At 68.7% G+C, this 110,837-nt stretch carries 105 protein-coding genes (2 of these 105 only partly in view); 39 read left to right on the top strand and 66 right to left on the bottom strand.

Annotated features, from left to right (window positions below):
* The 3 genes from VPA02S_RS11160 to lplT form a co-directional block, all read right to left on the bottom strand.
* Window positions 1-471 carry the 5' portion of a glutathione peroxidase gene (locus VPA02S_RS11160; RefSeq protein WP_012745390.1) on the bottom strand. Its footprint begins 21 nt before the window's first position, so 471 of the gene's 492 nt are visible here — the first part of the coding sequence; it begins with the start codon at window positions 469-471; its stop codon lies off the left edge, out of view.
* Window positions 472-484: 13 nt separating this feature from the next.
* Window positions 485-1,375: a DMT family transporter gene (locus tag VPA02S_RS11155; protein WP_012745391.1), complete on the bottom strand. Its 891-nt coding sequence runs from the start codon at window positions 1,373-1,375 to the stop codon at window positions 485-487.
* Between the two features lie 115 nt (window positions 1,376-1,490).
* Window positions 1,491-2,795 (bottom strand): lysophospholipid transporter LplT, encoded by a 1,305-nt coding sequence (lplT, locus tag VPA02S_RS11150; RefSeq protein ID WP_012745392.1) that lies wholly within the window; start codon window positions 2,793-2,795, stop codon window positions 1,491-1,493.
* Between the two features lie 172 nt (window positions 2,796-2,967).
* On the opposite strand from lplT, the gene alr reads away from it, so the two are divergent.
* Both alr and VPA02S_RS11140 read left to right on the top strand, forming a co-directional pair.
* A complete protein-coding gene (alr, locus tag VPA02S_RS11145) occupies window positions 2,968-4,068 on the top strand; it encodes an alanine racemase (protein WP_012745393.1) in 1,101 nt (366 codons plus the stop codon).
* On the top strand, window positions 4,065-4,799 hold the full coding sequence (locus VPA02S_RS11140; RefSeq protein ID WP_012745394.1) for a hypothetical protein: 735 nt from the start codon (window positions 4,065-4,067) through the stop codon (window positions 4,797-4,799). Before alr ends, VPA02S_RS11140 begins: the two co-directional genes overlap by 4 nt.
* A 1-nt stretch (window position 4,800) precedes the next feature.
* Here VPA02S_RS11140 and VPA02S_RS11135 read toward each other — a convergent pair whose 3' ends face one another.
* Window positions 4,801-5,733: a LysR family transcriptional regulator gene (locus VPA02S_RS11135; RefSeq protein ID WP_026284351.1), complete on the bottom strand. Its 933-nt coding sequence runs from the start codon at window positions 5,731-5,733 to the stop codon at window positions 4,801-4,803.
* 94 nt (window positions 5,734-5,827) lie between these two features.
* Between VPA02S_RS11135 and VPA02S_RS11130 the strand changes: the two genes are divergently transcribed.
* Both VPA02S_RS11130 and VPA02S_RS11125 read left to right on the top strand, forming a co-directional pair.
* Window positions 5,828-6,784 carry a DMT family transporter gene (locus VPA02S_RS11130; protein WP_012745396.1) on the top strand — a complete coding sequence of 319 codons (957 nt, stop codon included), beginning with the start codon at window positions 5,828-5,830 and terminating at the stop codon, window positions 6,782-6,784.
* A gap of 64 nt (window positions 6,785-6,848) precedes the next feature.
* On the top strand, window positions 6,849-7,667 hold the full coding sequence (locus VPA02S_RS11125; RefSeq protein WP_012745397.1) for a hypothetical protein: 819 nt from the start codon (window positions 6,849-6,851) through the stop codon (window positions 7,665-7,667).
* 15 nt (window positions 7,668-7,682) lie between these two features.
* On the opposite strand, the gene VPA02S_RS11120 is transcribed toward VPA02S_RS11125, so the two are convergent.
* From VPA02S_RS11120 to VPA02S_RS11040, 17 genes are all read right to left on the bottom strand, one after another.
* Complete coding sequence (locus VPA02S_RS11120; protein ID WP_062363799.1) at window positions 7,683-8,660, bottom strand: 2-dehydropantoate 2-reductase; 978 nt, start codon at window positions 8,658-8,660, stop codon at window positions 7,683-7,685.
* A 1-nt stretch (window position 8,661) separates the two neighbouring features.
* Window positions 8,662-9,459, bottom strand: coding sequence for a class II aldolase/adducin family protein (locus VPA02S_RS11115; protein WP_012745399.1), 798 nt, complete (start codon window positions 9,457-9,459; stop codon window positions 8,662-8,664).
* 20 nt (window positions 9,460-9,479) lie between these two features.
* The gene (locus tag VPA02S_RS11110) at window positions 9,480-10,469 is read right to left on the bottom strand and encodes a Bug family tripartite tricarboxylate transporter substrate binding protein (RefSeq protein WP_012745400.1); all 990 of its coding nucleotides are present in this window, start codon (window positions 10,467-10,469) and stop codon (window positions 9,480-9,482) included.
* Window positions 10,470-10,500: 31 nt separating this feature from the next.
* A complete protein-coding gene (gene ilvD / locus VPA02S_RS11105; protein WP_062363797.1) occupies window positions 10,501-12,237 on the bottom strand; it encodes a dihydroxy-acid dehydratase in 1,737 nt (578 codons plus the stop codon).
* A 42-nt stretch (window positions 12,238-12,279) separates the two neighbouring features.
* On the bottom strand, window positions 12,280-12,753 hold the full coding sequence (locus VPA02S_RS11100; RefSeq protein ID WP_012745402.1) for a nuclear transport factor 2 family protein: 474 nt from the start codon (window positions 12,751-12,753) through the stop codon (window positions 12,280-12,282).
* A gap of 38 nt (window positions 12,754-12,791) precedes the next feature.
* Window positions 12,792-13,613 carry an aldolase/citrate lyase family protein gene (locus VPA02S_RS11095; RefSeq protein ID WP_012745403.1) on the bottom strand — a complete coding sequence of 274 codons (822 nt, stop codon included), beginning with the start codon at window positions 13,611-13,613 and terminating at the stop codon, window positions 12,792-12,794.
* A gap of 10 nt (window positions 13,614-13,623) precedes the next feature.
* Window positions 13,624-14,427: a 2-oxo-hept-4-ene-1,7-dioate hydratase gene (gene hpaH / locus VPA02S_RS11090; protein WP_012745404.1), complete on the bottom strand. Its 804-nt coding sequence runs from the start codon at window positions 14,425-14,427 to the stop codon at window positions 13,624-13,626.
* A gap of 4 nt (window positions 14,428-14,431) precedes the next feature.
* Window positions 14,432-14,836, bottom strand: coding sequence for a 5-carboxymethyl-2-hydroxymuconate Delta-isomerase (locus tag VPA02S_RS11085; RefSeq protein WP_012745405.1), 405 nt, complete (start codon window positions 14,834-14,836; stop codon window positions 14,432-14,434).
* A gap of 11 nt (window positions 14,837-14,847) precedes the next feature.
* Window positions 14,848-15,723 (bottom strand): 3,4-dihydroxyphenylacetate 2,3-dioxygenase, encoded by an 876-nt coding sequence (gene hpaD / locus VPA02S_RS11080; RefSeq protein WP_012745406.1) that lies wholly within the window; start codon window positions 15,721-15,723, stop codon window positions 14,848-14,850.
* Window positions 15,724-15,725: 2 nt separating this feature from the next.
* Window positions 15,726-17,186, bottom strand: a complete 1,461-nt coding sequence (hpaE, locus tag VPA02S_RS11075; RefSeq protein ID WP_012745407.1) for a 5-carboxymethyl-2-hydroxymuconate semialdehyde dehydrogenase — start codon at window positions 17,184-17,186, stop codon at window positions 15,726-15,728.
* Window positions 17,183-17,956: a fumarylacetoacetate hydrolase family protein gene (locus VPA02S_RS11070; RefSeq protein ID WP_012745408.1), complete on the bottom strand. Its 774-nt coding sequence runs from the start codon at window positions 17,954-17,956 to the stop codon at window positions 17,183-17,185. Before VPA02S_RS11070 ends, hpaE begins: the two co-directional genes overlap by 4 nt.
* On the bottom strand, window positions 17,953-18,591 hold the full coding sequence (locus tag VPA02S_RS11065) for a fumarylacetoacetate hydrolase family protein (protein WP_012745409.1): 639 nt from the start codon (window positions 18,589-18,591) through the stop codon (window positions 17,953-17,955). The genes VPA02S_RS11070 and VPA02S_RS11065 overlap by 4 nt, the downstream gene beginning before the upstream one ends.
* Window positions 18,588-19,022 carry a homoprotocatechuate degradation operon regulator HpaR gene (gene hpaR / locus VPA02S_RS11060; protein WP_012745410.1) on the bottom strand — a complete coding sequence of 145 codons (435 nt, stop codon included), beginning with the start codon at window positions 19,020-19,022 and terminating at the stop codon, window positions 18,588-18,590. The genes VPA02S_RS11065 and hpaR overlap by 4 nt, the downstream gene beginning before the upstream one ends.
* Before the next feature lie 180 nt (window positions 19,023-19,202).
* Window positions 19,203-19,637, bottom strand: a complete 435-nt coding sequence (locus VPA02S_RS11055; protein WP_062363795.1) for a hypothetical protein — start codon at window positions 19,635-19,637, stop codon at window positions 19,203-19,205.
* Window positions 19,638-19,661: 24 nt separating this feature from the next.
* On the bottom strand, window positions 19,662-23,966 hold the full coding sequence (locus tag VPA02S_RS11050; RefSeq protein WP_012745412.1) for an RHS repeat-associated core domain-containing protein: 4,305 nt from the start codon (window positions 23,964-23,966) through the stop codon (window positions 19,662-19,664).
* Between the two features lie 42 nt (window positions 23,967-24,008).
* Entirely contained in the window at window positions 24,009-25,592 is a 1,584-nt protein-coding gene (locus VPA02S_RS11045; RefSeq protein WP_012745413.1) for a hypothetical protein, read from the bottom strand.
* A gap of 7 nt (window positions 25,593-25,599) precedes the next feature.
* Entirely contained in the window at window positions 25,600-27,984 is a 2,385-nt protein-coding gene (locus VPA02S_RS11040; RefSeq protein WP_012745414.1) for a type VI secretion system Vgr family protein, read from the bottom strand.
* A gap of 80 nt (window positions 27,985-28,064) precedes the next feature.
* On the opposite strand from VPA02S_RS11040, the gene radA reads away from it, so the two are divergent.
* Both radA and VPA02S_RS11030 read left to right on the top strand, forming a co-directional pair.
* Complete coding sequence (radA, locus tag VPA02S_RS11035; RefSeq protein WP_012745415.1) at window positions 28,065-29,453, top strand: DNA repair protein RadA; 1,389 nt, start codon at window positions 28,065-28,067, stop codon at window positions 29,451-29,453.
* Window positions 29,454-29,689: 236 nt separating this feature from the next.
* A complete protein-coding gene (locus VPA02S_RS11030; protein WP_012745416.1) occupies window positions 29,690-30,133 on the top strand; it encodes a hypothetical protein in 444 nt (147 codons plus the stop codon).
* A gap of 27 nt (window positions 30,134-30,160) precedes the next feature.
* Here VPA02S_RS11030 and VPA02S_RS11025 read toward each other — a convergent pair whose 3' ends face one another.
* The gene (locus VPA02S_RS11025; protein ID WP_012745417.1) at window positions 30,161-31,168 is read right to left on the bottom strand and encodes a recombination-associated protein RdgC; all 1,008 of its coding nucleotides are present in this window, start codon (window positions 31,166-31,168) and stop codon (window positions 30,161-30,163) included.
* A gap of 131 nt (window positions 31,169-31,299) precedes the next feature.
* Between VPA02S_RS11025 and VPA02S_RS11020 the strand changes: the two genes are divergently transcribed.
* The 3 genes from VPA02S_RS11020 to VPA02S_RS11010 are packed head-to-tail and all read left to right on the top strand — an operon-like array spanning window position 31,300 to window position 32,884.
* A complete protein-coding gene (locus tag VPA02S_RS11020) occupies window positions 31,300-32,253 on the top strand; it encodes a branched-chain amino acid transaminase (RefSeq protein ID WP_012745418.1) in 954 nt (317 codons plus the stop codon).
* Window positions 32,254-32,261: 8 nt separating this feature from the next.
* Complete coding sequence (locus VPA02S_RS11015; protein WP_012745419.1) at window positions 32,262-32,471, top strand: zinc-finger domain-containing protein; 210 nt, start codon at window positions 32,262-32,264, stop codon at window positions 32,469-32,471.
* Complete coding sequence (locus VPA02S_RS11010; RefSeq protein WP_012745420.1) at window positions 32,468-32,884, top strand: ABZJ_00895 family protein; 417 nt, start codon at window positions 32,468-32,470, stop codon at window positions 32,882-32,884. The genes VPA02S_RS11015 and VPA02S_RS11010 overlap by 4 nt, the downstream gene beginning before the upstream one ends.
* Here the strand turns inward: VPA02S_RS11010 and VPA02S_RS11005 are convergent, their stop codons facing one another.
* The 7 genes from VPA02S_RS11005 to VPA02S_RS10975 all read right to left on the bottom strand — a co-directional run bounded on the left by VPA02S_RS11005 (window position 32,885) and on the right by VPA02S_RS10975 (window position 41,606).
* Window positions 32,885-34,144 (bottom strand): O-antigen ligase family protein, encoded by a 1,260-nt coding sequence (locus VPA02S_RS11005; protein ID WP_012745421.1) that lies wholly within the window; start codon window positions 34,142-34,144, stop codon window positions 32,885-32,887.
* Between the two features lie 142 nt (window positions 34,145-34,286).
* On the bottom strand, window positions 34,287-35,483 hold the full coding sequence (locus VPA02S_RS11000; RefSeq protein ID WP_012745422.1) for an ATP-binding protein: 1,197 nt from the start codon (window positions 35,481-35,483) through the stop codon (window positions 34,287-34,289).
* Between the two features lie 7 nt (window positions 35,484-35,490).
* Window positions 35,491-36,213, bottom strand: coding sequence for a response regulator (locus tag VPA02S_RS10995; protein WP_012745423.1), 723 nt, complete (start codon window positions 36,211-36,213; stop codon window positions 35,491-35,493).
* Window positions 36,210-37,916, bottom strand: a complete 1,707-nt coding sequence (locus VPA02S_RS10990; RefSeq protein ID WP_012745424.1) for an NAD(P)/FAD-dependent oxidoreductase — start codon at window positions 37,914-37,916, stop codon at window positions 36,210-36,212. The genes VPA02S_RS10995 and VPA02S_RS10990 overlap by 4 nt, the downstream gene beginning before the upstream one ends.
* Before the next feature lie 6 nt (window positions 37,917-37,922).
* Window positions 37,923-38,759 (bottom strand): beta-ketoacyl synthase chain length factor, encoded by an 837-nt coding sequence (locus VPA02S_RS10985; protein ID WP_244883442.1) that lies wholly within the window; start codon window positions 38,757-38,759, stop codon window positions 37,923-37,925.
* 124 nt (window positions 38,760-38,883) lie between these two features.
* Entirely contained in the window at window positions 38,884-40,086 is a 1,203-nt protein-coding gene (locus tag VPA02S_RS10980) for a beta-ketoacyl-[acyl-carrier-protein] synthase family protein (RefSeq protein ID WP_012745426.1), read from the bottom strand.
* A gap of 131 nt (window positions 40,087-40,217) precedes the next feature.
* Entirely contained in the window at window positions 40,218-41,606 is a 1,389-nt protein-coding gene (locus VPA02S_RS10975) for an AmpG family muropeptide MFS transporter (RefSeq protein WP_012745427.1), read from the bottom strand.
* A gap of 58 nt (window positions 41,607-41,664) precedes the next feature.
* On the opposite strand from VPA02S_RS10975, the gene VPA02S_RS10970 reads away from it, so the two are divergent.
* From VPA02S_RS10970 to VPA02S_RS10910, 13 genes are all read left to right on the top strand, one after another.
* Window positions 41,665-42,531 carry a M48 family metallopeptidase gene (locus VPA02S_RS10970; protein WP_012745428.1) on the top strand — a complete coding sequence of 289 codons (867 nt, stop codon included), beginning with the start codon at window positions 41,665-41,667 and terminating at the stop codon, window positions 42,529-42,531.
* 192 nt (window positions 42,532-42,723) lie between these two features.
* The gene (gene atzF, locus VPA02S_RS10965) at window positions 42,724-44,433 is read left to right on the top strand and encodes an allophanate hydrolase (RefSeq protein ID WP_012745429.1); all 1,710 of its coding nucleotides are present in this window, start codon (window positions 42,724-42,726) and stop codon (window positions 44,431-44,433) included.
* Between the two features lie 17 nt (window positions 44,434-44,450).
* Entirely contained in the window at window positions 44,451-45,455 is a 1,005-nt protein-coding gene (locus VPA02S_RS10960; RefSeq protein ID WP_012745430.1) for an ABC transporter substrate-binding protein, read from the top strand.
* A gap of 2 nt (window positions 45,456-45,457) precedes the next feature.
* Window positions 45,458-46,288: an ABC transporter permease gene (locus VPA02S_RS10955; protein ID WP_062363791.1), complete on the top strand. Its 831-nt coding sequence runs from the start codon at window positions 45,458-45,460 to the stop codon at window positions 46,286-46,288.
* Window positions 46,285-47,118: an ABC transporter ATP-binding protein gene (locus VPA02S_RS10950; RefSeq protein ID WP_012745432.1), complete on the top strand. Its 834-nt coding sequence runs from the start codon at window positions 46,285-46,287 to the stop codon at window positions 47,116-47,118. Before VPA02S_RS10955 ends, VPA02S_RS10950 begins: the two co-directional genes overlap by 4 nt.
* Entirely contained in the window at window positions 47,115-47,495 is a 381-nt protein-coding gene (gene hpxZ, locus VPA02S_RS10945; protein WP_018903884.1) for an oxalurate catabolism protein HpxZ, read from the top strand. The genes VPA02S_RS10950 and hpxZ overlap by 4 nt, the downstream gene beginning before the upstream one ends.
* A gap of 48 nt (window positions 47,496-47,543) precedes the next feature.
* Window positions 47,544-48,662, top strand: coding sequence for a BMP family ABC transporter substrate-binding protein (locus VPA02S_RS10940; protein ID WP_012745434.1), 1,119 nt, complete (start codon window positions 47,544-47,546; stop codon window positions 48,660-48,662).
* A 25-nt stretch (window positions 48,663-48,687) separates the two neighbouring features.
* Window positions 48,688-49,749 (top strand): ABC transporter permease, encoded by a 1,062-nt coding sequence (locus tag VPA02S_RS10935; protein WP_062363790.1) that lies wholly within the window; start codon window positions 48,688-48,690, stop codon window positions 49,747-49,749.
* A complete protein-coding gene (locus VPA02S_RS10930; RefSeq protein ID WP_012745436.1) occupies window positions 49,746-50,669 on the top strand; it encodes an ABC transporter permease in 924 nt (307 codons plus the stop codon). The genes VPA02S_RS10935 and VPA02S_RS10930 overlap by 4 nt, the downstream gene beginning before the upstream one ends.
* Window positions 50,670-50,674: 5 nt before the next feature.
* Complete coding sequence (biuH, locus tag VPA02S_RS10925; protein WP_062363788.1) at window positions 50,675-51,379, top strand: biuret amidohydrolase; 705 nt, start codon at window positions 50,675-50,677, stop codon at window positions 51,377-51,379.
* Window positions 51,380-51,386: 7 nt separating this feature from the next.
* Window positions 51,387-52,985, top strand: coding sequence for an ABC transporter ATP-binding protein (locus VPA02S_RS10920; protein WP_012745438.1), 1,599 nt, complete (start codon window positions 51,387-51,389; stop codon window positions 52,983-52,985).
* A 279-nt stretch (window positions 52,986-53,264) separates the two neighbouring features.
* Window positions 53,265-53,936 (top strand): cysteine hydrolase family protein, encoded by a 672-nt coding sequence (locus tag VPA02S_RS10915; protein WP_012745439.1) that lies wholly within the window; start codon window positions 53,265-53,267, stop codon window positions 53,934-53,936.
* Window positions 53,933-54,697, top strand: a complete 765-nt coding sequence (locus VPA02S_RS10910) for a GntR family transcriptional regulator (RefSeq protein ID WP_012745440.1) — start codon at window positions 53,933-53,935, stop codon at window positions 54,695-54,697. The genes VPA02S_RS10915 and VPA02S_RS10910 overlap by 4 nt, the downstream gene beginning before the upstream one ends.
* A gap of 14 nt (window positions 54,698-54,711) precedes the next feature.
* On the opposite strand, the gene VPA02S_RS10905 is transcribed toward VPA02S_RS10910, so the two are convergent.
* Window positions 54,712-55,515 (bottom strand): exodeoxyribonuclease III, encoded by an 804-nt coding sequence (locus tag VPA02S_RS10905; RefSeq protein ID WP_012745441.1) that lies wholly within the window; start codon window positions 55,513-55,515, stop codon window positions 54,712-54,714.
* A 12-nt stretch (window positions 55,516-55,527) separates the two neighbouring features.
* Here VPA02S_RS10905 and pyrE point away from each other — a divergent pair, with 12 nt between their 5' ends.
* Entirely contained in the window at window positions 55,528-56,211 is a 684-nt protein-coding gene (gene pyrE, locus VPA02S_RS10900; RefSeq protein WP_062363786.1) for an orotate phosphoribosyltransferase, read from the top strand.
* Between the two features lie 10 nt (window positions 56,212-56,221).
* Window positions 56,222-56,908 (top strand): DUF4124 domain-containing protein, encoded by a 687-nt coding sequence (locus VPA02S_RS10895; RefSeq protein ID WP_012745443.1) that lies wholly within the window; start codon window positions 56,222-56,224, stop codon window positions 56,906-56,908.
* Between the two features lie 3 nt (window positions 56,909-56,911).
* On the opposite strand, the gene gatB is transcribed toward VPA02S_RS10895, so the two are convergent.
* From gatB to gatC, 3 genes are read right to left on the bottom strand one after another with little or no spacing between them, the layout of a single operon-like run.
* Complete coding sequence (gatB, locus tag VPA02S_RS10890; protein ID WP_041945421.1) at window positions 56,912-58,402, bottom strand: Asp-tRNA(Asn)/Glu-tRNA(Gln) amidotransferase subunit GatB; 1,491 nt, start codon at window positions 58,400-58,402, stop codon at window positions 56,912-56,914.
* Window position 58,403: 1 nt separating this feature from the next.
* Complete coding sequence (gene gatA, locus VPA02S_RS10885) at window positions 58,404-59,891, bottom strand: Asp-tRNA(Asn)/Glu-tRNA(Gln) amidotransferase subunit GatA (RefSeq protein ID WP_012745445.1); 1,488 nt, start codon at window positions 59,889-59,891, stop codon at window positions 58,404-58,406.
* On the bottom strand, window positions 59,888-60,187 hold the full coding sequence (gene gatC / locus VPA02S_RS10880) for an Asp-tRNA(Asn)/Glu-tRNA(Gln) amidotransferase subunit GatC (protein ID WP_012745446.1): 300 nt from the start codon (window positions 60,185-60,187) through the stop codon (window positions 59,888-59,890). The genes gatA and gatC overlap by 4 nt, the downstream gene beginning before the upstream one ends.
* Before the next feature lie 215 nt (window positions 60,188-60,402).
* Here gatC and VPA02S_RS10875 point away from each other — a divergent pair, with 215 nt between their 5' ends.
* The 4 genes from VPA02S_RS10875 to mrdA all read left to right on the top strand — a co-directional run bounded on the left by VPA02S_RS10875 (window position 60,403) and on the right by mrdA (window position 65,054).
* Window positions 60,403-61,446, top strand: a complete 1,044-nt coding sequence (locus tag VPA02S_RS10875; protein ID WP_007833435.1) for a rod shape-determining protein — start codon at window positions 60,403-60,405, stop codon at window positions 61,444-61,446.
* An 85-nt stretch (window positions 61,447-61,531) separates the two neighbouring features.
* Entirely contained in the window at window positions 61,532-62,512 is a 981-nt protein-coding gene (gene mreC / locus VPA02S_RS10870) for a rod shape-determining protein MreC (RefSeq protein WP_012745447.1), read from the top strand.
* On the top strand, window positions 62,509-63,030 hold the full coding sequence (mreD, locus tag VPA02S_RS10865) for a rod shape-determining protein MreD (RefSeq protein WP_012745448.1): 522 nt from the start codon (window positions 62,509-62,511) through the stop codon (window positions 63,028-63,030). The genes mreC and mreD overlap by 4 nt, the downstream gene beginning before the upstream one ends.
* 56 nt (window positions 63,031-63,086) lie before the next feature.
* Window positions 63,087-65,054 (top strand): penicillin-binding protein 2, encoded by a 1,968-nt coding sequence (mrdA, locus tag VPA02S_RS10860; protein WP_012745449.1) that lies wholly within the window; start codon window positions 63,087-63,089, stop codon window positions 65,052-65,054.
* Between the two features lie 42 nt (window positions 65,055-65,096).
* Here the strand turns inward: mrdA and fahA are convergent, their stop codons facing one another.
* From fahA to VPA02S_RS10830, 6 genes are all read right to left on the bottom strand, one after another.
* Window positions 65,097-66,371 carry a fumarylacetoacetase gene (gene fahA, locus VPA02S_RS10855; RefSeq protein WP_062363784.1) on the bottom strand — a complete coding sequence of 425 codons (1,275 nt, stop codon included), beginning with the start codon at window positions 66,369-66,371 and terminating at the stop codon, window positions 65,097-65,099.
* Window positions 66,372-66,396: 25 nt separating this feature from the next.
* A complete protein-coding gene (locus VPA02S_RS10850) occupies window positions 66,397-67,374 on the bottom strand; it encodes a Bug family tripartite tricarboxylate transporter substrate binding protein (RefSeq protein WP_062363782.1) in 978 nt (325 codons plus the stop codon).
* The gene (hmgA, locus tag VPA02S_RS10845; protein ID WP_062363779.1) at window positions 67,371-68,684 is read right to left on the bottom strand and encodes a homogentisate 1,2-dioxygenase; all 1,314 of its coding nucleotides are present in this window, start codon (window positions 68,682-68,684) and stop codon (window positions 67,371-67,373) included. Before hmgA ends, VPA02S_RS10850 begins: the two co-directional genes overlap by 4 nt.
* A 41-nt stretch (window positions 68,685-68,725) precedes the next feature.
* A complete protein-coding gene (locus tag VPA02S_RS10840; protein ID WP_012745453.1) occupies window positions 68,726-68,920 on the bottom strand; it encodes a DUF2783 domain-containing protein in 195 nt (64 codons plus the stop codon).
* An 8-nt stretch (window positions 68,921-68,928) separates the two neighbouring features.
* Window positions 68,929-70,566 (bottom strand): FAD-dependent oxidoreductase, encoded by a 1,638-nt coding sequence (locus VPA02S_RS10835; protein ID WP_012745454.1) that lies wholly within the window; start codon window positions 70,564-70,566, stop codon window positions 68,929-68,931.
* 138 nt (window positions 70,567-70,704) lie between these two features.
* Window positions 70,705-71,664, bottom strand: coding sequence for an MBL fold metallo-hydrolase (locus tag VPA02S_RS10830; protein WP_012745455.1), 960 nt, complete (start codon window positions 71,662-71,664; stop codon window positions 70,705-70,707).
* Window positions 71,665-71,808: 144 nt separating this feature from the next.
* Between VPA02S_RS10830 and VPA02S_RS10825 the strand changes: the two genes are divergently transcribed.
* Both VPA02S_RS10825 and VPA02S_RS10820 read left to right on the top strand, forming a co-directional pair.
* Window positions 71,809-72,672: an IclR family transcriptional regulator gene (locus VPA02S_RS10825; RefSeq protein WP_062363777.1), complete on the top strand. Its 864-nt coding sequence runs from the start codon at window positions 71,809-71,811 to the stop codon at window positions 72,670-72,672.
* Window positions 72,669-73,418 carry an SIR2 family NAD-dependent protein deacylase gene (locus VPA02S_RS10820; protein WP_062363775.1) on the top strand — a complete coding sequence of 250 codons (750 nt, stop codon included), beginning with the start codon at window positions 72,669-72,671 and terminating at the stop codon, window positions 73,416-73,418. Before VPA02S_RS10825 ends, VPA02S_RS10820 begins: the two co-directional genes overlap by 4 nt.
* A 10-nt stretch (window positions 73,419-73,428) precedes the next feature.
* Here the strand turns inward: VPA02S_RS10820 and VPA02S_RS10815 are convergent, their stop codons facing one another.
* From VPA02S_RS10815 to VPA02S_RS10790, 6 genes are all read right to left on the bottom strand, one after another.
* Complete coding sequence (locus VPA02S_RS10815; RefSeq protein WP_012745458.1) at window positions 73,429-73,650, bottom strand: hypothetical protein; 222 nt, start codon at window positions 73,648-73,650, stop codon at window positions 73,429-73,431.
* A gap of 43 nt (window positions 73,651-73,693) precedes the next feature.
* Window positions 73,694-74,365, bottom strand: a complete 672-nt coding sequence (locus tag VPA02S_RS10810; RefSeq protein WP_439951156.1) for an ABC-type transport auxiliary lipoprotein family protein — start codon at window positions 74,363-74,365, stop codon at window positions 73,694-73,696.
* A 17-nt stretch (window positions 74,366-74,382) separates the two neighbouring features.
* Window positions 74,383-75,354: an MlaD family protein gene (locus VPA02S_RS10805; protein ID WP_012745460.1), complete on the bottom strand. Its 972-nt coding sequence runs from the start codon at window positions 75,352-75,354 to the stop codon at window positions 74,383-74,385.
* Between the two features lie 14 nt (window positions 75,355-75,368).
* Window positions 75,369-76,187: an ABC transporter ATP-binding protein gene (locus tag VPA02S_RS10800; protein ID WP_012745461.1), complete on the bottom strand. Its 819-nt coding sequence runs from the start codon at window positions 76,185-76,187 to the stop codon at window positions 75,369-75,371.
* Window positions 76,184-77,350, bottom strand: coding sequence for an MlaE family ABC transporter permease (locus tag VPA02S_RS10795; RefSeq protein ID WP_012745462.1), 1,167 nt, complete (start codon window positions 77,348-77,350; stop codon window positions 76,184-76,186). Before VPA02S_RS10795 ends, VPA02S_RS10800 begins: the two co-directional genes overlap by 4 nt.
* 148 nt (window positions 77,351-77,498) lie before the next feature.
* Window positions 77,499-78,404, bottom strand: a complete 906-nt coding sequence (locus VPA02S_RS10790) for a LysR family transcriptional regulator (protein ID WP_012745463.1) — start codon at window positions 78,402-78,404, stop codon at window positions 77,499-77,501.
* 138 nt (window positions 78,405-78,542) lie between these two features.
* Here VPA02S_RS10790 and VPA02S_RS10785 point away from each other — a divergent pair, with 138 nt between their 5' ends.
* Window positions 78,543-80,171, top strand: coding sequence for a GMC family oxidoreductase (locus tag VPA02S_RS10785; RefSeq protein WP_012745464.1), 1,629 nt, complete (start codon window positions 78,543-78,545; stop codon window positions 80,169-80,171).
* Between the two features lie 319 nt (window positions 80,172-80,490).
* Here VPA02S_RS10785 and VPA02S_RS10780 read toward each other — a convergent pair whose 3' ends face one another.
* From VPA02S_RS10780 to VPA02S_RS10750, 7 genes are read right to left on the bottom strand one after another with little or no spacing between them, the layout of a single operon-like run.
* Window positions 80,491-81,567, bottom strand: coding sequence for an ABC transporter substrate-binding protein (locus tag VPA02S_RS10780; protein ID WP_062363773.1), 1,077 nt, complete (start codon window positions 81,565-81,567; stop codon window positions 80,491-80,493).
* A 12-nt stretch (window positions 81,568-81,579) separates the two neighbouring features.
* Window positions 81,580-82,710: an NAD(P)/FAD-dependent oxidoreductase gene (locus tag VPA02S_RS10775; RefSeq protein WP_012745466.1), complete on the bottom strand. Its 1,131-nt coding sequence runs from the start codon at window positions 82,708-82,710 to the stop codon at window positions 81,580-81,582.
* The gene (locus VPA02S_RS10770; RefSeq protein WP_012745467.1) at window positions 82,707-84,125 is read right to left on the bottom strand and encodes an FAD/NAD(P)-dependent oxidoreductase; all 1,419 of its coding nucleotides are present in this window, start codon (window positions 84,123-84,125) and stop codon (window positions 82,707-82,709) included. Before VPA02S_RS10770 ends, VPA02S_RS10775 begins: the two co-directional genes overlap by 4 nt.
* Window positions 84,122-84,427: a (2Fe-2S)-binding protein gene (locus tag VPA02S_RS10765; RefSeq protein WP_012745468.1), complete on the bottom strand. Its 306-nt coding sequence runs from the start codon at window positions 84,425-84,427 to the stop codon at window positions 84,122-84,124. Before VPA02S_RS10765 ends, VPA02S_RS10770 begins: the two co-directional genes overlap by 4 nt.
* Entirely contained in the window at window positions 84,428-85,222 is a 795-nt protein-coding gene (locus VPA02S_RS10760) for an ABC transporter permease (RefSeq protein ID WP_012745469.1), read from the bottom strand.
* A gap of 4 nt (window positions 85,223-85,226) precedes the next feature.
* A complete protein-coding gene (locus tag VPA02S_RS10755) occupies window positions 85,227-86,078 on the bottom strand; it encodes an ABC transporter permease (RefSeq protein ID WP_012745470.1) in 852 nt (283 codons plus the stop codon).
* Window positions 86,075-87,145, bottom strand: a complete 1,071-nt coding sequence (locus VPA02S_RS10750) for an ABC transporter ATP-binding protein (protein ID WP_012745471.1) — start codon at window positions 87,143-87,145, stop codon at window positions 86,075-86,077. Before VPA02S_RS10750 ends, VPA02S_RS10755 begins: the two co-directional genes overlap by 4 nt.
* 204 nt (window positions 87,146-87,349) lie before the next feature.
* Between VPA02S_RS10750 and VPA02S_RS10745 the strand changes: the two genes are divergently transcribed.
* From VPA02S_RS10745 to VPA02S_RS10725, 5 genes are all read left to right on the top strand, one after another.
* The gene (locus VPA02S_RS10745; protein WP_012745472.1) at window positions 87,350-88,210 is read left to right on the top strand and encodes an IclR family transcriptional regulator; all 861 of its coding nucleotides are present in this window, start codon (window positions 87,350-87,352) and stop codon (window positions 88,208-88,210) included.
* A gap of 168 nt (window positions 88,211-88,378) precedes the next feature.
* A complete protein-coding gene (amaB, locus tag VPA02S_RS10740) occupies window positions 88,379-89,917 on the top strand; it encodes an L-piperidine-6-carboxylate dehydrogenase (protein ID WP_012745473.1) in 1,539 nt (512 codons plus the stop codon).
* A 94-nt stretch (window positions 89,918-90,011) separates the two neighbouring features.
* Window positions 90,012-90,917, top strand: a complete 906-nt coding sequence (locus VPA02S_RS10735) for an amino acid ABC transporter substrate-binding protein (protein WP_012745474.1) — start codon at window positions 90,012-90,014, stop codon at window positions 90,915-90,917.
* Complete coding sequence (locus VPA02S_RS10730; protein WP_012745475.1) at window positions 90,914-92,155, top strand: pyridoxal phosphate-dependent aminotransferase; 1,242 nt, start codon at window positions 90,914-90,916, stop codon at window positions 92,153-92,155. The genes VPA02S_RS10735 and VPA02S_RS10730 overlap by 4 nt, the downstream gene beginning before the upstream one ends.
* A gap of 19 nt (window positions 92,156-92,174) precedes the next feature.
* Window positions 92,175-93,848: a thiamine pyrophosphate-binding protein gene (locus tag VPA02S_RS10725; RefSeq protein WP_012745476.1), complete on the top strand. Its 1,674-nt coding sequence runs from the start codon at window positions 92,175-92,177 to the stop codon at window positions 93,846-93,848.
* Window positions 93,849-93,856: 8 nt separating this feature from the next.
* Here VPA02S_RS10725 and VPA02S_RS10720 read toward each other — a convergent pair whose 3' ends face one another.
* Window positions 93,857-94,156, bottom strand: coding sequence for a hypothetical protein (locus tag VPA02S_RS10720; RefSeq protein WP_012745477.1), 300 nt, complete (start codon window positions 94,154-94,156; stop codon window positions 93,857-93,859).
* 409 nt (window positions 94,157-94,565) lie between these two features.
* Here VPA02S_RS10720 and VPA02S_RS10715 point away from each other — a divergent pair, with 409 nt between their 5' ends.
* Together VPA02S_RS10715 and chrA are read left to right on the top strand one after the other, a co-directional pair.
* A complete protein-coding gene (locus VPA02S_RS10715; RefSeq protein ID WP_012745478.1) occupies window positions 94,566-95,324 on the top strand; it encodes a sulfite exporter TauE/SafE family protein in 759 nt (252 codons plus the stop codon).
* A 22-nt stretch (window positions 95,325-95,346) separates the two neighbouring features.
* Entirely contained in the window at window positions 95,347-96,690 is a 1,344-nt protein-coding gene (chrA, locus tag VPA02S_RS10710) for a chromate efflux transporter (protein WP_012745479.1), read from the top strand.
* A gap of 13 nt (window positions 96,691-96,703) precedes the next feature.
* Here the strand turns inward: chrA and VPA02S_RS10705 are convergent, their stop codons facing one another.
* The 5 genes from VPA02S_RS10705 to VPA02S_RS10685 form a co-directional block, all read right to left on the bottom strand.
* A complete protein-coding gene (locus VPA02S_RS10705) occupies window positions 96,704-98,215 on the bottom strand; it encodes a tripartite tricarboxylate transporter permease (RefSeq protein ID WP_012745480.1) in 1,512 nt (503 codons plus the stop codon).
* Between the two features lie 12 nt (window positions 98,216-98,227).
* Entirely contained in the window at window positions 98,228-98,716 is a 489-nt protein-coding gene (locus VPA02S_RS10700; protein ID WP_012745481.1) for a tripartite tricarboxylate transporter TctB family protein, read from the bottom strand.
* Window positions 98,717-98,898: 182 nt separating this feature from the next.
* Window positions 98,899-99,312 carry an RNA-binding regulator gene (gene rbp, locus VPA02S_RS10695; protein WP_012745482.1) on the bottom strand — a complete coding sequence of 138 codons (414 nt, stop codon included), beginning with the start codon at window positions 99,310-99,312 and terminating at the stop codon, window positions 98,899-98,901.
* Window positions 99,313-99,493: 181 nt separating this feature from the next.
* Window positions 99,494-99,727 (bottom strand): DUF3820 family protein, encoded by a 234-nt coding sequence (locus VPA02S_RS31330; protein WP_012745483.1) that lies wholly within the window; start codon window positions 99,725-99,727, stop codon window positions 99,494-99,496.
* A gap of 5 nt (window positions 99,728-99,732) precedes the next feature.
* Window positions 99,733-100,107 carry a translation initiation factor Sui1 gene (locus VPA02S_RS10685; RefSeq protein ID WP_012745484.1) on the bottom strand — a complete coding sequence of 125 codons (375 nt, stop codon included), beginning with the start codon at window positions 100,105-100,107 and terminating at the stop codon, window positions 99,733-99,735.
* A 56-nt stretch (window positions 100,108-100,163) separates the two neighbouring features.
* On the opposite strand from VPA02S_RS10685, the gene VPA02S_RS10680 reads away from it, so the two are divergent.
* A complete protein-coding gene (locus VPA02S_RS10680) occupies window positions 100,164-101,438 on the top strand; it encodes a DEAD/DEAH box helicase (RefSeq protein ID WP_012745485.1) in 1,275 nt (424 codons plus the stop codon).
* Between the two features lie 24 nt (window positions 101,439-101,462).
* Here VPA02S_RS10680 and VPA02S_RS10675 read toward each other — a convergent pair whose 3' ends face one another.
* The 8 genes from VPA02S_RS10675 to VPA02S_RS10640 all read right to left on the bottom strand — a co-directional run.
* Window positions 101,463-102,215, bottom strand: a complete 753-nt coding sequence (locus tag VPA02S_RS10675) for a slipin family protein (RefSeq protein ID WP_012745486.1) — start codon at window positions 102,213-102,215, stop codon at window positions 101,463-101,465.
* A 90-nt stretch (window positions 102,216-102,305) separates the two neighbouring features.
* Window positions 102,306-103,466: an acyl-CoA dehydrogenase family protein gene (locus VPA02S_RS10670; RefSeq protein ID WP_012745487.1), complete on the bottom strand. Its 1,161-nt coding sequence runs from the start codon at window positions 103,464-103,466 to the stop codon at window positions 102,306-102,308.
* A gap of 14 nt (window positions 103,467-103,480) precedes the next feature.
* Window positions 103,481-104,395, bottom strand: coding sequence for an SDR family oxidoreductase (locus VPA02S_RS10665; RefSeq protein WP_012745488.1), 915 nt, complete (start codon window positions 104,393-104,395; stop codon window positions 103,481-103,483).
* A gap of 43 nt (window positions 104,396-104,438) precedes the next feature.
* Entirely contained in the window at window positions 104,439-106,388 is a 1,950-nt protein-coding gene (locus tag VPA02S_RS10660) for an acetyl/propionyl/methylcrotonyl-CoA carboxylase subunit alpha (RefSeq protein WP_012745489.1), read from the bottom strand.
* Window positions 106,385-107,995, bottom strand: a complete 1,611-nt coding sequence (locus tag VPA02S_RS10655; protein ID WP_012745490.1) for an acyl-CoA carboxylase subunit beta — start codon at window positions 107,993-107,995, stop codon at window positions 106,385-106,387. Before VPA02S_RS10655 ends, VPA02S_RS10660 begins: the two co-directional genes overlap by 4 nt.
* Before the next feature lie 72 nt (window positions 107,996-108,067).
* Window positions 108,068-108,838, bottom strand: a complete 771-nt coding sequence (locus VPA02S_RS10650; protein ID WP_012745491.1) for an MHYT domain-containing protein — start codon at window positions 108,836-108,838, stop codon at window positions 108,068-108,070.
* A 148-nt stretch (window positions 108,839-108,986) separates the two neighbouring features.
* Window positions 108,987-110,648, bottom strand: coding sequence for an NHL repeat-containing protein (locus tag VPA02S_RS10645; RefSeq protein WP_012745492.1), 1,662 nt, complete (start codon window positions 110,646-110,648; stop codon window positions 108,987-108,989).
* 100 nt (window positions 110,649-110,748) lie between these two features.
* A protein-coding gene (locus VPA02S_RS10640) for a DUF445 domain-containing protein (RefSeq protein WP_244883439.1) crosses the window boundary here: on the bottom strand, window positions 110,749-110,837 show its end. It continues 1,174 nt past the right edge of the window; 89 of the gene's 1,263 nt are visible here — the last part of the coding sequence; its start codon lies off the right edge, out of view; it ends in the stop codon at window positions 110,749-110,751.

Raw genomic sequence — 110,837 nt, 5'->3', positions numbered from 1 at the left:
CTCGATCTCGCGCGCGATTGACGCGGGCGTGTCCAGCGGCGCGTAGCGCTTGCGCACCCGCCCGTCGCGGCCGACCAGGAACTTGGTGAAGTTCCACTTGATGGCCGTGCTGCCCAGGAGGCCCGGCTTTTCCTTGGTGAGCCACTGGTAGAGCGGCGCGGCGTTGCCGCCGTTGACGTCGATCTTTTCCATCATCGGAAAACTCACGCCGTAGTTGGTGGTGCAGAAGGCGCCGATTTCCTCGTTGGTGCCTGGGTCCTGCGAGCCGAACTGGTTCGACGGAAAGCCCAGCACCACCAGCCCCTGGCTCGCGTACTTCTCGTGCAGCTGCTCGAGCCCGGCGAACTGCGGCGTGAAGCCGCACTGGCTGGCCGTGTTGACGATCAGCAGCACCTTGCCGCGGAAGTCCGAGAGCTTCACCTTCTTGCCGTCGATCCGGTTGGCTTCGAAGTCGTAGATGCTGGTGGTCATGGCGCTGCCTCGGTCAGGTGGGGGATGAAAGCCGATCATCGCCCTGCGCCGGCGTTCGCGCAAACGCCGACCACACGGCCGCCAGCACGATCAGCGCGCCGCCCGCCAGGATGCGCGGGTCCATCTGGGCCGCACCCAGCGCCACGGAGGAGACGCTGGCAAAAAGCACCTCCGACAGCATGATCACCGCCGTGGCGCTGGCCGCCAGCCGGGCCGCGCCGTACTGCAGGCAGATGTTGGCCAGCACGAAGCCGGTGCCCAGCAAGGCCGCCCATCCGATCCAGCCCGGCTCCGCGGCAAGCGGCGAGCCGAAGTCGCCGAGCAGCGTGCCGGCCGCCGCGGCAATCCCCGCCACCGCCGCGCATCCGCAGAACATGGCCAGCGCGCGCGATTCGCCGGGCGCATCGCGCAGGTGGCGCAGCACGATGTTGGTCACGGCAAAGCTGAAGCCGGCCGCCAGGCCCAGCCAGTCGGGCAGGCTCGACGGCACCGGCCACTCGACGCCGGGTGTCTTGAGCACCACGGCCACGCCGGTCAGCGCCAGCGCCACGCGCGCGAGCGCGCCGCCGGTGGGCCGCTCGCCCAGCACGGCCCAGCCCAGCAGCACGCTCCACAGCGGCATCAGGTAGAACAGCAGCACCACCCGCACCACGTCGCCCTGCGTCACCGCCCAGTTGAAGCCCAGGTTGGTGAAGCCCGCTGCCAGGCCCAGCAGCACCAGCATCGGATACGCCGCGAAGCCGCGCCAGGCGTGCCGGCGAAAGAAGCCCATCGCCAGCGAGATCGCCACGTAGATGATGCAGGTGGTCCAGACGGGATGCAGCCCGTGGCTTTCGATGTGCCGAAAGGGGAACCACGAAACGCCCCACACAAAAGCGTTGAAGATCAGTGCGAGAGCTGGCATGAGGGCAGGAGTTTTTTTCGTGGAACACCGTGGATCCGGCTTCGCCGGGCCACCGGTGTTGCCCCCGGGGAGGGGGTGGGCGAAGCGACACGAAGTGCGCGCAGCCTGGGGGAGGTCAATGATGCTTGTCGCTGCGGGCGATGGCGAGCAGGTGCTCGACTTCTTCGGGGTACTTGCGCAGGTTGTGATGATGCCAGCGCTGGATCAGCCACATGCAGCCCGCCACCACGCCGCCGAAGGCGCCGATGGCCGCAAAGGCCGACAGGCCCAGGCCGGTGCAGGCGCTGTAGAAGCCGCCGAGCAGCAGGATGCAGGCCTGCTCGTTGAAGTTCTGCACGGCAATCGAGCGGCCCGCGCCCATGAGGTTGTGGCCGCGGTGCTGCAGCAGCGCGTTCATCGGCACCACCAGGAAGCCGCCCAGCCCGCCCAGCAGGATCAGAAAGGGCACCGCGATCCAGACGTTGCCGATCAGGTTCATGCTGATGACCAGCAGCCCCATGGCAATGCCCATGGGAATCACGCGCGTGGCCATGTCCAGCCGCATGCGCATCGACGCCACGATGGCGCCCACCGCCATGCCGATGGTGACCACGCCGGTGAGCGCGGTGGCCTGCGTGGTGTTGTAGTCGAGCGCGAGCGCGGCCCAGGCCAGCACGATGTACTTGAGATTGGCGCCCGCGCCCCAGAACAGCGTGGTGGTGGCCAGCGAGATCTGGCCCAGCTTGTCGCGCCACAGGCGTGCGTTGCAGTGCCAGAAGTCGGGCAGCAGCGAGAACATGTTGCGCGCCAGGCCGTGCGCCGGATTGGCGCGCAGCGGCCGCATCTCGACGCCGGTGTGCGGAATGCGCGTGTTGAACCAGGCCGCCAGCATGTAGACGAAGATCAGCACCGAGATGGCCGCCTCGGCCGGCGAATCGACCCCCGTGTCGATCAGCGGCATGTCGAAGGACAGCAGCCGGCTGGAAACCGCATGCCCCACCAGCGAGCCGCCGAGCACGATGCCCAGCAGGATCGAGGCGATGGTGAGCCCTTCGATCCAGCCGTTGGCCTTGACCAGCTGCGAAGCGGGCAGGAGCTCGGTCAGGATGCCGTACTTGGCCGGCGAATAGGCCGCGGCGCCCAGCCCCACGATCGAATACGACAGCAGCGGATGCGAGCCGAACAGCATCATCAGGCAGCCGACCACCTTGATCGCGTTGCTGATGAACATCACCCGCCCCTTGGGCAAGGCGTCGGCAAAGGCGCCCACCAGCGGCGCCAGCACCACGTAGAAGACGGCAAAGATCGGCACCAGCGCCGCGCGCTGCCATTCGGCCGCTCCCGTGCTTCGCATGAGCTCGACCGCCACGACAAAGATCGCGTTGTCGGCCAGCGACGAAAAGAACTGGGCCGACATGATCGTGTAGAAACCGCGCTTCATCGATGGGCTGGCTGGCCAGGAATGTGCTGGCTGTAGTGAAAAAGTGTCGCGACTTTTGGGCGAATGGGCGGTTATAGCATGGGGGTACGACGGCGAAATCAGCGTTCACATCCTGGACAGCCTGGTCCGGGAAGATGCTAAAACCCCATCCGTCCACCATTCGACGCCCATCATGCCGCGCCCCATTCTCGCCACTGTCCACACCGCCGCGCTTCGCCACAACCTCGACCGGGCACGGCGTGCCGCGGTCGATGCCCGCGTCTGGGCCGTGGTCAAGGCCAATGCCTATGGCCACGGCATCGAGCGGGTCTATGAGGGCCTGCGCGGCGCCGACGGCTTTGCGCTGCTCGACCTGGCCGAGGCCGAGCGCGTGCGCGCCCTTGGCTGGCGCGGCCCGGTGCTGCTGCTCGAAGGCGTGTTCGACGCGCGCGACCTGGAGCTGTGCTCGCGGCTCGACCTGTGGCACACGGTGCACTGCGACGAGCAGATCGACATGCTCGCGGCCCACAAGACGCTCAAGCCGCAGCGCGTGTTCCTCAAGATGAATTCCGGCATGAACCGCCTGGGCTTCGCCCCCGAGCGCTTCGGCTCGGCCTGGACCCGGCTGAACGCGCTGCCCCAGGTCGACGAGATCTCGCTGATGACGCATTTCAGCGACGCCGACGGCGCACGCGGCATCGCGCACCAGCTCGAAGTGTTCGAGCGCGCCACCCACGACCTGCTGGGCGAACGCTCCATCGCCAACAGCGCCGCCACTCTGCGCCATGCCCGCCAGACCCGCGGCGACTGGGTGCGCCCCGGCATCGTGCTGTACGGCAGCGCGCCCGACTTTCCCGAGCACGACGCGGCGCACTGGCAGCTGCAGCCCACCATGACGCTCTCGACCAAACTGATCGGGATCCAGACACTGAAGGCGGGCGACACCATCGGCTACGGCTCCAACTTCACGGCCGAGGGGCCGCTCACCATCGGCGTGGCCGCGGTCGGCTATGCCGACGGCTATCCGCGCCACTGCAACACCGGCACGCCGGTGCTGGTGAACGGCGTTCGCACCCGCATGGTGGGCCGCGTGAGCATGGACATGATCACGGTCGACCTCACGCCCGTGCCCGAGGCCAAGTTCGGCACCGAGGTCACGCTCTGGGGCCGCTCGGCCGTGAGCGGCGCGGTGCTCCCCATCGACGAGGTCGCGCAGGCCGCCGGCACCGTCGGCTACGAGCTCATGTGCGCGGTGGCGCCGCGCGTGCCCTTCGCGCCGGCCGACGGCGAATGAAGGTTCTCTCCAACTGGCGCTCGGTGCGCCTGTGGGAGACGCAGCTCGAGCGCGAGCTGCACCGCAACTACAGCCTGCGCACGCACGGCATCCTGATCGGCAGCTTCACGCTGCTGCTGATGTGGGGCGTGTCGGCGCTGCAGATGCATGTGCTGGACGTGCAGTCGCTGGCACTGCGCTACCTGCTCACGCTGGGCGTGGGGTATCTGGGCTACCTGGGGGTGCTGCGCTGGTGGGCCCGGCGGCTGGTCGAGAACCGGGCCGGCTTCAACGTCGATGCCGGTGATGTCGTCGATGCGGGCGATCTGGCGTTCGATGCGGCCGGCAGCCCGGCCGGCGGCACCGGAGGCAGCGCGCTGTCCGATGCGGCCAGCGGCGCGCTCGAGGTGGCGGGCGCCGCGGACGAGGGCGCCGTCATCGTGGTGCCGGTGGTCGCCGTCTTCCTGATCTGCGTGGCCATGGTGCTGGGCGCCGGCTCGCTGGTGCTGCTCTACTTCAGCTGGGACGCGCTGCTGGCCGTTGCCGTCGAGGTGGCGTTCTCTTACGTCTCGGCGCGCGCCGCGGTGCGGGTGGCGCGCGAAGGCTGGCTGATGGCGGCCGTGCGGCTGACGTGGAAGCCGCTGCTGGGAGCCGTCGTCTGCGCCGTGGCCCTGGGCGCCGTGCTCGACCACTTCATGCCGCAGGTCAATTCGCTGCCCGAGGCGGTGCGGGTCCTGCTGAAGAAGCACTGAGCTATTTCCGCCGGCCGCGCTGCGTGGCGAGCGCGTCCAGCAGATGGTCGATCAGCACCCGGCACTTGGGCACGGTGAAGCGGCTGGGCGGATAGAGGATATAGGCGTGCCCGTGGTAGTTGCCCTGGAACTCCCAGTCGGCCAGCACCCGCATCACGCTTCCGTCTTTCAGCGCCTGCTGCGCCATGAAGGCCGGCACGCACGCCACGCCCAGCCCCGCCAGTGCGGCTTCGAGCCGCACCTCGCTGTGGTTGGAGACGTAGCGGCCCCGCACCACCACCTCGGCTTCGTCTTCATCGCCCTTCCTGAAGCACCAATGGTTGTCCCGCTCGTGCTCGCCGAGCGAGAGGCAGCTGTGCGCGAGGAGATCGCGAGGGTGCGCGATGGCGGCGCCTTGCGCCAGGTAGCGCGGCGAGGCACACAGGATGTGCGCGACCGGCATCAACTGCCGCGCCACCAGCCCTTCGGGCGGTTTCGTCGTCAGCCGCACCACCAGGTCCACGCCTTCGCGGATCGGATCGATGTCGCGGTCTTCCACGATGAGCTGCACGTCGACCTCGGGATGGCGCTGCAGGAAGTCGAGGATATGGGGATGCAGCACGCGCCGCGCGAAGGCCTTCGGCGCGCTGATGCGCACCAGCCCGCTCGGCTTCTTCGAGAACCGTTGCGCGACGTCCATCGCGCCTTGGGCCGCAAGCACCAATTCGCGGCACCGTGCGAGGGCCTCGACGCCGGGCTCGGTCAGCCGCAGCTGGCGCGTCGTGCGCTGGATCAGCTGCGCGCCGATCTCCTTTTCCAGGCGCTTCACCTGCCGGCTCGCGGCCGAAGGCGTCATGCCCAGCAGATCGGCGGCCGCAGAGAAGCTGCCCAGCTCGGCGACCCGAAGAAAGGTCACCATCTCCGGTAGTACTTTGAGAAATGAATTCGTTCCCACGGCGCAAGGGTCCTGTTCCGGCCGACGGCTGTTCGGCCCGTGTGATGCCCGGAACAATTCTTTGCTTTGTTGTTCAGGACGGTGGGCTGACAGTATGGATTCAAAGCAGGTGCTCGGCACCGCCTCCGGTGCATGGGGCGAGAGGAGGTGGGCCGGCGTCGGCGCCGCCGAGGTCATGCTGCTGGCTGTGGCGGCGGTGTGGGGCGGCAGCTACGCGGTGGCCAAGCAGGCCACGCAGCAGCTGCCCGTGCTGGAGTTCATTGCGCTGCGCTTCGGGCTGACATTCGTCGTGCTGCTGCCGGCGCTCAGGCCGCTGTTCGATGCGCAATGGCGGCAAGGCCTCGCGGTGGGCGGCCTGCTCGGCGCCAACCTGCTGGCGATCTTCGTCTGCGAGACCTTCGGTGTGTCGCTCACTGCGGCGAGCAACGCCGCATTCCTGATCAGCCTGTGCGTGGCGCTCACGCCCTTTGTCGAATGGTGGCTGCTCGGGCGGCGGCCGGAGCCGCGCATGTTCTGGGCGGCGGGCCTGTCGGCGGTGGGCGCCGCGATGCTGTCGGCCACTTCGCCCGCCAGCATCTCGGTGGGATGGGGCGATGGCCTGATGGTGATTGCGGCCTTCCTGCGCGCCGTGATGGTGTGCATGACGCGGCGGTTCGCTGGCCGCCATTCGATGCCGGCGCTGACGCTGACCGCCGTGCAGTCGGGCATGATGGCGCTCGGCGCGATGGCGCTGTCGCTCGTCGCGTCGAAGGGCGCATGGCACATGCCGCCCGCCACGGCCTCCTTCTGGTGGGGCATGGCGTACCTCGTGCTCCTGTGTACGGTTTTCGCGTTCTTCGCGCAGAACCATGCGGCTTCGCATTCGAGTCCGAGCCGGGTGTCGCTGCTGATGGGAAGCGAGCCGGTGTTCGGGGCCTTGATCGCGGTGTACGGGTTCGGGGAGACGGTCGGGGCCTGGGGCTGGGCCGGTGGATTGCTGATCGTGATGGCGGCTTGGTGGGTGACGATGCCGCAGTCCACCGCGCCGCGTGCGCATTCCGTGAATTTGTAGCGCGAAGCGGTCGAACGGCCCTCTCCGGCCAAGGACAATCCGGGCTGGAGGAAGAACTGTTCACATGAACTTGAAGAAACGACCACCCGCCGCTTTCGCCTGCGGCATTGCGCTGGCCATCGGCGGTTTTTCGGCGCATGCCGTCGAGCCGGAGGCATCGACAACCCCGTTCGCGACGAGCGCTGCCGACGCCCCAGCCACCCCGCCGCCGTCACCGGTCGCTCTGGGTGCACAGGAGGCTGCGGCCCCGCAAACTCGGCTGCGTTTCACTCGCGGCGTCTACAAGCCCGGCATCGAACGGCTTCGCGTGGTCCGGCGCGAAGACACGGGGAATCGCATCGCGGGGCAGGTCGCGCTGAACGTGGTAACGACCTTGATCGCGGGCGGGCTCTCCATCGGCGCACAGGGTTTTTCGAAGGACGACCTGGGCGGCGTGACGTTGGAAGAGCTGAAGGATGACCCCTTGGCCGTCAACCCGGCCATCACCGAGCTGAACGATGCCTTGAGCAAGGTCGCGACCGACATCTATCGCAAGCGCGCCGAAGCGGCGTATGCAACAGCCCTGACGGATGGCTCGACGCCCGAGGAAATCGAAGAAGCGCGAAAGGTCCAGAAAGAAGCCGACACGCCCCTGAACTCGGGGCCTTGGCATCTGGTCTACGAAAACCTGACGGGCTCGGACGAATTGTTCCGCCTGAAATTCGGCGCCGAGCTCGGCCGCGCGGGCTTCATGCGCCCACCGTTCGCGTGCCTCTATCAGTCGGAGCCCGTGGCGTGGACGCAATGGAAGGCGGACAACTGGCAGCGGCTGCGCGAGGAGCGCGCGAAGGCCGTGACCAGCTGCACCGAGACGCTGGCAGCCACGCCCGAGAAGCGGTGGTGAGCCCGGGGCTCGGGCTCAGTACAACCCGAGCTTGCGCATCTTCAGCCGCGCCAGCCCCAGCAGCGCGTCGGTGAACGGCGTGGCCACTGCCGTCAGCTCGCCGAGCTCCCGCACCACGGTCACCAGCGCATCGAGTTCCACGGAGCGTCCGGCTTCCACGTCCTGCAGCATCGAGGTCTTGAACGCGCCGAGCTTCATCGTCACCGCGTGCCGGTCTTCGGGGCTCTGGGTGATCTCGATGCCGATGCGGTGTCCGATCTCCTTGGCTTCGAGCATCACGGCCGAGATGAAGCCGCGCACGTAGTCGTCGCCCATGATCAGGTCGGTGGTGACGCCCGTGAGCGCGCTGATCGGGTTCACGGTCATGTTGCCCCAGAGCTTGAACCACACATCCTTCTGGATCTGCGGCGACAGCGTGGCGTCCAGGCCCGCGCGCTGCAGCAGCGCGACCAGCTTCTGCGCGCGCGGCGTGGCTTCGCCCGAAGGCTCGCCCACGATCAGCCCGTTGCCGAAGTGGTGCCGCACCACGCCCGGCGCATCGAGCGAGCAGCTCGCGTGCACAACGCAGCCGATCACGTTGCGCGAGGGAATGGCCCTTGCAATCGCGCCGTCCGGATCCACGGCCGCCAGGCGATGGCCGGTGATGGCGCCGCCGAAGCCGCCTTCGAGGAACCACCACGGCACGCCGTTCATGGCCACCAGCACCAGCGTGTCGGGACCGATCAGCGGCCCGATGCGTTCGGCCACGCCGGCCAGCGCGGGCGCCTTCACGGCGATGACCACCAGGTCCTGCGTGCCGAGCGCTTCGGGGTGGGCCACCGCGTTGATGGGCACGCGCGTGCGCACGTCGCCGCGCATCAGCGAAAGGCCGTCCTGCCGCAGCGCTTCGAGCGTGGTGCCGCGCGCCACCACGTTGAGCCGCTCGCCGGCCTGCGCCAGGCTGGCGCCGATCCATCCGCCGATCGCGCCGGCGCCGTAGATGCAGATCTTCATGTCAGTTCTTGTAGCTGGCGTCGATGCGGTCGACCTGGCGCACCAGCGCATCGAACACGTCCTGCCCCGCGCCATGCTCGGGGCTGAACTGCAGCGCGTCGCGCGTGCAGCGCTGCGCGATCTCCTCGCTCACGGGAATGGCCGCCCCCATCGAGAAGGTGGCCATCTGGATCTCGCAGGCGCGCTGCAGCGTCCAGAGGATGGCGAAGGTCTGCGGCAGCGTCTGCCCCCAGGCCAGCAGGCCGTGGTTGCGCAGGATCACGGCGTTGCGGTCGCCGATGCTCCTGAGCAGGCGCGGGCCCTCGTCGGCATGGATGGTGATGCCCTCGAAGTCGTGGTAGGCCACCATGCCGTGCAACTGCGCGGTATAGAAATTGGTCTGCTGCAGGCCGCCCTGCAGGCAGGCCACGGCCACGCCGGCCGTGGTGTGCGTGTGCATCACGCAGTGCGCGCCGGGCAGGCCGTCGTGGATGGCGGCGTGCACCGTGAAGCCGGCCGGATTCACCGGCCAGGCCGAGCCGTCGAGCACCTTGCCCTGCAGGTCGATCTTCACCAGGTTGCTGGCCGTCACTTCGCTGTAGTGCAGGCCGAAGGGGTTGATGAGGAACTGCTTCTCCCCGCCCGTCACGCTGTCGGGCAGCCGCACCGTGATGTGGTTGTAGATCATCTCGGTCCAGCCCAGCATCGCAAACACGCGGTAGCAGGCCGCAAGCTGCTCGCGCGCGGCGCGTTCGTCCGGATGGATCGAGGGATGGACCGGAGCCGATGGCGGCACGCGGGTGGCGAGTGTTGTGTTCATTGCAGTTCCTTCATGCAGGTTTACCCCTCCGCGGTGAAGCCGACTTCCTTGACGATCGGCGCCCACTTGGCGGTGTCTTTCTTCAGCAGCTCGGTCAGCTCGCCGGGCGTGGAAGACATCGCCTCCAGGCCGAAGGTGCCGAGCCCGTCGATCACGTCCTTTTGCGCCAGCGCGTTCTTCATTGCAGTGTTCAGCTTCGCGACCAGTTCCGGCGAAGCCTTGGCCGGCAGGAAGAAGGCGAACCATTCGCTGTGCGCCATGTCCTTGATGCCCTGCTCGCCGAAGGTCGGCACGTCGGGCGCGAAGCGGCTGCGCTTGGCGCCCGAGACGCCCAGGATGCGCACCTTGCCCGAGGCCAGGTGCTGCGTGATGTCGCCGATCGGCCCCGAGACGGCCGAGATGTTGCTGCCCAGCAGGTCCAGCATGGCCGGCTGCGTGCCGCGGTAGGCGGCATGCTTGAGCTCGACGCCGCCCTTCTTGCCCAAGAGCGCGCCGATGAAGTGCGGCGTGGAGCCCGCGGCCGGCGAGCCGAAGTTGGCGCCGGCCGGGTTGGCCTTGGCCCAGGCCAGGAACTCGGGCACCGTCTTCACGCTGGCGGGCACCGCGGGGCCGACCGCAAAGCCGAAGTCGAAGATGCAGGCGATGCTCACGGGCGTGAGGTCCACCATCGGGTCGTACGGCAGCTTCTTGTAGATGTGCGGGTAGATCGTGAGGATGGAGGTGGGCGTCTGCAGGATGGTGGCGCCGTCGGCGGGCCGGCCCTTCACGTAGCTCACGGCGATCTGGCCGCCCGCGCCGGTGCGGTTTTCGACCACGGCGGCCTTGGCGTACTCGGGGCTGAGCTTCTGCGCGAGGCGCCGGCAGGTGGTGTCCGAGGTGCCTCCGGCCGCAAAGCCGGTGACGATGGTGGCGGTTTCGAGCGAGGCCTGCGCGAAGGCGCGCTGGCCCAGGCTGGCAAGCAGCGCCGAGGCGCCGGTGGTCTGCAGCAGCTGGCGGCGGGTGAAGGTCATGGTCTGTCTCCGGGGTGTTGTTGGTTGCGTTTCACGACTCGTCGCGCTGCCAGGTGACTGCGCCCGAATGGGTCACGGCGCCCTGGTGGGCGGGGCGCACGGTGAGCGCGTATTTTTCCAGCAAGCCGCGGTGCGCCACCCCCGCGTTTACCTGACGTCTGGACAGCCGCAGCGCGATTTCTTCCGCTGCCAGTTCCACCGAAATGGTGCGCGCCCCGGGCCGCGCGTCGATGGCCACCATGTCGCCGTCCTGCAGCGCCGCAATCGGCCCGCCGTCGGCCGCTTCGGGCCCCGCATAGCCGATGCACAGGCCGCGCGTGGCGCCCGAGAAGCGCCCGTCGGTCAGCAGCGCCACCTTGTCGCCCATGCCCTGGCCGTAGAGCAGGGCGGTGATGCCCAGCATCTCGCGCATGCCGGGGCTGCCCTTGGGGCCCTCGTTGCGGATCACGATCACGTCGCCGGCTTCGTAGCGGCGGTTCTGCACGGCGGCCTGCGCTTGTTCCTCCGAATCGAAGACGCGCGCCGGGCCGCGGTGCACCAGCGTCTGGAGGCCCGCGGTCTTGAGCAGCGCGCCGTCAGGGCAGAGGTTGCCCTTGAGCACGGCCAGCCCGCCGTCGCGCGTGATCGGGTTGCCGGGCGCGCGCACCACGCGGCCGTCGGGCGCCGCGGCATCGGCCAGTTCCTCGGCCAGCGTGCGGCCGGTGAAGCTGAGTGCATCGCCGTGCACGAAGCCCTGCTCCATCAGCGTGCGCAGGATGACGCCCGCGCCGCCGATGTAGAACACGTCGCGCGCCAGGTACTGCCCGCCCGGGCGCAGGTCGGCGATGAGCGGCGTGCGCGCAAAGACCTCGGCCACGTCGTCCAGGTGGAACTTGATGCCGGCCTCGTGCGCGATGGCCGGCAGGTGCAGCGCGGCGTTGGTCGAGCCGCCGGTGGCCGAGACCACGGCGCAGGCGTTCTCGAGCGCCTTGCGCGTGACGATGTCGCGCGGCAGGGGGCTGTCGCCCATCACCGCCTTCATGAGGTTCTTCGCGGCGCGGCGCATCAGCGGCGCGCGTTCGCTGAACACCGCCGGCACCATGCTCGAGCCCATGGGCGCCAGGCCCAGCGCCTCCGACACCATGCCCATGGTGTTGGCCGTGAACTGGCCCGCGCAGGCGCCCGCGGTGGGCAGGCAGGCGCGGCTCATGGCGTCGAGCTCGTCGTGCGTGGCGGTGCCGGCCAGCACCTTGCCGATGGTCTCGTAGGTGTCGACCACGTTGAGGTCGCGGCCATCGGGGCCCGGCATCTGCCCGGGCAAAGCCGAGCCGCCATGCACGAACACGCTCGGCACGTTGCAGCGCACCATGCCCATCATCAGGCCCGGCAGGTTCTTGTCGCAGGCGCCGATGGCGAAGATGCCGTCCCACTGGTGGCCGCGCGTCGAGGCCTCCACGCTGTCGGCGATCAGCTCGCGCGAGATCAGCGAGAAGCGCATGCCCGAATGCGCCATGGTGAGCCCGTCGCTCACCGACACCACCGGGCATTCGTGCGGCGTGCCGCCGCCCGCGTAGATGCCGATCTTGGCATGCTGCGCCTGCTCGCGCAGGTTGAGGTTGCACGGGCTCATCTCGCCGCCGGTGTGGAACACGCCGATGTGCGGGCGCGCGATGTCCTCGTCGTCCTGGCCGAGCGCATGCAGGAAGCTGCGCGTGGTGGCGCGGATCGTGCCCTCGCGGATGGTGGCGGAGCGAAAGCGCTTGCTGTTCGGATCGGTGGGAGTGGTCATCGGGCGGGCATCGGCTGGCTGGCTGTCTGGATTGCAGAAGGGTCAGAACATGCCGTTGCTGTTGGCGGCGGTCTCGGGCACGGGCTGCACCACATCCCAGTGCTCGACGATCTTTCCGTTCTCCAGCTTGAAGATGTCGACGATGGCGCTGCCGCGCGTGCCCGGCTCGCGCACCGCGTTGACGTGCAGGATCACAAAGTCGCCATCGACAAAACTGCGCTTGATGTCGCTGTGCGACTTCGGAAATTTCTCGCGCAGGAACGCGATGAACTTGCGGAAGCCCTCGGGCCCGTCGGCCGCCGTGGGGTTGTGCTGCACGTAGCGGTTGCCCACGTACTGCAGGGCCGCGTCGGCGTCCTTCTGGTTCAGGCCTTTTTCGTAGAAGGCCAGGACCGCCTGGCGGTTGGCCTCCTGCTGGGCGGTGGCGGCTTGCGGCTTGCCGGTGCCCATGGGGGCGCAGGCGGCGAGGAACAGCGTGGCGGCCGCCGAAAGGGCCGCAAGAGTGGCGCGTTGCATGACAGGTGCTCCGGTGCGAAAGAGATGGAATGAATCGTTCAGTAGCCGCTGGGCGTCACCGCGCTCGCGGCGCTCTTGTAGCGGGACGACAGCTGCCTTGCCGCCGCCGTGAGCAGGATGGTGTCCACGCCTACCGCCACGAACTGCGCGCCGGCGGCCAGCCACTTGCGCGCCTGCTCCTCGGTGGTCGAGAGAATGCCCGGCGCCTTGCCGGCCTTGCGGATGCGCGCAATGGCGTCGGCGATCATGGCCTGCACCTCGGGATGGTTGGGCTGGCCGACAAAACCCATCGAGGCCGACAGGTCGGCCGGCCCGATGAACACGCCGTCCACGCCCGGCGTGGCCGCGATGGCGTCGAGGTTCTTCATCGCCTCCACCGTTTCGGCCTGCACCAAGAGGCAGGTTTGGGCGTTGGCCTCGTGCAGGTAGCGCGGATAGGCCTGCCAGCGCGAAGCGCGCGCCAGGGCGCTGCCCATGCCGCGGATGCCTTCGGGCGGATAGCGCATGCCCTGCACCATGCGCGCCGCCTGCTCGGCGGTGTCGACCATCGGCACCAGGATGGTCTGCGCGCCGATGTCCAGGAACTGCTTGAGCAGCGTGACGTCGCCCACCGGAACCCGCACCACGGGGTGCGAGCGCTCGGGCTCAGGCTGTGCCGACCAGGCGCTCGAGATGCCCTGCAGCTGCGCGAGCACCGAGCGCACGTCGTTGGGCGCGTGCTCGCCGTCGACCAGCAGCCAGTCGAAGCCGGTGCCGGCCAGGATCTCGGCCACATAGCCGTCGGCCATGCCGACCCAGAGGCCGATCTTCTGTTCGCCGGCCTGCATGGCCTGCTTGAAGGTGTTCAAAGGTGTTTGCATGGTGGGTCTTTTAGATGAGACGAAAGGCAATGCTGCCCAGAGGGCCGTAGTCGGCATGGAAGGTGTCGCCGGGCAGGGCGGTGGTCGGCCGCGTGAACGAGCCGCCGAGCACCACTTCGCCGGCTTCGAGGCATTCGTCCCACGGCGCGAGCTTGTTCGCGAGCCAGGCCACGCCCGTGGCCGGGTGGTTGAGCACGGCCGCGGCCACGCCCGATTCTTCGATCACGCCGTTCTTGTAGAGCAGCGCGCTCACCCAGCGCAGGTCGACCGCGTCGGGCTTGACCGGCCGTCCGCCCATCACGATGCCGGCGTTGGCCGCGTTGTCGGCAATGGTGTCGAACACCTTGCGCGGCGCCTTGGTGTGGCGGTCGAACTGCTCGATGCGCGCATCGATGATCTCGATGGCCGGCACCACATAGTCGGTGGCGGCCAGCACGTCGAAGATCGTGACGTTCGGGCCCTGCAGCTTCCTGCCGAGCACGAAGGCCAGCTCCACCTCGATGCGCGGCGCGATGAAGCGCTTGAACGGAATGTCGCCGCCCTGCTCGAAGAACATGTCGTCGAGCAGGGTGCCGTAGTCGGGCTCGTCGATCTGGCTGGACTGCTGCATGGCGCGCGAGGTCAGGCCGATCTTGTGGCCCCGCGGCACGCGGCCTTCCGCGATCTTCTGCTTCACCCATGCACGCGAGATGGCGTAGCCGTCCTCGATGGTCATTTCGGGAAAGCGCTTGGAGAAGTGCTCGACCTGAACGCGCGACTTTTCGCTTTCGTGCAGTTCGGCCGCGAGGCTGGCGATGGTGTCGGCGGTGAGCATGGTGCTACTTGTTGAAGAGTGGATGCAGGTTGCTGTGCTTGCCGTCGTACACCTGGCCGGGGCTTTCGTCGATCTGCAGCGTGATGCCGATGTGGCGCTTGTCGAAGATGGGCGCGAAGTGCTTCTTCGCGCCATCGAGCAGCGCGTCGCCGGCCTTCTTCCTGTCTTCCTCGTTTCGGCCCGCCGCGATGCGCACGTTGATGTAGACGAAGGCGTAGTCGTCCGCATCGTCGGCCACGGCGTAATGCACGGCCGGGTAGGCCAGCACCCGTGTGCCGCCGGTGGGAAAGAGCTTGCGGCCCGCGCCGTCCTTCTGCGCGACCAGGACGGCGGCGAGCGAGCGGCACAGGCCGCCCATGTCGGCTTCGGCTTCGAGATTGGCGGTGTACTGGATGACGACGTGGGGCATGCGGTGCTTTCTCAGGTGGTGGTTTCCGCAGGCAGTGGCGTCACGGGAAAGATCGCATTGATCTGCCCCGTGCCCGAGCTCCCGAAATAGGGCGTGACCACTTCCACCGGCGCGGCGTAGCGGTCCCAACCCAGGAGGCCCAGCAGCATCGCGGTGTCGTGCATGTCGCCTTCGCCCCAGCACTTGTCGGCGTACATCGGCAGCATGCCGACGAAGGTCTTCCAGTCGCCGGCCTCCCAGAGCTCGACCACGCGGCGGTCCACCTGCTCGAGGAAGGGATCGTAGACCTTGTGCATGAATTCGGGGGCGCGGCCGTTGTCCGCGAAGTGGTGCGAGAGCGAACCGCTCGCGAACACCGCCACCGTGCCCTCGTAGCGCTCCTCGATCGCGCGCCGCACCGCCAGGCCGAAGCGGCCCGACTCCGTGAGGTCGTGCCAGTCGCACCAGCCGCTGATGCTGATCACCTTGTAGTGCTGGTCGGCGTTCATGTAGCGCATGGGCACCAGCGTGCCGTATTCGAGTTCGAGCGTGGTGTCGCTGTGCGCGCGGCTCTTCACGCCCATTTCGTTCGCCACGTCGGCAATCAGGTGGCCCAGAGCCGGGTTGCCCGGGTAGGCGTACGGCATGTTCTTGATGAAGTGCGGCAGCTCGTTGCTGGTGTAGGTGCCGCCGAACTTCGGGCCGCAGTTGATGTGGTATTCGCTGTTGACCTGCCAGTGCACGTCGAACACCACGATGGTGTCCACGCCCAGCGCGCGGCAGCGCCGGTCGATTTCCTTGTGGCCGTTGATCGCCGCGTCGCGGCAGCCGAAGTTCGGTCCCGGGAACTCCGAGAGGTACATCGACGGCACATGCGTGATCTTGGCGGCGAGTGCGAGGGTGCCCATGGTCAAGCTCCCCAATGCGGAATGTGATGCGAGCCCATCGACACCGCCACGTTCTTCGGCTCGCAGAACACCTCGTAGCTCCAGGTGCCGCCTTCGCGCCCCGTGCCCGAGGCCTTGGTGCCGCCGAAGGGCTGGCGCAGGTCTCGCACGTTCTGGCTGTTGACGAAGCACATGCCGGCCTCCACCGCGGCAGCCACGCGGTGGGCGCGGCCGATATTCTCGGTCCAGACGTAGCTCGACAGGCCGTATGGGATGTCGTTGGCGAGTGCTATCGCGTGCGACTCGTCCCTGAACGGGATCAGGCAGGCGACGGGGCCGAAGATCTCGTCCTGCGCGATCTTCATGCGGTTGTCGACGTCGGCGAACACGGTGGGCATCACGTAGTTGCCGCGCTGAACGCGCTCGGGCAGGTTGGCCGGTGCATCGAGGCCGCCGCACAAGAGCGTCGCGCCTTCCTTCGGACCCAGCTCGATGTAGCTGCGCACCTTGGCCAGGTGCGCTTGCGAAATCATCGGGCCCACGATGGTCTTCTCGTCGAGCGGGTCGCCCACCGCGATGCGCCTGGCGCGCTCCGCGAATTTGGCGGCAAAGTCGGCGTAGATCGACTGCTGCACCAGGATGCGCGAGCCGGCGGTGCAGCGCTCGCCGTTGTTGCTGAAGATCATGAACACGGCCGCGTCGAGCGCGCGGTCGAGGTCGGCGTCCTCGAAGATCACGAACGGGCTCTTGCCGCCGAGCTCCATGCTGAATTTCTTGAGGCCCGCGCTCTTCACGATGCGGTTGCCCGTGGCGGTGGAGCCGGTGAACGAGATCGCGCGCACGTCGGGGTGCGCCACCAGCGGCTCGCCGGCCTCCTTGCCGTAGCCGTGCACCAGGTTCAGCACGCCGGGCGGAATGCCCGCTTCGAGCGCGAGTTCACCGAGGCGCGCAGCCGTCAGCGGCGAGAGCTCGCTCATCTTCAGCACCGCGGTGTTGCCGAAGGCCAGGCAGGGCGCGACCTTCCAGGTGGCGGTCATGAAGGGCACGTTCCACGGGCTGATCAGCGCGCACACGCCCACCGGGTGGAACAGCGTGTAGTTCAGGTGCGTGGGCGTGGGGTAGGTGTGGCCGTCGACGCGCGTGCACATCTCGGCGAAGTAGTAGAAGTTGTCGGCCGCGCGCGGGATCAGCTGCTTGCCGGTCTGCGCGATGACCTGGCCGCAGTCGTTGGTCTCGGTCTGCGCGATCTCGGGCACGTGCTGCGCGATCAGGTCGCCGAGCTTGCGGACGAGCTTGGCGCGCTCGGGCGCGGGCAGGCCGGCCCACTTGGGGAACGCCTCCTTCGCCGCAGCCACGGCCGCGTTCACTTCGGCTTCGCCGCCCGAGGCGACTTCGGCCAGCACCTCCTGCGTGGCGGGGTTGACGGTTTCGAAGTATTCGCTGCCGGCAACAGCCTTGCCGGCGATCAGGTGATCGACTCTCATGTTTTTCCTTGGATGGTGTTGACCAGCGCGCCGATGCGCTCGATCTCCGTCACGACCACGTCGCCCGGCCTGCAATCGACCACGCCGTCGGGCGTGCCCGTGAGGATCAGGTCGCCGGGCGAGAGCGTCATGAAGCGGCTGAAATACTCGATGAGGAAGGGCGCGTCGAAGATCATGTCGCGCGTGCTGCCCTGCTGCGTGACGGTGCCGTTCACCGTGGTCTTCAATGCGAGCGCCATGGGGTCGGGCACGTCGGCCGCATCGACGAACCACGGGCCGAGCGGCGTGCAGGTGTCGCGGTTCTTCACGCGCAGGTTGGGGCGGTACCAGTTCTCCAGGTAGTCGCGGATCGCGTAGTCGTTGGCCACGGTGTAGCCGCCGATGAAGTCGTAGGCGTCGGCCCGCTTTACGCGCTTTGCGGTCTTGCCGACCACGATGGCGAGCTCGCATTCGTAGTGCATGAACTGCACGCCGGCCGGGCGGTGCGTGTGCTGGCGGTGGCCGATCAGCGTGCTCTGGCCCTTGACGAACACCAGCGGTTCCTCGGGCGCCTTGAACTCGAGTTCCTTCGCGTGGTCGGCGTAGTTGAGGCCGAGCGCGAGGATGGTGCGCGGCCGCGGCGTGGGCGCGAGCGGCGGCAGCCACGTGAGCTGTTCCTGCGGCACGATGCGGCCGTCGTCCAGCCGCACGGCGGCATCGGCCTGGCCGTTGAATTCGTGCGCGGTGCCGGTGTGCTCGCGGCCTTCGAAGATGACGCGTGCGTGCTTCATGCGGCGGCCTCCTGCACCAGCGTGTTGCAGAGGCTCTCGAACCCCGGCGCGGAAATCTCGATGCGGTCGCCCGCACGCGCCAGCGGCCGGCCGGCGTCGCAGCCGAGCATCAGCACGTCGCCATGCGCGAGCGTCATGAATTCGCCCACGTCGGCCAGCAGCTGCTGCGCGGGCCGCACGAGCTGCGAGAAGTCGATCGACTGCTTCAGCGTGCCGTTGATGCGCACCTCGGCGCGAAAGCCCGCGGGATCGGCCACCTCCTGCGCATCGCGCAGCGCCGGGCCGACGCCCAGGAAACCGTCGACGCACTTGAACTTCACGGGCGGGCGGAAGAAGCTCGCATGCGGAATCGAGAGATCGTTCATCAGCACGAAGCCTTCCACGTCGCCCTCGGCGCCGATCACCATGCCGATGCTCGCGCCGATCTCCACCTCGGGCACCGATGCAGGCACCGCGATGGCGCTGCCGTGCGGGCTCCAGGTGTTGGCGGTCTTCACGTAGAGCACGGGCGCCTTCGGCGGTGCCTTGTAGGGCGGCTCGGTCATCTGCGGCGCGAGCGCCTGCATTTCCGCGCGGAAGTTCAGCAGCGTGCCGTACACGGTGCCGGCGGGCAGGAAAGGGGAGGAGGGGCTCATTCGGGTTGCTCCAGCGCGATCAGTTCGTCCAGCAGTCCGTACAGCTGCGTCAGCTTGGTCTTGCCCAGCGACTGCTCCAGCCATTGGTAGTGCGACTCGATGCTCGAGGACAGCTTCTTCACCAGCTTCATCCCGTGCGCCGTGGCCTCGACCACGGTGCGGCGCTGGTCCTCGGGATCGCGGCTGCGGGTGATGAGGTCGTCGCGCTCCATGCGCGCGAGCACGCCGGTGAGGCTGGGGCCGAGGATGAAGGCCTCGCGCGCCACGCGGCCGGTTTCCACCGCGCCGTGCTCGCCGAGCACCCGCAGCACGCGCCACTGCTGGTCGGACAGCGCATGCTCGCGCAGGCTGGGCCGCGTGTGGGCCATGACGGCTTCGCGCGCCTGCAGCAGCAGGCGCGGGAGGTTGCGGTGGGTGAAGGTGCTGGCCACGTTTCTAGTTTCGACGAATTAGTTAACATGTTAAATGATCGGGCGTGAGAGGGCCAGGGCGCAATCGGGAAAACCCGTGTCAGGCGAAGGGGCGCTGCTCAGCGCGGCGCTGAGGGCCCAGAACGCGCGGTGTTCTGAAAGGCGTAATCGGGGACGCCGCGATCACCGTGTCCAGTTCACTCAGAACTTGGGATAGTGCGTGGCGTCGCGCTTCCTGAAATCCGACGCTGCAACACCGAATTCCTTTTGGCAGTGCTCGAGCAGTGTCGACAGGTTGTCGAATACCTCGGATCTGTAGTCCGTCGCGTGGTCGTTGAAGACCTCTTGATCGTCGTGATGCTCCCGACCGACCTTGAACGACTCCACTTCGTACAGCCAGGGTGTTTGGGGGGAGGGCGTCCTACCGAGCCTGAGTACCTCCGGATGCAGCTCTTCCAGCGAAAAAATTCCCTGATCGATCAGTTCCCGGTCTCTGGCCGTCAGATAGGGTCTGGGACGAATGATCAGATAGAAGGAGGTTGCACCGCCGTCGAGACTCCGCTCGAAGAAGGCGCCGTCCGGGTCTGCTTCCATGGATGCCGGAAACGGGCGGTGTGTTTGCGCGATGTTCGCCATAGGTAGGTAGAGCAGTGTTTCGGCTCAGGGAAAAAAGATCCGGATGATCTTCCCGTCGAAGTTGTGAATCTGCAAGTGATTGCCTTCGAGGGCATGGTCTCCTGCCTTGGCATTCGGGTCCGCTGCATCCCAGTGGTAGGTGCCTTCGCGCTGATAGGCGCCGCGTCCGCCCGGCAGCCAGTCCGAGCCCGACTCGGACTTCTTTCCTTCGGGCAGTGGTTGATCCGTGGTGTTCCGGAACGCGCCCCGGCGGCCGGCCGGTCCTGTGGTGTAGGCGAGGAGCAGCTCGATCGCATCGTCCTTGGACGCCACATCGATTCGCGCACGCCGGCCCTGCTGAAGCTGTTCGTCAATGCTCCTCAAATGCCTTTCGCAACTGGCTGCGAGTCCCAGCGGATCGATCCAGAAGTAAGGATTGCTGCAGCCGTAGGCGTAGGGATTCACGCCACCCCGCAGCCCGATGGGATCTGCTGAAACATAGGCGCCGATGATGGGGTCGAAGTACCGATGCCTGTTGTAGAAGAGGCCCGTCTCGGCGTCTTCCTGTTGCCCCTGGCATCTGATCGGCTGTGCAAGAAGTTCGCAATCCTTGCGTGCGATGCCGCCCCAGACGTCGTAGCGAACGGCCCACACGATCTGGCCGTCACGGGTTGTCATGCGCAAGGGACGGCCATCGGGATCGTTGTGATAGTGAAGAACCCGTGCGGTGTCCTCGGAGGTGTCCACGCTGGACGGCGGCATCTCCTTGTCTATCAACGCCAGTGGCTCGAAGGTGCCGGGCTTGAGGACGAATTCGCGCGTCTTCGCATGCAGCTGTCTGAGCGCGTCCTCTTGCTTGCGTCGTTCCAGCAAGCTCGTCACCGGGGATTTTTTCGTCTTCGGCACCAGGGCGTTTTCCTGGCAAGCCTCACCGAGCAGCGCATCCCCGTCCCAGAAGAACCAGGTCGTATGCGTGGTGTTGCGTTTGAAGACGCGGCGGCCCAAGGGGTCATAACCGTAGGTGGTCACTTCTCCATGGTGCGGGCCGCGCTCCCATCGGCTCTGGGTCAGCCGCTGATTGGTATCCCATGCCAGGTGCAGGGCAGGCTGGTTGGGTGCGCGCGTCTGTGTGCGGCTTGTGAGGTTGCCGGCGCGGTCGAACACGTAGTGCCATCCCTCGTGCTCACCCTCACGTGTCCAGTGCTCGGGTTGCTGTTGGCCGCTTGCGGTCTGCGCCATCGCGACGATTCGCACGTTTGTCCTGAGCCGATCGCCCGCAGGGTCGCTCAGGTAGTGCCTGACGCGACCCATGGGATCGACGTGGGACAGGATGCGCCCCATCGGATCGTGGGTGTAGAGGTCGTTGCCTTGTTGGCTGTCCGTGCGTCGCGTCAGATTGCCGGCGGCGTCGTAGTCGAAGCGCGTGTCGAATAGTGGCGCGCCGTCCTTTGCGACGGCTTGTGCAGCGACCAAGCCCTGGTCGTTGTAGCGCAGCGTGCGAACCACGTGCTCGCTCAGATGCTCCGCCGTCGCTTGCCCCAAGGCGTTGCGTTCGATGGTGATCGGGGGCTCATCGTTGATGGCGATCTCTGCGGGTCGATTGAGCAGGTCGTAGCGCACGGCCACCCGGTTGCCCGCGCTGGTCTTGCGCTCGACGGAGTTTCCGGCCGCGTCGTAGGCGCGTTCGATCCGGAAGCTGCCCTGCTGTTCCTCGACCAGATGACCGAGCGCGTCGAAGCGATGTTTGAAATGGCTGTGGGCGTTGCGAGCCTCGACGAGCCGGCCCGCTGCGTCGTACCTGAAATCTTCCGCACCGGCCGGCGCGCCTCCCGAGATTTCGGGCCAGGTCTTATGCGTGATGCGACCCATGGCGTCAGTATGGAAGCTGATCGTGCGGCCCATTGGATCGATGCTGCGCAGGAGCCGTCCGCTGGCGTCGTAGTGGAAGCGCCGGCATTGCCCCCAGTAATCGATCTCCTCGACGATTCGGCCCAAGGGATCGCGTGTGAGTTCATGGCGTTCGCCGCGCGGGTTGACTACAGCGACGAGCTGCTCTTCACTGTCGTAGTCGTAGCGCACGGCATGACCATCGGGTTGAACTCGCCGGGCGATCAGTCCCGTGCCGCTGTAGGTCAGTTCGGTGATTGCACCGTTCTCGTCGGCATAGCGCACCAGCCGGTCCTCGGCGTCGTACGCACAGGTGAGTTGGGCGCCGTCGTGCTGCGTGATGCGTTGCAGCCTGCCTTTCGCGTCGCAGTGATACCGGCTTCGTTGCCCCAGTGCGTTGACTTGCGTGCGCAGCCGCCCGAGTGCGTCATAGTCGAAGCGGGTGACATGGGTCAGGGCGTCGATCATCTGGGCGGGCAGCCCATAGCGGTCATAGCGCAGCTGCGTGACCGCACCCCGCGCATTGACATGGCGCACCAGCTGGCCGCGGTCGTCATGCTCGAAGCGGGTGACGGCGCCCAGCGGATCGGTCTGGCTGGATGGCAGCCCGCGTGCGTCGCTGGCGTGCTCCCAGCGATGACCCAGCGGATCGATGACGGCGAGCAACTGGTCATCGCTGTCGTATTCGCAGCCTACGATGCTGCCATCGGGATGTCGTACGCCCAACAGATTGCCCCGCGCATCGTAGGTGAACCCTGTGCGCAGCCCCCCGGGCGCAGTCACCGCCACCGTCCGCCCCACATCGTCATACTCAAAGGTGGTCACGCCATCCAGCGGATCGATCTCCGCCAACGGCAGCCCCGCCTCGTCGAACTTGACCACCGTGAGGTGCCCCAGCGAGTTGGTCACCTCGGTCTGCCGCAGCGCCGCGCTGTAGGCGAAGCGGTAGTCGTGCAGCCCGCCGTCGCCCCAGGCGTGCACCACGCGCCACTGCTCGTCGTACGCGTAGTGAAACGACAGGCCCGTGCGGTCCGTGTGGCGCGCCATGCGGTGCTGCAGGTACGCAAACTCGCGCGCCGCACCCAGCGCATCGCTCGCCGCCAGCAGGTCGCCGTCGGCATGGCGGTAGCGCACCAGCGGATGCTCCTGCCCGGTGGCCGGGTCGCGCAGCGCCATGGACTCGATGTACCCGCCGCGCGACTGCACCTCGATGCTGCGGCCCGGCAGGCCGTCCACGCCGCTTTCGGCGATGCGCACCAGGTCGCGGCCCCGCCGCACGAAGCGCCAGTGGTTGCCGCAGGCATCCTCGATGCGCGCGATGGGCAGGGGCGCGGCCTGCAGTGCTCCCTCGGGCGACAGCGCATCTTCGAAGTGGTAGCGCAGGCCGCTCTTGAAGCGCACCACGAGCGCCGTGCCCTGGCGCATCAGCCGCGCACCGTCCACCACGTCGAGCACCTGCTGTCCTTCGGCCTGCGGCAGCGCAGGGAACAGCGCGAATTCTTCCGGCCCCTGCAGGCTGAGCAGGCCGTCGGCTTCCGCCATCAGGCGCACATCCGCCGGGGTCTGCCAGCCGTGGCCGCAATGGCCGGGCAGGGCGTGGTCGCGCGATGCATAGACGCGCGTCCAGCTCAGCGGAAGCCGGCCCGGAATGCTGAAGTCCTCGTGCGTCACCGAGACGCTGCCATCGCGGATGTCCACCGGCTCGGCACGCAGCACCTGGCACTTGAGGAAGCCCGGCGGCATGTTCTTGAACACGCGCCGCGCGATGCGGGTGTAGGCCCGGCCCAGCGCCTTGAACAGCCCGCGCTGGACCATCGCGCCCCACGAGATGGTCGGCGGCCCGCCCACGAACACCTGCGGCGGGATGGCGACGTTGAAGGTGGTCGGCAGCATCAGGCTCAGCCGCAGCGGCTTGACTGCCTTCTTCTTTCGGAACGGCGGCACCAGGCCCACGATGTTGCAGGCCAGCACCGGCACGCCGATGCGCGAGAAGGGTTCGCCATCGGCCAGCACGATGCGGCTGCCCATGAAAAGCTCGTCCTCGAACTGGGGGCCGCCGGGCGCCTTGATCACCGGCATGGGGGCGCCGACGAGGACGTGGAAGTCCACGCCGCCCGTGCCGGCGTTGGCCCGGCGCACCCCCGCCACCTCGACGGTGGCGCCGAGCGGGAAGGGAATGCTCGCGGGCATCTCGCCGCCGCCGGCCGGCGCGCCCGGCGGTGCCGGCACCTCGGGCGCTGCGGTGCCTTGGCCGATGGTGTCCAGGCCCGCCTGCATGGCACCGTCCACGGCTGCCATGCCCTTCACGATCGGGTTGTCGGGCGAGACCTGGATGGTCGGCAGGTAGTCGAACGGGTCCATCACGATGCCGATGTGCAGCGTGGGCCATACGCCGGGCGGCGCCAGGTAGGTGTGGGCGTCGATGCCCAGCTGGGGGTCGAAGTGCTTGGCCGCGAAGAACAAGGTGCTTTCTCTCCGGCGTGTGTTGGGCTGAGGCGGCGCGGTTCAGGCTGCCTCGACGAAGGGCTGCGGATCGGGCAGGCGGGCGAACGCCGGCGGCTCGCGCCATTCGTCGACGCCCTGGTCCAGCGGATGGCTCACATGCGGCAGCCCGCTCCAGGCCGGATCGAGCCATTGGCGGCCCAGCGCGATGACGGTGCGGAACACGTCCTCGCTGCCTTGGACCCATTTCTCGCGCTCGCGCAGCAGGGTCTGGAATGCCTGCTCGTAGTGCTGCGCGAGCCGCGCCTCGATGGCGTCGATCGCGGGCCGCGGCGGCCGCTCGCCCAGCCGATGGCCGGCCAGGTCGGCTTCGGCCAGGGCCGCGCGCGCGTCGCGCTCGTAGCGGGTGGCGCAGTGCGCGATGCGCTCGCAGCGCCTGGGGTCCTGCATCACGAGCATGTCGTGCAGCAGCTGCGGCACGGTGCTCCGGGGGCGGTCGGCGTCGGCCATGGTGCGCGCCTCGCGGACGCCCGCCAGCGCCGAGGCCCACGCCCGGTCGCGCTCGCCGGCGCTGCGCCAGGCCTGGGCCGCGGCACGATGGCCTTCGACGGCGAACATGGCGTGGGGCACGCGGCGGGCCGCTTCGGCGGCCTCTTCGAATGCATAGGCGGCCTGCTTCATGTCGCCCGCCGCGGCCCAGGCCCCGCCTTCGGCCATCCAGCCCTGCATGAACAGCGTTGCACCCATGGGGTTGCCGGCCTGCGCCGCCTCGGCCGCCGAATCGCGGGCCCGGCGGTAGCGCGTGATTGACGCGCCGAAGTCGCGCGCCTGCAGCCAGGCACCGCCCACCATCATGTCGAGCACGGCGCGCTGGTCGGCCCAGCCGTTGCGCGTGGCCAGCCGCAGGGCGCGTTCGCCCGCGGCCTGCACCCCGGCCGCGTCGCCCAGGCGCAGCAGCGACAGCATGTCGGCATAGAGCTGGCGGAAGAGGGCCGCGCCGCTGCTCCCGCCGCCGCTCTGGGCGGCGATCTCGCGCGCGGCCTCGAGGATGTCCAGCGGCGCATCGACCACGCGCATCGCGCCCGCATGCCGCTCCACCAGCGGCTGCCAGGCGCGCGAGTCGCTGTCGTCCACCAGCACCAGCCGCAGCAGGCCGGCCTCCTGCGGCGGCATGGGCGTCTGCATTGCCGCATCGAACCAGCGCTCGAAGCAGTCCGCGTCGCTCACGCTGGCGGGCTGCAGCACGACCGACATGCGCTGGCAGCGCAGGTGCCGCGCCAGCGAGCAGCCGGCTTGCACGAAGCCGGCGGCGCTGTCCCAGCCGGGCTGGCCCTCTTCGTCCCAGCTGGCCGAGACACCCTGCTTCACGAGCTGCGGCCGGTTGTGCCGGTACGTGTCGATCAGCTGCTGCCGCAGTTCGCGGCTGTAGCGAAAGCCGGTCTCGAAGGCCGTGTCCAGCCGCAGGAAGAGATCGGGCGTGCTGTATTCGCTGTCGACCATCTGGAGCGTGAAGAAGGCCTCCAGCATGCGCTGCGAGTCGGGCGGCGCGCGCAGCACGATGGCGCGCAGCGCCGGGTCATCGGTGCGCTCCCACCACAGGTCGTGCAGCTGGGCCATGCGTTTCTCGACGGGGTTGCGTGTCGACATGGCGGCCTCAGCAGTTCAGGAAGATCTTGGTGCCGTTGACCGTGACGCCCGCGTCGTCCAGCATCAGGTTCGCGCTGCCGGCGCGCAGCACGATGCGCCCCGGCGTGACCTCCACCGTCGTGCCCTCGACATTGAGCACCACGCTGGTCGGGCTTGCATGCGTCATGGCGCCGGACGAGTAGGTGTCCAGCGTGCCGCCCTCGGCGCTCACGCCGACATTGGTCGAGGCCACGGCGGAAAAGTCCCCGCCCTGCGCGAACAGGCCCACGTTGAGGGCGGCCGTTCCATAGATGTTGGCGGCCGAACTGGTCAGGGAGAAGTCGCCCTGCGAAGTGGCCGAGGCCGGGCCGGCCGGCACGTTCAGCGTCATCGCGTCGTTGTAGGTGCCGGTGTGCGACTTGGCGCAGACCTGGTAGGCCTGCCCGATGGTGGTGGTCTGGCCGAGGGCGACGTTCCAGGTGTCGCTGTCCTGGACCGTGACGCTGCGGGCCTGCGTCACCGCGAGCGAATCGGCGCCTGTGACCGAGGTGCTCTGGTTGCCGGTGACGCTGGCGGTGCGGTTGGCCTTGGCGGTGTGGGTCTGGTCGCCGGTGACCGTGAGGGTCTCGGTGCCGGTGACCGAGTGGCTGCGGTTGGACTTGACGGTGACCGTCTCGTTGCCGTCCACCGTCTCGGCGCGCTGGCCATGGACCGTGATCGTCTCGTTGCGGTCCACCGTTTCCGTGCGGTCGTTCTTGATGCGACTGGTCTCGTCGTGGTCGACGGTCTTGGTGCGGTCGCGGCCCACCGTGTGCACCTCGTCGTTCTCGACCTCGATCAGCTGGTCCTTCTCCGCATGCAGCCAGAGCTGCTCTTCGCCCTTCTTGTCCTCGAAGCGAAGGGCGTTCGCGTTCTCGCTGGTGCCGCCTTCGGAACTGCGCGACAGCAGGCCGCTCTGCGTGGCGTTGGCCGGCAGCTCCCACGGCGGCATGTTGTCCGCGTTGTAGACGCGGCCGGTGATGATCGGCCGGTCGGGGTCGCCGTACTCGAAGTCGACCACCACCTCCTGCCCGATGCGCGGAATCTGCATGCCCCCGAAGTTGGTGCCGGCCCACGGCGAGGACACCCGCACCCAGCATGAGCTGCTTTCGTCCCGGGTGCAGTAGCGGTTCCAGTGAAAGCTGAGCTTCACGCGCCCGTACTGGTCGGTCCAGATCTCGCGGCCCGCGGGGCCGGTGACCACCGCGGTCTGCGGGCCGGCGGTGCGCGGCTTGGCCGCATCCGGGGTCGGGCGGAAGATGTTGCTTGCCGGGATGACCTCGAACTCGACGTTGCACTGGAACTCTTCCTGCCCCGTGGCGTCGCCCGCTTCCTGCAGCAACAGGCGTGCCGCGGTGACGAGGTAGTCGGCGTTCGCGCCGTCCTGCGGATGGCCGGCCAGCGTGAAGCGATGGCCGGCCGCCACGCCGCGCAGGTTGCCCGCGCCGCTGGCCACCTGCCCCGGCGCACCGGCTTCTTCCATGCGCGCACGCGCGAGCTGCTCGCCCTCGGATTCCACGGCGTAGTTGCCGGGCCACGCGAACACCTCCCGCGTGCTGTGCTGCGTGCGCCGCGGCATCGCGCGGGCCTGCGTGAGGTCTGCCTTGGGCCGCGTGAAGTCGAAGTCGCCGGTGACCCACTTTCCGCTTTGCAGGCCTTCGGACAGCCGGAAGCGGTGGCAATGCTCCTCGTTGGACGATGCCTGCATGGCGCCGAAGGGAACCTGCTCGTAGCCGCCGGCCGGAAAGGGCCGGTGCGACTGCATGTCGTCGACGATCACCATCGTGTGGCCGGCCTCGCCGTGCTCGAAGTAGTAGTACAGGCCCCACTCGTGCAGCAGGCGGCTCGCGAAGTCGTAGTCCGTCTCGCCATACTGCACCACGAACTCGCGCGCGGGATAGCTGCCCGTGGCTCGGACGGAAAGCGCAAAGCCGTACGCGCCGAGCACCTCGCCCACCGTGTCGAGCACGCTGTTTTTCTGGAAGATCCTGTAGTCGCGCGTTCGCTGCGCCAGGCTCAGCCAGGGCTCGATGACCACTTCGTAGAGCGCCCGCCTGTTCTCCAGGCGCAGGAAGCGGGCGCGCGTCACCAGGCCGGAAATGTGGCGCTCCTGCCCCGCGCCGCCGGGGCGCCCGTCGAGCAGGATGTGCACGCTGAACTCCTCGCCGATCAGGGGCTTGAGCTTGACGTTCGCCGCCGAGCGCGCATCGATGTCCGGCGACTCCGGCGTGGTCAGCGTGATGGTGTAGCTGTAGGGGCGGCTGAGGGATTCCTCCCCCTCCACCCGCATCGGTTCGAGTGCGTCCATGCCTGCGAGCGTGGGCATGGCGCTGGAAGTTGCGGCGAGCTTGCGGCCGCGGTTGAAGGCGGACATGGCGTTGAGACTCCCTAGGTTGGGCCCATATTTCCTTGACCAAAACACATTTCGCTTCTTGCGTCTCCCTACACTTCGGCATGGCCAAGGAAAAAACTCTCTTCGTCTGCAGCGAATGCGGCGGCACCAGCCCCAAGTGGCTCGGCAAATGCCCGAGCTGCGGCGCCTGGAACACACTCATCGAACAGGTGGCGGGCGGCAGCGGCCCGGCCAACAACCGCTTCGGCACGCAGTACGCCGCGCTGGCGGGCGTGTCGGAGCTCGCAACCCTTTCCGAAATCGAAGCGACCGACGTCGCGCGCACGCCCACCGGGCTCGACGAGCTCGACCGCGTGCTGGGCGGCGGCATCGTCTCGGGCGGCGTCACGCTGATCGGCGGCGACCCGGGCATCGGCAAGTCGACCTTGCTGCTGCAGGCGGTCGATGCGCTGCAGCGCGCGGGGCAGAACGCGCTCTACGTCACGGGCGAGGAAAGCGGCGCGCAGGTGGCGCTGCGTTCCAGGCGGCTTGGCCTGGACCACTCGCAGGTGCAGGTGCTGGCCGAGATCCAGCTCGAGAAGATCATCGCCACGCTCGACGCCACGCGCCCGGCCATCGCGGTGATCGACTCGATCCAGACCGTGTACTCCGACCAGCTCACCTCCGCGCCGGGCTCGGTGGCCCAGGTGCGCGAATGCGCGGCCCACCTCACGCGCTTTGCCAAGACCAGCGGCACGGCCGTGGTGCTGGTGGGCCACGTCACCAAGGAGGGCGCGCTTGCCGGACCGCGCGTGCTCGAGCACATGGTCGACACGGTGCTGTACTTCGAGGGCGACACGCATTCGAGCTTTCGCCTCGTGCGCGCCATCAAGAACCGCTTCGGCGCCGTCAACGAGATCGGCGTGTTCGCCATGACCGAGCGCGGCCTGAAGGGCGTCGCCAACCCGAGCGCGATCTTCCTGAGCCAGCATGCCGAGCCGGTGCCCGGCAGCGTGGTGCTGGTCACGCTCGAGGGCACGCGGCCGATGCTGGTGGAGATCCAGGCGCTGGTCGACAACGGCGGGCCGAGCCCGCGCCGCCTCTCGGTAGGCCTGGACCGCGACCGGCTCGCGATGCTGCTGGCCGTGCTGCACCGCCATGCGGGCGTGGCCTGCATGGACCAGGATGTGTTCGTGAACGCGGTGGGCGGCGTGCGCATCAGCGAGCCCGCGGCCGACCTGGCCGTGATGCTCGCCATCACCTCGAGCCTGCGCGGCAAGCCGCTGCCCAGGGGATTCATCGCATTCGGCGAGGTCGGCCTTGCGGGCGAAGTGCGCCCCGCGCCGCGCGGCCAGGAGCGCCTGCGCGAAGCGGCCAAGCTGGGCTTCAGCGTGGCCGTGGTGCCCAAGGCGAATGCGCCGCGCAAGGGCACGAAGGAGATCGAAGGTCTGACGATCCATGCCGTAGAACGTATCGAGGAGGCGATGGACGTGGTCCGCCGCCTGGATTAAGACCGGTTGCCAGGGAAAAAATGCCCGGCGCGCCAGGGGCGCGCCGGGCGATCCTCCCTGTTCCCACGATGTGTGCCATGTTGTGCTGGCAACCTCGGTTGCCTCTCCCTGAAGCCGGTTGCGTCGGCCCGTGCGGTGAAATGTGCCTGCTGGAACCGCGACTCGATGCGCTTTTCGGGGCGAGTACCGCCTTGCGCGCCTGGCAGTAGCAACGGCCGCTACCGCACAAGGCGACAATGCGCCCCATGAATTTCCAGAAAATATGGGTGCCCGTGGGCGGCATCGTCCTGCTCGGGCTCGCATGGCGCAGCTACGGCTGGGCCGGCGTGGCGCTGACCGGCGGCGCCATCGTGATGTTCCTGCTGCTGCACTTCAACCGCGCGATGCAGGTGCTCAAGCGCGCGGCCGACCGGCCGGTGGGCTATGTGGCGAGCGCGGTGATGCTCAACGCCAAGCTCAAGCCGGGCGTGACGCTGATGCACGTGATCGCGATGACGCGCGCCCTGGGCGAACTGCGCTCGCCCAAGGACGAGCAGCCCGAGCTCTACCGCTGGACCGACACCGGCGGCTCGTACGTCGACGCCGTGTTCAACGGCGGCAAGCTGCAGAGCTGGACGCTGACGCGGCCCGAAGCCGCGCCTGACGACGCGCCGTCTTCCGAAGAAGACAAGGCGGGCTAGGAAGCAGCCAGGAAGAAGCGCTGCGCGTCAGAACGGCGCGTCTTCTTCCTCAGCTTCGGCATCGGCCGGCGTGGTGGTCGTGGGTGCTGCCGCCGCAGCCTTCGGCGCTGCTGCTGCGTCCGCGGGGGCGCCGCTGAAGGCCGCCTCGCCGCCCAGCGCGTCGAGCAGTGCCGGCACCAGCTGGCCGAGCTCGCCGGTGGCAATGGCCACGTCGGCGTCGAAGTTGTCTTCCTTCTTGCCGCCGGCCGCGCCGTCGCCCGTGCCTTCGAGGAACACGATCTTGCGGATCAGCATGCCGTGCGTCAGCTCGAAGGACACGCGGTCGTCCCAGGTGAGCGCCAGGCGCGTGGGCCGCTTGCCGTCGGTGATGTGCTTTTGCACTTCCTCGATGTCGAGCGGGTGCTTGGCGTAGCGCACCACGGCCTTGGAATCGTCCGAGGCCTTGAGCTCGCATTCGCGGTCGATGGTGAAGCCGGCCGGCGGCTCCTGCGTCAGCAGCCAGTTGGCCATGGCGGCGGCCGGCTCCACCTGCGTGTTGATGAGGGCCACCGCAAAGCCGTCGAGCGACTTCACGAGGCTGGTGACCACTTCGTCGGCGCGCGAGGCGTTGCCGCTGTTGATCACCAGCCGGTGCTCGGCCTTGTCGATCCACACGGCCACGCGGGCGCTGCGCGTGAAGGCCATCGGCAGCAGCTCCAGGGTGATGTCCTCCTTGAGCTCCTTCTTTTCCTTCTTGCCGGGCTTGCGGCCGGTGGCGGCCTCGATCTGCGCGCAGCGCTCGTCGAGCTTGCGGCGCACCACGGAGCCGGGCACCGCCTTGCTCTCGATCATGTATTCGACCAGCCACTGGCCGTCGATGGATTCGACCAGCGGGCCGTTGGCTTCGCCGCGGGGCTCCACCCAGCCGGCGGATTTTTCCTGCGAGGGGCCGCAGGGCTCGAAGCGCGCCTTGGCGAGCGCTTCTTCGGCCTCGGCCAGTGTTTGGGACCAGGCAGGTTCGATGCGATAGACGATGACGTTCTTGAATACGGACACGGAAACCCTTTTTTCCACTGGTTTGGACAACCGGCCATTGTCGGGCACGGCGTCGCGGGCTCGGCCGTAAAATCGAAAGCTTTTGCGACTTCCCCCATCGCTCCCCACACAGCTCCCAAAGGAATCAGGAAATGAGCTCGATCCCCCCCTCGCTGGACGACCGTGACGGCAAGATCTGGATGGACGGCGAACTCGTGGACTGGCGCGACGCCAAGATCCACGTGCTGAGCCACACGCTGCACTACGGCTGCGGCGCCTTCGAGGGCGTGCGCGCCTACAAGACGGCCGACGGCAGCACCGCCATCTTCCGCCTGGCCGAGCACACCGAGCGCCTGTTCAACAGCGCCAAGATCCTGCGCATGAAGATTCCCTTCACGCAGGAGCAGCTCAACGAGGCCCAGAAGCAGGTCGTGCGCGAGAACAAGCTCGAAAGCTGCTACCTGCGCCCGCTGATCTGGATCGGCTCCGAAAAGCTCGGCGTGAGCCCCAAGGGCAACCGGATCCACGCCATGGTCGCGGCCTGGTCCTGGGGCGCCTACCTGGGCGAAGAGGGCATGAAGCGCGGCATCCGCGTGAAGACCTCCAGCTTCACCCGCCACCACGTCAACATCACGATGACGCAGGCCAAGACGGTGAGCAACTACACCAACTCGATCCTCGCCAACATGGAAGCGCTGGACGACGGCTACGACGAAGCGCTGCTGCTCGACGCGAGCGGCTTCGTCTCCGAAGGCGCGGGCGAGAACATCTTCGTGGTCAAGGGCGGCGTGGTCTACACGCCCGACCTCTCGGCCGGCGCGCTCAACGGCATCACGCGCAACACCATCCTGCACGTGTGCAAGGACCTGGGGCTCGAACTGGTGCAAAAGCGCATCACGCGCGACGAGGTCTACATTGCCGACGAGGCCTTCTTCACCGGCACCGCCGCTGAAGTGACGCCCATCCGCGAGCTCGACCGCATCGAGATCGGCAACCGCGGCGACGGCGGCTCGCGCGGCCCCATCACCGAAAAGATCCAGGCTGCCTTCTTCGACATCGTGAACGGCAAGAACCCCAAATACGCCCACTGGCTCACGAAAGTCTGAGAAAAACCATGCCTACCAACGCAGTCGTCGAACTCCTGGCCAGGGAGCTCAACCATCAGGGCGGCGTGTTCTGCCCCAGCCCCAAGGCCGACATGAAGCTCTGGGACACCCACCCCAAGGTCTACCTGGACGTGGCGCGCACCGGTGAAGCCAAGTGCCCGTACTGCGGCACCGTCTACCGCCTGAAGGCGGGCGAGACGGTGTCGTCGCGGCATTGACCGTTCGCGGCCTGCTCGGGCGCTTCGGCGCCGCCTACCTGCTCCTGCTGCTCATCCTGGGCCTGGCGCTGAACATGTTCGGCGTCCAGGCCAACGCGGGCGTCAATACCGCCGCGCTGCTGGGCGCCGTGATGTGGGTGTGCCTGGCCTTCGGCAAGAAGAACGGCCGCTACCTCGCGCGCAATGAAAAGACCCGTGCCGTGCTCGGCATGATCGCGATCGACCTGGCGATCCAGGCCGCGGTCTCGGTGGCGGCGGCCATGGTTGCCGGCGCCTCGGTCCTGCAGCTGGGGCCGATGCTGTTGGTGCTGCTCTTCGTGGGCGTGCTGCACGCCGCGGTGATCTATTTCTTCGTCGGCATGGCCGGCCGGCAGTTCGCGGCCGCCGAAGCCAGGCGCAGCAGCAGCAGATAGCTATCGGGATTGCGGCGGGACCTCGAGCGCCGCCGCGATGCGGCGCGTCGGCCACAGGCCCTGCCAGGGCTGCGTCTCCCGCGGTTCCTGCGCGAGCCGCAGGTAGACCATCGCGATCCACAGCAGCGCCAGGCCGATCTGCGCGTCGCGCACGGCCGAGTTCACGCTCGACGCAATCAGCGCGATCAGCGTGGCCGCCAGCGCATAGCGGCCCGCGATGTCGGGCCGCTTCCACGCCTGCCAGACGGCGCCCGCCATGATGGCCAGCAGGCTCAGCAAGGCCGGCAGCCCGCCCTGCGCGCCGACCCAGAGGAAGTCGTTGTGCGGCATGTTCGAGTCGGCGAAGAGGGCCGGCCCGCGCTTGTGCCACTGGTCGGTCCAGCCGCCGATGCCCCAGCCCGTGAGCGGCCGGTCGGCGATCATGAGGCCGGTGTCGCGGTACATGTAGTAGCGGATGACCCAGCTGCCCTTGAAGATTTCGCCGGCCTGCGCCTTCTCGATTTCCTCCACGCCGGTCTCGACCTTGTGCTGCAGCTGCGGCAGCTGGTAGAGCGCGGCCGCCAGCACCACGGCGCCCAGCACCAGCGCGCTCACCAGCATCTTCAGGTGGCTGCGCCACTGGTGGATGCAGACCACCGGGATCACCAGCAGCAGCGCGAGCACCGAGGTGCGCGAGGTCAGCGGCAGCGCCACCACCAGCCCCAGGCCCAGCATCAGCACGAAAGCCGGAATGGCGCGCAGCGGCCGGTGCGCGGCGATCTGCGCAATGCCCCACACGGCGGCCGTGGACGCCACCACGCTGAACAGCAGCGCATTGCTGATCGACTTGTTGCCCACTTCCATGACCACCGCGCGCAGCGGCGACCAGATCGGAAAGCCGATGGCGTAGTAGGCCACGACCAGCAGGATGTTCAGCGCCGCGATCAGCAGGAAGCCGCGCAGCGCCCAGACCGCTTCCTCGCGCGTGAGCGCCATCGCCATCAGGATGGTGAGGCCGATGCGCAGGCCGTGGAACAGGTTCGAGCCGGTCTCGGGGTAGTGCGGCCCGATGGCCAGCACGATGAAGGTCCAGGCCAGGTACGCCACCAGCGGCCACCACAGCGGGTTGGCGCGCAGCCGCGCGGAGCGCTCGCGCAGCCCGCCGGCCAAGAGCATGGTGGCGAGCAGCAGCAGGGCCGAAAGGTAGGTGAGGCCGACGGGCATGAACACCACCAACCCCCAGAACATGGCCGCGGGCCTGACGATGTGCGATCTCTGCATAGGGGCGGCATTTTAGGTGGAAGGCTTGGTACTCCCCCAGGCTTCGCGCACTTCGTGTCGCTTCTCCTTCCCCCTCGCCGGGGGCGACGCCAGCGGCCCGGCGAAGCCGGTTCCGCGGCGTCCCGCGGACGAGACCGGGGGCTCAGTTCGCGGGCGCGCTCGCCGGCAGGCGGATCACGAAGCTCGCGCCGCCGCCCGGGCCGTCTTCGCAGCGCACGCTGCCGCCGTGCCGCTCGGCGATCGACTTCACCAGTGCGAGCCCCAGGCCCACGCCGCCGTTGCGCTCGCTGGCGCCGGGCAGCCGGTAGAAGGGCTCGAAGATGCGTTCGCGCAGGGCCGGCGGCACGCCCGGGCCGCGGTCGGTGACGCGCACGGTGGCAAAGCCGTTGGCGCTGCCGAGCTCCACCCTGATCTCGCCGGCGCCGTAGCGGCGCGCGTTCTCGAGCAGGTTGCGGATCGCGCGGCGCAGCAGGCGCGAGACGCCGGGCACGGTGAGCCCGGCGTTGTCGGTGCCTTCGACCAGGTCGAGCTCGGCATTCACCTGCGAGCACTCCTCGGCCGCGAGCCCCGTGAGGTCGACGGCCTCGATGGTGCCCAGGTCGGCCTCGCTCGCGTCGAGCCGGCTGGCCAGCAGGATCTCATCGATGAGCTGGTCGAGCTCGCCGATGTTGCGCGAGATTTCCTCGCGCGCCTTGGGGCTCGGGCGTTCGCCCATCAGCTCCAGGCCCATGCGGATGCGGGTGAGCGGCGAGCGCAGCTCGTGCGATGCATTGGCCAGGAGCGACTTGTGCGAACGCACCAGCTGTTCGATGCGTTCGGCCGACGCGTTGAAACGTTTGGAGAGATCAGCCACTTCGTCCTGCCCTTCTTCGGTCACTCGCACCGAGAGATCGCCTTCGCCCCAGCGCTGCACGCCGCGCTGCAGCGCCTCCAGCCGCTGGGTGAGCCGCCGCACGATCGGGTACACGCCCAGCGCCACCGCAATGCCCACGAGCGCGATCATCCAGCCCAGGCCGAACGGCGTGCGCCAGGGCGCGAATCCGCCGCCGGGCGGCCGGTCGCGCGGCGCCACGCGCAGCGTGAGTGCCTTGCCGTCGCTGAGCGTCACGTCGAACTCCAGGCCCTGGCCCGGCACGCGCAGCGCCTTGCCGGTGCCGATCGGCGTGTCCTGCGCATCGAGCACCACCACGTTGCGCGGCACCGGCGCCAGCCGTTCGCGCTCGGCCTGGGCCGCCTCGCGCACGATCCAGTTGGCCATCAGCGTGAGGATGACGACGCCGCCCACCACCGCGAGCCAGATGCGCACGTAGAGGTGGCGGGAGTAGAGGCTGCGCAGCATCGGCCGGTCAGTCCTGCTGCTTGGCGAACACGTAGCCCACGCCGCGCACCGTGAGGATGCGCTTGGGGTTCTTGGCGTCCACCTCGATGGCGGCGCGGATGCGGCCCATGTGCACGTCGATCGAGCGGTCGAAGGCCTCGAGCTCGCGGCCGCGCACGGCCTCCATGATCTGGTCGCGCGTGAGCACGCGGCCGGCGCGCTCGGCCATGGCCACCAGCAGGTCGAACTGGTAGGAGGTGAGGTCGGCCAGCGCGCCGCCCACCGACACGGTGCGCGCGTTGCGGTCGATCTCGAGCGTGCCGAAGCGCATCACGGTGCTGGCTTCGGTGTCGGCATTGTTCTCGCTGCGCCGGCGCAGCACCGCGCGGATGCGCGCGAGCAGCTCGCGCGGCTCGAAGGGCTTGGGCAGGTAGTCGTCGGCGCCGATCTCCAGGCCGATGATGCGGTCCATCGGATCGCCCTTGGCGGTGAGCATCAGCACCGACACCTTCGAAGCCGGAGGCGGCAGCGAGCGGATGCGGCGGCAGATCTCCAGGCCGTCGGTGTCGGGCAGCATCAGGTCGAGGATCACGAGGTCGGGCGCGTGCTGCTGCAACTGCTCGAGGCCGCTCGCGCCGTCGCCGGCATGGGTGAAGAGGAATCCCGACTGCGTCAGGTATTCGCCCACCATCTGTGCCAGGCGGGCGTCGTCTTCGATCATCAGGAGCTGGGGGGTACTCATGCGCTTCATGGTCGTGCACGGGGGGCAACGGGGCTTGAACGCTCCGTAAAGTTGGGTAAACGCCGCGTCCGGCTGTCATTCGGAAGTGCTGCGAAAAGCATAGCGCCGGCTTGCGCGCCGGCGGGCAGGGCGGCGATGTTTTCCTCGAGCAGCGAGGGCAGGGCGCAATCGCCCAGGTCCGCATTGTCCGCCCGAGCGCGCGCGAGGATCTCGCCGGCCAGCTGGCGCAGCTGCGCGGCCGAGGCCCGGATGCGCGCCCTGAACGCGGCGTCGCCCAGCCGCGGGTCCTTCAGGCTGCGGTTGAGCTCGGCGAACCAGGGCATGGCGGCCTGGTCGAGCATCACCGGGGCGTTGCGCCTGGCGCTGGCCGCGGACCAGCTGCGCAGCAGCTGCTGCACCGCGAGGTTCAGGCGCTGGCAATGCTGCAGCTCGTCCTTCAGGCTGCCGAGCAGCACCAGGTCGGTGAGCCGCTGCTGGAAGAAGATCTGCGAGAGCACGCCCCAGTAGTAGGCGTAGTCCCAGATCACCTTCACCGGCAGCACCTCGGGGTCGCCGAACAGCGGGTACTGGTCCTGGTAGAGCGCCAGCGTGCTTTCGTAGAACGAGTGGTAGATCTGGTCGTAGAGCTGCGCGCGCGCTTCCACCGGGCGGCCCGCGCGGTCGTGCGCCACCAGGTCGGCGATGTAGGTGTTGCTGATCGCGATGAAGTCGCTGCCCGGCGAATAGAAGGGGTCGAGGAACAGGCCCGCCTCACCCGTCAGGGCCCAGCGCCGGCCCGAGAACACCTGCCTGCAGCCGTGCGAGAAGTGCTTGAGGAACGCGAAGTCCTGCAGCAGGTGCCGCTTGCTGTCGAGCGCGTCGTACAGCCGCGGCTGGTAGGTGGCGAACCACCGCATGGCCTTGTCGAAGGTGTCGATGGTGTCCAGCGGGTGCAGCTTCGGGTCGGCCACGATGCCCACCGAATGCGAGCCCGAGGCCAGCGGAATCAGCCAGGCCCAGTAGCCCGCGCCTACCAGGTGGTTGGTCGAGAGCCAGCGCGCCTGCGGATCGCAGCGCCCGCGCCAGGCGGCGTCGTCGCTCCACTCGTCGATGGCAATGCGCTCGCCGATGCGGAACCACACGGCGTTGACGTCGTGCGCATTGGCCTCGGCCAGGCCGAGCTTGCGCTTGAGCAGGCCGGCGCGCCCGCAGGCATCGACCAGCCAGCGCGCCTCGGCGCTGTGGGTTTCGCTGCCGCGCGTCCATTCGAGGCGGTGCGGCGCCTCGGCGTCCGGGGCCAGTTCGACGCGGCGCACCAGCGCGGCATCGTCGAAGCGTACGCCGCGCCGCACGGCCTCCTCGGCCAGGTAGTTCTCGAAGATGCCGCGGTCGATCTGGTAGCTGGGCACAGCCAGGTAGCGGCTGGCGCCGATTTCGGTGACCTGGTCGATGTCGCGCCGGCCCTCGCTGAAGAAGAAGCGGAAGCCGAACTTGCGCAGCTGCGCGCCGTCCATGTGGGGCTTGAGGCCGAGCACCGTGTCGAAGTAGTGCGCGCCGATCTCGACCGACGACTCGCCCACCTTGTGCGCCGCATGCGGCACCGGGTGCGTGCGGCGCTCCAGCACCAGCACGTCGATGTCCTGGAAGCGCTGCTTCAGCTGCAGCGCGAGGGTGAGGCCCGCGAGCCCGCCGCCCATGATCACTGCGTCACATCGTTGCGCAGTGCCGGTCATGGAATCTCAGTCCCGGATCGGCCGCAGTTGCAGCCGCAGCGACAGGGTGGCGGAAAGCGGCAGCCCGATGGGCGGCGGCGGACCGTCGCCATCCAGCCGCGCCAGCGCTTCGAACAGGCCGAGCGCATGGGCCATCGGGTTGATGTGCGCCAGGGTCTTGGCGGCTTCGGAAAGCGGCGCCGGCGGGTTGCCGCCACCGCCGCTGCCGTCCACCGACCAGTCGAGCGCGGCCACGCTGCGCGCCGTGCGTTCGGGCGCGATCACCAGCGCCACGGCCAGCAGGCCCTGGCTGTCGGTCACCGAGGTCAGCGGGCCCACCGTGGGCGTGTCGTAGCCCACCAGCAGCACCGGCGACTGGTCGGCCGCGCATTGCACGGCCGCTTCGAGCAGGCCGGCGGCAAAGCTGTTCTCGTAGGCCGAGACCGAGTTGCTGGCCGCCATGCAGCCGGTGCCGATGGTCCAGTAGCCCACGGCCGCGTTGTGCACCGAGTTGTGGAAGCGCGTGGGCGACAGCACCGTGGGATCGGTGGCCAGCGTGCTGCACATGTAGTCGTTGATCGACAGGTCGCCATGCGCCGAGACGAACACGCAGGGCACGTCGGCCGCATTGCGGCCCGAGCCCGCCATCGACGCGGCGGCCACTTCGAGCGCCAGCGCCACGGTGTCGGGCGCACGCCGGCGCTCGGCCGGCGCCAGCACCTGCGGCGACGGCCGCTTGGCCGGCGGATCGGCCAGCCCGCCTTCGCCGCGGAAGGCGGCGCGCGCGGCGTCCCAGCCCGGCAGGGTGGGCGTCCAGAAGGCCGGGCCTTCGATGTAGAGAGTCGGGGGCGTGGGGACGCTCATGCTGGTTGTCATTGGATGGCCCCTTCGCGGAACACCGTGGAACCGGCTTTGCCGGGCCACTGGTGTTGCCCCCGGTAGGGGGAGGGAGAAGCGACACGAAGTGCGCGGAGCCTGGGGGCGAGCCTCATGCCTTTGCCTTGCCGAAGACCAGCGAGCAGTTGTTGCCGCCGAAGCCGAAGGAATTGGTCAGCGCATAGCGCACCTCGCCATGCGCGGGCGCGAGCCGGATCTGCGGGCCGAAGCCGGCGTCGAGCTGGCTCGTGTTGACCGTGCCCGGCATCAGGCCGCGCTCGATCGCGAGCAGGCTGATCACCGATTCGACGATGCCCGCTGCGCCCAGCGTGTGGCCCATGAAGCCCTTGGTCGAGCTGGCGTGGGTGGTGGCAGGGAAGCGCCGCGCCACCAGCGCGCCTTCGACCTCGTCGTTCTTCTGGCTCGCGGTGCCGTGCATGTTGATGTAGTCGATGGCCTCGGGCGCGAGGCCCGCGCGCGCCAGCGCCTCGTCGAGCGCGCGTTCGGCGCCCAGGCCCTCGGGGTGCGGCGTCGACATGTGGTGCGCATCGCTGGCTTCGCCGTAGCCCAGGAGCCGCAGCGGCGCGGCGGCGTCGTCCTGCACGCGCTCCACCAGCGCGAAGCCGGCCGCTTCGCCCAGGCTGATGCCCTTGCGGCTCGCATCGAACGGCCGGCACGGCTCGCTCGACACCAGTTCGAGCGAGTTGAAGCCGAACAGCACGCTGCCGCACAGCGTGTCGACCCCGCCCACCACGGCGGCGTCGGCCAGGCCCAGGCGGATCAGCCGCTCGGCCGAGGCAAACACCTTGGCGCTCGACGAGCAGGCAGTGGAAATCGTCTCGCTCGGCCCGCTGAGCCCGAGCACCTGCTGCACGAACATCGCCAGCGAATGCGGCGTGTGCACGGCCGGGCGCCGCTGGTCCGTGGGAAAGCGGCCGTCGGCGTCGAGCTGGGTGTAGGCCAGCTCGGTCTCGCCGATGCTGGAGGTCGAGGTGCCGAGGATCAGCGCGATGCGCGAAGGGCCGTACCTGGCCCGCGCGGCCGCCACGGCCTCGGGAAAGCCATCCGCATGCAGGCCCAGCCAGGCCAGCCGGTTGTTGCGGCAGTCCCACGAGGCCAGCGCCTCGGGCAGGCGGATGTCCTCGAGCCCGTCGACCCGGCCGATCCAGGTGGGCAGCGGCGCATCGCCGAAATCGTTGGCGCGCAGGCCGCTGCGCGAATGCTCGAGCGCCTCGGCGAGCGGCTCCTTGCCGACGCCGACGGCCGAAGTGGCCGTGAAGGCGCTGATCTGAAGGGGAGAAATGCGGGGCGGCACGTTGCTTGTGGGTTTGGCGGACGGAAGGTGAATGATCGCTCTGGGAGCGAGGCGGCAGGTAACCGGAAAGTGACAGCCTACCAGTTGCGCGGGGCCCCGGGCGTCAGCTGTTTTCCCATGCGGACCGCGCCCTATTGACGCCCGGCCGGCGCCTTGGTGGTGGTGATGCGGGCGGCCAGCGCCACCAGCAGCAGCACCGGCAGGCCCAGCAGCGCGGTGCCGGTGAAGAACTGGGCGTAGCCGTGCGCATCGACAAAAGCGCCCGAATAGCCGGCAATGAACTTGGGCAGCAGCAGCATCAGCGAGCTGAACAGCGCGTACTGCGTGGCCGAATAGCTGATGTTCGTGAGGCTCGACAGGTAGGCGATGAAGGCCGCCGAGGCAATGCCGCCGGCCAGGTTGTCGGCCGACACCACCGCGATCAGCGCCGTCAGGTCGTGCCCGCGCGAGGCCAGCCAGGCAAAGAGCAGGTTGCTCGCCGCGCTCAGCACCGCGCCCAGCATCAGCACGCGCATCACGCCCAGCCGCATCGACAGCACGCCGCCCACGAAGGCGCCGGCCAGCGTCATGACCACGCCGTAGATCTTGCTGACCGTGGCCACCTCGTCCTTGGTGAAGCCCATGTCCACGTAGAAGGGGTTGGCCATGATGCCCATCACCACGTCGCTGATGCGGTAGATGGCAATCAGCGAGAGGATCAGCGCGGCCTGCCACTTGTAGCGGCGGATGAAGTCGGCAAAGGGCTCGATCAGCACGCTTTGCAGCCATTCGGCCGCGTTCTTCGGCTTGGGCAGCACGCGGCGCACCGGCTCGGGCGAGAGCAGCACGGTCAGCACGCCCACCGCCATCGAGGCCGCCATCACCAGGTAGGCCGTCTTCCACGCGCCGTTCTGGTAGGCCGCCGCGCCCGTGGCGGCCGCTGCTGCCGGCGCCACCTCGGCCCAGGCCGCCACCCACAGCACACCGGCGCCGGCCCAGATCATCGCCAGGCGGTAGCCCGTTTGATAGGCGGCGGCGAGCGCGGCCTGCTTGCGCGTTTCGGCCGACTCGATGCGGAAGGCGTCCAGCGCGATGTCCTGCGTGGCCGAGCCGAAGGCCACCAGCAGCGCGCACCAGATCAGCGGCGCGAGGCCCTGGCGCGGATCGTTGAGCGCCATGCCGACCAGCCCCGCGACCACCATCCCCTGCGCCAGCAGCAGCCAGCCGCGCCGGCGCCCGAGCAGCGTGGTCAGCGGCGGCAGCGGCAGCCGGTCGACCAGCGGCGCCCAGACCCACTTGAAGCCATAGGCCAGGCCCACCCAGCTCAGGTAGCCGATGGTGGTGCGGTCGATGCCCGCCTCGCGCAGCCGAAAGCTCAGCGTGCCCAGCACCAGCAGCAGCGGCAGGCCGGCGGAAAAGCCCAGCGCAAGCATGCGCAGCGTGGCGGGCTCGAGGTAGACCTTCAGCGCATCGCGCCAGGGCAGGGAAGGGGCGGTGGAGGTTTCGGCGGGCTGGGCAGACATGAACTCCGGATTGTCCATGAGCGCGCGCCGCCTGCCGAGCCGTCTTTTTGTCGGCAATTGTTCCTATGATCCGCGCATGTGCACACGATGCGAGCTTCTTGCTGTTTCTTCCGCGGCTTCCTCGGCGCCGCGCGCCTCGGCCTGGCAGCCGCGGCGGGCCTTCCTGCTGGCGGCCGGCGCCGCGCTGGCCGGACCGGCCCTGGCGCAGGTTAACGTGGGCAATGCCTCGGTGGCGCGCAACCTGGTGCCGGCCGACCGGATCGAAGCCGCCGGCGTGCAGCAGTACGGCCAGCTGCTCGAGCAGGCGCGCGCCAAGCGTGCGCTCGCGGGCGACGGCAATGCGCAGCTGCAGCGGCTGCGCACCATCGCGAACCGGCTGATTCCTTTTGCGACGCCGTGGAACGCGCGCGCGCGTGAATGGAAGTGGGAGGTCAACCTGATCGGCAGCAAGCAGATCAACGCCTTCTGCATGCCCGGCGGCAAGATCGCCTTCTTCACCGGCATCCTCGAACAGCTCAAGCTCAGCGACGACGAGGTCGCCATGGTGATGGGCCATGAGATGGCCCACGCGCTGCGCGAGCATGCGCGTGCCCGCATGGCCAAGAGCGCGGGCACCGGCGCGGCGCTTTCCATCGGCGCGCAGCTGCTGGGCCTGGGCCAGATGGGCGATCTGGCGGCGCGCGCCGGCACGCAGCTGCTGACGCTCAAGTTCAGCCGCAGCGACGAGACCGAGGCCGATCTCGTCGGGCTCGAACTCGCGGCGCGCGCGGGCTACGACCCGCAGGCCTCGGTGTCGCTCTGGAAGAAGATGGCCGCGGCATCGAAGAACCAGGGCGGCCTCGGCTTTCTGTCGACCCACCCGAGCGGGCCGGACCGGATCCAGAAGCTCGAGGCCAACCTGCCGAAGGTCGAGGGGCTTTACCGGGAAGCCAAGCGTAGCTGAGGTCTTACTCCCTCTCCCTCCGGGAGAGGGCGGGGGTGAGGGCGGCGGCCTTCATATGTGAGCCGCGCTTCATCGGCGGCACGGAGCCCTCACCCCAACCCTCTCCCGGAGGGAGAGGGGGCAAATCCATACGGCCTGTTCTCGCCTGGCACATTGCTTGCATCTCGACTTGTACACAAGTTTGGATGCCTGATGATGGTGCATGAAGAAAACGGATCGGCTGCCGCAGCGTGGATTGCCCGCTTTCCCCGGCCCGTGCCCGGCGCGGACGCGGGGCCTCTCGCCGGCCTGCGCTTCGCCGTCAAGGACAACATCGACGTGGCCGGCGTGCCCACCACGGCCGCCTGCCCGGCCTTCGACCGCCGGCCGGCTGAGCACTCGGCCGTGGTGCGGAAGCTGCTCGATGCCGGTGCATCGCTGCTCGGAAAGACCAACCTCGACCAGTTCGCCTGCGGCCTGAACGGCACGCGCTCCCCGTATGGCGAAGTGCCCAATGCCTTCGACGCGCGCTACGTCTCGGGCGGCTCCAGTTCGGGCTCGGCCTACGTGGTGGCCGCCGGCGAGGCCGATTTCGCGCTCGGCACCGACACCGCCGGCTCGGGCCGCGTGCCCGCCGGGCTCAACAACATCGTCGGGCTCAAGCCCTCGCGCGGCCTGCTGAGCGCCTTTGGCGTGGTGCCCGCCGCCCAGAGCGCGGACTGCGTGTCGATCTTCGCGCGCAGCGTCGGCCTGGCCGTCGACGTGCTTCTTGCGGCCGCCGGGCCTGACGCGCGCGACCCTTACTCGCGGGCACTTGCGCTGCGCAGCCATCCGTTTCCGCCGGCCTTCCGTTTCGGCGTGCCCGACACGCTGAGCTTCTTCGGCGATGCCGCGGCCGAGCAAGCTTTTCGCGATGCGCAGCTGCGGCTCGCCGAACTCGGCGGCACGGCCGTGGAAATTCCCTACGCGCCGCTGGCCGAGGCCGCCGCGCTGCTCTACGAAAGCGCGCTCGTGGCCGAGCGCTATGCGGCGGTGCGCGGGTTCTTCGATGCGCGCGGCTCCCAGGTGATCGAGCCGGTGCGCGGCATCCTCGAAAGCGGCCGCGGCTACAGCGCCGCCGATGTGTTCGAGGCGCAGACCCGGCTGCGTGCCATTGCGCAGCAGGTCGAGCCGATGTGGCGCGGCATCGACCTGCTGCTGGTGCCGACCGCGCCCACGCACTACACGCGCGAGCAGATGCGCGCCGATCCCGTGGTGCTCAACCGCAATCTCGGCGCGTACACCAACTTCGTCAACCTGCTGGACTACGCCGCCATCTCGGTGCCGAGCGCGCTGCGCGCCGACGGCCTGCCCTTCGGCATCACGCTGATCGGCCCGTGCGGCAGCGATCTTGCGCTGGCCGAGCTGGGCCAGCGCTATCACCACGCCACCGGCCTGCCGCAGGGCGCCACGGGCTTGCCGCTGCCCGAGCCGCGCCCCATTCCGGGCCTGGGCGCTTCGCCGGTGCAGGCCATGCCCATCGCCGTCGTCGGCGCGCACCTCTCGGGCATGCCGCTCAATGGCCAGCTCACCGAACGCGGCGCCACGCTGCTGCGTGCCACCACCACCTCGCCGCACTACCGCCTGCACGCCTTGCCGGGCACCGTGCCGCCCAAGCCGGGGCTGCAGCGCAGCACGGCCGGCGGAGCCGCTATTGCGCTCGAAGTGTGGTCCGTTCCCGTGGCCGAGATCGGCAGCTTCCTCGCGCTGATCCCGCCCCCGCTGGGCCTGGGCAGCGTGGAGCTCGCCGACGGCAGCTGGGTGCACGGCTTCATCTGCGAAGGCCATGCGCTCGCAGGCGCCGAAGACGTGAGCCACCACGGCGGCTGGCGTGCCTACATCGCGAGCCGCGCCGCGGCCTCTTCCCAAGCCATTCCAACCTGACCGATCGAGGAGTCTTCATGTGCATTCCTGAGAAATCGTCCGCCGCCGCGTCGCGCCGCCAGCTGCTGCAGGCCGGCGCCGCGGGGCTGGCCGTGCTGGCTGCGCCCGCCATCGTGCGTGCGCAGGCCGCGCCCAAGATCCGCATCGGCTTCTGGCCCGTGGCCGCGGGCCTGCCCTTCTTTGCAGCGGTCGACCGCGGCTATTTCAAGGAAGCGGGCCTCGACGTGGAGCCGCTCAAGTTCGCGGGCGCGCAGCAGGTCATGGAAGGCATGCTCGCGGGCCGCTGCGACGGCAGCTCCAACGGCACCGGCTCGGCCAACCTCGCCATCGGCGAGATCGCGCAGCCGGGGCTGTTCAAGATCTTCTGCACCAACCCGAGCAACGCCAGGTTCGTGCTCGACGAATTCATCGTCGCCAAGGACAGCCCGACCAAGACCATGGCCGAGCTGGCCGGCAAGAAGATCGCGTCCGGCCCCGGCATCCAGAACGTGACGCTGTGCAAGACCATGCTCGAGCGCGCCGGCGCCACGGGCGCCACGGTGAGCGAGCTGCCCATCGGCCAGCATGTGGCGGCGCTCGTGGCGGGCCAGGTCGATGCCTGCTACACGCTCGAGCCCACCGGCACCGTGGGCCGCATGAACGGCACCACGCGCGTCATCGAGGCCGGCGTGGTCGCCAAATACATCCTCGGCGATCCGATGGCGCCCTGGCACGGCGGCGCAGCCAGCCTCACCAGCGAATTCATCAAGAAGAACCCCGACGCGGCAAGGAAGTACATCGCCGCCTATGCGCGCGGCGTGGAGCTGGTGCGCAGCAAGCCCGACGATGCGCGCCAGCACATGAAGGGCTACACCGCCATCGAAGGCAGCCTCACGGCCGAAGTGCCGCTCGCCTCGTACATGCTCTACAACGAGTTCAAGCCGAGCGACGTCGCGTACTTCCAGAAGTTCTACGACCTGTTCACCGAAAAAGGCATCTTCGAGAAGAAGGTGCCGGTGGACGGCCTGCTCTACAAGGCTTGACCATGGCCGACGCAAGCACGACCACGGCCACGCCGTGGACACCGCCGGCCGACGGCACCGCCGCCTCGGCACCGAAGCCGCCGCTGCGCGACCGGCTGCTGCCCTTCATCGGCCCCGTGGCGCTGTTCATCGTGTGGGACCTGGCGGTGCGCCTGGGCTTCATCAAGCCGATCCTTCTGCCCACGCCCGCCGACACCGTGGCGGCGCTCATCACGGGGCTCGCGGGCGGGCCGCTGCTCACCGACTTCGCGATGACCGTGTGGCGCACGCTGCAGGCCTTCGCGATTGCGGCGGTGGTCGGCGTGCCGCTGGGCGTGCTGCTCGGCAGTAACGAAAAGGCCTACCGCAGCGTCGAGTTCCTGATCGACTTCTTCCGCTCCACGCCTTCGTCCGCGCTGATCCCGCTGTTCCTCCTGATCTTCGGCGTGTCGGACGTCAACAAGGTGGCGATCGCGGCTTTCGGCGCGCTGCTGATCGTGGTGTTCAACAGCGCCTACGGCGTGATCAACGCGCGCAAGCAGCGCGTGATGGCGGCGCGCGTCATGGGCGCTTCGCGCTGGCAGATCTTCAAGGACGTGCTGGTGTGGGAAAGCCTGCAGCCCAGCTTCGTGGGCCTGCGCTCGGCGGTGTCGATGGCGCTGGTGATCGTCATCGTGGCCGAGATGTTCATCGGCTCGGACACGGGCCTCGGCCACCGCATTATCGATGCGCAGCAGGTGCTCAACGTGAAGAGCATGTATGCGGCCATTCTGGCGGCGGGCGCGCTGGGCTATGCGCTCAACATCCTCTTCCTGATTGCCGAGCGCCGCATCGTGCACTGGAGCGGAAGATGAAAGCCACGCCCGACATCGTCGTCAACGGCCCGGTGTATGCCGACGTGCCCAGGCCCGTCTTCAAGCCCGGCCCGGCCGGCACGCACATCACCATCCGCGGCCTGACCAAGTACTTTGCGGGCTGGCCGCTGTACGAGAACTTCGACCTCGACATTCCCAAGCACCGGATCGTCTCGGTGTTCGGGCCCAACGGCTGCGGCAAGTCCACGCTCATCAACATGATCGCGGGCCTGATCCCGATCGATGCGGGCGAGATCCTGTTCGACGGCAAGCAGCGCAAGGACACCAAGATCGGCTACGTGTTCCAGAACTACCGCGAGGCGATGTTCCCGTGGATGCGCACCATCGACAACATCGCCTACCCGCTGAAGCTCGAAGGCCGCAGCAAGGCCGAGGTCGACCGCCGCATGGAAGAGCTGGTGGCGTCCTTCGACGTGAAGTTCGACTTGAAGCGCTTTCCGTACGAGCTCTCGGGCGGGCAGCAGCAGACCGCATCGATCATGCGCGCGCTCGCACCCAAGCCCGAGGTGCTGTTTCTGGACGAGCCCTTTTCGGCGCTCGACTTCGAGATGACGCTCTTCATCCGCGAGAAGCTGCAGGAGGTGTTCATGCAGACCGGCACCACCATGCTCCTGGTGTCGCACGACCTCGAGGAGGCCGTGTACCTGGCCGACGAGGTGCTGCTGCTGACCAAGCGGCCCACCCGGGTGGCCGAGATCCTGCGCTACGGCGATGCGCGGCCGCGCACGGTCGAGACCCTGAGCACCGAGAGCTTCGTGGCAACCAAGAAGCTCAGCCTCGACATCTTCCAGCGCGAGGTCCGCCGGTGACGCCCGAGATCAACATTCCCGAGGTGCTCGCCGAAGTGACGGACGTGTTCGCGCGCTACGAGCAGGCGCTCATGGCCAACCAGCCCGCAGTGCTCGACGAGCTGTTCTGGAACAGCCCGCACACGCTGCGCTACGGCTTCTCGGAGAACCACTACGGCCATGCCGGCATCAGCGCCTTTCGCGCATCGCTGCCGGTGCAGAGCCCGCCGCGCGAACTGCTGCGCACCGTCATCACCACCTACGGCCGCGACTTCGCCACGGCCAACTGCGAGTTCCGGCGCGAAGGCGCCACCGCTGTCGGCCGGCAGAGCCAGACCTGGCTGCGCACGGCCGACGGCTGGCGCGTGGTCGCCGCCCACGTGAGCCTCCTGGGCTGAGCGCGGGGCACATTTTTTGCACTCCCTTCAACCTCTGGAAAGAACGCCATGACAAGCCAAATCAATCGCCGCGATTCCCTCAAGTCCCTGGCCGCGCTCGGCGCCGCCGGCACCCTCGGAGGCTGGAGTGCGCTCGCCGGCGCGCAGGCCAAGCCGCTGACCGTCGGCGTGATCTACGTCGGCGCGCGCGACGACTACGGCTACAACCAGGCGCACGCCATGGCGGCCGCCGAGATCAAGAAGCTGCCCGGCATCAAGGTGGTGGAAGAAGAGAACGTGCCCGAGACCGCGGCCGTGCAGAAGACCATGGCCGGCATGATCTCGCAGGACGGCGCCAAGCTGCTGTTCCCCACGTCGTTCGGCTACTTCGATCCGCACATCCTGGCCGTGGCGCCCAAGAATCCCGACGTGCGCTTCTCGCATTGCGGCGGCCTCTGGACCGAAGGCAAGCACCCGAAGAACGCGGGCAGCTTCTTCGGCTACATCGACGAGTGCCAGTTCCTGAACGGCGTGATCGCCGCGCACATGACCAAGAGCAACAAGATCGCCTTCGTCGCTGCCAAGCCGATTCCGCAGGTGCTGCGCAACATCAACGCCTTCACGCTGGGTGCGCGCTCGGTCAAGCCGAACATCACCTGCAGCGTGATCTTCACCGGCGACTGGTCGATGGCCGTGAAGGAAGCCGAAGCCACCAACAGCCTGGCCGACCAGGGCTGCGACGTCTTCACCATGCACGTCGACGGCCCCAAGGTGGTGGTGGAAACGGCGGCCAAGCGCGGCAAGATGGTCTGCGGCTACCACGCGAGCCAGGCCAAGCTCGCGCCCAATGCGTACCTCACCGGCGCCGAATGGAACTGGCTCACGGCCTACAAGACCGCCATCGAGGCCGCGCAGGCCGGCAAGCCGCATCCCAACTTCCTGCGCGGCGGGCTGAAGGAAGGCTACGTGAAGATGTCGGCCTACGGCCCGATGGTGCCGGACGCCGCAAAGAAGCAGGCCGACGAGATCAAGGCCAAGATGGTGGCGGGCAGCTTCGACATCTTCAAGGACGGCATCAAGGACAACAAGGGCGCGGTCGTGGTGCCGGCCGGCAAGGTGCTCAAGCAGACCGACCTGGAGCTCGAGAAGATGAACTACCTGGTCGAAGGCGTGATCGGCCAGGCCTGATCGCAGCCGCACCGGCCCGCACGCCATGCGCCAAGCGCTCAAGGAATTCGCCCTGCCGGTGTTCGCCATCGCGGCGGCGCTGCTGCTGTTCGGCGTGCTCGCGGCCTTTGCGGGCGTCGATCCGCTGGAGGTCTGGGCGACGCTCTTCAAGGGCGCGTTCGGCGACTGGTTCTCCTGGCAGAACACATTGCAGCGCGCCGCGCCGCTGATGCTCACCGCGCTGTGCGTGGCATTGCCGGCGCGCGCGGGCCTCATCGTCATCGGCGGCGAAGGTGCGCTGGTGCTGGGCGGGCTGGCGTGCGCGGCGCTCGCGCATGCGGTGCCGCTGCCCGGCAATGTCCTGGGCACGGCGGTCGTCTGCATCGCGGGTGCGCTTGCCGGTGCGCTGTGGATCGTGCTCGCAGGCTGGCTGCGCCAGTACCGCGGCATCAACGAAACCATCAGCAGCCTGCTGCTGGCCTACATCGCCATCGGCATCTTCAAGCACCTCGTCGAAGGGCCGCTGCGCGATCCGGCGAGCCTCAACAAGCCATCGACCCATGCGCTGGCCGACGGGCTGCTGATCGGCGGCATCGGCGGCTCGGACGTGCACTGGGGCCTGGTGATCGGCGTGGTCGCCTGCCTGGCGCTCGGGTGGTGGCTGCGTGCCACCGCCTCGGGCTTTTCGGTGCGCGTGGTGGGCGGCAATCCGCGCACCGCGCAGCTCGTGGGCCTGCCGGCCACGCGGCTCATCCTGGGGGCCTGCGCGCTCGGCGGCGCCTCTGCGGGGCTCGCGGGCGCGGTCGAGGTGGCGGCGGTGCACACCAATGCCAATGCCTCGCTGATCGCGGGCTACGGCTATGCCGGCATCCTGGTGTCGTTCATCGCGCGGCACAACCCGGTGGCCATCGTGCCGGTGGCGATCCTGTTCGGCGGCTTCGGCGCGGCCGGCAGCCTGCTGCAGCGGCGGCTCGGGCTGCCCGATGCCTCGGTGCTGGTGCTGCAGGGCATGGCCTTCGTGCTGATCCTGGCGAGCGAGGGCTTGCGCATGGTCGACTGGAACGCCTTTCGCGCGCGTGTGCCGCGCGGTGGGGGGGCGCTGCGATGAGCGCGGACCAGTGGATCGCGCTCGCGGCCGGCATCGTCGGCGGTGCGCTGCGCGTGGGCGCGCCGTTTCTTTTCGTGAGCCTGGGCGAATGCCTCACCGAGAAGTCGGGCCGCATCAACCTCGGGCTCGAAGGCGTGCTGGTGCTTTCGGCGATGGCGGCCTTCGGCGGTGCATACCTCACCGATTCGGCCTGGCTGGGGGTGCTGATCGGCGCGCTGGCCGGGGCGGCGCTCGCGCTGCTGCATGGCCTCTTGTGCTCGCTCGACCGCGTGAACGACGTGGCGACCGGCATTGCATTGATGCTGCTCGGCACGGGGCTCGCGTTCTACCTGGGCAAGCCGCTGATCCAGCCGCAGGCGCCGCAGATTCCCGCCATACCGCTGGGCTTCTGGAGCGACAACACGGTGGTGCGCTCGGCGCTGCAGCTCAATGCGCTGGTGCCGATCGGCGTGGCGCTCGCGGTGCTGCTCTGGTGGGGCTTTGCGCGCACGCGGGCCGGCCTCCTGGTGCGCATGGCCGGCGACTCGGCGCAGGCGGCGCGCGCGCTCGGCTACTCGGTCTCGGGCCTGCGCATTGCGGCGACCACGGCCGGCGGCTTCATCGCCGGGCTCGGCGGCGCGTCGCTCACGCTGTTCTATCCGGGCAGCTGGAACGAAGGCATCTCGAGCGGCCAGGGCCTGATCGCGGTGGCGCTCGTGATCTTCGCGCGCTGGAGTCCGCTGCGCTGCGTGGGCGCGGCGCTGCTCTTCGGCGGGGCCGGTGCCATCGGGCCGGCGCTGCAATCCATCGGCATCGGCTGGGGCTACCACCTGTTCAACACCGTGCCTTACGTGCTCACGCTGGTGATCCTGGTGTTCACCTGCAGGCCCGGCACGGCCGCCGCCGGTGCGCCGGGCGAACTTTCATCGACAAGGAGCTGAATCCCATGGCGAACACCGCATCTCCCCGCCACGTGGCCGCCGAGCCCTATGGCTGGCCCTACAACGGCGCGCTGCGGCCCGGCAACACCGCGCTCATCGTGATCGACATGCAGACCGACTTCTGCGGCACCGGCGGCTATGTCGACGTGATGGGCTACGACCTTTCGCTGGTGCAGGCGCCGATCCAGCCGATCGCGCGCACGCTCGCGGCGCTGCGGCCGCTGGGCTTCCACATCATCCACACGCGCGAAGGCCACCGGCCCGACCTGTCCGACCTGCCCGCCAACAAGCGCTGGCGCTCGCGCCAGATCGGCGCCAACGGCGTGGGCATTGGCGATGACGGGCCGTGCGGGCGCATCCTGGTGCGCGGCGAGCCGGGCTGGGAGATCATTCCCGAACTCGCGCCGCTGCCCGGCGAGGTGGTGATCGACAAGCCCGGCAAGGGCTCGTTCTATGCCACCGACCTGGAGCCGATCCTGCGCACGCGCGGCATCGAGAACCTGATCCTCGCGGGCATCACCACCGACGTGTGCGTGCACACCACGATGCGCGACGCGAACGACCGCGGCTTCGAATGCCTGCTGCTGTCGGACTGCACCGCCGCCACCGACCATGGCAACCACCTGGCGGCGCTGAAGATGATCACGATGCAGGGCGGCGTGTTCGGCGCGCATGCCACCTCGCAGGCGCTCTTGGCCGCGCTGGACTGACGAAGGCATGGCCGACCCCACGCCCCACGCCATCGGCGCACTGCCTGCGGGCCACGGTGCGCTCGCGCTCGACACCTGCGAGCTGACCAAGCGCTTCGGCGCCTTCACCGCGATGGACCGCGTGACGATGCACGTGGAGCCCGGCACGGTGCATGCGCTGCTCGGCGAGAACGGCGCGGGCAAGAGCACGCTGGTGAAATGCGTGGCCGGCTTCCAGCGTGCGGAAGAGGGCAGCATCCTGATCGACGGGCGCGAGCAGGACATTGCCAACCCGATCGTGGCGCGCGCGCTCGGCATCGGCATGGTCTACCAGCACTTCACGCTGGCGCCGGGCATGACGGTGGCCGAGAACCTGCTGCTTGCGGGCGGCAAGACGCCGGCGCTGATCGACTGGAAGGCCAAGCGCGCGGAGCTCAGGGATTTTCTTGCGGCCACGCCCTTCAGCCTCGACCTCGATGCGCGGCCCTCCGAGCTTGCGGCGGGCGAGAAGCAGAAGCTCGAACTGCTGAAGCAGCTGTACCTGAAGCCGCGCCTGCTGATCCTCGACGAACCGACCTCGGTGCTCACGCCGCAGGAGGCCGACGAGGTGCTGGGCCATGTGCGCGAGTTCGCGAAGAGCGGCCTGTGCACGGTGCTCATCATCACGCACAAGTTCCGCGAGGTGATGGCGTACGCCGACGGCGTGACGGTGCTGCGCCGCGGCAAGGCGGTGCACCACTGCCGCGTGGCGGACACGAACCCGGCGCAGCTGGCGCAGGCGATGATGGGCGGCGAGGATGCTTCGGCGCCTGTACCGGCTTCGTCGCCCGTCGCGAGAAAACCGGTGCCCGATGCGGCACCCGTCGCCTTGCGCGTCGAGGGCCTCGAGGCGCAGGGCGACCGCGGCACGCTCGCGCTGCACGGGCTGAGCCTTGCGGTGCGCGCGGGCGAGATCCTCGGCGTGGCGGGCGTTTCGGGCAACGGCCAGCGCGAACTGGTCGAGGCGCTGGTCGGCCAGCGCGCGCGGCTGGCCGGCAAGGTGAGCGTGATGGGCCAGCCCTACAGCGCGCGCCGCGCGGAGAACCGCAGCCTCAAGGTCCGCAGCCTGCCCGAGGAGCCGCTGCGCAATGCCTGCGTGGGCGACCTCAGCGTGGCCGAGAACATGGCGCTGCGCGATTTCGACCGGCCGCCGCTGTCGCGCGGCGGCGTGCTGGACTTTCCGTTCTGGCGCCACCGGGCGCGCGAGTGGATTGCCGAATACGGCGTGAAGACGCAGGGCGAGGGTGCGCCGATCCGCAGCCTGTCGGGCGGCAACGTGCAGCGCGCGGTGCTGGCGCGCGAGCTGGCCGGCGACATCAATGTGCTGATCGCGGCCAATCCGGTGTTCGGCCTCGACTTTGCCGCCGTGGCCGAGATCCACGAGCGCATCGTGCAGGTGCGCGAGAAGGGCGGTGCGGTGCTGCTGATCAGCGAGGATCTCGACGAGCTGCTGGAGCTGGCCGACCGCATCGTCGTGATGAGCGAAGGGCGGATCGTGTTCGAGACTTCGGCTGCGGGGGCAGAGAGGCATGTGATCGGGGCGCACATGGGTGGGGGGCACCATGAGCCTTCGAAGGCTGCGGCATGAGTGCCCCGCTTGCTGTTGGCGGGCCGCCCGGCGTGCGGTGCGGCGCGGTCGGCCCCACTGTGCCGGCCGCTTCGCGGCTGCCCTGCGGTGCTCGCGTTTCGCGGGGTCTCGCAGAACTCGCTTCGCTCAAACAGCTGCGAGCCCTGATCCGCGAAACGCTGCGCTCCTCGGCGGCACAGAGGGGCCGCCCACCCCGCACCACACACCGGGCTCGGCGGTGGAGTGTTTGCCCCCGGTGCGCCATCGCCGCGCCCGGCATGAACAACAACGAGAGCAAGCATGCGCATAGAAACTGCCAACCCCTTTCCCTACGACTTCGAGCTGAAGAACACCGCGCTGGTCCTCATCGACATGCAGCGCGACTTCATCGAGCCCGGCGGCTTCGGCGAAACGCTGGGCAACGATGTGTCTTTGCTCGAAGCGATCGTTCCGGCCACAAAGGCGGCGCTGCAGGCATGGCGGGAGGCCGGCGGCCTCGTGGTGCACACGCGCGAGGCGCACAAGGCGGATCTTTCCGACTGCCCGCCCGCCAAGCGCAACCGCGGCAACCCGAGCCTGCGCATCGGCGACCAAGGGCCGATGGGCCGCATCCTCGTCGCCGGCGAACCGGGCAACCAGATCATCGATGCGCTGGCGCCCGTCGATGGCGAGATGGTCATCGACAAGCCCGGCAAGGGCGCGTTCCATGCCACCGGCCTGCATGAGCTGCTGCAAGCGCGCGGCATCACGCACCTGCTGTTCGGCGGCGTCACCACCGAGGTCTGCGTGCAGACCAGCATGCGCGAGGCCAACGACCGCGGCTACGACAGCCTGCTGCTCGAAGACTGCACCGAGAGCTACTTTCCGGCCTTCAAGGCGGCCACGCTCGACATGGTCCGTGCGCAGGGCGCGATCGTGGGCTGGACCGCGCCGAGCAGCGCGCTGCGGGCGGTGCTCGGCCAAGGGCAATGACTGCGACTACCATTCCCCACGTGCCTACCGCCCGACCCCGCTCCGCTTCGCCCGCCCCCGCTTCCGACGCCACCGTTTTCCGCACGCGGGCCGACGAGGTCTACGCGCAGCTCAAGCGCGACGTGGCCGATTTCATCCTCGTGCCCGGCGACCGCTTCACCGAGAACGAGATCAGCGACCGGCTCGGCGTCTCGCGCACGCCGGTGCGGCAGGCGCTGTTCCGCCTGCAGCAGGAAGGCTTCGTCGAGGTGCTGTTCCGCAGCGGCTGGCGCGTGCTGCCCTTCGATTTCGACCAGTTCGAGCAGCTCTACGACCTGCGCATGGTGCTCGAGACCACCGCGGTGCACCGCCTCTGCGAAGCCGACCGCCGCGTCGACCGCAGCCTGCTCGACGCGCTGGCCGAGATCTGGCTCGTGCCCGCGGCCCAGCGCAGCAGCGACACCGCGCAGGTGGCGCAGTGGGACGAGGCCTTCCACTGCGCGCTCGTGGCCGCGGCGGGCAACGCCGAGATGGCGCGCGTGCACCGCGACGTGACGGACCGCATCCGCATCATCCGCCGGCTCGACTTCACCCAGCAGCCGCGCATCGACGCCACGTATGAAGAGCACGCCAAGATCTTGAAGGCCGTGCGCGCCAACCGAGGCGAGCAGGCCGCGATGCTGCTGCGCGCGCACATCGAGACCAGCCAGGCCGAGGTGCGCAAGATCACGCTGCACCAGGTGCACCTCGCGCGGCACGCGGGCAAGGCGGCGCCGCGCTGAAGCGGCCGGCGGGGCTACAGCGTGAAGTCGTAGTCCACCGTGATCGGCGCGTGGTCGCTGAACTTGATGGTCTTGTAGATCTGCTCGCTGCGCGCGAGCGCGCCCAGGGCCGGCGTGGCCAGGTGGTAGTCCAGCCGCCATCCCACGTTGTTCGCGTAGGCCTGGCCGCGGTTGCTCCACCAGGTGTAGGCCTCGCCCGTGGTGTCGGGCTTGAGCAGGCGGTAGACGTCGACCAGGCCCGCGCCGTCGGCGCCGGCGTCCAGCAGCCGGGTCATCCAGGCGCGCTCCTCGGGCAGGAAGCCGCTGTTCTTCTGGTTGCCGCGCCAGTTCTTGAGGTCGATTTCCTTGTGGGCGATGTTGATGTCGCCGCAAAGGATGAATTCGCGCTCCTTCTTGAGCGCGGTGAGGTGCGGAAAGAAGCCCTTCAGGAAGCGGAACTTGGCTTCCTGCCGCTCTTCGCCCGAACTGCCGCTCGGGAAGTAGCAGCTGATGATCGAGAGCTTGCGCCGGGGCGTGTCGAAGCGCAGTTCGAGATAGCGGCCCTCGGCGTCGAATTCGGCATCGCCCCAGCCCACCACCACGGCGCTCGGCGCGTGGCGGGTGTAGATCGCGGTGCCGGCGTAGCCTTTTTTCTCGGCGAAATGGAAATGGCCCTTGAGGCCGGCCATTTCCTCGAAACGGCCTTCGATGTCGCTCGCCTGCACCCGGATCTCCTGCATGCAAATACAATCCGGCGCAAGTTCGGCCACCCAGTCCGCCACCCCCTTCGTGGCGGCCGAACGCAGGCCATTGAGATTGAGGCTGGTCAGTTTGAACACAAGGAATTTCCGATGGCTGTAGATGGTGTGCAAGGCAGCGCGGTGGCGCAGGATTTCGTCCAGTTCGCACTCGACGCAGGGGTGCTGCGCTTTGGCGAGTTCAAGACCAAGGCCGGACGAATGAGCCCTTATTTCTTCAATTCGGGGCTCTTCGACGACGGCGCCAAGATCGCGCGGCTCGCCGGATTCTATGCAGACCGGCTGATCGAGAGCGGCGTCGAGTTCGACATGATCTTCGGCCCCGCCTACAAGGGCATTCCGCTGGGCGCCACGGTGGCGGCCGAACTGGCCCGGCGCGGCCGCAACCATCCCTTTGCCTACAACCGCAAGGAAGCCAAGGCGCATGGCGAGGGCGGCAACCTGGTGGGCGCGCCGCTCAAGGGCCGCGTGCTGATCGTCGACGACGTGATGTCGGCCGGCACCGCGGTGCGCGAATCCATTGCCGCCATCGAAGCCGCGGGCGCCACGCCGCACGCCGTGGCCATTGCGCTCGACCGGCAGGAAAAAGCCACCGAGAACGGCGTCGACGTGGACCACAGCGCCGTGCAGTACGTGCGCCACCAGCTGGGCCTGCAGGTGGTGGCGATTGCCACGCTCGACGACCTGCTGAACTACCTCTCGGGCAGCGCCGCCGCCGACCTGGGCGTGCATCGCGAGCGGGTGCTCGCCTACCGCGCGCGCTACGGCGCCAACTGAGATCGACGCCGTGCCCATTCACAAGCCCGGCCTGGCGGCCCGACCGTTCGCAGCCCCCTGGGTGCTGCTGTTGCCGATGGCACTCTGGGCTGGCGCGGTCCCGGCGCAGCCCGCACCGGCGCCGGCCGCGGGCATTTATTCATGCACCGATGCGCGCGGCCGCACGCTCACGGCCGACCGCCCGATTGCCGAATGCGTCGACCGCGAACAGCGCGAACTGAGCCCGAGCGGCACCACGCGCCGCCGCATCGAACCCACGTACACCGCCCGTGAACTGGCCGAGCGCGAAGACCGCGCCCGCGAGGCCGCCCTGCAGGCCGCGCGCCTGACCGACGAGCGCCGCCGCGAGCGCGCACTGCTGGTGCGCTATCCCAACGCCGAAGTGCATGACCGCGAGCGCGCCGAGGCGCTGGTGCAGATCGACGCGGTGATCCAGGCCGCGAAGAAGCGCCTGGCCGAACTCGCCGAAGACCGCCACAAGATCGACGAGGAGCTCGAGTTCTACAAGCACGACGTGAGCAAGGCGCCCGGCGCCGTGCGCCGCAAGCTCGAGGACAACGCGCAGAGCGTGGCGGTGCAGAACCGCTTCATCGGCGAGCAGGAAGACGAGAAGAAGCGCGTCAATGCGCGCTTCGACGAGGAGCGCACGCGCTTGAAGCAGCTCTGGTCCCCCCAGAACGGCGGCATCAAGCGCTGAGGCTCAGCCCAATTTTGCTTTCAGCAGCTCGGTCACCTGCGCCGGGTTCGCCTTGCCGCCGCTGGCCTTCATCACCTGGCCCACGAGGCCGTTGAGCGCCTTTTCCTTGCCGCCGCGGTATTCCTCGACGTTCTTCGCGTTCTTGGCGATCACCTCGTCCAGGATCCTGTCGAGCGCGCCGGTGTCGCTCATGGGCTTCAGGTCCCTGGCCTCGATGATGGCGTCGACATCGCTGCCTTCGCCGGTCCAGAGCGCGTCGAACACCTGGCGCGCGGCGTTGTTGGGCAGCGTGCCGTCGGCAATGCGCCCGACCAGCTGCGCCAGCTGCTGCGCCGTGACGGGCGCGGCCTCGATGCCGATCTCCTGCGCGTTCAGGCGGCGCGCCATTTCGCCGGTGATCCAGTTGCTCGCGAGCTTGGGCGTCGCGCCGGCCTTGACCGCATCGTCGAAGTAGCGCGCGAGCGCCGGGCTCTGCGTGAGCTGCGCCGCGTCGTATTCGGACATGCCGTGGTCGCGCACATAGCGCTCGGCCATGGCGCGCGGCAGCTCGGGCATGGTGGCGCGCACGCGCTCGATCCACTCGGCCTCGATGGCCAGCGGCGGCAGGTCGGGATCGGGAAAGTAGCGGTAGTCGGCCGCGTCTTCCTTGGTGCGCATGGTGCGCGTCTCGCCGGTGTCGGGGTCGAACAGCACGGTGGCCTGCTCGATCTTGCGGCCGTCTTCCAGCTCGTTGATCTGCGAGTTGATCTCGTAGTCGATCGCCTGCTGCATGAACTTGAAGCTGTTCAGGTTCTTGATCTCGCGCCGCGTGCCGAGCTTCTCGCCGGGCTTGCGCACCGACACGTTGGCGTCGCAGCGGAAGCTCCCTTCCTGCATGTTGCCGTCGCAGATGCCGATCCAGGTGACGATCTTGTGCAGCTCGCGCGCATAGGCCACGGCCTCGGCGGTGGAGCGCATGTCGGGCTCGGTCACGATCTCCAGCAGCGGCGTGCCGGCGCGGTTCAGGTCGATGCCGCTCTGGCCGATGAAGTTCTCGTGCAGCGACTTGCCCGCGTCTTCCTCGAGGTGGGCGCGCACCAGGCGCACGGTCTTCTTTTCTTCGCCAAGGAAGAAAGAGACCGCGCCGCCCTGCACCACCGGGATCTCGTACTGGCTGATCTGGTAGCCCTTGGGCAGGTCGGGGTAGAAATAGTTCTTGCGCGCGAACACGCTGCGCGGCGCGATGTGCGAGCCGAGCGCCAGGCCCAGCTTGATGGCGCGTTCGACCGCGCCCTTGTTCATCACGGGCAGCGTGCCGGGCAGCGCGAGGTCGACCGCGCAGGCCTGCGTGTTGGGCTCGGCGCCGAAAGCGGTGGAGGCGCGGCTGAAGATCTTGCTCGCGGTCGAGAGTTGCGCGTGCGTCTCGAAGCCGATGATGACTTCATAGCCGCGCACCAGCGGGCCGGTCGGGCGGCCTTCTTGCTGTGCTTCGAAAGTGTTCACGGGTTCGCTCATTTCAAAAGCCCTCCGGCGTGCGCATGTGCCAGTCGGTGGCTTGCTGGAAGCGGTGGGCTGCGTTCAGCAGCTTCGCTTCGCCGAAGTAGTTGCCGATCAGCTGCAGGCCGACGGGCATGCCGGCGTCGAAGCCCGCGGGCACGCTCATGCCCGGCAGGCCGGCCAGCGAGGCAGGCAGCGTGAAGATGTCGGCCAGGTAGTCGGCCACCGGATCGCCGCCGTGCTCGCCGATCTTCCAGGCGGTGGTCGGCGCGGCCGGGCCGGCGATCAGGTCGCACTGCCTGAAGGCCTGCTGGAAGTCGTCGGCGATCATGCGGCGCACCTTCTGCGCCTGCAGGTAGTAGGCGTCGTAGTAGCCGTGGCTCAGCACGTAGGTGCCGATCATGATGCGGCGCTTCACCTCGTCGCCGAAGCCTTCGGCGCGCGTGCGCTCGTACATCTCGGCCAGGTCCTTGTACTGCTTGGCGCGGTGGCCGAACTTGACGCCGTCGAAGCGGCTCAGGTTGCTCGAGGCTTCGGCCGCGGCCAGGATGTAGTACACGGGAATCGACAGCTCGGTGAGCGGCAGCGACACCTCGACGCGCTTGGCGCCGAGCTTTTCGTACTGCACAAGGGCCGCATCGATGGCCGCGCGCACGCCGGGTGCCACGCCTTCGCCGAAGAACTCCTTCGGCACGCCGATGCGCAGGCCTTCGAGCGAATCGCCGAGCGAACGGCCGAAGTCTTCGGCGGGCTTGTCGAGCGAGGTCGAGTCGCGGTCCAGGTCGGGGCCGCAGAAGGCCGACAGCAGCAGCGCGCAGTCTTCGGCCGAGCGGGCCATCGGGCCGGCCTGGTCGAGGCTCGATGCGAAGGCCACCATGCCGTAGCGCGAGGCGCGGCCGTAGGTCGGCTTGATGCCGGTGATGCCGCAGAACGAGGCCGGCTGGCGGATCGAGCCGCCGGTGTCGGTGCCGGTGGCCGCAGGGGCCAGGCGCGCCGCCACGGCCGCCGCGCTGGCGCCCGAGGAGCCGCCCGGAATGCGCTCGCGGTTCCACGGGTTCTGCACCGGCACGGCCTTGTCGTGGCCCACGGCGGGCACGGCGACGTTCTCGTTGGCCGAGCCCATCGCGAATTCGTCGCAGCTGAGCTTGCCCAGCGTGACCGCGCCGGCCTCGGCCAGGCGGCGCACCACGGTGGCGTCGAAGGGCGAGCGGTAGCCCGCGAGCATCTTGGAGCCGGCGGTGGTGGCGAAATCGGTGGTGACGAAGATGTCCTTGTGCGCGATCGGCACGCCGGCCAGCGCCGGCGCGTTGCCCTTGGCAATGAGCGCGTCGGCCGCGCGGGCCTGGGCCAGCGTGACGTCTTCGTTCACGTCGACGAAGGTGCCGAGCGATTCGTGGGCCTTCATGCGGCCCAGGAAGACCTGCGAGGCCTCGACGGCCGAAACCTTGCGCTCGGCCAATGCCTTGGCCAGGTCAGCCACGCCCATCTGGTGCAATTCGCCGCTCATTCGATCACCTTCGGCACGAGGAACAGGCCGGCTTCGACGGCCGGGGCGCTCTTCTGGTTGGCTTCGCGGTTGTCGGGTTCGCTTGCCACGTCGTCGCGCAGGCGCAGCGTGATGTCCTCGACAGCGGCCACCGGATGGGCCAGCGGCTCGACTCCGGCGGTATCGACCGAACGCATGCGTTCGACCAGGTCAAAGAAGCCGTTGATCTGGCTGAGCATGCGCTCGCTTTCGTCGGAAGCAAGCTGCAGCCGCGCCAGGGAGGCGATGCGTGCAATATCTGAGGCGGAAAGTGACATGGGTCGGACCGGTCGAAAAAACCGGAAGTAATCGCACGCCGGAGAGGGTGCTAACACGGGATTCAGAGGGGATTCGGGTATTATCCCGCCTTTGCCGCAACCCCCGCGAACGCGCCGGCTTTTGCGCCAAAAACGATCAATTCACCCCGTCATACGACCCAAAAAACAGAGCGACGACCTGCCGACGCGCAGGCGTGCTCCAGAGGATTCCGCACATGTTTGGAGCTTTCCGTCGGTACTTTTCCACCGACCTGGCGATTGACCTCGGCACCGCCAACACCCTGATCTTCGCCCGCAACAAGGGCATCGTGCTGGACGAGCCCTCGGTCGTCGCCATCCGCCACGAAGGCGGTCCCCACGGCAAGAAGGTGATCCAGGCCGTCGGCCGCGAGGCCAAGGCCATGCTGGGCAAGGTGCCCGGCAACATCGAGGCGATCCGCCCGATGAAGGACGGCGTGATTGCCGACTTCGTGATCACCGAGCAGATGATCAAGCAGTTCATCAAGATGGTGCACCCGCGCACGCTGCTCACGCCGAGCCCGCGCATCATCATCTGCGTGCCCTGCGGCTCCACCCAGGTCGAGCGCCGCGCCATCAAGGACGCGGCCGAGGCGGCAGGCGCCACGTCGGTCTACCTGATCGAGGAACCCATGGCCGCGGCCATCGGCGCCGGCCTGCCCGTCAGCGAGGCTTCGGGCTCGATGGTGGTGGACATCGGCGGCGGCACCACCGAAGTGGGCGTCATCAGCCTGGGCGGCATGGTCTACAAGGGCTCGGTGCGCGTGGGCGGCGACCGCTTCGACGAAGCCATCATCAACTACATCCGCCGCAACTACGGCATGCTGATCGGCGAGCCGACGGCCGAGGTCATCAAGAAGAACATCGGCTCGGCCTTCCCGGGCTCCGAGGTCAAGGAGATGGAAGTCAAGGGCCGCAACCTCTCCGAAGGCGTGCCGCGCAGCTTCACCATCAGCAGCAACGAAGTGCTGGAAGCCCTGACCGATCCGCTCAACAACATCGTCTCGGCCGTGAAGAACGCGCTGGAGCAGACGCCCCCTGAACTGGGCGCCGACATCGCCGAGCGCGGCATGATGCTGACCGGCGGCGGCGCGCTCTTGCGCGACCTGGACCGCCTGCTGGCCGAGGAAACCGGCCTGCCGGTGCTGGTGGCCGAAGACCCGCTGACCTGCGTGGTGCGCGGCTGCGGCATTGCGCTGGAACGCATGGACCGCCTGGGCAGCATCTTCACGAGCGAGTAAAAGGCGTAAGCCATCATCGGCCGGCCTCTGCTTGCGCAGGCCGGCTTTTTTGCCATCTGACGTTGCACACAGCCAGGTCCGAACCATGCCCTTGGGCACGCTCGATCGCACAGCCCCACCCCTGTTCAACCAGGGGCAGTCGGCGCTCAGCAAGCTGATCTTCTTCGGCGCGCTCTCGCTGTTCCTGATGGTGGCCGATGCGCGCTTCCACCTCGTGCAGCCGCTGCGCGCGGCCGTCGGCGCGGTGCTCTACCCGGTGCAGTGGCTGGCGCTCAAGCCGGTGCAGATGATGATGGGCGGCAGCCGCTATTTCGAAGACCTGCAGACGGCCCAGCGCAACGAGGACGAGGCGCGCAAGGCGCTCATGCTGCAGGCCGAGCGCGCGAGCCAGGCCGACACGCTCGCGCAGGACAACGCGCGGCTGCGCGCGCTGCTCGAACTGCGCCAGACCACCCAGGCGCCGGGCCGCGCGGCCGAGGTGCTGTACGACGCGGCCGACCCCTACACGCGCAAGATCGTCATCGACCAGGGCCTCACGCAGGGCGTGGCGCCCGGCTCGCCCGTGATCGACGCGCACGGCGTGCTGGGACAGGTGACGCAGGTGCAGCCCTTCACGAGCGAGGTCACGCTGGTGATCGACCGCGATCTTTCCATTCCCGTGCAGAACACCCGCACCGGCGTGCGCAGCGTGGCCTTCGGCGACGCGTCGGCGCATGGCGGCGGGCTGGAACTGCGCTTCATGGCCGCCAATGCCGACCTGCAGGAGGGCGACCTGCTGTCCACCAGCGGCGTCGACGGCGTCTATCCGCCCGGCCTGCCGGTGGCGAAGATCGAGCGCATCGAGCGCCGCGCCGATTCGGCCTTTGCGCGCATCTACTGCGTGCCGCTGGCCCGCGTGACGGCCGCGCGCTACGTGCTGGTGCTCGCGCCCACCGGCGCTCCCTCGGCGCCGCCGGCCCCGGCGCCCGCCGCCGCGGTGCGCAAGAAGCCCGAAGCCAAGCCGGCCGCCAAGGCGGACAAGGCCACCGACAAGGCCGACAAGAAAGCCGCGGAGCGCGCCCGATGATCAAGCGTCCCGGACAACAGCAGCTCCTGCTGCCCGTGAGCCCGCTGTTCATGTGGGCCAGCCTGGTGGTGGCGCTGCTCATCAACATGATCCCGATCGGCCGCGCCGCATGGATGCCCGACCTGCTCGCGCTGGCCATCGTGTTCTGGGGCGTGCACCAGCCGATGCGCGTGGGCATCGGCGCGGCCTTCGTCTTCGGGCTGTGCATGGACGTGCACCAGTCGTCCATGCTGGGCCAGCATGCGCTGTCCTACACCACGCTGGGCTTCTTCGCGATCACCATCCACCGGCGCCTGCTGTGGTACCCGGTGGCCTCGCAGGCGCTGCAGGTGCTGCCGCTCTTTGCGCTGTCGCAGCTCATCGAGGTGATCACGCGGCTGGTCGGCGGCGGCGTGTTCCCGGGCTGGAGCGTGCTGGTCTCGCCCGCCATCGAGGCCGCGCTGTGGCCGCTGGCCACCGCCTTGCTGCTCGCACCGCAGCTTCGCACGCCCGACCCCGACGAGAACCGGCCGCTGTGAATTCGCCCGCATTTGCCATGGCCACGGCCCGCGCCTAAGCTCGCACTTTCCCCGCCATGACCGAAATCCGCAACGTCGCTGCCGACCTCGCGCGCTTCAAGCGCCGCGTGGTCGTGATCGGCCTGGCGGTGCTGTTTGCCTTCAGCCTGCTGTGCGCGCGGCTGGTGTACCTGCAGGTGGTGCGCCACGAAGACCTGGCGGAGCAGGCCGAGAGCAACCGCACGGCCATCGTGCCCGTGGTGCCCAACCGCGGCCTGATCCTCGACCGCAACGGCATCGTGCTGGCCTCCAACTATTCGGCCTACACGCTGGAGATCACGCCTTCGAAGGTGGGCGACGTCGAGGAGACCATCGAAAGCCTGACCCAGGTGCTCGAGATCTCGCCGCGCGACCGCCGCCGCTTCAAGCGCCTGCGGGAAGACTCGCGCAGCTTCGATTCCATTCCGATCCGCACCCGCCTGAGCGACGAGGAGGTCGCGCGCTTCGCTGCGCAGCGCTACCGCTTCCCGGGCGTGGAGATCAAGGCCCGGCTGTTCCGCAACTACCCGCACGCCGAGCTGGCCTCGCACGTGCTTGGCTACATCGGCCGCATCAACCAGCGCGAGAAGACCGCGATGGAAGACTGGGACGAGGAAGACCAGGCCAACTACAAGGGCACCGACTACATCGGCAAGCTCGGCATCGAGCAGAGCTACGAGAAGACGCTGCACGGCCAGACCGGCGTCGAGCAAATGGAAACCTCGGCCGGCGGCCGCGCGGTGCGCCGGCTCGCCAGCCACCCGGCCACGCCCGGCAACACCGTGATGCTGTCGCTCGACATCAAGCTGCAGAAGCTGGTGGAAGACATGTTCGGCGACCGCCGCGGCGCGCTGGTGGCCATCGACCCCAAGTCCGGCGAGGTGCTGGCCTTCGTGAGCAAGCCCACCTTCGACCCCAACCTGTTCGTCGAAGGCATCGACACCGAGAGCTGGCAGGCGCTGACCGAATCGCTCGACAAGCCGCTTTTGAACCGCGCGCTGCGCGGCACCTACCCGCCCGGCTCCACCTACAAGCCCTTCATGGCGCTTGCGGCGCTGCAGACCGGCAAGCGCGGCCCCAACGTGGTGGTGAACGATCCTGGCTACTTCAACTTCGGCGGCCACCGCTTCGGCAGCCCCGAGGGCAACATCGGCGGCGTCGACATGCGCCGCTCGATCCAGCTGTCGAGCAACATCTACTACTACTCGCTGGCCAATGAAATGGGCGTGGACCTGATCCACGACTTCATGAAGCCGCTGGGCTTCGGCCAGATCACCGGCATCGACCTGGGCGGCGAGGTGCGCGGCGTGCTGCCGAGCACCGAGTGGAAGCGCAACGCCTACAAGCGGCCCGAGCAGAAGAAGTGGTATGCGGGCGAGACCATCTCGCTGGGCATCGGGCAGGGCTACAACGCCTTCACGATGCTGCAGCTCGCGCAGGCCACCTCCATCGTGGCCGACGGTGGCCGCAAGCACAAGCCGCACCTCGTGCTGGCCACGCGCAACACCGTGAGCGGGCAGGTGGTGCCGCTGCCCCAGCCGCCGGCCGAGAACCTGGGCTATTCCGCGGCCAACGTCGCGGTGGTCCGCGAGGGCCTGACCAGCGTGGTCACCAGCGGCACTGCGCGCGGCGTGTTCGCCGGCGCGGGCTACCAAGCGGCCGGCAAGACCGGCACCGCGCAGGCCGTGACGCAGGCGCAGAACACCAAGTACAACGCGCGCGCGCTCGAGGAGCACCAGCGCGACCACGCGCTGTTCATGGCCTTTGCGCCGGTCAACGATCCGAAGATCGCGCTCGCGGTGATCGTCGAGAACGCCGGCTGGGGCGCAGGCGCGGCGGCGCCCATTGCGCGCCGCGTGTTCGACTACTGGCTGATGGACCAGTATCCGAGCGAGGCCGACATGGCCGCCATCAAGGTCGGCAAGGCCACCGCCCCGATCGGCAAGCCGCGCGTGGCCAGCGAAGTGGCTTGGCCGGCAGCGTCGGCCGCCGCAACCGCCCCCTGAATCTTGCTCCCTCTCCCTCCGGGAGAGGGGACAACACCAACGTCAGGCCACCACCGTACCGCTGACCTCGCCCAGGCCGATGCGCACCGCGCCTGCGCGCTCGCAGTAGCCGCGGATCACCAGCGTGTCTCCGTCCTCGAGGAAGGTGCGCTTCTCGCCGTTGGGCAGCGTGATCGGCTGCTTGCCGCCCTGCGTGAGCTCGATCAGCGAGCCGGCCTCGTCGGGCTGGGGGCCCGACAGCGTGCCCGAGCCCAGCAGGTCGCCGGGCTGCAGGTTGCAGCCGTTCACCGTGTGGTGCGCGACCAGCTGCGCGGCGGTCCAGTAGGCGGCCTCGGTGGTGTTGCCGCGCGTGAGGCGCGCGGGCGCCAGGCCTTCGGCGCGCATCTTCGCGGTCTGCAGCAGCACTTCGAGCGTGATGTCGAGCGCGCCGCTTTCACGGTTCGAGGGCGCATCGAGGTACGCGAGCGGCTGCGGATCTCCCGCGGGCCGCTCGAAGCGGGCGCGGAACGGCGCCAGCGCCTCCATCGTCACGATCCACGGCGACAGCGTGCTTGCGAAATTCTTCGAGAGGAAGGGGCCGAGCGGCTGGTACTCCCAGGCCTGGATGTCGCGCGCCGACCAGTCGTTGAGCAGCGCCACGCCGAACAGGTGGTCCTCGGCCTCGGCGATGGCAATCGGCTCGCCGAGCGCATTGCCGCGGCCGACGAAGAAGCCCAGCTCCAGTTCGTAGTCGAGCCGCTTCGAGGGGCCGAAGCCGGGTTCGGCCGCGTCGGGCGCCTTGGTCTGGCCCTGCGGCCGCTTGAAGACCTGCCCGCTCACGCCGATCGACGAGGCGCGGCCGTGGTAGCCGATCGGCACCCACTTGTAGTTGGGCATCAGCGGCTGGTCGGGGCGGAACAGCTTGCCGATGGTGGTGGCGTGGTGGATGCCGGTGTAGAAGTCGGTGTAGTCGCCGATGCGGCAGGGCACGGTCATTTCGGCCTTGGCTTGCGGCAGCAGTGCCTTGGCCCAGGCCGCCTGCTGGCTGCTGCCTTCGGCCAGGCCCGCGGAGATGGCCGCGCGCAGCGCCTGGCGCTCCTTCACGCCCGCGTTCATCAGCGCATTCATGTCGTCGCTGTCGACGAGGCCGGCCGCCTTCAGGTCCAGCACCTGGTCGCCGATGGCCACGCCGATGCGGAAAGCCTCGCTGCTGCCGGCCGTGCGGAAGCGCCCGAAGGGCAGGTTCTGGATCGGGAAGTCGCAGCCGGCTTGGTTGGCGGAGGCGACCCAGCTGCGCAGCTTCGGGTCGTGGGTGGCGTTCAGTGCGGTGGTGCTCATGGCGTGTCTTTCGTTGAAATTCGGTTCAGTCGGCGGTCATGCCGGCTTTCCTGGCGACGTCGCCCAGGCGCTGGTATTCGGTTTGCGTGAGCGTGGCCAGCTCCTGCGCGGTCGAGCCGCGCGGCGAGAAGCCGGCCTGCTGCAGCTTGGCCTTCACCTCGGGCATCGCGAGCGCCTCGACGAAGGCTTCGTTCAGCGCCTTCACGATGGGCGCCGGCAGGTTCGCCGGGCCGTACACGCCGAACCACGGGTCCAGCGCATAGCCCTTGAGCCCGGCCTCGGCCATCGTCGGCACATCGGGCAGCGAGGGCGAACGCGCCGGCCCCGCCACCGCCAGTGCGCGCAGCTTGCCGGCCTGGATGTGCGGCAGCGACGCCGGCAGGTTGTCGAACATCAGGCCGATGTTGTTGCCCAGCATGTCGGTGATGGCCGGGCCGCTGCCCTTGTAGGCCACGTGCACGAGCTCGGTGCCGGTCATCTGCGCGAACATCACGCCCGCCAGGTTCATCGAGGTGCCGGCGCCGGCCGTGGCGTAGGGCAGGCCGGGGTTCTTCTTCGCGGCCGCGACCAGGTCGGACACCGACCTGATCGGCGAGCTGGCGGGCACTTCGAGCACGATGGTCGAGGTGCCGAGCAGGCTGATGGCCGTGAAGTCGCGGCGCGGATCGAAGGCCATCGACTTGTAGATGTGCGGGTTGAGCGCATTGGTCGAAATGGCGCCGAAGCCGATGGTGTAGCCATCGGGCGCGGCCTTGGCCACGGCGTCCATGCCGATGTTGCCGCCCGCGCCGCCGCGGTTGTCGATCAGCACCGGCTGGCCCAGCTTCTGCGAGACCTGCTGGCCCACGGTGCGCGCCACAAGATCGGTGGTGCCGCCGGGCGTGTAGGGCACGATGAAGCGGATGGGTTTCGACGGAAACTCCGCCGCATGCGCCGCGAGCAGGGGCGCGGCGAGCAGCGCGATGGCGGCCGCGCGGCGCGTGATTCCAAATGCGTTCTTCATGGCTTGAACTGGTCCTTCAGGCCCGCCCAGCAGTCGGCGTAATCGGTATCGAGCGCGGGGCTCTTGAGCGCGAAGTCCGTCGGAATGAACCGGTAGCGGCTCTCGAACATGAAGGCCAGCGTGTTGTCCAGCTTGTGCGGCTTCAGGTCGGCGTGCGTGGCCTTGTCGAAGGCTTCCTCGTCGGGGCCGTGCGGCACCATGCAGTTGTGCAGGCTCGCGCCGCCGGGCTTGAAGCCGCCCGGCTTGGCGTCGTATTCGCCGAGCACAAGGCCCATGAACTCGCTCATGAGGTTGCGGTGGAACCAGGGCGGACGAAAGGTGTTCTCCATCACCATCCAGCGCGGCGGAAAGATCACGAAGTCGCAGTTCGCGGTGCCGGGCGTGTCGCTCGGCGAAGTCAGCACGGTGAAGATCGACGGGTCGGGATGGTCGAAGCTGATGGAGCCGATCACCATGAAATTGGCCGTGTCGTACTTCACCGGCGCCAGGTTGCCGTGCCAGGCGACCACGTTGAAGGGCGACTGCCTGGCCGGTGCCTTCCAGAAGCGGCCGCCGAATTTCTTCACCAGCTCGTAGGCGCCGCCGTCATCCTCGAAGGCCGCCACGGGCGCCTGGAAGTCGCGCGCGTTGGCCAGGCCGTTGGAGCCGATCGGGCCGAGCTCGGGCAGGCGGAAGTGCGCACCGTAGTTCTCGCAGACATAGCCGCGCGAGAGCCCGTCGGGCAAGGCCACCTTGAAAGCCATGCCGCGCGGCAGCAGCGCGATCTCGCCGGGCTTCACGTCGAGCACGCCGAGCTCGGTGGTGATCACGAGGCGGCCCTGCTGCGGCACCACCAGCATCTCGCCGTCGGCGTTGACGAAGGCGCGCTGGTCCATCGAGCGGCCCGCCAGGTACATCAGCGAGCCGATGCCCACCTGCGATTCGGCATCGCCGTTGGCCGCGATGGTGTGCATGCCGTCGATGAAGTCCGCTGCGGCCGCGCCGCCCTCGAGCGGCATCGGATGCCAGCGCAGCGGCTCGGGCGGCAGCGCGATCTCGCGGCCGGCGCCGGTGGTCCAGTGCGCCTGCGCATACGGCTGGTAGCGGCCCGACACCACCGAAGGCTGGCGGCGATACAGCCAGCTGCGGCGGTTCTCATGGCGCGGCGCGGTGAAGGCGGTGCCCGAGAGCAGCTCGGTGTAGAGGTCGAAGGGCGCGCGCTGCGGATTGTTGCGGCCCTGCGGCAGGGCGCCGGCAACGGCTTCCGAGGCGTACTCGTTGCCGAAGCCGCTCTGGTAGCGCCGTTCGGTATGGGCGGTTGGGTTGGTCATGGTGTTCTCTTTCGAAAATCAGGGCGAGAGCCGGCCCGTGTTCAGCTGCCGCGCGCGGCCTCGAAGGCCTCGCGCAGCACGGCCAGCGAGCCGATGTGGTTGGCCAGCACAAGCACGAGCCGCGCATTGAAGGCGTGGCTCTCCTCGGTGGAAAGCCCCTGGTGCGCCTCGATCAGCGCCTCGTAGAAATCGTCGGGCGCTTCGAGGTTCGGTGCGGTGATCAGTTGTTGTTGCATGGGGGTCCTCATGCCTTGGCCAGTGCGCGGCCGATGGCTGCGCGGATGTTTTCTGCCGTGGGTTGCCGCCAGCGCGCGCACACATGCTGGTCGGGCCGCAGCAGGTAGACGGTGCCGGGCTGCACGTCGTAGCGCTGCACGGCGAGCTCGCCTGCGGGCGTCGCGCCTTCCACGCGCACCACGTGCAGCGGAAGGTCGCAGGCCTTCAGCGCCTGCAGGCTGCGCTCGGCCGCTTCGTCCTTGCCGAACAGCAGCGCCGTGAACTGCGCCACATGGCATTCGCGCAGCAGCCAGCCGCTGCTGCCGTCGGCGCGCACGATGGGCGCATCGGCCGCCGCGGCACCGGGCACCATCGCACCCGCAAACACATCGGTATCGGGCGTGTTGAGCGGCGAATCGCGCAGCACCGCGGGCAGCGAGAGCCGCCCGCTGTTGACCAGCGTGCGCGCGAAGGCGTGGCGCTTGGTGAGCTCCAGCACCGCGTCGCGGAACAGCCGGCTCACTTCGCTCTTGGGCGTGATGAAGTCGGTGGCGCGCGTGGAGTGGCGGATGTTCTCGTCGGCCGCGTATTCGCGTTCGCTGGCATAGCTGTCGAGCAGCGCGTCGGGCGCCTCGCCATGGAGCACGGCCGCGAGCTTCCAGGCGAGGTTGTCGGCGTCCTGCACGCCCGAGTTGGCGCCGCGCGCGCCGAAGGGCGACACGCCATGCGCCGAGTCGCCCGCGAACAGCACGCGGCCGTGGCGGAAGCGCTCCATGCGCTGGCAGGCGAAGGTGTAGACGCTGGCCCAGCCGATCTGGAACTGCACGCCATCGAAGCCGATGCTGTCGAGCAGCGCGCGCACGCGCGGCATGATGTTCTCGGGCTTGCGCTCTTCCACCGGGTCGGCGTCCCAGCCGAGCTGGAAGTCGACGCGCCACATGCCGTCGGCCTGCTTGTGCAGCAGCACGCTCTGGCCGGGGTGGAACGGCGGGTCGAACCAGAAGCGCCGCTCCGTCGGAAGCTGGGCATCCATCGTGATGTCGGCGATCAAGAAGCGGTCGCGGAAAGTGCGGCCCTTGGCTTCGAGGCCCATCAGCTGCCGCAGGTTGGAGCGCGAGCCGTCGCAGGCGCCGACGTAATCGGCGGCCAGCTGGTAGTTGCCTTCGGGTGTTTCGATGGTCAGCAGCGCGCCGTCATCGCGCGGCTCGATGCCCGTGACCTTGTGGTTCCAGCGCAGGTCGATCAGCGGCAGGGTGGCGGCGCGCTCGACGAGGTAGCCCTCGACGTAGTACTGCTGCAGGTTGATGAAGGCCGGGCGCTCGTGGCCGGGTTCGGGCAGCAGGTCGAAGCGGTAGACCTGCTCGCCGTGGAAGAACACCTTGCCCACGTGCCACGACACGCCCTTGTCGACCATGCGGTCGCCGCAGCCGAGGCGGTCGAACACTTCGAGCGTGCGCTTGGCAAAGCAGATCGCGCGCGAGCCGCTGGACAGGGTGTTGTCGTTGTCGAGCAGAACCACCGGCACCTGGCGCAGCGCCAGGTCGATGGCCAGCGTGAGGCCGACCGGGCCGGCACCGACGATCACCACCGGGTGGCGGGCGGGCTTGGACGCGTCCTGGTCGGCATGGCGCCTGTAGTCGAAGCGCAGGCTTTGATAGTCGATCACGTGTTGTCTCCGTGTCTTTGTATTGCTTTGCTCCTTCCCCCTCCGGGGGAAGGCTGGGATGGGGGCTGACTGCGCTCGTTGCGGGCGCCGCGTGCCCCCACCCCAGCCCTCCCCCGGGAGGGGAGGGAGCAAAACCGGTCAGCCCTCGAGTGCCTTCCACATCTCGATGTCCCGCTCGGCCGTCCACACGCGCGGATCGGCATGGCCCGAGGCCTCGTCGTACGCGCGGCTCACGTCGAAGGGCATGCAGTGGTCGAAGATCACCCACTGGCTGTACTTGGGCTTGAGCTTGGCGTAGGTGTCCTTGTAGACCGTGTTCAGGTCGCGCCCGGCCTTCACGCCTTCCTGCACGCTCGCGTACACGTCGGAGATGAAGTTGCGCGTGCCGGCCAGGCCCTCGGCCACTTCGGCCGGCGTGGTGAGCGCGGCGCCGCGGCCGGGCACCAGCGCGGCGGGCTTGAGCGCGGCGATGTTGTCCAGCGTCTGCGGCCAGTCCTGGAAGTAGGCGTCGCCCGCATACGGCGTGGCGCCGAACTCGACCAGGTCGCCCGACAGCAGCGTGCGCTCCCCGGGCAGCCAGACGACGGTGTCGCCCTTGGTGTGGCCGCGGCCCAGCTGGATCAGCTGCACCTCGAGCTTGCCGAGCCACAGCGTCATCTTGCCGGTGAAGGTCATGGTGGGCCAGGTCAGGCCCGGCGGCACCGTCTCGACGTTCTGGAACAGGCGCGGGAAGCGGCCGATCTCGCTGGCCTTGTCGGCTTCGCCGCGCTCCACGATCAGGTCGCGCGTGTCCTGGCTGGCCAGGATGTGCTCGGCACCGTAGCCGGCCGCGCCCAGCACGCGCACCGCGTGGTAGTGCGTGAGCACCACGTACTTGATCGGCTTGTCGGTCACTTCGCGGATGCGGCGCACCACGTCGGCCGCCATGGCCGGCGTGGCCTGGGTGTCGGCCACCAGCACGCAATCGTCGCCGATCACGATGCCGGTGTTGGGGTCGCCCTCGGCCGTGTAGGCCCAGGCGTGTTCCGAGATCTGGCTGAAGGTGATCTTCTTCTCTTCCATGTCGGCCTGGCTGGCGAACTTCTTGGCTTGGCTCATCGTGTGTCTCCGTCGGGTGGATCGAAATTTGATTCGTCTAAAGCAAATGAATTTGCGGTTAACGAATTCCTGGAGTGTAAGCCCGAGATCAGTTCATGTCTAATCCCTTCTTCATGAACGAACAACCAGACGCCAAGGCGGGCCATGGCAGCCAATGACAACGACCGCGCCGCCCAGCGCGGCATCCAGAGCATCGAAGTGGGTGGCCAGCTGCTGCGCGCGCTGGTGCACCACGGCCGGCCGATGGCGCTGAAAGACCTGGCGCGCGAAGCCGACATGACGGCCGCCAAGGCCCATCCGTACATGGTGAGCTTCGGGCGGCTCGGCCTGATCGAGCAGGACCGCGCCAGCGGCCACTATCTGCTCGGCCCGCTGGCCTTGCAACTGGGGCTCATCAGCCTGCAGCAGGCCGACCCGGTGCACATTGCGACGCCGCTGATCGCCGAGGTGGCGCAGCGCATCGGCCACACGGTGGCGCTCGCGGTCTGGGGCGCGCGCGGCGCCACCATCGTGCGCACGGCCGAATCGCCGTCGCCGGTGCACGTGAACATGCGTCACGGCACGGTGTTCTCGCTCACCAACACGGCCTCGGGCCGGGTCTTTGCCGCCTACCTGCAGGCCGATGCGGTGCGGCAGCTGCTCGACGCCGAGCGCCAGCGCCAGAAGCAGCGCAAGGCCGGCGAAGAGCCGCCCGCGGCCGGCATGCCGCCGCAGCCGCCGCTGCCTTCGTGGAGCGAATTCGAACGCCAACTGCAGGAAGTGCGCGCGCACGGCATCAGCCGCTCCGAAGGCGAGGTGATCGAGGGCGTGAGCGCCATGGCGGCGCCGGTGTTCGACCACACGGGCGCCATCGTGCTGTCGGTCACGGCCATCGGCCCGGCCGCCATCTTCGACACCGCCTGGGACGGCGAAATCGCACGCGCGCTCAAGGCCTGCGCGGGCACGGTGTCCGCGCGGCTGGGCGCAACGTCTGGCGGAAGAAAGGCTTCCGCACCGCTGGATCCATGAGCAGCCTGGGCACCGCTTCCTCTTCCACATCGCCCGTCGAATCCGCCATTGCCCTCCTGGGCGCCGCCCGGCGCATCGCCGTGCTGTCGGGCGCGGGGCTGTCCAAGGCCTCGGGCATTTCGACCTACCGCGACGCCGACGGCCTCTGGATGAACCAGAACGCGCTGCAGTTCTCCCATGCCGAAGACCTGCAGCGCGACCCCAGGGGATTCACCCGCTTCTGGGCCCGGCGGCTTTCCACCGTCGAGGCCGCGCAGCCGAACCCCGGCCATGCGGCGCTCGCACTGCTGCAGCGGCTGCGCCCCGCCACGCGGCTCGTCACGCAGAACGTCGACGGCCTGCTCTCGATCGCGGGCGGGCTGGACGTGCTCGAACTGCACGGCTCGCTGCGCCGCTGGCGCTGCGACCACTGCGGCAACCGCCGCGGGCCCTGGCCCTTTCACCGCTGCATGCGCTGCGCCTCGCGCGCCCGGCCCGACGTCGTGATGTTCGGCGAGATGCTGAACCCAGGCGTGCTGCACGACGCCCAGGTGGCGGCGCAGGAATCGGACGTGTTCATGGTGGTCGGCAGCACGGCGGTGGTCTACCCGGCGGCCGAGCTGCCGCAGCTGGCGATGTCGCGCGGCGCGCGGCTGATCACGCTCAACATGGAGCCGCTGCCGCAGCTGGACGCGGCGGCTGCGGTGGTCCTGCGCGGCGCGGCGGAGGTTCTTCTGCCGCGGCTCCTGGCGGGGATCGGCGGCTGAGGGCTCGCGCTCAGCCCTTCTTGCCCCCCAGCAGCACCAGCGCCCCGCCCACAACGATGGCGGCCACGCTGGCCCAGGCCGGGAAGTTGACCTGCTGCTTTTCCTTCACCGAGAACTCCAGCGGCCCCAGCTTGGCCTGGTGCGTTTCCTTCGTGAAGCTGAAGCCGCCGAGGCCGAGGCCCGCGATGCCCGCGACGATGAGCAGGATGCCGATGATGCGTGTGGCGTTCATGGTGGGTCTCCTCCGTTGGTGAAAAAAGCGCTTCGAGCCGAGCTTACTGCCGCGGCAGCTGGTCCACCCACTGCACGACCTCGGCCACGGCCGCATCGGTGGCCGCGGCCAGCGCCTTGACGCCGCCGGGTGCATCGGCGCTCGGCGCGGGGCGGCGCACGGTGAAGCTGCGCTGGCCCAGCACGCGGTCGCCGCCGGTGGTGCCGCGGATCAGCGTGGCGCGCAGGCGCACCAGGCCGGCGCTGCTGCTGGCCGATTCGAAGTAGTGGCTGAACTCGTCGAGCGAGATGCGCAGCGTGTCGGGCACCTTGCCCTCGGCGCGCGCAATGGTCGCGCTTTCTTCCGGGCCGAGCACGGTGCGCCGCTCGGCGAGCGCGTCGCGCAGCCGCTGGCGCAGCAGCTGCGCCGGCGCCAGGCTCCAGCGCGACTGGCCGTAGGGGCGCAGCTCGTTGGCATCGGCATAGCCGAGCCGGTAGAGGATCTGCGTGCTGTCGAGCCGCGTGTTGCTCTCGATCTCGGCCAGCGCGAGCGTGGGCAGCGCGGCCGCGGGCGGGTTGGCGGCTGGGGCCGATGCGGCCGGCCCGGGTCCGAAGTCGTACAGCGTGGCGCGCGCGGGCTTGTCGGGCAGGGCGCTGCAGCCCGCAAGCAGCAGCAGCGCGAGGCCGGCGCAGGCGGCCAGGCGCGGAGGGAGGCGAAGGACGGCGTTCTTCTTCATCATGGTCATCATCACGTTCAGGGACGTGCCAGCGAATGGGTGGAGGGCGGCGCCGAAAAACCGGGCTCGCCGGGCCCGGCAGCGGTGCCGCCGTTGCCGAACAGCAGTGACTGCGGGTTGTCGTTGATGCTGTCGGCCGCACGTCCCAGCCGGCGCACCGCGCGCGAGGTGTCGTCGGCCACGCGGTTCACGCGCGGCAGCGTGGCGGCGTTGAACGAATCGACCGATTGCGCGAGCGCCTTGGTGCCCTCGCTCAGCCGCTCGATCGGACCATCGGGCGCGTTGAGCCGGCCCACGGTGGTGTTGAAGTTGTTGGCCACGCGCGAGACGTCGCCGGCGGCGGTCTTCACCGAAGACAGCGTGTTCGGCAGCGCCGCCAGCGCCGGGTTCAGCCCGGTCTTCACCGTGTTGTCGAGCTGCTTGAGCAGCGTGTTGGCGCTGGCCGAGGCGGCCGCGATGTTCTCCAGCGCATCGGCCGCGCGCTTCTGGTTGTCGTCGCTCAGCAGCTGGTTGGCGCGCTTGGTCGCCTCGTCGACTTGGTTGACGATGGCTTCGCCGCGGTCCTGCAGCTGCGCCAGCATCGAGGGCTTGAGCGGAATGCGCGGCGGATCCTCGTTGTTGGGCGCGAGCGCCACGTTCGATTCGCCCTTGTCGTCCAGCGCGATGAAGGCCAGGCCAGTCACGCCCTGGTAGCTCAGCGTGGCAAAGCTCGAGGTGGTGAGCGGCACGCGCTGGTCGACCGTGATGCGCACGCGCACGTTGCCCTTGGTCTTGGGGTCGAAGTCGATCGAGGTCACCTTGCCGACCGCGATGCCGCGGTAGCGCACCATGGCCTGCGGCTGCAGCCCGCTGACCGGGTCGCGCGTGGAGAGTTCATAGGTGTTGCGCACGGTGCTGTCGCGCGTGAACCAGACCACCAGCCCCACGAGCACGGCGATGAGGCCGAGCACGAAGGCGCCGGCGGCGATGGCATGGGCTTTGTTTTCCATGGTGTGGCTACCTTTCAGCGGGCCGCGCCGGCGGGGGCCGGCGCGGCGTTGGCGGGTTTGTCATGCAGGGCCTCCAGCGCGCGCTGGCCGCGCCCGCCCAGGAAATATTCGTGGATGAACGGATGCGGATAGGCGATCACCTCGCGCGCCGAGCCGCTGACGATGACCTTGTGGTCGGCCAGCACCGCGATGCGGGTGCTCAGGTCGAACAGGGTGTCCAGGTCGTGCGTGACCATCACCACCGTCAGGCCCAGCTCGCGGTGCAGGCCGCGCAGCAGGTCGCAGAAACTGTCGGAGGCCTCGGGGTCCAGGCCCGCGGTGGGTTCGTCCAGGAGCAGCAGCGGCGGGTCCATGATGAGCGCGCGCGCCAGCGCCACGCGCTTGATCATGCCGCCCGAGAGGTCGGCCGGGCTCATGTTGGCATGCCGCGGCTCCAGGCCCACCATCTGCAGCTTGACCAGCGCCGCATTGCGGATCAGCTCGTCGGGCAGCAGCTTGAGTTCGCGCAGCGGAAAGGCGATGTTCTCGAGCACGCTGAAGGCCGAGAACAGCGCGCCGTGCTGGAACAGCATGCCCACGTTGGCCGCGCCCTTGGCGCTGAGTTCGCCGGGCGCCTGGCCCAGCACCTCGACCGTGCCCTTGGTCGGCTTCTCGAGCCCGAGGATCTGGCGCAGCAGCACCGTCTTGCCGGTGCCCGAGCCGCCCACCAGCGACAGCACCTCGCCGCGCTCGATGCGCAGCTCGAGGTCGCGGTGCACCACGACCTCGCCGTCGGCGCTCTTGAACACCGTCCAGAGCTTGCGGATGTCGACGACGACCGAAGAGTCGTTCATGCCCGGAACCCCACGCCCTTGAACAGCACCGCGAACAGCGCGTCGACCAGGATCACCGCGGTGATCGAGGTCACCACCGACGAGGTGGTGCCGCGGCCCAGGCTCTCGGTGTTGGGCTTGACCTTCATGCCGAAGTAGCAGCCGATCAGCGCAATCAAAATGCCGAACACCGCCGACTTCGCGAGCGCGAGCCAGAGGTTCGAGATCGGCACCGCGCGCGGCAGTGCCGAGAGAAAGTAGGCCGGCGAAATGTCGAGCGCGGCGTCGGCTGCGAGCATGCCGCCCAGGAGCGCCGCCATCGAGGTCCAGAGGCTGATCAGCGGCATTGCGATGGCCAGCGCCATCACGCGCGGCATCACCAGCCGGAAGCCGTGCGGAATGCCCATCACGCGCATCGCGTCGAGCTCCTCGGTCACGCGCATCACGCCGATCTGCGCCGTGATGGCCGAGCCCGAACGGCCCGCGATCAGCACCGCGGCCAGCACCGGCCCGAGCTCGCGGATCAGCGACAGCCCGAGGATGTTGACCACGAAGGCCTCGGCGCCGTACTGGCGCAGCTGCTGCGAGATCAGGTAGGCCAGCACCACGCCGATCAACAGGCCCACCAGCGCCGTGATGTGCAGCGCGGTGGCGCCGAACTGGTAAAGATGCCCCGAGAAATCGCGCCACGGCCCGCGGTGCGGCGCCCGCAGCAGCGTGCAGGCGTCGAGCGCGAGCTGGCCGATCAGCCCCACGAAGTCGCGCGCCACCTCCAGCCCGCGCGCACCGGTGTGCGAGAAATGCCGCAGCCGCTCGGCCAGCGTGGGCGGCGGCTCCTCGGGCGTGCCCACGGTGAACTGCGCCACCTGGTCGAGCACCGCCTTGTGCTGCGGCGACAGCTCCAGCGTGGCCGGCCAGCGGTGGCGCCAGTGGTCCCACAGCAGCTGCGCGCCGATGTGGTCGAGCTGTTCGATCGGGCGCAGGTCCCAGGCGCGGCCGTCGGCGGGGGGCGCGCCGGCCAAGTCCTTGGAAAGCGCCTGCCACGCGCTGCGCGACGACATGGCCAGCGTGGTCCACCGGCCACTGGCGACGGTCCAGCTGCGGCCGTCCTGCTCGCGCTCGTCGATGCGGGGCAACACGCTGTCGGCGGCGGGTGCGTCGGCAGGCGGGGTTGCTAGGGACATGATGCGGCGGTAGGGGGCGAAGTAAGAAGAAAGAGGCGGTGCGGAAGGGCGCATCGTAACCGGATGAGTCGACATTCCCGGTGCGCCGCGGCGCCGCTTCGCGTAGGGCGGAACGCCGTTTCGCCGGTCATTCGTAACCCTTTTCCGCTCAGTTCCAGGCCCGCGCGAGCGCGTTCCATGCGCTCGCGATCACCGGCTCGTTGCGCCGCGCCGCCAGCGAGACGAAGCGCAGCGCGCAGTCCAGCTGCACGCGGTCGGCCATCACGAGGCCGTGCGACTGGCTCTCGCGGATGGCGATCGAGTCGCGCAGCAGGCTCAGGCCCACGCCCGATTTCAGCAGGTCGAGCATCGAGGCCTCCTGGTCCACCAACGCCACGCGGCGCGGCGACAGCCCGAGCGGGCCGAACACTTTTTCCAGCAGCTGGTGGTGCGCCGACTCGGGCGGCGTGGCCAGCCAGGGCAGCGCGGCCAGCGCCTTCCAGTCGCGGCCCAGCACCTGCGGGCCCCAGCCCGCGGGCGCGACCACGCGGTAGGTGAAGCGCGTGAGCGTGCGCGCCGCGAGCGGCGCCGGCGTGGCGGCATCGCCCCCGTCCGCATCGAGGTGGAAGCCCACGTCGAGCTCGCCGCGCAGCACCTGGGCCAGCACCGTGCCACTCATGCCGTGGCGCAGCTCGGTCTCGATCTGCGGGGCCGACTCCACCAGCTCGCGCAGGAAAACGCCGAGCCGCGTGAACTCCGGGTCGAGGATGGTGCCGATGCGCAGCGCCCCGCGCACCGTGCCCTGCAGGTTGCGCGCGGCCTGCTGCAGGTCGCCCACGGCCGCGAGCACGCGCTCGGCCTGCGGCAGCAGCGCGGCGCCGTCGGCCGTGAGCGCCAGCCCGTGCGGCGTGCGCGTGAAGAGCTGCAGCCCGGTTTCCTCCGCCAGGCGCTTGAGCTGCAGGCTCACCGCCGGCTGCGTCAGGTGCAGCCGCTCGGCCGCGCGCGACACATTGCCCTCGCGCGCCGCCAGCACGAAGGCACGCAGAATCTGGAGGTCCAAGGCGGCGGCAGTCATATAAGAATGATTTATATGCCAACCGCGCCGAAATCATTGGCTTTTTGCGCATGGCTTGGGAGAAACTGCCGGCCGAAGCCCCTCACCGGGCCCATGAGCAAAAGAAATACCGTCGACCCCCGGAGACAAGCCAGCGCCATGAGCGACAACACATTCGACTACATCGTCATCGGCGGCGGCACGGCCGGCGCATTGATGTGCAACCGGCTGACCCGCAAATCGCAGCAGCGCACGCTGCTGATCGAGGCCGGCCGCAAGGACGACTACCACTGGATCCACATTCCGGTGGGTTATCTCTACTGCATCGGCAACCCGCGCACCGACTGGCTCTACAGCACCGAGCCCGACGCCGGCCTCAACGGCCGCGTGCTGCGCTATCCGCGCGGCAAGACGCTGGGCGGCTGCTCCAGCATCAACGGCATGATCTACATGCGCGGCCAGTCGCGCGACTACGACCAGTGGGCGCAGCTCACGGGCGACGACGCCTGGCGCTGGCAGAACGTGCTGCCCGATTTCAAGAAGCACGAGGACTACTACCTCGGCGCCGACGAGCTGCACGGCGCCGGCGGCGAATGGCGGGTGGAGAAGCAGCGCCTGCGCTGGGACATCCTCGACGCCTTTGCCGAGGCCGCGGTGCAGGCCGGCGTGCCGCACAGCACCGACTTCAACCGCGGCAGCAACGAAGGCGTCGGCTATTTCCAGGTCAACCAGAAGAACGGCTGGCGCTGGAACACCGCCAAGGCGTTCCTGCGGCCGGTCTGCTATGGCCGGCCCAACTTCGAGATGTGGGTCAACGCGCACGTCACCAAGCTGATCGTCGAGACCCAGCCCGACGGCAGCCGGCGCTGCACCGGCGTGCAGGTATGGGACGGCCGCGAGATGGTCATCGCCCATGCCACGCGCGAGGTGGTGCTGTGCGCGGGCAGCATCGGCTCGCCGCAGATACTGCAGCTCTCGGGCATCGGCCCGGCCGAGCTGCTGCGCCAGCACGGCATCGAGGTGGTGCTCGACGCGCCCGGCGTCGGGGCCAACCTGCAGGACCACCTGCAGATCCGCGCGGTCTACAAGATCAACGGCGCGCCCACGCTCAACGTGCTGGCCTCGTCGATGGTCGGCAAGGCGAAGATCGGCCTCGAATACCTGATGAAGCGCAGCGGGCCGATGAGCATGGCGCCGTCGCAGCTGGGCGCGTTCACGCGCAGTTCGCCCGAGCATGAATGGCCGAATCTCGAATACCACGTGCAGCCGCTGTCGCTCGATGCCTTCGGCGATCCGCTGCACAGCTTTCCGGCCTTTACCGCGAGCGTGTGCAATCTCAACCCCACGAGCCGCGGCAGCGTGCGCATCAAGAGCCCGCGCTTCCAGGATGCGCCCGCCATCGCGCCCAACTACCTGAGCACCGACGAAGACCGCAAGGTGGCGGCCGATTCGCTGCGCGTGACGCGCCGCATCGCCTCGCAGCCGGCGCTTGCCAAGTACAAGCCGGAAGAATGGAAGCCCGGCGTTCAATACCAGAGCGACGAAGACCTCGCGCGCCTGGCCGGCGACATCGCGACCACCATCTTCCATCCGGTCGGCACCACGAAGATGGGCGCCGATGGCGACCCGATGGCGGTGCTCGACTCGAAGCTGCGCGTGCGCGGCGTGCAGGGGCTGCGCGTGGTCGATGCGGGCGCGATGCCGACCATCACGAGCGGCAATACCAACAGTCCGACCTTGATGATGGCCGAGAAGGCTGCGGGGTGGATTCTGGAAGCGAACGGCTGAGGCGTTCTCTTGTTCTTGGCGCTGTTGTTCTTGTTCGGGGCGTGTGCACAGATCACCGGGTACTCCCCTCCGCGAATGTCCCCCGGCCTGCGGCCTCCTCCTTGATTTCGCTGCGGGGAGCACCCGATGCTCTGTGCACATAGGCGCGCTGCTGGTGTATCGCTGATCAACGACCGCTCCGCATAACGATCACGTCGATGGGGTGCCTTGCGCAGCGAAATCAAGGGGGAGGCCGAAGGCCGGAGGACATTCGCGGAGCAAGGTACCCCGTCGGCGGGAGCGCGCCCTGAACTTTACGGCCCTGACACTCGCGCGCCGGTCACTTTTCGATCGTCTTGTTCCAACGCGCATTCCAAGCAGGACGGTTCGCATTGATGCTGTCCCAGTCGATGGTGACCGCCGTCTTCATCCACTTGTTGATGTCGGCCACCTGCGCCACCCCGTCGCCCACGACCGGGGCCTTGGGGTTGGTGGGAATTTGCGCGCCGTACTGAAGCACGTTGGCCTGGGCCAGTGGGCTCAGCAGGAACTCGGCGAGCTTCTGCGACAGCTCGGGTTCGCTGTTGTTCGCGATCACGCACTGGCCCACCATCAGCACCACCGCGCCTTCCTTCGGCGGCGCGTACTCCACCGGAATGCCCTTGGTCTTGAGCGCGGCCACCGCCGTGGGCGTGAGCGGGAAGATCGCGGCCTCGCCGGTCTGCACCATCTCCGACAGCTTGGCCGAGCTCGGGATGTACTCCAGCACGTTCGGTCCGATGGTGGTGGGCCAGGCCTTGAAGCCGGGCTCCACGTTCTTGTCGTTGCCGCCCTGGATGCGGTTGAACATCAAAAAGCCGTGCAGCCCGAAGGACGACGACGACATCGACTGGAACACCACCTTGCCCTTGTACTTGGGATCGGCCAGGTCCATCCACGAGGTGGGCGGCGCCCAGCCCTTTTCCTTGAACATCTTCGCGTTGTAGGCCAGGCCCGTCATGCCCAGGCTCACGCCGCTGGCCATGTCGTCCTTGAAGCGCGCGGCCGGGTAGATCTCGGCCAGCGACGGATTGGGCCGCTGCTTCTGGCACAGGCCCATGCCGATGGCGCGCACCATGATGCCGTCGTCCAGGAACATCACGTGCATCTGCGGGCGGTCCTTGTTGGCCTGTGCCTTCGCGAGGATGTCGGACGAGGTGCCCGGCACCACCACCACCTTGGCGCCGTAGAGCTTCTCGAAGGCCGGGAACACGTATTGCGTGTACGCCTTCTCCATGGTGCCGCCATTCATGCCGATATAGAGCGTCTTGGTCTGCGCGCCGGCCGCGCCGCCGGCCGCGAGCGCGGCCACCGCCGCCGCACCGAGCACGGTCCGGCGAAGAGAGAAGAAGGAAAAAATCTTCTGGAAACGGGACATGGTGTTTTCCTTTCAGGGTGGGGTGGGGGTGAAGCGTTCGATCGAGAAGCTCTCGATGGGCGTGCTGCTGCGGCCGTCGCGCACGAGTTCGGCCAGCACTTCGCCGGCAGCGGGGCCGATCTGGAAGCCCGCGCCCGAAAAGCCGAAGCCATGGAACAGGCCGGGCGTGGTGCGGCTCGGGCCGAGCACCGGCTGGCGGTCGGGCAGGTAGCCTTCGGTGCCGCTCCAGGTGCGGATGAAATGCGCATGGCGCAGCGCGGGCAGCAGCTCGACGGCCTGTGCGGAAAGCGAGGCGATGGCGTCGCGGTCGGAGCGGGCGCGGTCGGCATCGAGCGCCACGCCCTTGCCGCCGCCGCCCAGCACGAGGTTGCCGCGCGCCACCTGGCGGCAGTAGATGCCGCCGCCCTCCACGCCAAGGCTCCAGTCCATGAAGAAGGGCAGCGGCTCCGTCACCGCCATCGCGGGATGGCCCGATTGCAGCGGCACCTCTTCGCCGAACTCGGTGGCGATCGATCCGGCCCAGGCGCCCGCGCAGTTGAGCAGCGCCGGCGCATGCACTTCGAGCGCATTGCCCGAGCGCAGCATGAAGGCCTGGCCGTCGTGCGCCACCTCGTCGACCTTGTGGCGCTCGAAGACCTGCGCGCCCGCACGCTGCGCCGCGAGCGCGAAGGCCGGCGACACCAGCCGCGGATTGGCCTGCCCGTCTTCCGCGCACAGCGAGCCGCCGACGGCGCGCGTGCCGAGCCAGGGGCAGCGCTCGCGCAGGCGGGCATCGGAGATCAGCTCCAGCCCCAGGTCGAAGTCGCTGCTTTGCGCACGGTAGCGTTCCAGCGATGCCATGTCGGCCTCGCTGCGCGCGATCTTGAAGTGGCCCGAGCGCAGGTACTCGCCGTCGGTGCCGATGGTTTCGCGCAGGCGGCCCCAGATGCGGTGCGCGCGTTGCGCGAGCGGCAGCTGGTCGATCGGCCGGCCCTGGCGGCGCACGCCGCCGTAGTTCACGCCGCTCGAACGCGAGCCGCACAGGTCGCGCTCCAGCAGCACCACGCCGATGCCCATCTGCCGCAAGGCCAGCGCGGCCGACGCGCCGACGATGCCGCCGCCGACGATCGCGACGTCGGTGCGCAATGTCCTGCGGCCGCTCATTCGCCGGCTCCTTCGGCGGATGGCGCAGCGGCCAGGTGGATCGGGATCGGCTTGATCGGCGCCTGACCGCGCAGCCGGCCCACCTGCTGCAGCGGCAGCCCCGTGGCCTGCGCGAGGATCTCCGCGGCCGCCGCGCCGCACATGCGGCCCTGGCAGCGGCCCATGCCGACGCGCGACAGCGCCTTCAGGCGATTCATCTCGTCGGCGCCGGCGGCAGCGACGGTCTGGCGCAAGGTGCCGGCCGTGATGTTCTCGCAGCGGCAGACCACGAGCTCGTCGGGCGCATGCGCGGCCCAGTCCCGCGGCACGGGGAAGGCGCGTTCGAGCCCCTCGCGGAATCCGGCGAGCTTGCCGAGCTTGCGTTCGAGCTCGGCGGCGCGCGCCACATCGACTGCCACGCCGTTGTCGGCCAGCAGCGCGAGCGCGGCGCGTTCGCCGGCCCACTCGGCCGCATCGGCACCCATGATGCCGGCGCCGTCGCCCGCAAGGTACACGCCGCGCACGCTGGAGCGGCCCGCCGCATCGCGCACCGGCAGATGGGCGCGGTGCAGCGGCGCGTAGTCGAAGCGGCAGCCGAGCAAGTCGGCCAGCTGCGTTTCGGAGCGCAGCGCGTAGCCGAAGCCGACGGCATCGCAGGCCAGCGTGCGTTCTTCGCGGCCGTCGTGCCACGCGACGCCGGCCACCCGGCTCTCCTGTGCATCGCCGAGCACGCGCAATGGCCGCACGCCGCCGTGCAGCGCCACGCCGTGCGCGCGCAGCCAGGCCACGTAGTACACGCCCTTGGCGAACACGGCGGGCTGCCGCAGCATCGCGGGCGTGGCAGCCAGCTGGTCGGCGAGCCGCGCGGTGTCGAGCACCGCGATGACCTTCGCTCCGGCCTTGGCGTATTGATACGCGACCAGGTAGAGCAGCGGCCCGGTGCCCATGAACACCACGCGCTCGCCGATGGCGCAGCCCTGGAACTTGAGCGCCACCTGCGCGCCGCCCAGCGTGTAGACGCCGGGCAATGTCCAGCCGGGCACGGGCAGCACGCGGTCGGTGGCGCCGGTGGCAACGATCAGCTGGCCGTACGAAAGGCTCGACGTGCTGCGCGTCGGGCCGTGCAGCACGTCGAGCCGGCCGCCTTGCGCATTCCACACCAGGCTGTCGGGGCGGTAGTCGATGCGCTCGCGCAATGAATCGAAGGCGGCATGCAGCGCATCGGCGCGGCCGGCTTCGAAGCCATAGAGCGCCTGCGCGCTGCGCTGGGCCAGGCTCGCGGGCGGCTGCCGGTAGATCTGGCCGCCGGCGCGCGAAGCCTCGTCGATCACCACCGGCCGCAGGCCATGCGCCACCAGCGCCTGTGCGGCGCGCACGCCGGCCGGCCCCGCGCCGACGATCACCGGCTGCAATGCGGCAGAAGAAGAAGCCGTCATGCGCCGCTCCTTCCCGTGACCAGCGCCATGCCCGGCGCAATGAAGGTGGAGCAGGCGCGCAGGCGCTCGCCCTGCTCGGTGGCGATCCAGCAGTCCTGGCAGGCGCCCATCATGCAGAAGCCCGCGCGCGGGGCGCCGCTGAATTCGTTGCGCCGCAGCTGGGCGGCCTGCGTGAGCACGGCCGTCAGCACCGTGTCGCCCACGAGGGCGGAGGCGGGCTGGCCGTCGAGCGTGAAGGGCACCGCGGCGCGGCCGGTCTCGGCCAGGCGATGCAGCAGCGGTTGAAGCTTTGGCAGGCTCATCTATCGGCGTCCCACCAGCACGCGGTCCAGTCCATAGACACGGTCGAGCACCACCATCGCGATGGCCGTCACCGCCACCATCAGCGCCGACACGGCCGCCATCAGCGGATCGATCGATTCGGTGGCATACATGTACATGCGCACCGGCAGCGTCACCGTGCTGGGCGAGGTGACGAAGATCGACATCGTCACTTCGTCGAAGCTGTTGATGAAGGACAGCAGCCACCCGCCCGTCACGCCCGGCAGGATCATCGGCAGCGTGATGCGCCGGAACACCGTGGCCTGGCTCGCGCCCAGCGAGAGCGCGGCCTGCTCGGCGCTGCGGTCGAAGCCCACCAGCGCGGCCACCACGAGCCGCAGCGTGTAGGGCGTGACGATCAGCGCATGCGCCATCACCAGCCAGCCGAAGCTGCCCGTGCCGCCCACCAGCGCGAACAGGCGCAGCAGCGCCACGCCCAGCACGAGGTGCGGAATGATCAGCGGCGAGAGGAACAGGCCGTTGAGGAAGTCGCGCCCCGGAAACGTGTAGCGCGTGATCGCCATGCCGGCCGGCACCGCGAGCAGCGTGGCGATGGTGGCCGAAGCCAGTGCGAGCCACAGGCTGTTCCAGAATGACTGCATGAAGTCCGGGTGCGCGAACACCGCCTCGAACCAGCGCAGCGAGAAGTGCGTGGTCGGAATCGTCAGCGTGTTCTCGGGCGTGAACGCGACGATGCACACCACCACCAGCGGCGCCAGCATGAAGGTGATGACGAGCGCGTTGAACGCGAGGGCGAGGGGGCCGTTCTTTGTCATCTGATCACCCCAATGCCTTCTTGTAGCGGCCTTCGACGAGCCGGTTGTAGCTCAGCATCACGATGAGGTTGGCTACGAGCAGCGTCAGCGCGACAGCAGCGCCGAGCGGCCAGTTGAGCTCGCTCAGGTACTCGTCATAGACCACCGTCGCCACCATCTTCAATCGGCGCCCGCCCAGCAGCCCCGGAATCGCGAACGAACTCGCAGCCAGGCCGAACACGATCAAGCTGCCCGAGAGAATGCCCGGCATCACCTGCGGCAGCACGATGCGCCGCAGCGTGGTGAAGGGCGAGGCCCTGAGCGAGAGCGCCGCGTTCTCCACGCCCGCATCCAGCTTCTGCAGCGAGGTCCAGACCGGAATCACCATGAAGGGCAGCATCACGTGCACCAGCGCGACGATCACCGCGGTCTCGGTGTAGAGCATCTTCACCGGCCCGATGCCCACCAGCCGCAGCAGCCCGTTCACTGCGCCTTCGGGCCCGAGCAGCATGCTCCAGCCGAAGGCGCGCACCACCACCGACACCAAAAGCGGCGCCAGCACCACCAGCAGCAGCACCGAGCGCCACGGGTTGCGCATGCGGCTCAGCACGTAGGCCTCGGGCGCGCCGACCAGCACGCAGATCAGGGTGACGAGGGCCGAGATCCAGAAGGTGCGCCAGAAGATGCCGTGGTAGTACGAGTCGGTGAACACCTGGGCGTAGTGCGCGAGCGTGAACTCGCCGGCCTTCGGCCCCGTGGCCGGGTCGTAGACGTTGAACGACAGCACTGCGGTGAGCGCGAGCGGCACCACCAGCAGGGCTGCGAACAGCAGTAGCGCGGGCCCCGACAGCCACCAGGGCGTGGCCTTGCTCTTCATGCGGCCACCGCCTCGCCGGCCGGCAGCAGGCGCGTGCAATGCGCGGGCCAGTCGATGCCGGCGGCATGGCCTTCGTCGAGCGCGTCGCGGCCGTCGTTGGGGCTCAGCACCATCAGGTCGCCGGCGGGCGTGCCCAGGCGATAGAGCCACTGGCTGCCGAGGAAGAAGCGCTCCAGCACCTGGCCGTCGAGGCGGCCGCGGCCGGCCTCCACCAGCTGCAGCTTTTCGGGGCGCACGCTCATCAGCACCGCATCGCCCGGCTTGTAGCCGCTGTCGTCGACTTCCACCGCGAGCGCGCCCACCGCCACCTGGCAGCTGCGCGCGCCGCTGGCCGTGACGCGCCCGTCCAGCAGGTTGGCCTTGCCCACGAAGGTGGAGATGAAGCGCGTGCTCGGATGCTCGTAGACGCGGTGCGGATGGTCGATCTGCGTGGCGCAGCCGCCTTCCATCACCACCACGCGGTCGCTGATCGACATGGCTTCGCTCTGGTCGTGCGTGACCATCACCGTGGTGGTGCCGACCTTGCGCTGGATCTGGCGCAGCTCGAACTGCATTTCCTCGCGCAGCTTGGCGTCGAGGTTGGAAAGCGGCTCGTCCAGCAGCAGCACCGGCGGCTCGATCACGAGCGCGCGGGCCAGTGCCACCCGCTGGCGCTGGCCGCCCGAGAGCTCGCGCGGGTAGCGCGCGGCGTGCGCTTCCAGGTGCACCAGCGCGAGCGCCTGCTTCACGCGTTCCGCGCGCTCGGCCTTGGGCATCTTGCGCATCTCGAGGCCGAAGCTCACGTTGTCGGCCACCGTCATGTGCGGGAACAGCGCGTAGGTCTGGAACACGATGCCCAGGCCGCGCGTGTTGGCCTTGGCATGCGTGATGTCCTTGCCCGCGAGCTCGATGCGCCCGCTCGACACCGGCTCGAAGCCCGCGATCATCTGCAGCGTCGTGGTCTTGCCGCAGCCCGAGGGGCCGAGCAGCGAGACGAACTCGCCCTTCTCCACCGTGAGGTTCATGGCCGACACGGCGCGCGTGGCGCCGTAGAACTTGGTCAGGTCGGTGAGCCGTAGGAACGACATGAAGGGCCTTTCTGCGGGATCGGGAAATGGCGTGCAGCAGCTTGGTGCACACCATGGCAAGGAGAGAACTTTCAATTCACTCTATTGCAACGATCGCGCCAGAATGCCTCGGGTATTCCATTAATCAGAATCTTTATTAAATTTATTCCATTCAATGGAATATCATGTGGAGAATCGATCTCAGGAATTCCACAGGAGCAAGGTATGGAAACCCTCTCGGCCGCCAGCGGCGGCGTGCCGCGCGTCTTTTCGGTGATCCGCGCACTCGGCGCGGTGCAGGCCGAGGGCGGGCGCGTGACCCAGATTGCACGGTCCGTGGGCCTCACGCAGGCCACCACGCACCGCCTTTTGCAGTCGCTCATGGCCGAAGGCATGGTCGAGCAGGACGAGCGCAGCAAGCTCTACCGACTGAGCATCGACTTCTTCGCGCTCGCGGCCAGCGCCGGCAATCCCGGCGACCTGCGTTCGATCTGCCGCCCGGTGCTGCTGCGCCTGTGCGCGAGCCTGGGCGACAGCATCTTTTTGCTGGCGCGCAGCGGCTTCGACGCGATCTGCCTCGACCGCAGCGAAGGGCCGTTTCCCATCCGCTCGTTCACGGGCGACATCGGCGGGCGCATCGCGCTGGGCGTGGGGCAGGGCGCGCTCGCGATCCTGGCCTTCCTTCCCGAGGCGGAGCGCGAAGAGGTGATCCGCTTCAATCTCTCGCGTGTGCGCGAGTACGGCGTGTACGACGAGGTGTATCTGCGCACCGAGATCGAGCGCGTGCGCCAGGCCGGCTATGCGGGGCGCAACACCGGCCTGCTCGAAGGCATGGCCGGCGTGGCCGTGCCCATCCTCGACCGCGAGGGCCGCGCGGTGGCCGCGCTCAGTGTGGGAACCATCGCCGACCGGCTCAATGCCGACCGCATGCCCACGGTGGTCGAGCTGCTCAAGCGCGAGGCGGCAGCCATCGGGCCGAAGATCAATCCCTTCGACGCCACCTTGCGGCGGCCGGCGCAGAGCCTCGCGGGTTCGCCGGCCGGGCAGCGCATCAGCCTGCCCGAGCCGCCGGGGCCTGCGGCTTGAAGGCGTTGCTTGTGCGCCGAATGCACGAACGCTTCGGAAGTTCATTCCTGAAACGCACCAAGTCCTTCCGTTTTTTCGCTATGCAAGCAAGCCCTGTTCGCAGATATTGAGCTGTTGCCGCGTCGCCTTCCCTTCGTCTTGTCCTCTCTTCTCCACGCCGGAGCCTCCATGCCAGAAGCCCAAGCCTTTCTTTCCGTCGCCACCGAGATCGCGCAGCTGCTGCAGCGCCTCGGCGTTCCGGGTGCCGCCCATACCGGCGGCGAACTCACGGTGCGCTCGCCGGTCACCGGCGAGGTGGTCGCGCAGGTGCGGCAGACCACCGCCGCCGAAGCGGCCGCGGCCATCGGCCAGGCGCACGAGGCCTTCAAGGCCTGGCGCAGCGTGCCCGCGCCGCGCCGCGGCGAACTGGTGCGCCTGCTCGGCGAAGAGCTGCGCGCCGCCAAGGCCGACCTCGGCCGCCTCGTCACGCTCGAGGCCGGCAAGATCCCGTCCGAAGGCGCGGGCGAGGTGCAGGAAATGATCGACATCTGCGACTTCGCGGTCGGCCTCTCGCGCCAGCTCTACGGCCTCACGCTCGCTACCGAGCGCGCCGAGCACCGCATGATGGAAACCTGGCATCCGCTGGGCGTGTGCGGCGTGATCTCGGCCTTCAACTTTCCGGTGGCCGTGTGGTCGTGGAATGCGGCACTGGCGCTGGTGTGCGGCGATTCGGTGGTGTGGAAACCGTCCGAAAAAACGCCGCTCACGGCGCTGGCCGTGCATGCCATCGCGCAGCGCGCCCTTGCACGCTTCGGCGATGCGCCCGAAGGCCTGCTCGGCCTGCTGCTGGGCCAGCGCGACATCGGTGAAGTGCTGGTCGACGACCACCGCGTGCCGATCCTCTCGGCCACGGGCTCGACCGCGATGGGCCGGCAGGTGGGGCCGAAGCTGGCCGCGCGCTTCGCGCGCGCCATCCTCGAACTCGGCGGCAACAACGCGGCCATCGTCACGCCCTCGGCCGACCTCGACCTCACGCTGCGCGCCATCGCGTTCTCGGCCATGGGCACGGCCGGCCAGCGCTGCACCACGCTGCGCCGGCTGTTCGTGCACGACAGCGTGTACGACGCGCTGGTGCCCAAGCTCGCCAAGGTGTACGGCAACGTGCAGGTGGGCGATCCGCGCGAGGCCGGCACGCTGGTCGGCCCGCTGATCGACCGCGCGGCCTTCGACGGCATGCAGAAGGCGCTGGGCGAAAGCCGCGAGATCGGCGCCACGGTGCATGGCGGCCAGCGCGTGGAGGGCATTGGCACGAAGGACGCCTTCTATGTGCGCCCGGCGCTGGTCGAGCTCAAGTCGCACGACGGCCCGGTGCTGCGCGAAACCTTCGCACCCATTCTCTATGTGGTGCGCTACAGCGCGCTGGACGACGCCATCGAATGGCACAACGCGGTGGGCGCGGGCCTGTCGTCCTCGATCTTCACGCTCAACGTGCGCGAGGCCGAGCGCTTCCTGTCGAGCGCGGGCTCGGACTGCGGCATTGCCAACGTCAACATCGGCCCGAGCGGCGCCGAGATCGGCGGCGCCTTCGGCGGCGAGAAGGAAACCGGCGGCGGCCGCGAAGCCGGCTCCGACAGCTGGAAGGCGTACATGCGCCGCGCCACCAACACCATCAACTACTCGACCGCACTGCCGCTTGCCCAAGGCGTGACCTTCGAGATCAACGACTGACCGACCCCGGCCTTCCTGTCCTTGCCGCGCGGCGTTCCGCTGCAGCGGCCGGACGGAGGCCGTGCCCAAGAAAAACAACCAGGAGACAGAGAAAATGAAGATGCAATTGAAGACCCTCGCCATCGCTGCCGCGCTGCTCGCGCTCGCCTTCGGCGCCGCCGCGCAGCAGGCCCCGGCCGGCGGCACGCTCGACAAGATCAGGAGCAGCGGAAAGGCGGTGCTCGGCGTGCGCGAAGCCTCGCCGCCCATGGCCTACATGCTGGGCGCGAACGAGAAATACGTGGGCTACCACGTCGAGCTGTGCGAGCGCGTGCTGAAGGACATCGCGCCGCAGGCCAAGCTCGAATACATGGCCGTCACCGCGCAGAACACCATCCCGCTGGTGCAGAACGGCACCCTCGACATCGGCTGCGGCCCGACCACCAACAACACCGCGCGCCAGCAGCAGGTGGCGTTCGCGCTCACCACCTACGTGAGCGAGGTGCGCATGGCCACGCGCGTCGATTCGGGCATCAGCTCGCTCGACCAATTGGCGGGCCGCACCGTGTCGGCCTCCACCGGCACCACCGCCGTGCAGCTGCTGCGCAAGCGCGAGCGCGCGCAGAACACCACCATCACCACCATGCTCGGCAAGGACCACCTCGAAAGCTTTTTGCTGATGGAGTCGGGCCGCGCCGATGCCTTCGTGCTCGACGACAACCTGCTCGCGGGCATCATCGCGAACGCGAAGAATCCGTCGGCCTACCGCATCGTCGGCGATGCGCTGGGCTCCGAGCCCATCGCGCTGCTGTTCCGCAAGGACGATGCCATCTTCAAGGCCGCGGTGGACGATGCGCTGCGCCGCCTCATGAAGAGCGGCGAGCTCGAGAAGATCTACACCAAGTGGTTCGTCGCGCCGATTCCGCCGAAGAACACCAGCCTGAACCTGCCGATGAGCGCGGCGCTGAAACAGCTCATTGCCGAGCCCAACGACAAGCCGCTGGAGGCCTACGCCAAGTGACATCCACCGTTCTCGATTCCGCACTTTCGGCTTCCGCATTCGAGCCCGCGCAGCGCGTGCGCGCCATCGGCGTGTCGGAGATCCTGCGCATCACCGACCACGCCAACGCGCTCAAGCGTGCCGGCCGGCCGGTGATCGTGCTGGGCGCGGGCGAGCCGGACTTCGACACGCCCGAGCCCATTCGCGCCGCCGCGTCCCGCGCGATGGAGCGCGGCGACACGCGCTACACCGTGCTCGACGGCAGCCCGGCCATGAAGGCCGCGGTGCAGCTCAAGTTCAGGCGCGACAACGTGCTGGACTTCGCGCTCGATGAAATCAGCGTGGGCGCGGGCGCCAAGCAGGTGATCTTCAACGCGCTGATGGCCAGCCTGAACCCGGGCGACGAGGTGATCCTGCCCGCGCCGTACTGGACCTCCTACGCCGACATCGTGCAGATCTGCGGCGGCGTGCCGGTGAGCGTGCCCTGCGGCGAGACCAACGGCTTCAGGCTGGATGCCGCGCAGCTCGAGGCGGCCATCACGCCGCGCACGCGCTGGCTCTTCCTGAACTCGCCGTCCAACCCCTGCGGCGCGGCCTACAGCGCGGCGCAGCTCGCGCCGCTGTGCGAGGTGCTGCTGCGGCATCCCAAGGTGTGGGTGCTGGCCGACGACATCTACGAGCACATCCTCTACGACGGCCACGCGTTCGCCACGCCCGCGGCCGTGGAGCCGCGGCTGCGCGACCGCACGCTCACCGTCAACGGCGTCTCGAAGGCGTACGCAATGACCGGCTGGCGCGTGGGCTACGGCGCCGGGCCGCGCGCGCTGATCGCGGCCATGGCGGTGGTGCAGAGCCAGTCGACCTCGTGCCCGTCGTCGGTGAGCCAAGCCGCCGCGATCGAGGCGCTCACGGGGCCGCAGCAGGTGGTGGCCGAGCGGCGCAACGACTTCCAGGCGCGGCGCGACTTCGTGGTGGCCGCACTGAACCGCGCACCGGGCCTGCATTGCCGCGTGCCCGAAGGCGCCTTCTATACCTTTGCCAGCTGCGCGGGCGTGCTCGGACGGCGCACCCGCAGCGGCGCGCTGCTGCAGACCGACAGCGACTTCTGCAGCTACCTGCTGCAGGATTTCGAAGTGGCGGTGGTGCCGGGCAGCGTGTTCGGGCTCGCGCCGTACTTCCGCATTTCGTATGCCACGTCGATGGCGCAGCTCGAGGAGGCGTGTGCACGCATTGCCGCGGCATGCGAAGCTCTCGAATGAATTTCTGATTGGAAACAGCATGACTTCTCCCCGCACCGGCGGCCAGATCCTGGTCGACCAGCTCATCACCCACGGCGTCAGGCAGCTGTTCTGCGTGCCCGGCGAAAGCTTTCTGGCCGTGCTCGATGCGCTGCACGATGCTGCCATCGACGTCACGGTGTGCCGCCAGGAAGGCGGCGCCACGATGATGGCCGAGGCGCAGGGCAAGCTCACGGGCCGGCCCGGCGTCTGCTTCGTCACACGCGGGCCGGGCGCTACCAACGCGGCGGCCGGCGTGCACATCGCGCACCAGGATTCGACGCCGCTCCTGCTGTTCGTCGGCCAGGTCGCGCGCGAGGCGCTGGGCCGCGAAGCCTTCCAGGAGCTGGACTACGGCGCGGTGTTCGGCACCATGGCCAAGTGGGTGGTGCAGATCGATGATCCGGCGCGCGTGCCCGAGCTGGTCTCGCGCGCCTTCCACGTCGCCACCTCGGGGCGGCCCGGCCCGGTGGTGATCGCGCTGCCCGAGGACATGCTGACCGAAGCCGCCACCGTGGCCGATGCGCAGCCCTATGCGGTGGTCGAGACCCATCCGGGCGCGGCGCAGATCGCCGAGCTGCAGCAGCGCCTGTCGCAGGCCGAGCGGCCCGTGGTCATCCTGGGCGGCAGCCGCTGGTCCGAGGCCGCCACGCAGCAGTTCGCGGCTTTTGCCGAGGCGTTCTCGCTGCCGGTGTACTGCTCGTTCCGCCGCCAGATGCTGCTGTCGGCCGAGCACCCCTGCTACGCGGGCGACCTGGGCCTGGGCGCGAATCCGCGCATGCTCGAGCGCATCCGCAACGCCGATCTCGTGCTGCTGGCGGGCGGCCGTTTGTCGGAAGTGCCGTCGCAGGGCTACGAGCTGCTCGCCATTCCGCAGCCGAAGCAGGCGCTGGTGCACGTGCATGCCGATGCCGACGAGCTCGGCAAGCTCTATCGTCCCGCGCAAGGTATCCACGCCACGCCGCAGGCTTTTGCCGAGGCGGTGTCCGCGCTGCGCCCGGCCGCGCCGCCCGCCTGGCAGGCCGGGACGAAGGCCGCGCGCGAGGACTTCCTGCGCTGGAGCGATCCGGCGCCCATCCGCATTCCGGGCCCGCTGCAGATGGGCGAGGTCATGCAGCACCTGCGCGAGGTGCTGCCGGCCGACACCATCTTCTGCAATGGCGCGGGCAACTTCGCGACCTGGGTGCACCGCTTCTGGCCGTTCCGCGCGTTCGCGAGCCAGCTGGCGCCCACCAGCGGATCGATGGGCTACGGCCTGCCGGCCGGCGTGGGCGCCAAGCGCCTCTGGCCGCAGCGCGAGGTGGTGGTGTTCGCGGGTGACGGCGATTTCATGATGCACGGCCAGGAGTTCGCCACCGCGGTGCAGTACGGCCTGCCGATCCTCGTGGTGCTGCTCGACAACGCCATGTACGGCACCATCCGCATGCACCAGGAAAAGCACTACCCGGGCCGCGTGAGCGCCACGCAGCTGAAGAACCCCGACTTCCGCGGCTATGCCGAGGTGTTCGGCGGCCACGGCGAGCGCGTGGCCAGCACCGAGGAGTTCGGCCCCGCGCTGGCGCGGGCGCGGGCCAGCGGCAAGCCCGCGATCCTGCATTGCCTGCTCGATCCCGAAGCCATCACGCCGGCCAGCACGCTGCAGTCGATCCGCAAGGCCGCGCTCGCGGCGGGCTGAAGAAGAAATCAGCCCAGCCCGTCCGCATAGCGCGGCAGCGGGTTCGGCAGATGGCCGTCGGGCGCACGCGCCGCCAGCCGCGCGGCGCGCGCCAGCGGCTCCATCGCCTGCTCCAGCCGGGTGGCGAGCAGGTACAGGTCTTCGTCCTTGGTCTCGACCGCATGCGCGCGCGTCATGCGCACGATCTCCGTGGCGTACTCGGCATTGGTGGCCATCCATTCGGTGTCGGTCACGCGCCCGTGCTTTCGCCTGAGCGCCACGTGCAGGCGCGCGGCCAGCGCAATGCGTTCGCTTTCGGACATGGACATGACGGCCTCCATGAATGGATCAAGCGCTTGCGTGCACAAGTCATGCCATGCCGTTAACGGTCCGAAACACTTTGGTTTGCGAACCGGCCCCCGGAGGTAAGGCAAAGCGGGTAATTCCCAATGCACTGGGGCGGTGCACCGCCTAAAGTCTGCCCACTCGCGAACGGGCCCAGCTCGTACTGCCGAGGGTCCGAGGAGACAAATTCGGTCTACAACAAAAATTCTTCAAGGCTTCCGATCGAGAAGCCGTGCTGAACTTCAAAAGGCGCCGCTGGTCGGCGTCTTTTTTTTGCCCGCCGCAGCCCTCCCGCCGGGGCATTTTCTGCCGGCCGAAGAGCGCTCCTGCGCCCGTCCTGCCTCCGGTTGAAGCTCCCTTTTTGATAGCGATCCGGGTGCGACAATCGCCGCCATGGAAATGCTGGTGGTCACGGGCGCCTCGCTGCTCGCGGGTTTTGTCGATTCGATCGTGGGCGGCGGGGGACTGATCCTCGTGCCGGCGCTCTTTGCCGTCTTTCCGGGCGCGCCGCCGGCCACCTTGCTGGGCACCAACAAGAGCGCGTCCATTTGGGGCACGGCGGCCGCGGCCGCCCAGTTCAGCCAGCGCGTGCAGATGCGCTGGGGCGCCCTGTGGCCGGCCGCGCTGCTCGGTTTCGCGGGCTCGATGCTGGGTGCCTGGGGCGTCACGGTGTTCCCGGGCGACTTCCTGCGCCGCGCGCTGCCCGTCGTGCTGCTGGGCGTGCTGCTCTACACCATCGCGCGCAAGGACCTGGGCCGCAACCATGTGCCGCGCTTCAGCGGCCGGGCCGAAACCCTGGCGGCCTGCGCCATCGGGCTGTCGATCGGGTTCTACGACGGCTTCTTCGGCCCCGGCGCGGGCAGCTTCCTGGTCTTTTTGTTCGTGCGCTGGATGGGCTACGACTTCCTGAACGCCTCGGCCTCGGCCAAGATCATCAACACGCTCACCAATGCCGCGGCCCTGCTGCTGCTCGCGCTCAAGGGGCACGTCTGGTGGCACTATGGGCTGGTGATGGCGGTGGCCAACGTGGCCGGGAGCCTGCTGGGCACGCGTGTTGCGCTGAAGCACGGGGCCGGTTTCGTGCGGGGGGTGTTCATCGTCGTGGTGAGCGCGCTGATCCTGAAGACCGCCTATGACGCATTCCTGAAATAGCCCAACCCGAAAGTCCTCCTGCATGCCGCCGCCAGAGCCTGTCGAACCTCCCGCACCCATCGGCTTCTGGCAGGCCTTCGCCTACTGGCTCAAGCTCGGCTTCATCAGCTTCGGCGGGCCGGCCGGGCAGATCGCGCTGATGCACCAGGAACTGGTCGAGCGCCGGCGCTGGATCTCGGAGAAGCGCTTCCTGCATGCGCTGAACTACTGCATGCTGCTGCCCGGCCCCGAGGCCCAGCAGCTGGCCACCTACATCGGCTGGCTCATGCACCGCACCTGGGGCGGCATTGCGGCGGGCGTGCTCTTCGTGCTGCCCTCGCTCTTCATCCTGGTTGGCCTGTCGTGGGCCTACATGGCCTACGGCCAGGTGCCGGCCGTGGCGGGCCTGCTCTACGGCGTGAAGCCCGCGGTGACGGCGATCGTGCTGTTCGCCGCCTGGCGCATCGGCTCGCGGGTGCTCAAGAACGCATGGCTCTGGGCGATTGCCGTGGCGGCCTTCGTGGCGATCTTCGCGCTGCGCCTGCCGTTCCCGCTGATCGTGCTGGCCGCCGGGGCCATCGGCTACTTCGGCAGCCGGTTCGCGCCGGCGTACTTTGCGGCGGGCGGCGGCCACGGCAGCGCCGCGTCGTCGGCCGGGCCGGCGCTGATCGACGACCACACGCCGACGCCGCAGCACGCGCTTTTCGGCTGGGGCCGTTTCGCGCGCGTGCTGGCGGTGTTCTTCCTGCTGTGGCTCGGCGCCCTTGGCGCGCTCACCGCGCTGTACGGCTGGCACGGCGCGCTCACGCAGATGGCGTGGTTCTTCACCAAGGCGGCGCTTCTGACCTTCGGCGGCGCCTACGCGGTGCTGCCCTATGTGTTCCAGGGCGCGGTCGACCATTACCAGTGGCTCAGCGCCACGCAGATGATCGACGGACTGGCGCTCGGCGAAACCACGCCCGGTCCGCTGATCATGGTGGTGTCGTTCGTCGGCTTCGTGGGCGGCTGGGGGCAGGCCCTGTTCGGTCCAGAGGCGCCGTTCGCGGCGGGCGCTGCGGCGGCGGCGGTGGTGACCTTCTTCACCTTCCTGCCGTCGTTCCTGTTCATCCTGCTGGGCGGTCCGTTCATCGAATCGACCCACGGCAACCTGAAGTTCACCGCGCCGCTGACCGCCATCACCGCGGCCGTGGTCGGCGTGATCGTCAACCTGGCGGTCTTCTTCGCCTACCACGTGCTCTGGCCCGCAGGCCTGTCCGGACCCTTCGAGATCGCTTCCGCCGTGATCGGCGTCCTCGCGGCCCTCGCGCTCTTCCGCTTCAAGGCCGGTGTGATCCCGGTGGTGCTTGCTTCCGCACTGACCGGGATGGCCTGGCAACTACTGCACTAGGCTCGCCCCGGGGTCATTCCTCGACGAAGGCTTCTTCGCGCTTGGCCTTGATCGACGGCAGCAGCACGATGCCCAGCAGCAGCGCCGCGGCCACCAGCAGGCCGGCCGACAGCGGCCGCGTGACGAACACGCTCCAGGCACCGCGCGACAGCAGCAGCGCGCGCCGCAGGTTCTCTTCCATCATCGGCCCGAGGATGAAGCCCAGCAACAGCGGGGCCGGCTCGGTGCGCAGCTTCAGGAACAGGTAGCCGATGAAGCCGAAGATCGCGACCATCCACACGTCGAAGGTGTTGTTGTTGGTCGAGTACACGCCAATCGCGCAGAACAGCACGATCGCCGGGAACAGGAACTTGTAGGGCACCGTCAGCAGCTTGATCCACATGCCGATCAGCGGCAGGTTCAGCACGATCAGCATCGCGTTGCCGATCCACATCGAGGCGATCAGGCCCCAGAACAGCTCGGGGTTGCTGGTCATCACCTGCGGGCCGGGCTGGATGTTGTGGATGGTCATCGCGCCCACCATCAGCGCCATCACCGCGTTGGGCGGAATGCCCAGCGTGAGCAGCGGGATGAAGGAGGTCTGCGCGCCGGCGTTGTTGGCCGACTCGGGCGAGGCCACGCCGCGGATGTTGCCCTTGCCGAAGGCGATCTCGCCGGGTCGCATCTTGATCTTCTTCTCGAGCGCATAGGCCGCAAAGGCCGCCAGCAGCGCGCCGCCGCCCGGCAGGATGCCGAGCGCCGAACCCAGTGCCGTGCCGCGCAGCACCGCGGGCGTCATGCGCTTGAAGTCTTCCTTGGTGGGCCACAGGCCCTTGACCTTGTGCGTGAACACCTCGCGCTCGTCGTCGGGCTGCGAGAGGTTGCCGATGATTTCGCCGTAGCCGAACACGCCCATGGCAATCACCACGAAGCCGATGCCGTCGGTGAGCTCAGGAATGTCGAAGCTGAAGCGCGCCACGCCCGAATTCACGTCGGTGCCCACGATGCCGAGCAAGAGGCCCAGCACGATCATCGCCACCGCCTTGAGCAGCGAGCCCGAGGCCAGCACCACCGCGCCGATCAGGCCCAGCGTCATCAGCGAGAAGTACTCGGCCGGGCCGAATTTGAAGGCCAGCTCGGTCAGCGGCGGCGCGAAGGCCGCGAGGATCAGCGTGCCGACGCAGCCCGCGAAGAACGAGCCCAGGCCCGCCGCGGCCAGCGCGGGGCCTGCGCGGCCCTGCCTTGCCATCTGGTAGCCGTCGATGCAGGTGACCACCGAGGACGACTCCCCGGGCAGGTTCACCAGGATGGCGGTGGTCGAGCCGCCGTACTGCGCGCCGTAGTAGATGCCGGCCAGCATGATCAGCGCCGACACGGGCGGCAGCGCGTAGGTGGCGGGCAGCAGCATCGCGATGGTCGCGACCGGGCCGATGCCCGGCAGCACGCCGATCAAGGTGCCCAGGATGCAGCCCAGCAGGCAGTACAGCAGGTTGGTGAAGGTGAAGGCAACGCCGAAACCGATGGAAAGGTTGTGGATCAGGTCCATGGTGCGTGCTCCTCAGCCCGAAATGAAAGTGGGCCAGACCTGGATCTGGAGCTTGAGCGCCCAGATGAAGGCCACGTAGCTGCCGGCCGCCAGGATGGTGGACAGCACCAGCACGTCGCGCAGCTTGAAATGTTCACCGGCCATGCTCGAGATGATGGTGAGCGCGTAGATCGCGACGATCATTCCCATGGCGGGCAGGCCGATGCTCGGCAGGCCCCCCAGCAGCACGCCGAACGCGAGGTTGGCGCCGAGCACGAAGGCCAGCGGCTTCCAGGCCCACTTGCCGATCTTGTCGCCGTCGGCGGTTTCGACCACCAGCGCCTGGAACATGATGAATGCGCCCAGGATGGCCAGCAGGATGCCCAGCATGAGCGGGAAGTAACCGGGCCCCATGCGGGCACCGTCGCCGATGTTGTAGGTGGTGGCGCCGATGCCGAAGGCGCCCCCCACGGCTGTGAACATGACTCCTGAAAAGAAGTCAGCCTGACTCTTGATGCGCATTGTCTCGACCCTCTTGATTGGAGGGGTGAGGGTCGTCGCCCGCGGCTGACCGCTGGCTGACCTGCGCGGTAGGGACTAATGCGTACGAGGGTTCTCCCGCTCTGGAAAGAGGAGCGGTGCGGAAACGAAAAAAGCTCCCGAAGGAGCTTTTTTTACTTGAGAGCGAAGTCTCGGGGGAGGGCTTAGTAGCCGCCGCGACCACCGCCGCCGCCGCCGCCGTAGCCGCCGCCACCACCGCTGCGGCCACCGCCGCCACCACCGTAGCCGCCGCCGCCACCACCACCGCCGTAACCACCACCGCCGCCGCCGCCGTAGCCGCCGCCACCACCGGTACGGGGGGGACGAGCTTCCATCGGACGTGCTTCGTTCACGGTCAGGGCGCGGCCCTGGAGCGAATGGCCGTTCATGGCTTCGACGGCAGCCAGCGCTTCAGCGTCGGTGCCCATTTCCACGAAACCGAAGCCCTTGGAGCGGCCGGTGTCGCGTTCCATCATGACCTTGGCGCTGACGATCGAGCCGAACTCGCCGAAAGCCTGTTCCAGGTCGTTGTCACGCACAGAGTAGGCGAGGTTGCCTACGTAGAGTTTCTTGCCCATTGAGGGACTCCTAATTCAAACCAACAAGACAAAGCGATGGAGTCCCAGAATCACAACAAACAAATGCGCTGTGGCGCGAAACTGACCGATCACCGAATTACGTGCACGGGAGACAAGCTCACAGACACGTAGGCCGGATTATCAAGCCGTTCCGGAAAAAGCGTATCAAAATCCGCGCTTATTACGAAACATCACGTCCTGAGGGGCGGTTTCGCAACGGTTGCAGCAGGCCGGAGAGGCCGTTGTGGTCTATTTCATGCATCAAATGAAGCAGCCGGCCAATTTCGCCCGAGGGAAAACCCTCGCGTGCGAACCAATTCAGGTAATTTCCGGGCAAATCGGCAATCAGTGTGCCCTTGTGCTTGCCAAAGGGCATTTCGAGCGTGACGAGGCGCTGCAGGTCTTCGGGTTTCATTGAATTCAGCCTCCTGCGCGCTTGACGGTGTGGCCCTGCTTCGAGAGCGCGGCGATCACCAGCTCGCGGTGGTCGCCCTGGATTTCGATCAGGCCGTCCTTCACCGTGCCGCCCGAGCCGCAGGCCGTCTTGAGCTGCTTGCCCAGCGCCGCGAGCGCCGCCGCATCGAGCGCCAGGCCCTTGACCACGGTCACGCCCTTGCCCTTGCGGCCCTTGGTCTCGTGCGATACACGCACAATGCCGTCGGTGGCCGGCGCGCGCGCCTTGATCTGCTTGCAGCGGCACTGCGCCATCGGCGCGCGGCAATCGGGGCACATGCGGCCGCCCGCCTCGGTGGAGTACACCAGGGCGCTGGCCGGATTGCTTTTCATCGTTGCCATTCGATCGATCTCTTCGTCTTCTTCACTGTCCCCGGTTCATCCCTCTGTCTGCTCACATGCCATTCGACTCACTGGGCCTGGCCCCCGCGCTCGTGCAGGCTGCCGCCGAAAGCGGCTACGCCGCGCCGACCGCCATCCAGGCTGCGGCCATTCCCGCCATTCTGCAAGGCCGCGACGTGCGGGGCTCGGCGCAGACCGGTTCCGGCAAGACCGCCGCATTTTCCCTCCCGCTGCTGCAGCGGCTGGCTGCCGAACCGGCACAGGCGCCGCGGCGCGTACGCGCGCTGGTGCTCGTGCCCACGCGCGAACTCGCGGCCCAGGTCGGCGAGACCCTGCGCAGCCTCGCGCAGCACCTGCCCGAGCGGCTCAAGATCGCGATCGCCTTCGGCGGCGTGTCGATCAACCCGCAGATGATGAGCCTGCGCGGCGGCGCCGACATCATGGTGGCCACGCCGGGCCGACTGCTCGACCTGGTGGAGCACAACGCGCTGAAGCTCGGTGCCGTGTCCACGCTGGTGCTCGACGAGGCCGACCGCCTGTTCGACCTCGGCTTTGCCGAGGAGCTGGGCCGCATCCTCGCGCTGCTGCCCGCGCGGCGCCAGAACCTGCTGTTCTCGGCCACCTTCCCGCCCGCCATCCAGGCGCTGGCCGATGGCACGCTGCGCGACCCCGCGGTGATCGACGTGCAGGGCGAACCCGGCACCGAGCCCGCCATCGTGCAGCGCGTGATCGAGGTCGATGCGAACCGCCGAACGCAGCTGCTGCGCCACCTGCTGAAGGAAAACGAGTGGGACCGCGTGCTGGTCTTCGTCGCCACCCAGCATGCGGCGCAGACCGTGGCCGAGAAGCTCTACAAGAACGGCGTCTATGCGGTGCCCTTCCACGGCGACATTGCGCAGGGCACCCGCACCGGCATCCTCGCGCAGTTCAAGGAGAGCCGCTGGGACGTGGTGATTGCGACCGACCTGGCCGCGCGCGGCATCGACATTGCGCAGCTGCCGGTGGTCATCAACTACGACCTGCCGCGCTCGCCCACCGACTACATCCACCGCATCGGCCGCACGGGCCGCGCCGGCGAAAGCGGCCTGGCCATCAGCTTCGTGAGCGCGGCCACCGAGGCGCACTTCCGCCTGATCGAGAAGCGCCAGGGCCTCAGCCTGCCGCGCGAGCGCATCGAAGGCTTCGAGCCCACCGAGGCGCCCGTGCCGATGGCCGATGCCTCGGGCACCGGCGGCATCAAGGGCAAGCGGCCGAGCAAGAAGGACAAGCTGCGCGCGGCGGCTGCGCTGGCCGCCGCGCAGCACGATGCGGGTGAAAAGAAGAACGACTGACTGGCGCAGTTCATCGGATGCGCGCTACGCGGGCTTGTGCAGGAAGCTCGCGAGCAGGTCCACCGGCAGCGGGAAGACGATGGTGGTGTTCTTGTCCGCGCCAATCACCGTCAGCGTTTCCAGGTAGCGCAGCTGGATCGCCTGCGGCTCCTGCGCCAGCACGCGCGCGGCCTGGAACAGCTTCTCGGAGGCCTGCAGCTCGCCTTCGGCATGGATCACCTTGGCACGCCGCTCACGCTCCGCCTCGGCCTGCCGCGCGATGGCGCGGACCATCGATTCGGTAAGGTCGATCTGCTTGATCTCCACGTTGGAGACCTTGATGCCCCACGAAGCCGTCTGCACGTCGAGCGACTCGCGCACATCCAGGTTGAGTTTTTCCCGCTCCGCCAGCATGTCGTCCAGCTGGTGCTTGCCCAGCACCGAGCGCAGCGTGGTCTGCGCTAGCTGGCTGGTCGCGTTGAAGAAATCCCTGACTTCGATGATGGCCTTTTCGGCATCGACGATGCGGAAGTAGACCACCGCGCTGACCTTCACCGACACGTTGTCGCGCGAGATCACGTCCTGGGTCGGAACCTCGAGCACCACGGTGCGCAGATCGACCCGCACGACCTGCTGGATGGCGGGAACCACGATCACCAGCCCGGGCCCCGCGACCCTGGAGAAGCGGCCCAGGGTGAACACGATGCCGCGCTCGTATTCGCGAAAGATCCAGATGGCCGAAAAAAGCAGCACCACCAGCAAGACAAGCAAGACGGTGCCGATGCCGAAAGTGAACATGGTGGTCTCCCGCGACCCAGCGACAGCGCTGGACTGTTGGACCGCCGGTGCGCGCGGGCGTTCCGGCCGAGGCCGGAAAAGATCGCAGCCTCAGCCGCGCGGCGGCCGCTTGGCGATGCCCATCGTCTTGGCGAGGATGCCCAGCATCACTTCGTCGGCGCCGCCGCCGATGGAGCCGAGCCGCCCGTCTCGGTACAGCCGCGAGACGCGGTTCTCCAGCGTGAAGCCCATGCCGCCCCAGAACTGCAGGCAGGTGTCGGCCACCTGGCGCGTGAGCCGGCCGGTCTTGAGCTTGGCCATCGAGGCCAGCTCGAGCACGTCCTGGCCCTGCACGTGCAGGTCGCAGGCGCGGTAGGCAAGGGCGCGCAGCGCTTCCACCTCGGTCTTGAGTTCGGCCAGCTTGAACTGAACCCACTGCTGGTCGGCCAGCGTGGCGCCGAACATCTGGCGCTGCTGCGCCCATTCGATGGTCTGAGCGATGCAGTCTTCCATCGGTTCGAGCGAGCTCGCGGCGGCCCACAGGCGCTCTTCCTGGAACTGCTGCATCTGGTAGACGAAGCCCTGGCCCTCCTCGCCGATGCGATAGCGCTGCGGCACGCGCACGTTGTCGAAGTGGATGAGGCCCGTGTCGCTCGAATGCATGCCGATCTTGCGGATCTTCTTCGCCTTCTCGATGCCGGGGCTGTCCATCGGCACCATCACCAGCGACTTGTTGCGGTGCACCGGGCCATCGCTGGTGTTGACCAGCATGCACATCCAGTCGGCCTGCAGGCTGTTGGTGATCCACATCTTCTGGCCGCTGATGAGGTAGTCGGCGCCGTCCTTGCGTGCGTGGCTCTTGAGGCCCGCCACGTCGCTGCCCGCGCCGGGCTCGCTCACGCCGATGCAGCCGACCGTCTCGCCCGCGATGGCGGGCGCGAGGAACTCGCGGCGCAGTTCGTCGCTGCCGAAGCGCGCGAGCGCGGGCGTGCACATGTCGGTCTGCACGCCAATGGCCATCGGCACGCCGCCGCAGCTCACATGGCCGAGCGCCTCGGCCATGGCCATCGCATACGAATAGTCGAGCCCGGCGCCGCCGAAGGCCTCGGGCTTGTTGAGGCCCAGCATGCCCAGCTTGCCGAGCTTCCTGAAGACCTCGTGCGCGGGAAAGATCTCGGCCTCTTCCCATTCATCGACATGCGGATTGATCTCGCTGTCGATGAAGCGGCGCAGCGTCTTCTGGATCTCGAGGTGCTCGTGGGTGTACTGCATGCGGTTGTCTCCAATCAGTCGTTTGCTTCGCCGCCGTCCCGGAACACGCGCGGCGTCTCGGCCAGGTGAAAGCCGCCGAAGGGCCGCACGGCGGCGCGCTGCCGCACCTGCGCATCGGGCAGCGCCATCGGCCAGCCCATGCGCACCTGCGGCCGCGCGCCGTCCACGCGCAGCACGCTGCCGCTGATGAAGCTCGCCGCCGGGCTCAGCAGGAAGGCGATGGCGGCGGAGGTCTCGGCCTCGTTGCCGAAGCGGCCCGCGGGCACGGTGTCGCGCATGGCGCGCAGCATCTCGCCGGCCTCGGGCGGGTAGTGGTCCATGCCGCTCGACGCGATGTAGCCCGGTGCCACGGCGTTCACGCGCACGCCGCGCGCGGCCCATTCGAGCGCGGCGGTCTCGGTGAAGCTCACCATGCCCGCGCGCGCCGCGCCGCTGTGGCCCATGTGGGGCATCGAGCCCCACATGTCGGCCACGATGTTGACGATGGCGCCGCCATACGCCTGCATGCTCTGCACGAAGCACTCGCGCGCCACCAGGAAACCGCCCGTGAGGTTGGTGTGGATCACCGCCTCCCAGCCCTTGGCCGAGATGGCCGCGAGCGGCGTGAGGTACTGGCCGCCCGCGTTGTTGACGAGGCCGTCGATGCGGCCGTGCGCTGCAACGATGTCGGCGACGGCGGCGCGCACCGCTTCTTCCTGCCGGATGTCGAAGGCCTGGATGCTGGCCTTGCCGCCCGCATCGGCGATCTCGGCCTGCACCTGCTGCAGCTTGTCGGCGTTGCGGCCGGCCAGCACCACCTGCGCGCCGAGCGATGCAAGCTCGTGCGCCGTGCAGCGGCCGATGCCCGAGCCGCCGCCCGTGACGAGGATCACTTGCCCGGCAAACAGGCCGGGCGAGAACACGGAGCGGTAGCGGGAAGAGTCGTTCATGCGTGAGGCTTCCGCAAAGGCTGGCAAGCTGCAGTGTGCGCCGTCATGCGTCGGCGATCTCGGCCACCACATGGCGCGCGGCCACCTGCGCACCCACCGCCACATGCAATGCGGCGACGCGGCCCGCGCGCGGCGCGCAGTGCACATGTTCCATCTTCATCGCCTCGAGCGTGGCGATCGGCTGGCCGGCAGCGACGGCCTCGCCTTCGGCCACCAGCAGCGCGATGACGCGGCCGTTCATCGAGGCGCGCAGCAGGCCGTCGCCGCCCGCGGCCTCGGCGCGCGGCACGGCGGCATGTGTGAGGTCCTGCAGGTCGAAGGCCTGGCCATGGAAGTGGAGCCACAGGCGCGTCGCGGATTCGCGCACCGCCAAGGCCCGCTCCGAGACGCCATCGCAGGAGAAGCGCAAGGCGCCATCGCCGGTCAGCGAAAGCAGCTCGATCGGTACCGGCGCGGCCGCATCGAGCGCGATATCGAAGCAGCCCGCGCCCCGCGGCGTCACGCGGGCGGCGTGCACCTGGCCGTCGAGCGAGAAGCGCAGCGCGTTGGGCAGCGTGTGCGCGAGCGGCGAGGGCCATCCGCGTTCGCCCAGCTGGAGCAGCAGCGCCGCGAGCCATGCGGTGCGGCGCGCCATGGCGGGGTCGGGTGCCAGCAATGCGTCGGCGTGTTCGGCAATGAACGCCGTCGTCGCCGAACCGCCGGCAAACACGGGATGCGTCAGCGCGCGCTGAAGGAAGCGCTGGTTGGTCGCCAGGCCCAGGGCCACCGTGTCCTGCAGCCCCGCGACCAGCCGGCGCCTGGCTTCCTCGCGCGTTGGGCCATGGGCCACGAGCTTGGCGATCATCGAATCGTAGAAGGGCGGCACTGCGGCGCCGTCCCGCAGCGCATGCTCGATGCGCAGTGCCGGCGAAGGCCGCCATGCGGCGAGCGTGCCGCTTTGCGGCATGAAGCCCTGCCGCGGATCTTCGGCACACAGCCGCACCTCGATCGCATGGCCGCGCAGGCGCACGTCCTGCTGTGCAAGCGGCAGCACCTCGCCCGCCGCCACGCGCAGCTGCAGCTCGACCAGGTCGAGCCCTGTCACGGCCTCGGTCACCGGATGCTCCACCTGCAGCCGCGTGTTCATCTCCATGAACCAGTACTGCCCGTCGGCATCGAGCAGGAATTCGAGCGTGCCCGCGCCTTCGTAGCCGATGGCCCTAGTGGCCGCCACGGCCGTGGCGCCCATGCGTTCGCGCAAGGCCTCGGAGACGGCGGGCGAGGGCGATTCCTCGATCAGCTTCTGGTGCCGGCGCTGCACCGAGCAGTCGCGCTCACCCAGGTGGATGGCGTTGCCGTGCCGGTCGGCGAACACCTGGATCTCGATGTGGCGCGGCGCGGCGATGGCGAGCTCCAGGATCACGTTCGCATCGCCGAAGGCATGGAGCGCCTCGGACTGCGCGCTCTGCAGCAGCTCGGCAAAGGACTCGGCCGATGGCGCGAGCCGCATGCCGCGCCCGCCGCCGCCGGCCGTGGCCTTGATCATCACGGGCCAGCCGATGCGCGCGGCTTCGGCAGCGAGCGTGGCCGCACTCTGGTCTTCGCCCTGGTAGCCGGGAATGCAGGGCACGCCGGCAGCCTGCATCAGCCGCTTCGCTGCGGCCTTGTCGCCCATGGCGCGGATGGCCTCTGGCGAGGGGCCGACGAAGACGAGGCCCGCATCGCGGCAGGCTTGCGCGAAATCCGCGTTCTCGGCGAGGAAGCCGTAGCCGGGATGGACCGCTTGCGCGCCGCTCGAACGCGCGGCTTCGACGATCGCGGCGATGTCCAGGTAGCTCTGCGCGGGCAGCGGCTCGCCGATGCACACGGACTGGTCGGCCTGCCGCACGTGCTCCGCATCGGCATCGGCGCTCGAATACACGGCGACCGTGCGGCAGCCCATGGCGCGCGCGGTGCGCATCACGCGCACTGCAATTTCGCCGCGGTTGGCGATGAGGATCTTGCCGAAGCTCATGGCCGCGCCACCGAGAACTGCATGGCCTGCGGCACGCGCGCATCGCCGTCGCGGCACACCGACAGCACTTCGGCCAGCACCGCGCGCGTGTCGCGCGGGTCGATCACGCCGTCGTCGAGCAGCAGCGCGCTGGTGGTGAAGACGCTGGTCTGCCGATCGAAGCGCTCGATGATCTGCCGCTGCATGGCGTCGATCTTCGCGCGGTCGACGGAGCCTTTTCGCGCCATGCCCGCCTCCATCACCATGGCCATGGTCTGCGCCGCCTGCTCGCCGCCCATCACCGCGGTGCGCGCGTTGGGCCATGAGAAGCAGAAGCGCGGCGCGAAGCCGCGGCCGCACATGCCGTAGTTGCCCGCGCCGTAGGAAGCGCCGCAGTGCAGCGTGACCTGCGGCACGGTGGCGCTGGTCACGGCCTGGATCATCTTGGCGCCGTGCTTGATGATGCCGGCCTCCTCGTGCGCGCGGCCCACCATGTAGCCCGTGATGTTCTGCAGGTAGACGATGGGCGTGCGCGACTGGCAGCAGGCCTGGATGAAGTGCGTGGCCTTGGTGGCGCCGTCGGAGTCGATCGGGCCATTGTTGGTGACGATGCCCACCGCATGGCCTTCGAGCCGCATGTGGCCGCACAGCGTGGCGCTGCCGTAGTGCGCGCTGAATTCGAGGAACTCGGAGCCGTCGGCAAGGCGCGCGATCACCTCGCGCATGTCCACCGGCCGCCGGCCGTCGCTGGGCATGATGCCCAGCAGTTCCTCGGCCGCGTAGAGCGGCGGCGCGAACTTGCGCGCTTGCTCGTCGCGCGCCCAGTCGATGCCGCCGAGGATCGCGCGCGCGATGCGGATGGCGTCGCGGTCGTCCTCGGCCAGGTAGTCGCCCAGGCCCGAAATGTGGGTGTGCATCACGGCGCCGCCCAGTTCTTCTTCGGTGGCGATTTCGCCGGTGGCGGCCTTCAGCAGCGGCGGGCCGGCCAGGAAGGCACGCGTGCGGTCGCGCACCATCACGATGTAGTCCGAAAGGCCCGTCTGGTAGGCGCCCCCCGCGGTCGAGGAGCCGTGCGTCACCGTCACCACCGGCAGGCCCGCGGCGGAGAGCCGCGCCAGGTTGCGGAAGATGCCGCCGCCGCGCACGAAGTCCTGCACGCGGTACTGCATGAGATTGGCGCCCGCGCTTTCCACCAGCTGCACGTAGGGCAGCTTGTTCTCCAGCGCGATCTCCTGCACGCGCAGCTGCTTGTCCAGGCCCATGGGCTGCAGCGCGCCGGCGTCGATGCCCGAGTCGGAAGCGCTGACCATGCAGCGCACGCCCGCGACCCGGCCGATGCCCGCGATCACGCCGCCGCCCGGCACGCTTTGCGCGAGGTCTTCGTTGTCGTGCCCGAGCCCCGCGAGCGAGGCCAGTGGCAGGAAGGGCGCGCCGGTGTCCAGCAGCAGCGCGAGCCGCTCGCGCGGCAGCAGCTGGCCGCGCCTGGCAAAGCGCTCGGCCGAGGCGTTCGATGCCCCGGCCGCGCGGGCCTCGTGCGCGCGCACCTGCCCGAGCAGCGCCAGCATGCCGGCGCGATGGGCCTGGAAGGATTCGCTGGCCGCGTTCAGGCGGGATTCGATGGCGGGCATGGAAGAGTCGGTGCAGATCGCTTTCGCTCTGCACCGACTCTAGGACGCTGATGCTCGCCCGGCTTGCGCCAATTAGCTGGTGCGGGCGCGCTGTGCGGTGGGCGCGTCCAGGCTGCTGCCTGTGATCACCCAGTAGATGAAGATCAGCACCGCGCCGGCCGTGCCGAACACCGACAGGCCCATGTAGTTGCCGCCGATGGCCAGCGCGTCGGTGGGCGCGGCCGCGATGCAGATCATGCTGGCCGCGCTCATGCCCACGTAGTGCATGGTGCAGACGGCCACGCCCATCACGGCGGCTGCCGCAATCTGGTGGCTCAGCCGGCGCAGGTTGAAGGCCAGCCACAGGGCTGCGCCCGCCGCGGTGATGGCAATGGCCACCGACAGCGCCACGACGGTGGGGTCGAAGTCCATCGAGGCGCGCATGTTCATTGCGAACATGCCCATGTAGTGCATCACGCACACGCCCAGCCCCGCGAGCAGGCTTCCGGCCAGCCAGCCGGCCCGGCTGAACTTGCGCCGCCCGCCCGCCATGTACAGCGCAATGCCCGAGATCAGGATGGCCGCCACCAGCGAGACGACCGTCAGCGGCACGTTGTACGAAATGCCCACCGGCAGGCGGTACGCCAGCATGCCGATGAAGTGCATCGACCAGATGCCGATGCCGCCCAGCGCCACTGCGGCGCACGCGACGACCGCGAGGTTGGGTTTGCCGTCGGCGCCGACCATGCGCCCCGCGCAGATCAGCGCCACCAGGGAGCCCGCGAACGAGATGAGGAACGAGAGCGCCACCAGCCCCAGCGAATACTCGGGCGACAGCAATTGGCCAACGACGAGGGGAGTCATGTCTTTTCTTCTCCTGGTAAGGAACGGCTCGCCGCCGCCGGCCACCTGGCCGGCCGAAGATGTAACGAGACGTCCGCTCAGGAGTCTGTAATAGTTGTTTTTAAAAGTAAACCCAATTTCATGGGATTTACTCCCATTTTTATGGGACTCAATTTTTCGGGCGAATCCGGTAGATCGCGTTGTTCCGGTCGGCCGCCATGTAGATGCTCCCGTCGCTGCCGACCGCGACGCCCGTGACCACGTAGGGCGGCGGCAGGCCCGGTCCCGCGGCCAGCCCGATCGGCAGGTTTTCCGCCACGGTGCGGCGCGAGCCATTGGCCGGGTCGATCTCCACCAGCCGGCGCGCCGCGCTCTCGGCCACGATGAAGCTGCCCCAGGGCGTCTCGGCCACGCCTTCGGGCAGCGCCAGGCCTTCGGCAATCGCACGCAGCGGGGCGCTGGCATCGAGCGGGATGCGGGTCAGCTTGCCTGCGGCTTCGGTGACGTAGAGCGCGCCGTCACGGCCGACGATCATCTGCACCGGGCCGCCCAGCCCGCTGGCGAGCACTTGCTTATCGGCAAAATGAGGGCCGCTCGCGCGGGTGATGCTGCCGGTGGCAATCTCGGCATAGATCACACTGCCGTCGGCCATGGGAATGGCATCGAACGGCGCCTTCAGGCCGTGGATGATTTCGACGGTTCGCAGCGTCTGGCGGTCCACCAGCTGCACGGTGCCCGTGAACCACGAGGTCAGCGCGAAGCGCGTGCCCGACAGGCCGACGGCGAACGGATAGTCGAGCTCCGGATCGCGCTGCATGCGGAACACGTCGCGCACTTCGCCCGTGCGCACGTCCACCTGCCGGAAGCCGAACACATCGGCCACCCAGAGCGTGCGGCCTTCGATCTTGAGCCCCGCGGGCGTCGCGAGCTTGCCGCTGGTGAGCGTGCGCAGCACCCCGGTGGCGGGGTCGAAGGACTGCACTTCGTTGTTGGCCATGTTCGACACGTAGATCGTGCCGTCGGGGGCGATGGCCAGGTTGTCGAGCGACGGGCGCAGCTGCTTCGCGACGGTCTTGCGGCCCGTGGCAAGGTCCACCTTGACCAGCTCGCCGCTGCGCGCATCGACCACCCAGAGGTTGCCCTTGCCGTCGAGGTTGGCGGCCGCGGGAATCTTGAAGCCGCCGGCGATCACGGTCATGGCGCCGTCGGCCGGATCGATCTTCACCACCTGGCCCTTGAACCACAGCGGTCCGTAGAGCATGCCGTCGGGGCCGACCTCGAAGCCATTGAAGCCGCCCATGTCCTTCTTGATGAGCCGCGGCGGCTTCTGGCCCATGCGGTCGATTTCCCAGAGCGCGTCGCCCAGGAACACCTGCGAGGCGTAGAGCTTGCCGCTGCTGCGGTCGAAGTCCAGCGAGTTGAGGCCGGGCAGGTCCTTGGCGAGCACGCGCATCGGTGCGCCGTCGCTTTCGCGGTAGCGCAGCATGCCCATGAGGTAGTTGGTCCATGCCAGCTCGCCCCGGGGGCCGACCGCGATGTCGTCGGCCTGGCCCTCGGGCGCATCGATCAGGATCTTGGCCGCGCCGGTGCTGCGGTCGACCTCCCACAGCGTGTTGCCGAGCACCGAGCCCGCGAGCAGGCGGCCCTTCTGGTCGATGGCCAGGCCGTGCACGCCCGCGAACGAGGACGGCGCGACCAGCACTTCGGGCTCGGACCACGCGGCGGGGCGGGTGGGCGGTGGCGACGGCGTCGGCGCGATGCCGGCGCAGGCGGCCAGCAGGGCGAGGATGGCGATGAGTGCGGCGGCGCGGATGAACGGGCGGCAGGGCATGTCTTCTCTCCTTCTTTTGGATGCGCGCGAGCAGTCTAGAAGGAAGGAGGGGCGGCGGGCCAGTCGCTCCCGCGACATGCGGCCTTTGGTCCGCCTCGGCTCAACCGCGCAGAAGCTGCGTCGCCGTGTGGATCGAGAGCCCCACCAGCCCGCCCACCAGCGTGCCGTTGATGCGGATGAACTGCAGGT

This window comes from Variovorax paradoxus NBRC 15149 (genome assembly GCF_001591365.1).
Classification (GTDB): Bacteria; Pseudomonadota; Gammaproteobacteria; order Burkholderiales; family Burkholderiaceae_C; genus Variovorax; species Variovorax paradoxus.
The sequence above is the reverse complement of the archived record's forward strand: the minus strand, read 5'-3'. Positions and strand labels throughout refer to the sequence as shown.

Excerpts from the sequence above, each read along its gene's own strand:
- VPA02S_RS11155 (WP_012745391.1), bottom strand. The coding sequence starts at position 1,375 with ATGCCAGCTCTCGCACTGATCTTCAACGCTTTTGTGTGGGGCGTTTCG.
- lplT (WP_012745392.1), bottom strand. The coding sequence starts at position 2,795 with ATGAAGCGCGGTTTCTACACGATCATGTCGGCCCAGTTCTTTTCGTCG.
- alr (WP_012745393.1), top strand. The coding sequence starts at position 2,968 with ATGCCGCGCCCCATTCTCGCCACTGTCCACACCGCCGCGCTTCGCCAC.
- VPA02S_RS11140 (WP_012745394.1), top strand. The coding sequence starts at position 4,065 with ATGAAGGTTCTCTCCAACTGGCGCTCGGTGCGCCTGTGGGAGACGCAG.
- VPA02S_RS11130 (WP_012745396.1), top strand. The coding sequence starts at position 5,828 with ATGGATTCAAAGCAGGTGCTCGGCACCGCCTCCGGTGCATGGGGCGAG.
- VPA02S_RS11125 (WP_012745397.1), top strand. The coding sequence starts at position 6,849 with ATGAACTTGAAGAAACGACCACCCGCCGCTTTCGCCTGCGGCATTGCG.
- VPA02S_RS11120 (WP_062363799.1), bottom strand. The coding sequence starts at position 8,660 with ATGAAGATCTGCATCTACGGCGCCGGCGCGATCGGCGGATGGATCGGC.
- VPA02S_RS11115 (WP_012745399.1), bottom strand. The coding sequence starts at position 9,459 with ATGAACACAACACTCGCCACCCGCGTGCCGCCATCGGCTCCGGTCCAT.
- VPA02S_RS11110 (WP_012745400.1), bottom strand. The coding sequence starts at position 10,469 with ATGACCTTCACCCGCCGCCAGCTGCTGCAGACCACCGGCGCCTCGGCG.
- ilvD (WP_062363797.1), bottom strand. The coding sequence starts at position 12,237 with ATGACCACTCCCACCGATCCGAACAGCAAGCGCTTTCGCTCCGCCACC.
- VPA02S_RS11100 (WP_012745402.1), bottom strand. The coding sequence starts at position 12,753 with ATGCAACGCGCCACTCTTGCGGCCCTTTCGGCGGCCGCCACGCTGTTC.
- VPA02S_RS11095 (WP_012745403.1), bottom strand. The coding sequence starts at position 13,613 with ATGCAAACACCTTTGAACACCTTCAAGCAGGCCATGCAGGCCGGCGAA.
- hpaH (WP_012745404.1), bottom strand. The coding sequence starts at position 14,427 with ATGCTCACCGCCGACACCATCGCCAGCCTCGCGGCCGAACTGCACGAA.
- VPA02S_RS11085 (WP_012745405.1), bottom strand. The coding sequence starts at position 14,836 with ATGCCCCACGTCGTCATCCAGTACACCGCCAATCTCGAAGCCGAAGCC.
- hpaD (WP_012745406.1), bottom strand. The coding sequence starts at position 15,723 with ATGGGCACCCTCGCACTCGCCGCCAAGATCACGCATGTGCCGTCGATG.
- hpaE (WP_012745407.1), bottom strand. The coding sequence starts at position 17,186 with ATGAGAGTCGATCACCTGATCGCCGGCAAGGCTGTTGCCGGCAGCGAA.
- VPA02S_RS11070 (WP_012745408.1), bottom strand. The coding sequence starts at position 17,956 with ATGAAGCACGCACGCGTCATCTTCGAAGGCCGCGAGCACACCGGCACC.
- VPA02S_RS11065 (WP_012745409.1), bottom strand. The coding sequence starts at position 18,591 with ATGAGCCCCTCCTCCCCTTTCCTGCCCGCCGGCACCGTGTACGGCACG.
- VPA02S_RS11055 (WP_062363795.1), bottom strand. The coding sequence starts at position 19,637 with ATGGCGAACATCGCGCAAACACACCGCCCGTTTCCGGCATCCATGGAA.
- VPA02S_RS11045 (WP_012745413.1), bottom strand. The coding sequence starts at position 25,592 with ATGTCGACACGCAACCCCGTCGAGAAACGCATGGCCCAGCTGCACGAC.
- VPA02S_RS11040 (WP_012745414.1), bottom strand. The coding sequence starts at position 27,984 with ATGTCCGCCTTCAACCGCGGCCGCAAGCTCGCCGCAACTTCCAGCGCC.
- radA (WP_012745415.1), top strand. The coding sequence starts at position 28,065 with ATGGCCAAGGAAAAAACTCTCTTCGTCTGCAGCGAATGCGGCGGCACC.
- VPA02S_RS11030 (WP_012745416.1), top strand. The coding sequence starts at position 29,690 with ATGCGCCCCATGAATTTCCAGAAAATATGGGTGCCCGTGGGCGGCATC.
- VPA02S_RS11020 (WP_012745418.1), top strand. The coding sequence starts at position 31,300 with ATGAGCTCGATCCCCCCCTCGCTGGACGACCGTGACGGCAAGATCTGG.
- VPA02S_RS11015 (WP_012745419.1), top strand. The coding sequence starts at position 32,262 with ATGCCTACCAACGCAGTCGTCGAACTCCTGGCCAGGGAGCTCAACCAT.
- VPA02S_RS11005 (WP_012745421.1), bottom strand. The coding sequence starts at position 34,144 with ATGCAGAGATCGCACATCGTCAGGCCCGCGGCCATGTTCTGGGGGTTG.
- VPA02S_RS11000 (WP_012745422.1), bottom strand. The coding sequence starts at position 35,483 with ATGCTGCGCAGCCTCTACTCCCGCCACCTCTACGTGCGCATCTGGCTC.
- VPA02S_RS10995 (WP_012745423.1), bottom strand. The coding sequence starts at position 36,213 with ATGAAGCGCATGAGTACCCCCCAGCTCCTGATGATCGAAGACGACGCC.
- VPA02S_RS10990 (WP_012745424.1), bottom strand. The coding sequence starts at position 37,916 with ATGACCGGCACTGCGCAACGATGTGACGCAGTGATCATGGGCGGCGGG.
- VPA02S_RS10985 (WP_244883442.1), bottom strand. The coding sequence starts at position 38,759 with ATGAGCGTCCCCACGCCCCCGACTCTCTACATCGAAGGCCCGGCCTTC.
- VPA02S_RS10975 (WP_012745427.1), bottom strand. The coding sequence starts at position 41,606 with ATGGACAATCCGGAGTTCATGTCTGCCCAGCCCGCCGAAACCTCCACC.
- VPA02S_RS10970 (WP_012745428.1), top strand. The coding sequence starts at position 41,665 with ATGTGCACACGATGCGAGCTTCTTGCTGTTTCTTCCGCGGCTTCCTCG.
- atzF (WP_012745429.1), top strand. The coding sequence starts at position 42,724 with ATGATGGTGCATGAAGAAAACGGATCGGCTGCCGCAGCGTGGATTGCC.
- VPA02S_RS10960 (WP_012745430.1), top strand. The coding sequence starts at position 44,451 with ATGTGCATTCCTGAGAAATCGTCCGCCGCCGCGTCGCGCCGCCAGCTG.
- VPA02S_RS10955 (WP_062363791.1), top strand. The coding sequence starts at position 45,458 with ATGGCCGACGCAAGCACGACCACGGCCACGCCGTGGACACCGCCGGCC.
- VPA02S_RS10950 (WP_012745432.1), top strand. The coding sequence starts at position 46,285 with ATGAAAGCCACGCCCGACATCGTCGTCAACGGCCCGGTGTATGCCGAC.
- VPA02S_RS10940 (WP_012745434.1), top strand. The coding sequence starts at position 47,544 with ATGACAAGCCAAATCAATCGCCGCGATTCCCTCAAGTCCCTGGCCGCG.
- VPA02S_RS10935 (WP_062363790.1), top strand. The coding sequence starts at position 48,688 with ATGCGCCAAGCGCTCAAGGAATTCGCCCTGCCGGTGTTCGCCATCGCG.
- VPA02S_RS10930 (WP_012745436.1), top strand. The coding sequence starts at position 49,746 with ATGAGCGCGGACCAGTGGATCGCGCTCGCGGCCGGCATCGTCGGCGGT.
- biuH (WP_062363788.1), top strand. The coding sequence starts at position 50,675 with ATGGCGAACACCGCATCTCCCCGCCACGTGGCCGCCGAGCCCTATGGC.
- VPA02S_RS10920 (WP_012745438.1), top strand. The coding sequence starts at position 51,387 with ATGGCCGACCCCACGCCCCACGCCATCGGCGCACTGCCTGCGGGCCAC.
- VPA02S_RS10915 (WP_012745439.1), top strand. The coding sequence starts at position 53,265 with ATGCGCATAGAAACTGCCAACCCCTTTCCCTACGACTTCGAGCTGAAG.
- VPA02S_RS10910 (WP_012745440.1), top strand. The coding sequence starts at position 53,933 with ATGACTGCGACTACCATTCCCCACGTGCCTACCGCCCGACCCCGCTCC.
- pyrE (WP_062363786.1), top strand. The coding sequence starts at position 55,528 with ATGGCTGTAGATGGTGTGCAAGGCAGCGCGGTGGCGCAGGATTTCGTC.
- gatB (WP_041945421.1), bottom strand. The coding sequence starts at position 58,402 with ATGAGCGAACCCGTGAACACTTTCGAAGCACAGCAAGAAGGCCGCCCG.
- gatA (WP_012745445.1), bottom strand. The coding sequence starts at position 59,891 with ATGAGCGGCGAATTGCACCAGATGGGCGTGGCTGACCTGGCCAAGGCA.
- gatC (WP_012745446.1), bottom strand. The coding sequence starts at position 60,187 with ATGTCACTTTCCGCCTCAGATATTGCACGCATCGCCTCCCTGGCGCGG.
- VPA02S_RS10875 (WP_007833435.1), top strand. The coding sequence starts at position 60,403 with ATGTTTGGAGCTTTCCGTCGGTACTTTTCCACCGACCTGGCGATTGAC.
- mreC (WP_012745447.1), top strand. The coding sequence starts at position 61,532 with ATGCCCTTGGGCACGCTCGATCGCACAGCCCCACCCCTGTTCAACCAG.
- mreD (WP_012745448.1), top strand. The coding sequence starts at position 62,509 with ATGATCAAGCGTCCCGGACAACAGCAGCTCCTGCTGCCCGTGAGCCCG.
- mrdA (WP_012745449.1), top strand. The coding sequence starts at position 63,087 with ATGACCGAAATCCGCAACGTCGCTGCCGACCTCGCGCGCTTCAAGCGC.
- fahA (WP_062363784.1), bottom strand. The coding sequence starts at position 66,371 with ATGAGCACCACCGCACTGAACGCCACCCACGACCCGAAGCTGCGCAGC.
- VPA02S_RS10850 (WP_062363782.1), bottom strand. The coding sequence starts at position 67,374 with ATGAAGAACGCATTTGGAATCACGCGCCGCGCGGCCGCCATCGCGCTG.
- hmgA (WP_062363779.1), bottom strand. The coding sequence starts at position 68,684 with ATGACCAACCCAACCGCCCATACCGAACGGCGCTACCAGAGCGGCTTC.
- VPA02S_RS10840 (WP_012745453.1), bottom strand. The coding sequence starts at position 68,920 with ATGCAACAACAACTGATCACCGCACCGAACCTCGAAGCGCCCGACGAT.
- VPA02S_RS10830 (WP_012745455.1), bottom strand. The coding sequence starts at position 71,664 with ATGAGCCAAGCCAAGAAGTTCGCCAGCCAGGCCGACATGGAAGAGAAG.
- VPA02S_RS10825 (WP_062363777.1), top strand. The coding sequence starts at position 71,809 with ATGGCAGCCAATGACAACGACCGCGCCGCCCAGCGCGGCATCCAGAGC.
- VPA02S_RS10820 (WP_062363775.1), top strand. The coding sequence starts at position 72,669 with ATGAGCAGCCTGGGCACCGCTTCCTCTTCCACATCGCCCGTCGAATCC.
- VPA02S_RS10815 (WP_012745458.1), bottom strand. The coding sequence starts at position 73,650 with ATGAACGCCACACGCATCATCGGCATCCTGCTCATCGTCGCGGGCATC.
- VPA02S_RS10810 (WP_439951156.1), bottom strand. The coding sequence starts at position 74,365 with ATGAAGAAGAACGCCGTCCTTCGCCTCCCTCCGCGCCTGGCCGCCTGC.
- VPA02S_RS10805 (WP_012745460.1), bottom strand. The coding sequence starts at position 75,354 with ATGGAAAACAAAGCCCATGCCATCGCCGCCGGCGCCTTCGTGCTCGGC.
- VPA02S_RS10800 (WP_012745461.1), bottom strand. The coding sequence starts at position 76,187 with ATGAACGACTCTTCGGTCGTCGTCGACATCCGCAAGCTCTGGACGGTG.
- VPA02S_RS10795 (WP_012745462.1), bottom strand. The coding sequence starts at position 77,350 with ATGTCCCTAGCAACCCCGCCTGCCGACGCACCCGCCGCCGACAGCGTG.
- VPA02S_RS10790 (WP_012745463.1), bottom strand. The coding sequence starts at position 78,404 with ATGACTGCCGCCGCCTTGGACCTCCAGATTCTGCGTGCCTTCGTGCTG.
- VPA02S_RS10785 (WP_012745464.1), top strand. The coding sequence starts at position 78,543 with ATGAGCGACAACACATTCGACTACATCGTCATCGGCGGCGGCACGGCC.
- VPA02S_RS10780 (WP_062363773.1), bottom strand. The coding sequence starts at position 81,567 with ATGTCCCGTTTCCAGAAGATTTTTTCCTTCTTCTCTCTTCGCCGGACC.
- VPA02S_RS10775 (WP_012745466.1), bottom strand. The coding sequence starts at position 82,710 with ATGAGCGGCCGCAGGACATTGCGCACCGACGTCGCGATCGTCGGCGGC.
- VPA02S_RS10770 (WP_012745467.1), bottom strand. The coding sequence starts at position 84,125 with ATGACGGCTTCTTCTTCTGCCGCATTGCAGCCGGTGATCGTCGGCGCG.
- VPA02S_RS10765 (WP_012745468.1), bottom strand. The coding sequence starts at position 84,427 with ATGAGCCTGCCAAAGCTTCAACCGCTGCTGCATCGCCTGGCCGAGACC.
- VPA02S_RS10760 (WP_012745469.1), bottom strand. The coding sequence starts at position 85,222 with ATGACAAAGAACGGCCCCCTCGCCCTCGCGTTCAACGCGCTCGTCATC.
- VPA02S_RS10755 (WP_012745470.1), bottom strand. The coding sequence starts at position 86,078 with ATGAAGAGCAAGGCCACGCCCTGGTGGCTGTCGGGGCCCGCGCTACTG.
- VPA02S_RS10750 (WP_012745471.1), bottom strand. The coding sequence starts at position 87,145 with ATGTCGTTCCTACGGCTCACCGACCTGACCAAGTTCTACGGCGCCACG.
- VPA02S_RS10745 (WP_012745472.1), top strand. The coding sequence starts at position 87,350 with ATGGAAACCCTCTCGGCCGCCAGCGGCGGCGTGCCGCGCGTCTTTTCG.
- amaB (WP_012745473.1), top strand. The coding sequence starts at position 88,379 with ATGCCAGAAGCCCAAGCCTTTCTTTCCGTCGCCACCGAGATCGCGCAG.
- VPA02S_RS10735 (WP_012745474.1), top strand. The coding sequence starts at position 90,012 with ATGAAGATGCAATTGAAGACCCTCGCCATCGCTGCCGCGCTGCTCGCG.
- VPA02S_RS10725 (WP_012745476.1), top strand. The coding sequence starts at position 92,175 with ATGACTTCTCCCCGCACCGGCGGCCAGATCCTGGTCGACCAGCTCATC.
- VPA02S_RS10720 (WP_012745477.1), bottom strand. The coding sequence starts at position 94,156 with ATGTCCATGTCCGAAAGCGAACGCATTGCGCTGGCCGCGCGCCTGCAC.
- VPA02S_RS10715 (WP_012745478.1), top strand. The coding sequence starts at position 94,566 with ATGGAAATGCTGGTGGTCACGGGCGCCTCGCTGCTCGCGGGTTTTGTC.
- chrA (WP_012745479.1), top strand. The coding sequence starts at position 95,347 with ATGCCGCCGCCAGAGCCTGTCGAACCTCCCGCACCCATCGGCTTCTGG.
- VPA02S_RS10705 (WP_012745480.1), bottom strand. The coding sequence starts at position 98,215 with ATGGACCTGATCCACAACCTTTCCATCGGTTTCGGCGTTGCCTTCACC.
- VPA02S_RS10700 (WP_012745481.1), bottom strand. The coding sequence starts at position 98,716 with ATGCGCATCAAGAGTCAGGCTGACTTCTTTTCAGGAGTCATGTTCACA.
- rbp (WP_012745482.1), bottom strand. The coding sequence starts at position 99,312 with ATGGGCAAGAAACTCTACGTAGGCAACCTCGCCTACTCTGTGCGTGAC.
- VPA02S_RS31330 (WP_012745483.1), bottom strand. The coding sequence starts at position 99,727 with ATGAAACCCGAAGACCTGCAGCGCCTCGTCACGCTCGAAATGCCCTTT.
- VPA02S_RS10685 (WP_012745484.1), bottom strand. The coding sequence starts at position 100,107 with ATGGCAACGATGAAAAGCAATCCGGCCAGCGCCCTGGTGTACTCCACC.
- VPA02S_RS10680 (WP_012745485.1), top strand. The coding sequence starts at position 100,164 with ATGCCATTCGACTCACTGGGCCTGGCCCCCGCGCTCGTGCAGGCTGCC.
- VPA02S_RS10675 (WP_012745486.1), bottom strand. The coding sequence starts at position 102,215 with ATGTTCACTTTCGGCATCGGCACCGTCTTGCTTGTCTTGCTGGTGGTG.
- VPA02S_RS10670 (WP_012745487.1), bottom strand. The coding sequence starts at position 103,466 with ATGCAGTACACCCACGAGCACCTCGAGATCCAGAAGACGCTGCGCCGC.
- VPA02S_RS10665 (WP_012745488.1), bottom strand. The coding sequence starts at position 104,395 with ATGAACGACTCTTCCCGCTACCGCTCCGTGTTCTCGCCCGGCCTGTTT.
- VPA02S_RS10660 (WP_012745489.1), bottom strand. The coding sequence starts at position 106,388 with ATGAGCTTCGGCAAGATCCTCATCGCCAACCGCGGCGAAATTGCAGTG.
- VPA02S_RS10655 (WP_012745490.1), bottom strand. The coding sequence starts at position 107,995 with ATGCCCGCCATCGAATCCCGCCTGAACGCGGCCAGCGAATCCTTCCAG.
- VPA02S_RS10650 (WP_012745491.1), bottom strand. The coding sequence starts at position 108,838 with ATGACTCCCCTCGTCGTTGGCCAATTGCTGTCGCCCGAGTATTCGCTG.
- VPA02S_RS10645 (WP_012745492.1), bottom strand. The coding sequence starts at position 110,648 with ATGCCCTGCCGCCCGTTCATCCGCGCCGCCGCACTCATCGCCATCCTC.